This window comes from Streptomyces sp. MRC013 (assembly GCF_023614235.1).
Classification (GTDB): Bacteria; Actinomycetota; Actinomycetes; order Streptomycetales; family Streptomycetaceae; genus Streptomyces.
In genome coordinates, this window is sequence record NZ_CP094264.1 from 5,034,332 (window position 1) to 5,146,843 (window position 112,512).

A 112,512-nucleotide genomic window follows, 5' to 3' on the forward strand; every position below is an offset into this window, starting at 1 on the left:
GTGCCCGTTCCCCACCGAACCATGCCGACCGGCCGAACGGGTTGCGAATCTCCCCGGACGGGGTTAGTCGGGCCGGATGGCGGGGGACCCGTGTTGCGTCAGATACCCGCCCGCCGGCCACGGGGCCGGCGGGCCCGGGCACGAGGACGGAACGCGGAGAAGGGATCGTCACACCATGACGACGGCACGAGAGATCATGACCGAGGGCGCCGAGTGCATCGGCGAGGACGAGACCGTACTCGAGGCCGCGAAGAAGATGACGGAACTCGGCGTGGGAGCCCTGCCCATCTGCGGGACCGACAACAAGCTCAAGGGCATGCTCACGGACCGCGACATCGTCGTGAAGGTCCTCGGCCGGGGCAAGGACCCGGCCGAGTGCAAGGCCGGCGAACTGGCCCAGGGCGAGGCGGTCACCATCGGCGCCGACGACGGCGCCGACGAGATCCTGCGCACCATGACCGAGCACAAGGTGCGCCGGCTCCCGGTCATCGACGGTCGCGACCTCGTCGGCATGGTCGCCCAGGCCGACGTCGCCCGGGCGCTCCCCGACCCGAAGGTGGGCGACCTGGTGCAGGCGCTGTCCACCGACTGACGCCCCGTCGGCACTCCGCAGGCCAGGGCCCCGGCCGCCCGCTCACGCGGCCGGGGCCCTTCCCCGCCCGCACGGGGCGGGGACCACGACGCCCCGGGAGGGGAGGCACAGGCCCATGGGCGACATCATGACCGGCACGTGCTCGTGGACCGACCCGGCCCTGGTCTCCAGCGGCTGGTACCCGCCCGGGAGGCGGGACGCGGAGGGCCGGCTGCGGTACTACGCCGACCGGTTCCCGCTGGTGGAGGTGGACTCCACGTACTACGGCCTGCCCAGCGTCCGCAACAGCCGGCTCTGGGCGGAGCGCACCCCCGACGGCTTCCGCTTCGACGTGAAGGCGTTCTCCCTGCTCACCGGCCATCCCACCCGCTCCGCCGCCGTCCCCGCCGACCTGCGGCCCGCGCTCGCGCGGCACGGCGGCGCACGCGGCGCCGGCGCCGACCCCGGTCTCCTCGACGAGGTGTGGCGACGCTTCGGCGCGGCGCTCGAACCGCTGCGCGGGGCGGGCCGCATGGGGGCGGTGCTGTTCCAGTTCCCCCCGTGGGCGGCCCCCGGCGCGGGCGCCCGCAGGTTCCTGGAGGAGTGCCGGGAACGGACGGCCGGATGGCGGGTGGCGGTCGAGTTCCGCCACCCCGGCTGGTGGGGGGAGGCCGAACGGGCGCGTACGGCGGCGCTCCTGGGCGGCCTGGACCTGGCCGCCGTCGCCGTCGACACGGCCCGCGGCCTGGCGGGCTCGCTGACGCCCGACGTACCGGTCACCGCCCCCGCCCTCTCCGTCGTGCGGTTCCACGGCCGCAGCCCGGCCTGGGGGACGGGGACGAAGGAGGACCGGTTCCGCCACGACTACACGACGGCCGAACTGCGGGAGTGGGTGCCCCGCGTGCGTGCGCTCGCCGACCGTGCGGCCGAGGTGCACGTCCTGTTCAACAACTGCTGCGGGGACGCCGCCGTGCGGGCCGCCGGGACCATGCGCGCCCTCCTCGACGGCGAGGGCGCGGGGGAACCGGCCCGTACCGGCGCACATGGCGGCGGGCCGGCGGGGCAGACGTGTCCTCACACGATCGGCCCGGACCGGCGTGACACGCCGTCCGCATCCGGAACCGGCACACAGGAGGTGTCATGTCGCAACTGATCAGGCGCATCAAGAGGTTCAGCCGTACTCCGCAGGGCCGCAGGCTCGTCCGCACGGTCCGGCGCGCCGCCACGGGCCCCCGGCGGCGCACCCGCGCCCGCGGCCTCCTCGGCAGGCTGCGCCGCCACTGACGGCACGGTCCGGCGCACCCGCGGCGGCCCCCGGCGGGCAACCCCCGCCGGGGGCCGCCGTGTGACGGGACCGCGGCCCGCCCGCCTGACAAATGTCACGGCCGCCGGTGCGCGACCTCCTCCCGGGGAGGGAGGTCCGGGCCGGTGCGGCGCCGTGAGGATGGGACGCGGAGGCACGACCCGTGCCCCGTACCGATCCCGCAGGAGTATCCATGGACCCGTCGTCCCGTCCCGCCCGCCGCGGTCTGCGCCTCGCCGCCGCCACCTCCGGCGCCGTCCTGCTGTCACTGGCCGCCGGCACGCTGCCCGTCCGGGCCGCGCCCGCGGCACCTCCGGCGGCCGTCGCCGAGCGCCACGCCCGCGGACTCGACCGGGAGGCGCTGCGTGCCTCCCTCGAAGCGGTCCACCGGGCCGGCATGTACGGCACGTACTCCGCCGTCCGCGACGGCTCGTCACACTGGCGCGGCGCCGCCGGGTACGCCGACGTCGGGACCGGGCGCCCCGTGCGGCCCGGCTTCCAGCACCGCGTCGGCAGCATCACCAAGACCTTCACCTCCGTCGCCGTCCTGCAGCAGGTCCACGAGGGCCGCGTCGACCTCGACGCGCCCATCGGCCGCTACCTGCCCGACCTGGTCCCCGGCGAACGGGGCCGCCTCATCACGGTCCGGATGCTCCTCAACCACACCAGCGGCCTCGGCGACCACATAGCCGCCGCGTTCCCCGGCATCGAGCAGGACCCGGGCGGGGCCCTCGACGCCGGCCGCTTCCGCCGCTTCCAGCCGGAGGAGCTCGTCCGCTTCGGCCTCGCCGCCCCCTCGCGCGTACCGCGCGGCACGTACGGCTACTCCAACACCAACTACGTCATCATCGGGCTGCTGCTCCGCGAGGTCACCGGCGAGGAGCCGGAGGAGTACATCACCCGCAACGTCATCCGCAGGGCCGGACTGCGCCACACGTACTTCCCCCGCACGCCGTACCTGACCGGGCCGCACTCCGGGATGTACGAGTCGATGTACGGCATGATCGACCCGGCCCGCGACTACAGCGTCTACGACATGTCCTGGGGCGGCCTGGCGGGCTCCCTGGTCTCCACCGTGGACGACCTCAACTCCTTCTACCGGCGGCTCCTCACCGGCCGGATCCTCGGCCCCGCCGAGCTGCGCGCCATGAAGACCACCGTCCCCACGTACGAGGCGCCGCCCGGCCAGGAGGCCGTCATGCGCTACGGCCTGGGGATCTACGCCTTGACGCTGTCCGACGGGCGCTGGTACTGGGGGCACGACGGCGCGGTGCTCGGCGCCGGCACGCTGGCGCTGTCCACCGAGGACGGGCGCCGCCAGGTCGCCGTCGGCCTCAACCTGATGAAGTACCAGCGCCTCGACGCCGACGGCCGCCCGCGGCCGCACGCCATCGACGAGGCCGTCTTCCGCCACGTCGAGGGCGCCCTCCTGGACACCCCGCCCCCGGCGGCGTCCGGCCGCACGGCGGCGCCGGCGCCCAGGGCGCTGCCCACGGCGGCCGACCCCCGGCCGTCCACCGCGCCGGGCACGCCGCGGCGGTGAGGCCGGCGGGGCCCGCGGCGCCCGCGGGGCGGCCACCCGCCGGCGGGCGTCCGGCGTCCCCGCGGGGCGGGCCGGTGCCCGTGGCGCCGGCCGTACCGCCGTTCCGGGCGGGCCCGCCCGGAGCGGCGCCGCCGCGCACCTCCGGCCGTCCGGTGGTCGACTGGGAGGGGGCGAGGAAAGGAGCCGGCGGTGTACGTCCTTCGCATCGAGTACACGGCCTGCGACCGCGCCGCCTGGAAGCGGGCGTTCGACGGCGACCCGCTGGGCCGCGGGGCCGCCGGGGTCCGGCGCTACCGTGTGATGAGACCGGTCGCGGACCCCGGCGGGGTCCTGGTCGACCTCGACTTCGACGACCTGGCGCGGGCCGAGGAGGTCCTGGCGCGGCTGCGGGAGTTGCGGGCCCGGGCGGCGGCGGCCGGCCCGGAGGCGGAGATCGCGGAGGTCGTCGAGACCGGCCGGCACTGACCGCGTCCGGCCCTGCCGGCGCCGCGGACTACGCCAGCAGCCGGTCCGACACCAGCCGCGCCACCTCCTCGCGGTCGCGGCCCGGGTGCTCCGCCGCGATGAGGTGGCTGCCGAGCCACACCGAGAAGGCGATCATGCTCCGCGCCTCCGCCTCCTCGGCGTCCGGGCAGAACTCCGAGAACAGTGCGCGCAGGTAGTCCATGCGCCGCGTGTCCACCCGCCGCAGCCGCTCCGCCACCGTCTCGTCGCGCCGGGCCCAGTCGCGGACGGCGAGGTCGGTGCGGACACCGGTCGTCAGTTCCGGGATGACGTCGGTCAGCCGCCGCAGCCGGTCCCGCGCGTCCCCGCCCCCGCCCTCGACCCGCTCGACCACCTCGACGGTGACCTCCTCCTCCCAGGCGTCGAGCATCTCGTGGAGCAGGGTGTCCCGATCTCCGAAGTACCAGTAGAAGCCGCCCTTGCTGACCCCCAGGGCCTGCGCGAGCGCCTCCACCCGAACGGCCTGCGGGCCGCCCTCGGCAAGGGCCCGGAGTCCTTCTTCGATCCACCTGCCACGGGGTGTGCGGGCCACGGCCACGGAACCGCCTCCTTTCGTCCGCCCCTTCTATACGCAGGCGTACGGAAGGGGGTAGCATCATCCGTACACCAGCGTATGGAACAGGGGTTCCGACATGAGGCTGACGCCCGAAGCCCACACTTCCCGCCCCTGGCGGATCCACGAGATCACCCGCGACTTCACGCTGCAGGACGTGTGGGCGCTCCCGACCCCCGGCGGCCCGGACGACTTCCCGCGCCTGCTGGAGGCGGTCCGGTCCGACGGCTTCCCGGACGAATCGTCGCCGTCGGTCCGCTTCCTCTGGGCGGTCAGGCGGAAGCTCGGCGCCCTGCTCGGCTGGGACGGGGAGCGGGGCGCCGCCGGCGCGCGGTTCCCGTCGCTGGTGGAGCGCCTCCCCGCCGACCTGCGGAGCCGCCCCGTCGAACCACCGCCCCAGGAACCCTTCTCGGCCCTGTACATGACGGACGACGAGTGGGCGGCCGAACTGGCCAACCGCACGGTCCACGCCGTCATGCACCTGGGCTGGGTGCCCGACGGCTCCGGTGGCCACCGCGGACAGATGGCCGTCCTGGTGAAGCCGAACGGGGCGTTCGGCACCGCCTACATGGCCGCCATCGCGCCCTTCCGCCACCTGCTCGTCTACCCGCAGCTGATGCGCTCGTGGGAGCGGCGCTGGAAGGGACTCGCCGCCTCCGGGCGATGACGGCGGACCGGTACGGAGGCCGGCGACCGGTGCGACGGGGAGAACGCGGACGCCGCCCGACGCCACCCCGTACCGCGGCCGCCCCGCCGGGGCCGGTTCCCGGCCCCGGCGCGGACGGGGCCCCCGCACGCGGGAGCGGGACCGCCCCGACCGGCTCGCCGGGCCGCTGCGAGCACGCGCGCCCCGGGGTGGACCGCCCGGTGGGTTCCGGCGAGTGCGCCCGACCGGGCGCCGCACGGCGGGAGGATCCGCGGCACCCGGCCCCCTCCGGCCGGCCGCACGGCTCGGCCCGTCGGCCGGGGCCCGTACCCGCTCCGCTCACGGGCGGCGATGCCGGCGGCCGGGGCGCGCGGCGCGGGCACACCGGCGTCCGGTGGCGCGGGAAGGTCAGGAGCGGCGGCGCGGTCGGCCGCGCCGGGCCCCTGCGCGGCACCGGAGCCGCGCCGCGGGGTCTTCCCCGACTGCCCTCCGCCGCCGCTCCGCCGCCGCGCGCCGCCCGCTTTCGCCCCGCCGGCGGCGCGTCCGGTCCCCGATCCCTCCGCGTCGGCGGCGGGGCGGCGCCCGCGCGTGCTGTTCACCGTCCGCCCGCGGACGATCCCGATGAAGTCCTCCACCCGGTCGGTCGTCCGCTCCTCCGGCCACGACAACGCCACCCGCGACTGCGGGACACCCGTGACCGGCCGGTACGTGAGGTCCCTGCGGTGGTGTAGCCGGGCCAGCGACTGCGGGACGACCAGCAGCCCCACACCCGCCGCGACCAGTTCCACGGCGTCCGCCGTCGTCGCGGGCCGCTCGAACGCGGGCCGTCCCGGCGGGTGCTCCCAGTCGAGGACGTCGTCGAGCGGGTGGAACACGATCTCGTCGGCGAGGTCCTCGGCGGACACCTCCTCGACGGCGCTGACGACGTGGTCCCCGGGCACTACGACCACCGTCGTCTCGGTGTACAGCGGGATGGCGCTCAGGTCCGCCCGGTCGACCGGGAGCCGGACGAGACCGGCGTCCGCCCCGCCGCGGCGCAGCACGTCCGGCGCCTCGGCGGCGGGCACCGCGAGGAGGTCCAGCGGCACCTCCGGCAGCCGCTCCCGCCAGATCCGCACCCACTTCGCGGGCGTCACACCCGGGACGTACGCGAGCCTGAACGGGGAGGGTGCTTCCGAGCCTGTCACCGGGCCAGGCTACCGGCCGTGGTCGGGAGCCGCGCACACGCTCGATATCCTGGAGTCATGACGTCGCACCGCACCACCCAGACGATGAAGCCCGCGACCGCGGCGAAGAAGCTGGGTGTCTACCTCGAGGCCACCCCCGCAGAGTTCCAGGAGGGTGCCGTCTCGCGCGACGAGCTGAACGCCCTGCAGGCCGACCCGCCCCAGTGGCTGAGGGAGCTGCGGCGCAACGGCCCGCACCCCCGGCCCGTGGTCGCGGCCCGGCTCGGCGTCTCCATTTCGGGCCTCGCCCGCGGAGGGGTCACCGAGGCCCTCACCACCGGCCAGATCGAGGCCCTGAGGACCGAGAACCCCGAGTGGCTGCGGAGGGAGCGGGCCACGCAGGCGGAGGTCCGCAAGGATGCCGAGCGGATCAGGGAGAAGCGCGCCGGGCGGAGTGCCGCCCCGCGGAGCTGACGACCGCGCCCCGCATCCCCGGCCCGTCGCCGCAGGGGCGGCGGGGCCCCGGCCCGGCCGCCCCGAAGGGGGAGGCCGGGCCGATCCGTACGCCGGCCGCCACCGGCGGGAGGCCCGGCGGGGGGCCCGGCGGGGGCTTCGGCCGGCCCGGCCGCAGGCCTACCGGGCCGTCCGGCCCCCGGGCCGCCGTCTCGGCCGCCGCCCCGGCCGCCCCGACCTGCTGGCGCGGGGCCTCCGGGCTGCCCCGCGGGTGGCCGCCGGCCCCCGGAAGCGGACCGCCCCCGGGGGCGGTCCGGCAGTGTCCTGCCTCTCTCCCCGCCGGACGCACCGCGGCGCACGACGCGACGCGAGGTACCTGCCGCGTGGCGCCCCGCCCTCGGGAGGACCGCGCCGAGCGGCCCGCCCCGCGGACCGGAGGCGCGGTCGGGGCCCGGTTCCCGCCGGCCCGGGCGCCGTCTCCGCGACGGCTCCTTGAATCTCCCCCGGGGAGCTCCTAGCGTGCGGTGCTGCACGAAGCGGGAGCGAGGAGGACCCATGACGGCGTTCGTACTGGTGGGAGAGGTCTTCACCGGCGGGTGGATCTGGGACGAGGTGGCGGATCTGCTGCGGGGGGCGGGCGCGGAGGTGCACACGGCGACGCTTCCGGCGGATTCCGGCACCGACCTGGACGCGCACGTCCGGCACGTGGCGGGGCTCGTCGACGGGGCCGCCGCGGCGGAGGTCGTGCTCGTCGGGCACGGCTACGGCATCCACCCCGTGCTCGGCGCCGCCGACCTGCGCCCCGCGCGGACCGCCCGGATCGTCCACCTCGACGCGGGCATGCCCCGGAACGGGGACCCGGCGCTGAGGCTGGTCCCCGACGAGGCGGTGCGCGAGCGGCTGCTGCGGCCGGACGCCGGGGACGAGCCGGTGGAGCCGCCCGCCACGCCCGGCGCGTGGAACCGCTGGGGCAGCACCGAAGGCGTGTCCGCCGGCGCCCTGGAGCGGCTCACCCGGCTCGCAGTGCCGCAGCCGCCGCGCACCCTGACCGCGCCTCTCCGGCTGGCCGGCGCGGCCGCGGAGGTGCCGGCGACCGGGGTGCTCTGCAGTGCCAACGGGCCGGGGATCGACACGGTCCAGGGGCTCGCGGACCTGGGGGACCCCCGCCTCCGGGAGCTCGCCGCCCGCCGCGTGACGTTCTTCGAGCTCGCCACCGGGCACTGGCCGATGCTGTCGGCGCCCCGGGAGCTCGCGGCCGCCCTGCTCGACGCCGCCGCGGGCGGCGGCCGCCGGCTGACCCCCGCCGGGACCGAACCGCCGCCGCACCTGCGGCCGTTCCTGCTGGACGTACCCGAGCGGCACCGCGAACGGCACGGCCGCGTCGACCTGTACCTCCCCGACGGCGCCGACCCGGAGCGCCCCCTGCCCGCCGTGCTGTTCGTGCACGGCGGGCCCGTGCCCCCGGAGCGCGCCCGACCCCGCGCGACTGGCCCGCGTTCACCGGCTACGGCGGGTACGTCGCGGGCCGGGGCGCCGTCGGCGCCATCCTCGACCACCGGCTGCACGACCTCGCCGACTACCCCCGGGCCGCCGAGGACGTGGCCGAGGCCGTCGCCCTGGTACGGGCGGACCCGCGCGTCGACGCCGACCGGATCGCGCTGTGGTTCTTCTCCGCGGGAGGACTGCTGTCCGCGCCGTGGCTCGCCTCACCGCCGCCGTGGCTGCGCTGCGTGGCCGCGACCTACCCGGTGCTCGTGCCGATGCCCGGCTGGGGGATGACCGGGTCGTCCTTCCGGCCCGCCGACGCGGTCCGCACGGCCGGCCGGCTGCCGCTGGTGGTGACCCGCGTGGAGCGGGAGCGGCCCGACGTCGCGGCGACCGTCGAGGAGTTCCTCGCCGCCGCGGCCGGCTCGGAGGCGGCCGTCGAGGTGGTGGAGGTGCCCGGCGCGCACCACGGCTTCGAGACCGTCGACCGCACGGACGCGGCCCGCGGGGCCGTGGAACGGGCCGTCCGCGCGGTCCTCGGCCACCTGCGGAGCACGTGAGGCGCGGGGGCACGCCGCCGGACGCGGACGGAGGGGGCGCCCCGCCCGGCGAGGGGGCGCCCCGGCGGGGAGCCGGTCCTAACGGAGCGCGGCGCGCGCCACGTACACGGTGTTCGCCGCCGTGCCGCCCCGGAGGGGGTTGGGGAAGGCCACCACGTGGGCCTCCGCCTCCGCGAACACCTCGGCGAGCGCGGCGGTGAAGGCCCCGTCCGGCGGGTCGTCCGACCACAGGGCGAAGACCCCGCCGGGTCTCAGGTGCCCGGCGAGGGCCCGCAGCCCGGCGGGTCGGTAGAGCGCCGCGTGCCGCGGGTGCAGCACGTGGCGCGGCGAGTGGTCCACATCCAGGAGGACGGCGTGGAAGCGGCGCCCGGGCCGCCGGGGGTCCAGGCCGCCGGGGTCCGCGGCGAGCGCGAAGAAGTCGCCGTGCACGAAACGGCACCGGGGGTCGCCCGTCAGCGCCGCGCCGAGCGGGACGAGCCGCCGCCGGTGCCACTCGACGACCTCCGCCAGCGCCTCCACGACCACCAGGGACCCCACCCGCGCGTCGTCCAGCGCCGCCCGCGCGGTGTACCCGAGGCCCAAGCCGCCCACCGCGACGTCCAACGGGGCCGCGGTGTCCGGCAGCGCGGCGAGCCCGAGCCGGGCGAGCGCCACCTCGCCCTCGGTGAAGAGGCTCGACATCAGGTACGCGTCGTCGAGCTTCACCTCGTACACGTCCGCGCCCGACGCCGGGTCGCGGCGGCGCCGCAGGCTGATCTCGCCGATCGGGGTCGGACGCCAGTCGAGCTCCTGGAATCGCACGCTCACCCGCCGGACGCTACCGGACGGTCCGCCCGGTCCCGGTCACCACGCCGTGAGGAGGACCCGGCCCGGCCCGGCTCCATCGGCCGGTCCGGGCCGACGCCTTCCCGACAGGTCCCGACAGGTCCGACAGGCCCTGACGGGTCCCGTCCGATCCGGGCCGGGGCCGGGCGGACGGACCGGTGCGGTCGGGTACGGGCCGGGCCGTACCGCGTGGTCCGGGCCGGACCGAGCCGCCGGGCCGCACCACCGTGCCGGGTCGTGCCGCACCGCCCGATCCCGCCGGAACGGGGGCCCCCGCCTCGCCCCGCCGGGACGGGGACCCCGCCGGGCCGCCCGGCCCAGCCGTACCGCGCCGTGCCGCCCCGCCGCTCAGCGGCCGTCCCCGGCGGTCTCGCGGAGGGCGAGGTTGGCACCGGAGCGCGGATCGAAGACGTGCATGCCCGACGTGTCGACGTACAGCTCCGCCCGGCCGCCCTCGCGCACCCGGGTCGCCGTGCCGAGCCGGGTGGTGATCCGGTGCCCGCCGCCCCCCGCCTCCGAGGCCCCGGAGTCCGCCGCCAGCTCCGCGAGGTCCTCGCTCGACGCGGGCTCCCAGCCCTCCTCCGTGAAGTGCGCGTACACGTCGGAGCCCAGGGACTCCACGACGTCCACCGTCGCCGTGAACCGGGCGCCCGGCAGGTCCGGGTCGACCAGCGCCGCGTCCTCGAACGCCTCCGGCCGCAGGCCCACGATCAGGTCCCGCGGCGCCCCGGCCCGCTCCAGCCGCCGGCGCGTCTCCGCGTCCAGCGGCACCTCCCCGACCGCGGTGCGCAGCAGACCCCCCTCCACCACGGCGTGCAGGAAGTTCATCGCGGGCGATCCGATGAAGCCGGCCACGAACAGGTTCCGCGGCTGTTCGTACAGGTGCTGGGGCGTGCCCACCTGCTGGACGACGCCGCCGCGCATCACCACCACGCGGTCCCCGAGCGTCATCGCCTCGGTCTGGTCGTGCGTCACGTACACGGTCGTCGTGCCCAGCCGCTGCTGGAGCCGGGAGATCTGGGTGCGCATCTGCACGCGCAGCTTCGCGTCCAGGTTGGACAGCGGCTCGTCCATCAGGAACGCCTTGGGGTTGCGGACGATGGCGCGGCCCATGGCGACGCGCTGCCGCTGGCCGCCCGACAGGTTCGCCGGCTTGCGGTCCAGGTGCTCGGTGAGGTCGAGGATGCGGGCGGCCTCCTCGACCTTCTCCCGGATCACCGCCCCGTCGGTCTTCGCCAGGCGCAGCGCGAAGCCCATGTTCTCCCGCACGCTCATGTGCGGGTAGAGGGCGTAGCTCTGGAAGACCATGGCGATGTCGCGGTCCTTCGGCGGCTTGTCGTTGACGACCCGCCCGCCGATGCGGAGCGTGCCCTCGGTGATGTCCTCCAGGCCCGCGATCATGTTGAGGGTCGTGGACTTGCCGCACCCGGAGGGCCCCACCAGGATGACGAACTCCCCGTCGGCGACGGTCAGGTCGACGTCCCGCACGGCCACGGCGCCGTCCGGGTACCTCTTGGTGATGCCCTCGAGAACGATCTCGGCCACGGTGGGTGCTCCTTGGAGGGGGTGCCGTAGGGGAGGGGGTCGGGCGGGCCGCCGGTCAGCCCTTGACGGCCCCCGAGGTCAGCCCGGCGACGATGCGCCGCTGGAACAGCAGCACGAAGACGACGATCGGCACGGTGATCACCATCGCGGCGGCGGCGATCGAACCGGTCGGCTCCTGGAACTGGCTGCTGCCGGTGAAGAACGCGATCGCCGCCGGCACGGTGCGCGCCGACTGCGTCGAGGTGAGGGAGATCGCGAAGAGGAAGTCGTTCCAGCAGAAGATGAAGACCAGGATCGCCGTCGTGAACACCCCGGGCGCCGCCAGCGGCGCGATCACCAGCCGGAACGCCTGTGCGGGCGTCGCCCCGTCGACCTTCGCCGCTTTCTCCAGGTCCCACGGGATCTCCCGGAAGAACGCCGACAGGGTGTAGATCGCCAGCGGCAGCGAGAAGGTCATGTACGGCAGGATCAGCCCGGGCCAGGTGTCGAACAGCCCCAGCGCCCGCTCGATGTCGAACAGCGGCGACACCAGCGAGATCGGCGGGAACATCGCGATCAGCAGCGACAGCCCGATCAGCAGCCGCTTGCCGGGGAAGCGCAGCCGGGCCACCGCGTACGCGGCCATCGTGCCCAGCACCACGGCGATCACCGTGGCGATCAGCGCGATGCCGATCGAGTTGACCAGCGCCCGGGTGAACTCCGACGTCTCGAAGATCCCCCGGTAGTTGTCCCACGTCCACTTCGCCGGTACGAGCCTGCCGTCCGTGAGCGTCGACGGGTCCTTGAAGGACAGCGCCGCGATCCACCACACCGGGAACAGCGCGTACGCCACGACGACGACGTTGGCGACCGTCCACCCGGCCGCGTTCCGCTTCCCCGTGCGCGCCATCAGCGGACGCCCTCCCCGGCTCCGGGGGCGGCCGCCCCGAACAGTCTGACGAACGCGAAGGCGATCAGCGCCACGCACAGGAAGATCAGTACGGAGACCGCCGACCCGATGCCGAGGTTGAGCGCGGTGAAGAGGTTGTCGTAGCCGAGGATCGACACCGAACCGGTGCCGTGCGCGCCCGCCGTCAGCACGAAGACGGTGTCGAAGACGCGGAACGCGTCCAGGGTGCGGAACAGCAGCGCCACCAGGATCGCCGGCTTCATCAGCGGCAGCGTCACCCGCGTGAACCGCTGCCACCCGCCCGCCCCGTCCACCATCGCCGCCCGCAGCGTCTCCTCCGGCACCAGCGCCAGCCCGGCGAGCAGGAGCAGCGCCATGAACGGCGTCGTCTTCCACACCTCCGCCAGGATGATCAGGCCCAGCGCCGGCCACCGCTCCGTCAGCGGCGCCTCGCCGGCCGGCAGCAGCGCGGCGAGGTAGCCGGTGCCTGGCGTCCAGGCGTACTGCCAGGAGAACGCGGCGACGACGGTGACGATGCCGTACGGGACGAGGACCGCCGTGCGGACCGTGCCGCGCCCGACGACGGTGCGGTGCATCACCACCGCCAGCGCCATCCCGAGCACCAGCTCGACCGTGACGGACACGACGGTGATGAACAGCGTCACCCCGAACGCCTCCCACCAGAACGGCGACGACAGCACCGCCGCGTAGTTGTCCAGCCCCACGAACTCCGCCCGCCCGGGGAAGCGCAGGTCGTAGCGTTGCAGCGACAGGTAGACCGCGTGGCCGACGGGGTAGGCGGTCACGGCGGCCATCACCAGCACGGCGGGCGCGCACAGCAGCCAGCCGAGCCGGCGCTCCTGCCGCGCGCCCCCGGAGGGCCGCGCCCCCCGCCCCGCCGCCGCGCCGCCCCCGGTCCCCACCGCCGCCGCGCGCCTCACGGGATCAGCCCCTTCGACTGGAGGGCGTCCTCGATCTGGTCCCCGATGGTCTCCACGGACCGGCGGGGGTCGATCGCCGAGGGCGGGGAGAGGGCGTGGGCGATGACGATGGACACGTTCTGGTAGGCGGGGGTGCGGGGGCGGACGCTCGCGTTCTCCAGCGCCCGGCGGATGGCGCCGGCGAACGGGTAGCTCCGCACGAACCCCTCGTCGGAGTACAGCTCCCGCAGCGTCGGCGGCAGTCCGCCGTCCACGGCCGCCGCGATCTGGTTCTCCCGGTTGCGCAGGCACAGCGCCGCCTCGAACGCCTGCCGGGGGTGGCGGGAGTACGCGCCGACCGCGAGGTCGTTCCCGCCGATCGTCGGCCTGGCGGGCCGCGAGGCGTCCACCCTCGGGTACGGGGCCCAGCGCAGGTGCTCGAACAGCCGCGGGTTGTTGGCCTTCATCGACGGGTGGACGAAGGGGTAGTTCAACTGGAACGCCGCCCGCCCGGACTCCATCGCGAGCCGGTTCTGGTCCTCCATCTGGTTCGGCAGCGACGGGTCGGCCGCCGGGGACCTGGCGAGGTCCCGCATGATCGTGGCCGCCCGGACCGCCGGCCGCCCCAGCGAGGGGGCGGTCGCCGCGGCGTCGAGGACGGAGCCGCCCGCGCTGGCCACGAGCGTGTTGAACCACACCGTCAGGCCCTCGTACTGGGCGCCCTGGACCTCGACGAGGTGCGGTCTGCCCTCGGCGGCCAGCCTACGGGCGGCGGCCAGCATCTCCGCCCAGGTGCGCGGCGGCTCGTCGACGAGGTCGGCGCGGTACCAGAGCAGCTGTGTGTTGGTGGTGTACGGGACCGCGTACAGCCGGTCCTTCCACATGCCGGTCTGGAGCGGCACCCGGAGCGTGCCCCGCTCGGCGCGGCGGCGCGCCTCGCCGGTCCACGGCCGGATCCAGCCCGCCTCGGCGAACTCGGCGGCCCAGGTGACGTCCAGGCCCATGACGTCGATGGAGGAGTCCTCGGCCGCCAGCCTGCGCACCAGTTGCTGCCGCTGCCCGTCGGCGGTGCGCGGCAGCTTGTGGTACACGATCCGGTAGCGGCCGTCCGACGCGCGGGTGCAGTTGCGTGCCGCGGCGTCCAGCGCCCCGGAGTCGTCGGGGAAGTTGTACCAGTTCAGGACCGGGGGGCCGGTCCGCCCGTCGGAACCGCAGGCGGCCAGCGGCAGGACCGACAGCGACAGCGCCAGCAGGACCCGCAGTCCGCGTACCGCGCCGCGCCCGCGCCCCCGGCCCGGCGCGCGGCGCCTCGCGACCGCCCCGGTGCCGCGCCCGGCGGCCCGTCCCGGCCGGCGCCGGGCGGTGTCTTCCCGGACCTCTCCTGACATGGGGCCGACGGTAGGCCCCGGCGGCGGCCCCGGACGCGCGGCACAGGCGGCCGGGGCGCACGGCCACCCGAGTGGCCGACGCCTCCCGGCCGGTCCCCGCCCGCCGGCCCCGCACCGGGGCGTGGAGCGGAAGCGGACCATGCGCACGGGGTGCCCCGGCATGCCGCCGAGCCGCACCGTCCTCTCGTCCGGTCGTTCGGCCGGGTTCACCGGGCCGCGCACGTCTTCGGTCCGTGAAGGGGTGCCGGGGGCGCTGCCCGTGCGGGCCGGTCGGCGGGAGGGACCGGCCCGGGACCACGGGCCCGGCACCGGGTGCCGGTCACGGCCGTCCGCCGGCGGCCGGTGCGAGGACGGCCCTCGCGGGAAGCGCACGCTTCGCCGCGCGGGCCGGCGGCCACGTGCCGCCGGAGAGCCGCCTCCTACGGGAGGGGGGACGGGCGGGCCTGCCCGCCCCGGATCGTCCCGCCCGCTCGTCCCGTCTTCGCGGCGCCGGCTTCCTGGGGCCGGTGGCCCGCGCCCGTCCCGGCGGGCGGGAGGGGGCGGGGGCGGCCGGTGACCGCGAGCAGCGCGGCCGCCGTCAGGCCGAGCACACCGGCCGCGAGGAGCTGGACCCTGTGGTCCAGGGTGGCCACCAGGGCCGTGCCGACGAGGAGGGCGCCACCGCGGCATCCTGCGGCCGCGGCCCGTCCGGGCCTCAGCGCGGTGGCCGTACGCGGACCGGGCCCACCCACAGCAGTCCGCCGCCGCGGGCCGGATCCCGCCGGCAGGACCCGGCCGGTGCGGCCGGGCCGGTTCGCGGCCGGGCGTCGTGCGCGCGGCGGCCGGCGTCGTACGCCGCGCGCCGCGCCGGGTCGCGCAGCACCCCGTACGCGGCGACCACCGCGGCGAACCGCCCGGCGGCCGCCCGGCGGCCGGCCTCGTCCCGTCCGGGGAGCCGTCCGGGTGCAGCGCGCGGACGAGCCGCCGGTAGGCGGAGGCGATCTGCTCGGCCGACGCCGCGGGCGCCACCCCCAGCACCGCGTAGGGGTCGTGCCGGACACCGCCGTCGTCCCGTTCCGTCGTCACCGTCGTCACCTCGCAGGGGTCGGTGCGGGCGCCCCTCCCCGGCCGGGTCCGCGCCGGACGTCGGTCAGCCGAGGGGTCAGACCCACCAGCAGCGTCACCACGTCACATCCTCGCTGTCAGCCGAGGGAGCGCCGGTCGTGGTCGCTGGCCCGGCGCAGCTCGTCCGTCCGCCGCGCCACGTCCTCGACCCGCGCGGCCAGCTCCGGGTACCGGCCCCGCAGGTGCGGGCCGGCGTCGGCGAGCGGGCCGATGAGGCCGGCCGCGTCGTCGCCGGCGAGCGCCTCGGCGATCCGGCCGATCGGCGACCGGGCCTGCCGGGCGAGATCGTCGAGCGCGGTGATCTGCCCGGCGAGCTGCCGCAGGTCCGCGGCGTTGCGCCGGGCCCACGCGCTCACCGACCGGTCGGCGGCCCGCCGGTCGCGGGTCGCCTTGACCCGCTGGTCGCCCGTCGCGCCGCGGCCGCCGCCCGGCCGCAGACGCAGGTACCGGCGCTCCGCCGCCTGCCGGCTGGCCACACCGAGCGGGCCGGCGAGGTCGGCCCAGCTGGCGCCGGCCGTGCGGGCCGTCTCGATGAGCGCGGGCTCCCAGTCCGCCAGCCGCCGCCGCACCTCCCGGAGCAGCAGCAGTGCCGCGAGGGCGTCCTCCGCGCCCGGCGACGGGGACCCCGGACCGGTCCGCCCTCCGTCCACCGGGGTGCCGTGCGCCGTGCGGATCGCCTCGTCGATCGTGCTCAGCGCGGCCGCGGCGGCGACGAAGGAGCCGGGGGCCGGTACGTGGGGCGCCGGCTGCTCGGCTTCGCTCACGGAGCCTCCTCCACGGGACGAGAAGTCATCGTTCGGATGACGGGAGAGGTTGTCATCGTTTCGATGACATGTTACAACGGGAGACAGGTGAACGCATTGGCATGGAGTGTCCGAACCAGTGGAGGTGTTTCACGATGTTGATGCGCACCGATCCGTTCCAGGAGATCGACCGGATCGCCCAGAGGCTCCTCGGTACGTCCGGGACGTGGACGCGGCCCACGGCGATGCCGATGGACGCGTACCGCGAGGGCGACGAGTACGTGATCGCCCTGGACCTGCCCGGCGTGGACCCGGACGCCATCGACGTCGACGTCGAGCGGAACATGCTGACGGTGAGGGCCGAGCGCAGGCCGCAGGCGAAGACCGAGAACGTGCAGATGGAGCTCTCCGAACGCCCCCTGGGCGTCTTCTCCCGCCAGGTGATGCTGGCCGACACCCTCGACGTGGAGAACATCAAGGGCGACTACGACGCGGGCGTGCTGACCCTGCGGATCCCGATCGCCGAGCGCGCCAAGCCGCGCAAGATCGCCATCAGCGCCACCGGCGACGGTTCGCGCAGGGAAATCGGCAGCTGACCGGAGTCCGCTCACAGCGCGGACGGGGGCGGTGCCCCGCCCCCGTCCGCAGGCCGGAAGGGGCGTGCGATGCGGATGAGATGGGAGTCGTTCCTGGACTCCGTCCGGGAGCGCGGCGAGTACGCGTCGCCGCACGAGGCGGAGCGCGCCGCCAGGGTCGTCCTGGCGCTGCTCGGCGCGCACCTGGTGGGTGAGGTGCGGGCCGAACTGGCCGCCGGACTTCCGGAGACCTTCGAGGTGATCCTCCTCAACCCCCTCCAGGCCGCCGAACCCCTCTCCCCGGAGCGTTTCACCCGCGCCACCGCGGCGTGGATCGAGGGAGCCACCGAGGAGACCGCCAAGTGGGACGTCGGCGCCGTGCTGAGCGTCGTCGCCGACGCGGCGGGCGAGGACCTCACGCGCCGCGTCCTGCTGCAGCTCCCTCCGGGGTACGACCTTCTCTTCGGCCGCCCGCGGGCGGCCTGACCACCACCGACGACACGCGGTCGCCCGCGGGCGCGACCGGGGAGGAAAGGCTTTCCAGCATGACGTGGCAGGAACTCGTGGACCGCATCCGCACCGCCGGCCGCTACGACTCCGACGCGGAGGCGGAACGCGTCCTGCGAGCCGTGCTGACCGTACTGGGCGGCCACGTCGTCGGCGACGAACGCTGCGAACTGGTACGGGTCCTGCCCGCCGAGGCCGGCGCCCTGCTCGCCGCCCAGGTCCCGGTCACGGAGCCCGTCACCGCGCCCGGGTTCGTCGACCGCGTCGCCCGCGCCCTCGCGCCGTTCACCCCCGCCGAGGCCCGCTGGGCCACCTCCACGGTCCTGACCGTCGTCGCCGACGAGGCGGGCGACGCCCTCACCCGGCGGATCCTCGCCGGCCTGCCCCGCGGCTACGCGCTCCTGTTCGGTCTGGCCGAACTGGCCCCCGCCGCCTGACGGTCCGTCACCGCCCGTCTCCCGCGCGGGACGTCCGGTGGGAGGCGAAGGAGGTGCTGGGGGCGCCGTGCGTACGCGGGACCGCCACCGCGGGCGCACGGCGCGGGGCGGCGGGCGGGAGAAGCGGGAGCGGGAAGGCGGGGCCGGGCGCGGACCCGGCGCCGTGTGACCACCCACCGGGTCCGCCCCACCGGATCCATCCCACCGGACTCCAGGGCCTCGCCGCCCGACCCGCCCCCGGGCCGCGCCGACCGGCGCCGCCGCCCCGGCGGGCCCGCCGGTGAGCCCGGACGCCCGGCGTGCGCCGCGTCGGCGCGGGAGCGCCGTCCGGGCCGTTTTCTGTCGGGACTCGCGGGACCCCTGGGGCCGCCGGGGCCGCCGGGGCGCGTTCGGCGGCGTGCTCCGGGGCCTCGCCGGGCGGGACGTCCCGCCCGGCGGTCAGTCGTCCAGCGGGCGGAAGTTGCGGGCGAGCGCCCAAGCGGCCACCCGCTCGCCCGTGCGGGTGCCGACCGTGTTCGCCGTGCGGGTGTGGATGCCCGCCCAGGTGCGGGCGCCCACGCAGTCGCGGTTGTAGGCGCGGGCGGAGTCGTAGTACCGGGTCTTCCCGGCGAGGACCGAGGTGATGCGCAGGTCGAGGTGGGAGTCGCCGGACAACAGCGTCAGCGTCCGGGTCAGGGCGCCGGCGGTGGTGGTGTGGCCGCTGAGGTAGTCGGGGTGCGCGGGGGTCTGGAGGAACGGCTCCCACCCGGGATCGGCCTCGGTGAGCGGGTTGCCGTCGTGGTCGGCCTCGCGGATGGCGGTGACGGGCCGCCAGGTGCCGTAGTGCAGCTTGGCGTCCCAGGCGGCGATCACGGCGTCGGCCTGGACGGTGTTCACGGCGGCGAACAGCCGGGCCGTGTCGACCAGGTCGAGGCCGTCCCGGGCGGCGCGGTCGGCGAGGGCGCCCTGCAGGTCGAGTTTGGTGAAGAACTGCGCCGTGTCGGTCTGCGAAGGGCTCCGCACCGGGCTGTCCTTCGCGCCGTACGCCTTCACCTCGTTCAGGTCGGCGGCGTACCGGGCGGATGTCAGCGCGGGCGGCGGGCCGGGGCGGAACCGGTCGGGGCGGTCGACGAGCAGCGGACGCAGCCGCGCCAGCCACGCGGCGGTGAAGGGGTGGTGCCCGGGGGGCGTGGGGCGCCACACCCCGGGGGCGGGGAGGCGCCGGGAAGGCGACCGGGGCGCCGCGGCCGTCGTCCTTCCGCAGTGCGATGACGCGTTCGGCCGCGCGACGGCCGAACGCCACGCCGGCCCTCTCCGCCGGCCCGTCGGGGACCGCGGCGAGCGAGTCGGCGTAGGCGGCCCTCAACCGGTCCTCCGTCTCCGGGAAGTAGTGCAGCAGCACGCCGTGGGCGGCGGCGGCCGCCGCCGCCGTGGACGACGCGGCGCGGGGGCCCCGCGCGTTCCAGCGGTACGGCTCGTACCGGCCCTCGATCCCGACCACCGCGTTGTACATGCCCGCCGAGACGAAGGCGTGCCAGACCGCCTCCTCCGGCGGGGTCAGGCGGCCCCCGGGGTCGATGATGTCCGCCGTCAGCCGCGCCCAGTCGGCGATGACGGAGCCGGAGGCGGCGGCAGGGGAGGAGCGCGGCGCCCGCACCGTCGGCGCGGGGACCGCCGCGACCGCCGTCAGTCCCAGCAACGCGGCCGCGGCCGCGAGGGTCCGGCGTGGTGACGGTCTCGTCTGTGTCTTTTGCATGTTTCTCCCCTGTTTAGATGGTTTTTCCCTACTTTCGACGTCCCGGCGGGCGGCGCAAGCGCCCTCGCCGCCCCGGCCGCCCCGGCCACCCGAACGGATCCGGCCGAAGGGCCGGTGCCCGTTTAGTGCGAATAAAGGCAATTGCTGAAATATTACTCATTTGCGGCGTTCGGGAAGGCGGTGCGGAGTCCGCGGGAGGGGCGCGGCCCGTGACGTCGGTCACGGCGACGGGAGGCGGAATTCCCCGTACTTCGCACCGTCAAGCGGAATTCACCGTCCCACGGGTCCGCAATGGATCACCGAAGAGAATTCCGGGTCTTGTTCCACCCGGCGGGTTTCGTTTACGGTCACCGTCATTCCGGAGGGAACGCCGAATCCTGCCGCCTTCCGGACCCCGGAACTCACATATCCGCGTCCGGCAGGAGCGGGGGAACCAGGTAAGCCGCCGATCCGGCGTCCGGAACGGCTAGGGGTGAAGTCGCGGGCGACCGCGGCCGGGCATCTCCCGCCCGAACCCGACAGCTCACCTCGCAGGCGCCGGAGAGGAACGCCCCATGCCCCCTCAGGGTAAGCACCGCCGTCCCAGGAGCAGTCGACTCAGCCGCGGACTCGCCGTCGCGGGTACCGGCGGGGCGGCCCTCGCCCTGCCCCTGACCGGCACCGTCACCGCCTCCGCCGCGCCCGGCGCGGCGCCCGCCGCGGTCGTCGCGGCGAAGCCCGCCGCCGCTTCGGCAGCCGCCGCCGAGGCCGCCAAGCCCGTGACGCACACGGTGGCCGCGGGCGACACCCTCTCCGGCGTCGCCCGCGAACACTCCGTGAGGGGCGGCTGGAAGAAGCTGTACCGGGACAACAGGAAGGTCGTCGGTGACGACCCGTCACTCATCCGGCCGGGTCTGAGGCTCACCGTCGGAGCCGAGGCGCCGGCCGCGGGGAAGACCGCCGCGAAGCGCTCCGCGCCGGCCCGCGCCGACCGCTCCGCGGCCCGTGCCGCCGTCGCCCCCCGCCGCGGCGAAGTCGTACACCGACGACCTCGACGGCTGGATCAGGGAATCGCTCGACGTCATGGCCCGGCACGGAATTCCGGGGACGTACGAGGGAATTCACCGCAACATCATGCGCGAGTCCTCCGGAAATCCCCTCGCGATCAACGGCTGGGATTCGAACGCCGCCGCCGGGACGCCCTCGAAGGGCCTCCTCCAGGTCATCGACCCCACGTTCCGCGCCTACCACGTGCCGGGTACCTCCTCGGACCCGTTCGACCCGGTCGCCAACATCACCGCCGCGTGCAACTACGCCGCCGACCGGTACGGCTCCATCGACAACGTCAACGGCCCGTACTGACCGCTCCTTCCGGGCACCGTCCGCCGGTGCCCGGAAGGAGCGCGGCCCGTCCGCCCCGGCCGGGAGGCCGGGTGGGGAGAGGGGCGCGGCACCTCCGCGGGGGAACGGCGGCCCGTCACCGGGGCGTCACCACTCCGGGTCGTCGAAGAGCGGCGGCACCTCCGGAGCCGCCGCCCCGCCCGTCGGCGGCTGCTCCGTCCACATCACCTTGCCGCCCGGCGTGTACCGGGTGCCCCACCGGCCCGCCAGCTGCGACACGAGGAACAGGCCGCGGCCGCCCTCGTCCGTGGTGGCCGCCCGCCGCAGGTGCGGGGAGGTGCTGCTGGCGTCCGAGACCTCGCAGATCAGGTTCCGGTCGCGCAGCATCCGCACGTGGATCGGTGCGGAGCCGTACCGGATCGCGTTGGTGATCAGTTCGCTGAGCACCAGCTCGGTGGTGAACCCGATCTCCCCGAGCCCCCACCGCTCCAGCTGCCGCCCGCACGCCGCCCGCACCGGCGCCACCGCCGACGGGTCGGGCGGCACGTCCCACTCGGCCACGCGGTCCCGCGGCAGCAGCCGGGTGCGGGCCACCAGCAGGGCGATGTCGTCGCGGCGGTGCGGCGGCAGCATCGCGTCGAACACCGCGCGGCAGATCTCCTCCGGTGTCCGCCCCGGCGCTCCGGTGAGCGCCTCGCGCAGCATCCGCAGCCCCGCGTCGAGGTCCCGCTCCCGGTGCTCGATCAACCCGTCCGTGTACAGCACCAGACGGCTGTCCTCGGGGAGGAACACCTCGCACGTCTCGAACGGGCCGCCCCCCAGGCCCAGCGGGGGGAACACGGGCAGGTCGGGGAAGCCCACCGACCCGTCGGGGCGTACCACGGCCGGTGCGAAGTGGCCCGCCGACGCCATGCAGCAGCCGCCCGTCACCGGGTCGTAGATGGCGTACAGGCAGGTCGCCCCGGTGATTCCGGAACCGGCGTCCTCCGCCTCCTCCTCGTCGATCCGGGACACCAGCTCGTCGAGGTGGCCCAGCAGCTCGTCCGGCGGCAGGTCGAGCGCGGAGAAGTTGTGCACCGCCGTGCGCAGCCGGCCCATCGTCGCCGCCGCGTGCAGGCCGTGCCCCACCACGTCCCCGACGACGAGCGCGACCCGCGCGCCGGACAGCGGGATCACGTCGAACCAGTCGCCGCCCACCCCGGCCTGCGCCGGGAGGTAGCGGTGCGCCGTCTCCAGCGCGTCCTGCTCGGGCAGCACCCGGGGCAGCAGGCTCCGCTGGAGCGTCACCGCCATGGCGTGCTCCCGCGTGTACCGGCGCGCGTTGTCGACGGCGACCGCCGCCCGCGCCGCCAGCTCCTCCGCGAAGGCCAGGTCCTCCTCGTCGAACCGCCCGGAGGGCGCCGAGCGCCAGAAGTTGGCCATCCCCAGGACGACCCCGCGCGCCTGGAGCGGCACGGTCACCAGCGAGCGGATGCCGTACGCGAGGGCCACGTCGGCGCCCGCCGGGTCCTGCTCCCGCCAGCCGTGCGCCACGGTCAGGTCCGCCTCCAGCACCGCCTTCCCGCGTGCCAGCGCCGCGGCCATCGGCGTCGTCGGCACGTCGAACCGGATCAGGTCGCCGACCGGCTGGAGCGGGTGGTCGTCCCGCACGCCGCTGACGGCGGCGCGGCGCATCACGGTGCGGGCCTCCGTGGGCTCCTCCCCCCGCAGCACCGGGTCCGGCAGCTCGACCGTCACGAAGTCCGCGAACCGGGGGACCGCGACCTCCGACAGCTCCTGCGCCGTCCGTGCGACGTCCAGCGTCGTCCCGATCCGCACGCCGGCCTCGTACAGCAGCGTCAACCGCTCCCGCGCCACCGCGGCCACGCCCGTCACGGCCCGCAACTCGGTGGTGTCGCGGAGCGTGGCGACGGTGCCGGACGGACCGCCGTACGGGTCGGTCGGCCGGGTGTTGACCGCGAGCAGGCGGTCGCCCGCGAGGTGCACCTCGTCGGTGACCGGACGGCCCGACGCGAGCAGCTCGGAGGTGTCGCCGGCCAGGCCCAGGTCGGTGACGTGGCGGCCCTCGGCGTCGGCGGGCAGGTCGAGCAGGCGGCGGGCCTCGTCGTTGGCGAGGGTGAGCCGGCCGTCGCCTCCGACGATCAGCACCCCCTCCCGCACCGCGTGCAGCACCGCGTCGTGGTGTTCGTACATCCGGGTCATCTCGGCCGGGCCGAGGCCGCGTGTCTGGCGGCGCAGCCGCCTGCTCACCAGGGCCGCGCTGGCCGTCGCCAGGACCAGCGCGCCGGCGCCCGTGCCGAGGATCAGCGGCAGCTGCCGGGCGGCGGCCTCGCCGACGTGATCGACCGACACCCCGGCGCTCACCAGGCCCACGACCGCGCCCCGGTCGTCCGTCACGGGGACGACGGTCCGCGCGGCGTCGTGCGGGCCGCCCTCGAAGAGCTCCGTGACCGCCCGGCCCCGGGCCGCCTGCCCCGTGTCCTCGGCGCGGGTGCCGACCAGGCCCGGGTCGCTGTCCGCGATCCGGACGCCCTCCGGGGTCAGGACCGCGACGAAGTCCACGCCCGCGCCGCGCCGGGCGTCCACCGTGTGCCGCTGGAGGGCCTTCGCCGGATCGGCCGACCGGAGCGCGGCGAGGGTGCCGGGGGCGTCCGCGAAGGACTCGGCCGCCGCGCGCGACCGGTTCCGCGCGTCGCGTTCGCTGTCGTACCGGGCCTGGTACGACAGGGCCGTCACCGCGGCGACGATCAGAGCCAGGGCCATCACGACCTGGAGGAGGAGCACCTGTCCTGCGGCGCTGCGCGCGCCTGGGAGCCGCCTCCAGCGCCCGGACCGTCCGAGACGGCCGCTCTTGCCCCTCATGCACCATTTCTAACACCGGCCGTGTTCTCCCGGCGACCGCGCGCACACCGCCGCCCCGCCCGGGGCGGCGGGTCCGGCGAGGGGGCCGGGGCGCCGTCCGGGGGCGGACCCCCTTCCGGGCGCGGGGGCCGGGCGGGACGCCGCCCCGCGCCCGGAAGGGGGCCGCCGCCGGGGCCGGAACGCACGGACCGGTGGCCCGCACGAGGCGGACCACCGGTCTGGGTGGAGACGGGATCAGATGATGCTCAGGCCGTACGCGCTCAGCGCCTCGGTGACGGGCTGGAAGAACGTGACGCCACCCGAGCGGCAGTCGCCGCTGCCGCCGGAGGTGAGGCCGAGGGCGGTGGAGCCGGCGAACATCGCGCCGCCGCTGTCGCCGGGCTCGGCGCAGACGGTGGTCTGGATGAGGCCGTAGACGACGTCGCCGTTGCCGTAGTTGGCCGTGGCGTTGAGGCCGGTGACGCGGCCGCTGTGCAGACCCGTGGTGGAGCCGCTGCGCTGGACGGTCTGGCCGACGTAGGCGTTGGCGGCGCCGGTGATGTCACGGTACGTGCCGTTGTACAGGTAGACCCGGCCGTCCGCCGCCGACGGGTTGGCGTGGGTGATCACGCCGTAGTCGTTGTTCGGGAAGCTGGAGGCGGCCGTGCGGCCGAGCGCGGCGGTCTTCGACGAGTTGGTGTACCAGGTGCTGGTGCCCTCGGTGCAGTGGCCCGCCGTCAGGACGTAGGGGGTGCCGCCGCTGGTGCGGACGTTGAAGCCGAGGGAGCAGCGGCCGCCGTTGTTGCCGTAGATGGCCTGGCCGCCCGCGATGAGCTTGTTGAGCTTGCCCGGGGCGCGCTTGACCTCCACGGCGCCGGCCTTGTCGCCCGCCGCCTTCTTCAGCTTGGCGATCTCGGCGGCCGAGACGGTGGAGTCGGCGGTGATGACCAGCTTGCCGGACTTGGCGTCGGTGTACCAGGCGGTGCCCGCCACGTCGGCGTCGAGCACGGCCTTGCTGACCTGGGCCAGCTCGGCGACGCTCGCGCGGGTGACGTCGGGGGCCTGCGCCCCGGCGCTCGGAGCGGCAAGCGCGGTGGCGGTGACCAGAGCGGCGGCGACGGCGGTCAGGCGCGCGCCTCTCGCGAGGCCGTTGCGGGGAGTGAAGCGCTTGAAGTTCACTGCGTCCTCCGGTGGGGGATTCACGAGCCCGTTGGGTGGGCGGGCCCGGCAGGCCGCGCCGACGGACCGGCGATCTCCGGTCGTCGACATGTGCCTGACAAGTTGTGGTGCCGGGAATACTTGCGTCCGGTTCACCTCCCCCGCAAGGCCGTCTTTCGGCCACTCTGCAAGACCCCCGGAAAACCCGCCGGACGGCCGGTTCCGCGAGGGTGCGCCGACGGGGTCCGGTGCTGCCGCACGACCGGGGGGCCGTCCGCCGCCCGAGGGGCGGCGCCCTCGCCCGCGAGGGCCGCGCGGGGCGTGCGGACGGCGGGCGGGTTGGTCGTTCATGCTGCTCAGCACCGGACGGGCGGCCCGTCACCGCATGTTCCGCCGGGGTACTCCCGGCGGGCACGGCCGTCCCGCCGGTTCCCCGCCGGTGGGACGGGGAAGCCTGCGGTCCGGAGCGGCGGACCCCTCGGGGCGGCCGGTCGGACGCCGACCCCTTATGCGGAGGTCGCTCTCGTTCGTCCCGTACGCCAGGTGTCTTGATATCGCCTCTGGACGTCCGGTGTGCGGAACCGGGCAACCGGATAGACCGTCACCAGGCGATGGGCAGCGCCTCCGGGCCGCGGATGAGCGCGCTGCGCCGCCACGGGACCTCCTCGGCGGGCACCGCGAGCCGCACCTCGGGCAGCCGGTCCAGGAACATCTCCACGAGCAGCTCGATCTCCATCCGGGCGAGCAGCGCCCCCGTGCAGAAGTGCGGTCCGTGCCCGAACGACACGTGCGGGTTGGGGGAGCGGTCGAAGTCGATCCGCTCCGGGTCGGGGAACACCTCCGGGTCGCGGTTGGCCGCCAGGTACGACACGTACACCGCGTCGCCCGCCGCGATCCGCACGCCCCGCAGCTCCACGTCCTCCAGCGCGATCCGGGCCAGCCCCACCGACGAGCGGTGCGGGATGTACCGCAGCAGCTCGTCCAGGGCGCGCGGCCGCACCTCCGGCTCCTCCCGCAGCCGCTCCCGCAGCCGGTCCCGGGTCAGCAGCAGGTACAGCATGTTGCCGCAGTTGTTGGTGACCGCCTCCCCGCCGATCTGCACCGGCCCCACCAGCCCGACCGCCTCCTCGGCGCTGATGTCGCCCGCCGCGACGGCCGCGCCCAGCAGGGACAGGATGTCCTCCCCGTCGCCGGGGTCCGCCGTGCGCGCGGCGATCTCCCGGGCGAACCACGCGTACATCTCGTCCTTGGCGCGGCCGGTCGCCGCCGCGCCGTTCGCCGGGAAGAGGATCTCCTCCACCCAGCCGCTCATCCGCTCCCGGTCGGCTTCCGGAACACCCATCAGCTCGCAGATCACCGTGGTGGGGAACGGTCCCAGCACACGTGCGATCAGGTCCGCCGGCGGCCCGTCCCGCAGCATCCCCTCCATCAGCGCGTCGAGCATCTCCCGCGCCCGCCCGCGCAGCCGCTCCACGCCGCGCGCGGAGAACGCGGGCGCGACGGCGCGGCGCAGCCGGTTGTGGTCCGGCGGTTCGGCGAACGCCAGGGAGCCGGCCTTCGGCTTGAAGTGCGGGGCGAGCCGGGTGACGGCCAGGCCCGGGACGGGGGCGCGGCTGAAGCGCGGGTCGTTCGTGACCGCCTTCACGTCCTCGTACCGGGTGACCAGCCAGGCCCAGCCCTCCCCGTGCGGCAGCCGGATCCGGGTCACCGGCCCCTCCCGCATCAGCTCCTCCAGCACCGGGTCGAACTCGGTGGCCCTCAGGTCCAGTGCCGGCCAGAACCGCACGGGCGGCGGCCCCAGGGGCGGTCGTGTGACGGTGTCCTCGATCACGCGCGTGTCTCCGTTTCCTCGGCGGGACGGGGGCGGACTCCCCTCCCCACCATCCGTCCCGGGCGCGCGGACCACCCGCCGGACTACTCCGGACGGCCCGTGCCCGCCACCCCGAAGCGCCCGCCCGGCGGACCCTCCGGCAGGCACCGACTCCCGTCGCCCCGCAGCCGTACGGCCGTACCGTCGGCCGTCGTACGTCCCGGCGCCGGCCGTCGTACCTCGCGGTGCCGGGAGCCGTACGGTCACGCCCCTCATCGTCGTACGGCCGCTCCGCCGGTCGCCGTACCGTCGTCGTACGGCGGCGTCACCGGCCGTCGTACGGCCGCGGCGCCCGTCGTACGGCCGTGCGGCCGTACGACGTACGTCCACTCCGTCAGTCGTCGTAGGTCCGTACCGCCGACCGTCGCACGGGCGCTCCACCGGTCGCCGTACGGCCGCGGCGCCGGGCGTCCTGCGGTTGCGGTAGCGGCCGTCGTGCCGGAGCGGCGGCGGCCCACCGCTGCCGGCGGTCCGCCGCCCGGGGAGGGGGCGCGCGCACCGGGCGCCGGCATCCCGCGGCCCCCGTCGCCGCACGGCTCCGTCGCTGCCGTTCCCGGACGGCCGGGCCGCCGGGAACCCCGGCGTCGGTCGCGGGGCGGACCGGATCCGCGGCCGTCCGGTTCCACGGGAAGGGGAACCTTGAGCGAACATCAGGCCACCACCCGGGACTGTGCCGAGAAGCCCTCTGAAAGGGCACTATGCTCGGCGCTCGTTGTCATATGATCTTCTTCGTTCGATGGGTTTGAGGGTGCTGATGGTCCGTGAGGAATCGTCGCCCGGAAGTGGAAGCCCGCGGTCCGCGGCATCTTTCGTGTGGCTGCTGCCCGCCGCTCTGATCGCCGCCGCCACCGGGGTCTCGGCGGCCGTGATGGAGGCTTCCGCACGGGGACCGGTCGCGGTCGCCGGAGGGGTGTCCGCTCTCGTTCTCGCGGTGCTGGGCGGTGAGGTCGCACGTCGGGGACGGACGATCGGCGAACTGCGCGGCGCCGTCGCCGCCCGCGACACGGCCCTGGCCCGCCGGCACGCCGAGACCGCCCACCTGGCGGGGACGCTGCTGCCGGACGTCGTCCGGAGGCTGCGCGCGGGGGAGTTCCCGCAGGACCTCCTCGGCTCACTCACCGCCCCCGAGGACCACCGGGCCGTCGTCCGCGTGGTCGTCGACGCGGTCGCCGCCGAGGAGGACCTGCGCGAGTCCGCGCAGCGGGCCTTCGTCAACATCGCCCGCCGCGTCCAGGCCATCGTCCACCAGCAGGCTCAGGAACTGCGTGCGATGGAGGACCGGCACGGCCACCGCCCCGAGGTCTTCGGCGACCTGCTCCGCATCGACCACGGCACGGCCCTGATCGGCCGCCTCGCCGACTCCATCGCGGTCCTCGGCGGCGCCCGTCCGGGCCGCCAGTGGAGCAGGGCCGTCCCGCTGTACAGCGTGCTGCGCGGCGCCATGTCGCGGATCATCGACTACCAGCGCGTGGAACTGCACTCCGTCACCGAGGTCGCCGTCACCGGCCCCGCCGTCGAGCCGCTGATCCACGCGCTCGCCGAACTCCTCGACAACGCCACTCGCTACTCCCCGCCGCAGACGAAGGTCCACCTGACCGCCGTCGACGTGCAGTCGGGCATCGCCGTCGAGATCGAGGACGGCGGCGTGTCGATGAGCGAGGAGGCGCGCAAGCGCGCCGAGCGGATGCTCCGCCAGGCCCAGCAGGGCATCGACCTCAACGACCTGGGGGAGACCCCGCGCCTCGGCCTCGCCGTCGTCGGCCGGCTCGCGCAGGCGTACGGCTTCCAGGTCTCGCTGCGCTCCTCCGCGTACGGCGGTGTCCGGGCCGTCGTCGTCGTCCCGCAGGAGCTGGTCACCACCGTCGCCGCCGCCTCCGGCCTCGCCCACGGCATCGGCGCCTCCTCCGTGCCCCGCGCCGCCGTCCCCGCGGCTCCCCCCGCCCCCGCCCCCGCTCCGGCCCCGGCCCCGGCCCCGGTGGAGCGTCCCGCCGAGATCCCGGCGGCGGGCGGAGAGGCCCCGCCGGTGGTCGCGCGGACCACCGCGAACGGCCTGCCGCAGCGCCGCCGCAGAAAGCCGCTCGCCGAGTCGCCGCGGGCCGAAGCCGCCACACCGGCCGCCTCCTCGGACCAGGCGTCGTCGGCGCCCGCGACCCCGGCTCCCGGCCAGGAGCCGTCACCTCAGGTGCAGCCCGGAATGTGGCTGGCCGCCTTCCAGAGCGGCCTGTCCGGGGAGCCCAACGACGCAAGCAAGGGGAAGTCTCAGTAATGATCAAGCAGCAGGCCAATATGGACTGGATGCTCAAGGACCTCGCGGAAGGCGTTCCGCAAACCCGACACGTGGTCGTGCTCTCCGCCGACGGTCTGCGCATGGCCCAGTACGGCACCGACCACGACACCGCCGACCGGCTCGCCGCGGCCTGCGCCGGACTCCAGTCGCTCGCCGGGGCCGTCGCCTCCGAACTTCCGCGCGGCGACGGCCGGATGCGGCTCGTCGTGATCGAGATGGACGGCGGCTTCTTCTACCTCATGGCCGCGGGCGCCGGCGCGTACCTGGCCGTCCTCGCCGACGAGGGCGTCGACGCGGGGCTGATGGGCCAGCGCATGCGGGACCTCGTCCTGCGCATAGGGGAGCACCTGAGCAGCCCGCCGCGGCAGGACGGGCAGGGCGCCAGGTGAGTGGAGCGGGCGGCGGTGACTGGGAGGAAACCAGTCCCGAGCGGCTCTACGTGATCACGGGGGGCGCAGCGGCGGGACGGCACCCGCCGAACTCGACCTCGTCACGCTGATCGTGGCGAGGTCCGGTACGAAACCGGGCATGCAGCCGGAACACGCGGCGATCGTACAGCTGTGCCAGTCACCGCTGTCCGTGGCCGAGATCTCCGCGTACCTGCGCCTCCCGGTCAGCGTCATCACGGTACTGCTCGGCGACCTCCTCGCCGACAACCGCATCGTCGTCCGCGCACCCGTCCCTCCGGCCCGACTCCCCGACCGCGCGTTGATTGAGGCAGTGATCGATGGACTTCAGAAGCTCTGAGCACGACGGCTCCGGGCAGCACGGCGGTGCGGTGCGGGGGGCCGCGCAGCGAGGACGTGCTGCCGGAGACGGCCACGACGGCCGTCAAGGTGGTGATCGTGGGCGGGTTCGGCGTCGGCAAGACCACCTTCGTCGGCTCCGTCAGCGAGATCCGCCCGCTCACCACGGAGGAGACGATGACCCAGGCCGGGGTCGGCGTCGACGACCCCTCCGGCGTCGACGGCAAGACGTCGACCACCGTGGCCATGGACTTCGGCCGGATCAGCATCAACCAGGAGCTGGTCCTGTACCTCTTCGGCACACCCGGCCAGGAGCGCTTCTGGTTCCTGTGGCGCGGTCTGTTCGAAGGCGCCCTCGGCGCGGTCGTCCTCGTCGACACCCGCCGCCTGGAGGTCAGTTTCGACGTGCTCGGCCGGCTGGAGGAGCGCAGGGTGCCGTTCGTCGTCGCCGTCAACACCTTCCCGGACGCGCCCGCCTACCCGGCCGAGGAACTCCGCACCGCCCTCGACCTGCCGCCGTCCGTCCCGATCGTCCCCTGCGACGCCCGGAGCCGCGGCTCCAGCAGGGACGTCCTGATGACGCTGATGCGCTACCTGCACACCCTCGCCACGACCCAGGAGGCGTCATGACCGCCCCCCACCCCGAGCCCGGCCCCGGCCTCACCCCGCCTCCCGGCTGCCCCGCCCACGGAACCGGCCCCCACACCCTGCGCCGCGTCTACGGCCCCGAGGTCGAGCGCGACCCCAAGAGCCTGTACGAGGAGCTGCGCCGGCGGTACGGCCCGGTGGCGCCCGTCCTCCTCCACGGCGACCTGCCCGCCTGGATCGTCCTGGGGCACCGGGAGAACCTGGAGGTCATGCGGTCGCCGTCGCGGTTCTCCCGGGACTCGCGGCTGTGGAAGATGTTCCGCGAGGGCCGGGTCGCCTTCGACTCGCCCCTGCGGCCGATGATCGAGTGGCAGCCGATCTGCGTCTTCGTCGAGGGGCAGGAGCACGAGCGGCTGCGCGCGGCGGTCACCGACAGCCTGGAGCAGTTCGACCGCCGGGGCATCCGGCGCCACGTCATCCGGTACACCAACCAGCTGGTCGACTCGTTCGCCGGGCGCGGCGAGGCGGACCTGATCTCCGAGTTCGCCGAGAAGCTGCCGATGCTGGTGATGACGCAGCTGCTCGGCATGCCGGAGGAGTACGGCCCCCGGCTGGTCGACGCGGCCCTGGACCTGATGAAGGGCACCGACACCGCCTTCTCCAGCAACGAGTTCGTCGTGGAGACGCTCCGCACGCTGACGGAGCGGAAGAAGGGGGAGCCGGGACACGACCTGGCCAGCCGGCTCATCGGCCACGAGGCCGGCCTGACCGACGACGAGGTCGTCGGGCACCTGCGGCTGGTACTCGTCGCCGCCAACGAGACGACGGTCAACCTGATCGCGAACACCCTGCGCATGGTGCTGACCGACCGCCGTTTCCGGGCCAACCTGACCGGCGGTCACATGACGCTCCCGGACGCCCTGGAGCAGGTCCTGTGGGACGCCCCCCGCTCTCCGTCGCCCCGGGCCGCTGGGCGACCGGTGACACCGTGCTGGGCGGGCAGAGGATCCGGTCGGGCGACATGCTGCTGCTGGGCCTGGCGGCGGGCAACGTCGACCCGGAGATCCGCCCCGACCTCGACCGGCCCCTCCACGGCAACCGCGCCCACCTGGCCTTCAGCAGCGGCCCGCACGAGTGCCCCGGGCAGGACATCGGCCGCGCCATCGCGGACACCGGCATCGACACCCTGCTGGCCCGCCTTCCCGACGTGCGGCTCGCCGTGGCCGACGGGGACCTCCAGGTACGGGCCGCCTGGCTCTCCGGGCGGCTGGAGGCGCTCCCGGTCGAGTTCACCCCCCCGGTGCCGGTGGGGAAGGAGGCGGCGAGCGCTCCCCGGGACTTCGCCTCGACCACGCCGGGTCCCGCGCCCGACCCCGCGCCCGCCCCCCGGCCGGTTCCGAGCCACTCCTCGTCCCTCGCCGGTCAGAGCGGAGGATCATGGTGGAAGTCACTGTTCCGTTAAATCGGGGAGAACTTTGCCGACGTGTCCGGTGTGACAGGAGTCGTCCTGTTGGCGGGGCGCACGCAGGTGACTACTATGCGCGATAGTTGATCACTTCTGCGGCGGGGGTGGCGTCCTGGGGCGCACCCCGCGCCCGGTACGCGTCGCGGTGGCGACGAGAGGGAGGCCATTGTGGGTTCCGGACTGGTGGTTCCACCGATCTTCTCCCCCATCCCACCGGCGATCCACCCCTGTCACGTCCAGGCCGACGTGCAGACGGCGGCGTGGGCGGAGGCGTTCCGCATAGGCTCCGACGGGCTGCGCGGCCGCCTGGTGACCCAGTCGATCGGGACGTTCTCCGCCCGGATCCTCCCCGAGGGCCGGGCGGAGGTGGTCTCCCCTCCTCGCCGACTTCGTCCTGTGGCTCTTCGGCGTCGACGACGGCCACTGCGAAGAGGGCGAACTCGGCCGCCGCCCGGGCGACCTGGCCGGGGAACTGCACCGACTGCTGCGCGTGGCGCAGAACCCGGAGGCCCCGTTCCTGCTCGACGACCCGCTCGCCGCCGGCCTGCGCGACCTGAGGCTCCGCGTGGACCGGTACGGGACACCGGGCCAGGCGGCCCGCTGGGTGGACGCCCTGCGCGAGTACTTCTTCTCCGTCGTGTGGGAGGCGGCGCACCGCCGCGCCGGCACCGTCCCGGACCTCAACGACTACACGCTGATGCGGCTCTACGACGGCGCGACGTCCGTGGTGCTCCCCATGCTGGAGATGGGGTACGGCTACGAACTCCAGCCGCACGAGCGGGACGCCACCGCCGTCCGGGCGGCCGCCGAGATGGCGTCCTTCATCATCACCTGGGACAACGACATCCTCTCCCACCACAAGGAGAAGAGGGCGACCGGCTACTACCTCAACGCGCTGCGCGTGCTGGAGGACCGCGCCGGGCTCACCGAGGACCAGGCGCTGCGGACGGCGATCTCCCAGCGGGACCGGGTGATGTGCCTCTACATGCGGCTCACGGACCACCTCGCCGAACGGGGGAGCCCGCAGCTGCGGCAGTACCTGCGGAGCCTGGGCCACTTCATCCGGGGCGCCCAGGACTGGGGCATCACCTCGGTGAGGTACACCACGCCCGAGGACCCCGCCGACATCCCGTCGTTCTTCTGCGACACCCCCACCGACGACAGCAGCGAACCCCTCGACATACCCGCCGTCTCCTGGTGGTGGGACCTGCTGCCCCCGAGCGCGCGAGCCGCAGGCGCGCGCGGCACCGCACCGCAGACGGCCTAGGACGAAGAAGGAACCCCCCGGTGTCAGTTGACGTCTCCTCCGTTCCCCGCGTGCCCGGGGCGCTGCCCCTCCTCGGACACGCCTGGCAACTCTGGCGCGATCCCCTCGGCTTCCTCAACACCCTGCGGCGGACCGGGGAGGTCGTCCGGGTCGACCTGGGGACGCTGCCCGTGTACATGGTCACCACGCCCCGGCTGATCTACGAGGTGACCGTCCGGCAGGGGCGCAATTTCGAGAAGGGCCGGCTCTTCGACCGGGTCCGCCCCCTCGTCGGCAACGGGCTGGCCACCGCGACGGGCGAGGTGCACCGCCGCCACCGCCGCCTGCTCCAGCCGATGTTCCACCCCGGGTGCATCGCCGGTTACGCCGAGGTCATGGCCGAGCGGGCCCGGGCCCTGGCCGACTCCTGGACGCCGGGGCAGCACGTCGCCGTCGAGGAGGCGATGGCCGAGTACACGATCGAGACGCTGGCGGCGACGATGTTCTCCGCCGAGATCGCCCGCCCCGCCGTGGAGGCCGTGCGCCGCGATCTCCCGGTCATCCTCAAGAACATGCTGATGCGTGCCGCCTCCCCGAAGTTCCTCGACCGGCTGCCGGTGCCGGCCAACCGCGACTTCGACGCGGCGGCGGAGAACCTGCGCCGGGTGATCGACGAGGTCGTCGTCAACACCCGTGGCGCCGACCGCACCGGCCGCCCGGACCTGCTGACCGTCCTCCTCGACGCGAGGGACGCCGACACCGGGGAGGCGCTGACCGACGTCGAGGTCCGCGACGAACTCGTCACCATGCTCTTCGCCGGTACGGAGACCACCGCCTCGACCCTGTCCTGGGCCTTTTACGAACTCGCCCGGCACCCGGAGGTCGAGGAGCAGGTCGTCGCCGAGATCGACGAGGTCCTCGGCGACCGGCCGGTCGGTTTCGAGGACGTGCCCAGGCTCGGCGCCATCCGGCGCGTGCTCGACGAGGCCATCCGGCTCTACGGCGTCACCCTGCTGATGCGCCGCACCCTCGCCCCGGTGGAACTGGGCGGACACCTCATCCCGGAGGGCGCCGAGGTGGCCTTCAGCCTGTACGCGCTGCACCGGGACCCCGCCATCTTCGAGCGGCCCGACGACTTCGACCCCGACCGCTGGCTGCCCGAGCGGGCCGCGTCGATCGACCGGCAGTCCTACATCCCCTTCGGCGCGGGCAGCCGCAAGTGCATCGGCGACTCCTTCTCCTGGACCGAGGCGACGATCGTCCTCGCCACGGTCCTGCAGCGCTGGCGGCTGCGCCCGGCCCCCGGCCACACGCCGAAGGCGGCGGCGGCGGCGATGGCCCACCCGGACCACGTACCCATGATCGTCACGGTCCGGGAGAGGTAGCGGCGGCCCCGGCGGGGCCCGGCCGGGGCGGTCCCCTTCCCCCTCGCGCCGCCGGGAGCGGCGCCGCACGGGCCGGGCGGTCCCCGTACGGGCTCGCGGAACCGGGGGAGCGGCGCCGGGCCGGCGGACCGTCAGCGGGTCCCGGGCACCGTCCGCCCGCCGGGCCGGACGCCCAGGAGCCACAGCCGGCCGCGCTCCACGGTGAACTCGACGGCACACACGTCGCTGTAGTGGCCGTCCAGCCGCCGCAGGTGCGCGCACAGCTCCTCGTACACGGCCGGGGCGAACCGGCCCAGCTCCTCCAGCGGCAGCGGGTCGCGGACGCCGGCGGCGACGTCCTCGCCCTGCGCGTCCGGCAGGTAGACACCGGACGCGCCCGGCCCGCCGGCCGCCGGGGCTCGGGTGAGGGCGACGCCGCTGCCGGAGCCGGCGCCCCGATTGCCGGACACCATCGTCTGGACGGTCACGGCCGTGCAGAGGCCGCCGGGGACCCCCGCGCGACGCCGACGGGCCCGCGCCGGCCCGGAGTTCCACGAGGCGAGCACGGCCCGGACCGCCCGGCGCAGCTGCTCCGCCGGATCCTGGGGGAACTCCTCCCCGGTCCGCTCCGCGACGAGGTCCTTGTACGTCTCGACGACCCGGATCAGGTCACAGGCGTCCAGCCGCTCGTCCGCCACGTGGTGCTGCTCCCCGACCCGGTGCCGGACGCGTTCGAACAGCTCCGGCCCCACCCCCAGCACGACGGTCCCGAACCGCTCGACGAGGCGGCGGTAGGAGTCCCACGCGAACCGCTCCCGCGCCGGGGTCCCGGCCAGCCCCAGGACCGCGTAGTCGTTCAGCCCCACGTCCAGGACCGTTTCCGGCGGCCCCGGCACCGGCGCCTCCGCCCCGGGGCGGACCGCCAGCAGCAGCGGGTCGTCCACCTGCCCGAGCCGCCGCCCCTCCGCGCGTTCCAGTCGCGCCAGGTGCTCCGAGACCTCCCCGTCCAGCTCCGGCGGCGGGGCACCCGTCGCGGCGTACACCCGGCACGCCTCCGTCGAGACCGTGAACCCCGCCGGCACCGGCAACCCCATCCCCGCCATCTCGGCGAGCCCGGCGCCCTTGCCGCCCAGCAGGCCGGCCCGGTCCCGGCCGCCCTCGGCGAAGTCGTACACGTAGCGGACCATGGCAGTGCGTCCTCCAGGATCGGCCGGGCCGGCGGTGCCACCACGACCAGCGTGCCACCCCCGCCCGGAACGGGCGCCCGGGCGCACGGGTGCGGCGCGGGCGCGTGGCCGGATGGGCGCCGGGGCGCCCCGGTTCACCCGTGCGGGACCACCGCCACCGGGGACGGCGCGTGGTGCAGGACGGCGTGCGCCACCGACCCGATCCGCGGCCCCACCGGCGCCTGCCGCGCCCGGCGGCCGACCACCATCAGTCCCGCACCCGACGCGACCGACAGCAGCACCTGCCCGCCGCTGCCCAGCTCGACGTGCTCGGTCACCGGCACGTCCGGGTACCGCTCCCGCCACGGTGCCAGGGCGTCGGCCAGTGCCCTGCGCTCGAACGGCTCCAAGCCGCCCGCCTCGTCGGCCAGCGCCATGGAGCCCGGGCTGTACGTGTACAGCGACGGCAGGCTCCACGCCCGCACCGCGCGCACGCCGACGCCCCGGACGGCCGCCGCCTCGAAGGCGAAGCCGAGCACCGCCCCGCTCTCCTCGGGCCCGCCCTGCTGCCCGACGACGACCTCGCCCCCGGGCGCCGGGGCACCGTCCTCCCGCGGGACGCGCACCGCCACCACCGGGCGGGCGGACGCGGCGATCACCTGCTGTCCGTAGGAGCCGAGCAGGAACCCGAGGAGCGCCCCGCGCCCGCGCGCTCCGACCACCAGCATCTCCGCGCTGCCGCCGGCCTCCACCAGGGCCGGCACCGGGGTGTCCGCCACCAGGTGGGAGGTCACCGGCACGTCCGGGTGCAGACGGCGCACCTCCGCCTCCGCCTCGTCCAGGACCTTCCGCGCGCGCCGCGCCTCCGCCTCCCGCTCCCGCTCCACCGGCACGTCGAGGGGCTGCCACAGCCAGGCGTGCACGAGCCGCAGGGGCAGCCCGCGCAGCGCGGCCTCCCGCGCCGCCCAGGCGGCCGCGGCGAGGCTCTCGGGGGAGCCGTCCACCCCCGCCGTGATCGCTCGGGTCGTCGGGCCCTGCGTCATGGGTCGTCCTCCGTACGTCGCGGTGTCGATCCGTGTCTCACCAGTGTGAACGGCTCCCGGTCCGCGGGCACGGGCCGGGAGGCCCGGATTCCCCGCCAGGCCGGCCCGAAACGGGGGCCGACCGGGCGGGCCCGGCCCCCCGGTCGTCCCGGCGGCCCGGTCGGGTGGATCCTGGAGGCGGGTCCGGCGCCCCGCCGGTCCACGGACGTCCGACGCGTCGAGGAGGCACACCATGACCCGGACGCTGGAGTGGAAGGTCAACCTGGATCTGCTGGAGGACGGGGACACCACCGAGGCGCGCGCCGTCCTCGACACCGGCAGTTCGACGATCACCGGCCACGGTTCCGCCCGGCGCAACCCGCAGGACGAGGACGTCCCGCTGATCGGTGACGAACTCGCCGCCGGCCGTGCGATGGGCGATCTCGCCCGGCGGCTGACGCGTCTCGCGTACAAGGACATCGGCGAAGTGGGCGCGGGGATGCCCGGCGAGGGCGACTGGGACGCCCCGTGCGGCTGGTCGACGCCGAACCGCTGACCGGCCGGGCCCCGCCGGCCCGGCCGAACCGCGCCCGGGGCCGCGCGGCGGCGCGACCGGGCGGTCCCGGGCGCGCGACCCGTCCGGGCGCGCGAAGCACCCGCGCGCCCTCGGGCGAGTCCCCGTCAGCTCCGCGCGGCGCCCGTGTCGTCGGCCTCGTAGGCGAGCCGGTCGTCCACCGCCACGACCCCGTCGACCGTCTCGCACAGCCGCACCAGGATCGGCACGAGGCTCCTGCGCCCGAGGGTGCCGCTGAGCGTCACCGTGCCGTCGTCCACGTCGACCGTGACGGCGGACGGCGGCAGTCCCAGCGTGCGGGTCACCACGTCCTCCAGGATCTCCTCCTGGATCGCCCGGTCGCGACGGAGGAAGAGCTGGATCAGGTCACTGCGGCTCAGCACCCCGATGAGCCGTCCGGAGGCGTCCACCACGGGCAGCCGCTTGATGCGGCGGCGCTCCATCACCCGGGCCGCTTCGACCGCGCTCCACTCCGGCCGCGCCACCACGGCCGGGCTGGTCATCAACCCCTCGGCGGTGCTCGGCCCCTGCCCCCCGGAGGTGTGCCGGCGCAGCAGGTCCGCCTCCGACACCACGCCGACCGGCCGTTCGTCCCCGTCCACCACGGGTACGGCCGTGACGCCGTACTCGTCGAGCAGCCGCGCGATCTCCTTGAAGGAGGTGCCGGGCTGCACGGCCACGGCCTCCGGCGTCATCAGATCGGCCACGCTGCGGTGCCTCATCGCTCGTCTTCCCTTTCTCCGGACTCCGCCTCCGAGCATGCGGGACGCCCCGCCCCGGCGCCCGGCGCACCACGGCGCACCCCGGAAAGGATGAGGGGCGCGGGGAGGGGAGGCGTCCCCGGCCGGCCGCCCTCGCCCCGCAGCGCGGCGGATCCCGGGACGCAGGAGGAGGACGTCCTTCCTCCGCGCCCCCGGACGGGCACCGCGCGGCCCCTTCGGGCACCGCCGTCAGAACACGCCGCTGCCGTGCGGCGCGTACATGTCGAGCAGCCGCGCCCGCGTCGTCTGCAGCCGGTGGGAGAGGACCTGCCCCACCCACTGCGACAGCGCGTACCCGAACGCGGCCTCCGCCGCGCACAGCTCCCGCACCACCGCCGCGTCGAACTCCGAGGCGCGCACCGGGCTCATCGCCTCCGCGCCCAGCTCCCACTCGTACGGCGGGAACATCCACGACAGGCCCACCAGCTCGCCGTGACCGAGCATCTCGATCACGGCCGGGCGCGGACTGCCCGGCACCCGGGAGTCCAGGTTGACGGCACCGGTCCGGACGACCCAGAACCGGTCCGCCGGCTGGCGCTCGTCGAAGAGCCGGCGCCCCGGCTCGAAGGCGACCTCCCTGGAGAGGGCCATCAGCCGCTCCCGGTGCGGAGCCGGCAGGGCGTTGATCCTCGGAGCTCTGGTCATGTGAACCTCCTGGTGAACCCGCGCACCGAGTGTCGTCCGCCGCACCGCCCGGACGGCAGGGCCGACCGGGCACCGGGGGAGGGCCGACCGGCCCCGCCCGCACCCCCGGTACGACGGTGTCTTCCGAGCCTACTCACCACCGGCGCGCCCGGCCCGCCATGCGGATGCCGGGCACCGCGACTACGGTGATGCCATGTCCGGACCCGAGCACCACAGGGGCGACATCGGCCGCCGCGTCGCGGCCCGCCGCGAGCAACTCGGCCTGTCCCGTGAGGACGTCGCCCTGCGCGCGGGGTCGGCGCCCGGCTACCTCCAGTATCTGGAGGAGCAGGCCGCCGTCCCCGGCATGGGCTTCCTGCTGCGGCTCGCCGACGCCCTGGAGACCACCGTCGGAGCCCTCACCGGCGGCACCGCCGACCTGCCGCCCGGCGTGGGGCACGCGGCCTACCGCCCCGAACTGGTCGAGCTGGACCCCGGCGAGTGCTGGAGCCTGCTGGGCACCCACGGGGTGGGCCGCGTCGCCGTCACCACGCACGAGGGCCCGGCGATCCTGCCCGTCAACTACGTCGCCGGCGCCGGGGAGATCGCCTTCCGCACCTCGCCCGAGTCGCTTCCCGGCAAGGCGGCGGGCGGGGAGGTCGCCTTCGAGGTGGACCACATCGACGAGGCGTTCAGCCAGGGCTGGAGCGTCCTCCTCGTCGGCTCCGCCCGCACCGTCACCGAACCCGGGGAGGCCCGGGCGCTGGCGGAACGGGCCTTCACCACGCCGTGGGCCGGCGCCGGGCGGGACCTGTGGGTCGCGATCTCCCCGTCCCGCGTCACCGGCCGGCGCATCCGCGTCCACCGGGGGCCCGGCACCTGACCGCCCCCGCGGGGAGGGCGCCGGGCGGACCGGAGGGGTTCCACACCCGCGCGGACGAGGAACCCGCCCCGGAGCACCCGGGTGCGCGGTCCGCGCGAGCCCCCAGGAGGAGCCATGCACCACGACACGACCAGGGCGCCCGTCATCGCCGGTGTCGACGGTTCCCCCCACGCCTCGGCCGCCGTCCTGTGGGCGGCCGCCGAGGCGTACCGGCGCCGGCAGCCGCTGCACCTCCTGCACGCCACCGGTACGGAGGGCCGCGCGTCGGACGGGACCGCCGAGCGGGCACGCGCGGCCGGCCACGGACTGCTCGCGCAGACGGCGGACGCGGTCGCGCGGCGGTTCCCGGACGTGACCGTCGTGCGCCGCCTCGCCCCCGGCGACGCCGTCCGGGCCCTGCACGACGAGGCCGGCGCGGAGGGCACCGTCGTCGTCGGCCACCGCGGTCTCGGCGGCTTCGGCGAACTGCTGCTGGGCTCCGTCGGCCTGGGTCTCGCCTCGCGGGCCGAGGCGCCCGTCGTGGTGGTGCGCGGTGAGCGCGACCACGCCGCCACCGGGGTCGTCGTCGCCTGTGTGCGCGACGGGCGCGACCACGTGTGGGTGCGGCACGCCGCCCGCGAGGCCGAACTGCGCAGGGCGGTCCTGCGCCTCGTCGGTGCCTGGAGCCCGCTCGCCCGCACCGGGGACGCGTTGACCGCGCTCGACGAGGCCGGCGGCGCCGCCCGGCTGCGGCTGCGCGAGACGGAGGACCTCGCCGACGCGGTCCGCGGCGAGTTCACCGGGCTGACCGTCAGCGTCGAGGTGGAGGGCGGCCGCTCCATCGCCGGGCCGCTCGTCCAGGCGTCGCGCCGTGCCGACCTGGTCGCCGTCGGCGCGCACCGCCCCGCACCCGGAGCCGGCCGGGGCGTCGGGCACGTGCTCCACGCGCTGCTGCACCACGCGCACTGCCCCGTCGCGATCGTCCCGTACGAACCCCGTGCCCGGCAGGAGCGGTGACGCGCCGGGCGGGTACCCGGCGGAGGAACGGCGGGTACCCGCCGCCACGCCGTACGGAGGTGGGCTCCATGGCATCCGGGATGGACGAGAACCGGCTCCTCGCCGAGATCGAGAGGCTCCTCGCGCGGGAGGACCCCGGCCTGGAGGCCAGGATGTCCGAGCTCGCCCGGCGGCTCCCCGGGGATCCGGCGGACCCCGCGGCCGCGCCGCCCGGCGACCGCGACCGCGAGGGCGGGGAGTGCGGCCGGCGCCGGGACCGGCGCCGGGTCCTGACCCTCGCCGCCGTCGTGATCGCCCTCGTCGGCCTGGTCCTCACCGCGATCCTCACCCAGCCGTCCGGCCCGGGCGCCGGGACCACCCCGGGCTCCCCCGGCCGGGCTGCCCGCCGCGGCGGCACCGCGGAGCTGACGGCGTCCGGCGGCCGGCGGGCCCCCGCGCCTCACCGTCCGAGGCGCGGCCGCGTCCGGGCCGTCCCCGCCGGTCCGGGCCGTCCCCCGGTCCGAAAGCTCCCCCGGCGCGGGTGGCGCCGCCGCCGGATCCGTGCGGCGACGACCCGTCCCGCCACACGGGGCGGACCGGATCCCCGGCCGTCTCCGGGCGCGGGTGGCGTCCTCCGGCTCCGCCACCGCCGGCGCGGCCACGGGCCCCCGCCGCGTCCGCGTCCCGCCGCCCGGCCCGGACCGCCCCGGGCGTGCGGTGCGGCGCGCGGGCCCGGCCCGGCGGGCCGGTGAACTCCCGGCGGCCGCAGTCCGAAGGTCCCGGTACGGCGTGCGTAATTCCGGCGAACCACCTTCGTCGGCGCGGTTCCGGCGTGTCCGGGGAGCTCGGGACCGCGTTAGATTGGTGCCGCCCGCCACCCCTGCCGCACGCGGCCGGGGACGGAGCGGGAGCCGCCTGGCGCGGCCGCACCCGACCACCACGCACCGCCCGCCGCCGACCTTCACGCGCGCCCACACCGGGGGAGCCATGGCTGACGACGTCACCCGCACCGAGATCGCCGACCACCTCGCAGCCGTCTTCGCCAACGGCGCGGTCAGCCGCAGCGACCTGCTGATCGCCGCCGCAGGCGCCCGCCCCGAGGTCCGCGAGGTCCTGGAGGGCCTGCCCGACCGCCGCTACACCGAACTGCGGCAGGTCTGGGAGGACCTGCCGGCCGTCCCCGTCGGGATCTGAACCGGGCGGGAGGCCGGAGGGCCCGGCGGCGGACGCGGCCGCCCCCGGCCGGGTGACGGGCGGCCCGGGTGCGGCACCCACCGCACCGGGACGGTCCGCGGGGGCGGACCGGAACGTCCGGGCCGGTGCCGCCGCCCCGGGCGGCGGCACCCGGCCGCCCGCCCGAACGGGACCGCCGGAGGGTCTCCGGCCCCCCGCCCCGTGCCGGACGCCGCAGGCCCGGGGCGCTAACCGCGGGCCCGGTGCGCGGCCTCCGCGACGTCCCTGGCCCGCGAGGGGGCCAGGCGCAGCAGGTACGGGGTGCCGCCCAGCACCGCGCGGACGATCCCCCGCGGCACGTACCAGGGCTCCGCCACCCGCACCTCCGACAGCGGTGCGCTGTCGATCTCGCCGCCGCTGCTGTTCAGCAGCGTCAGCCGGCCCTCCGCCACCCGGACCCGGCCGGCCGTCGTCAACTGCCGCCATCCCCGCCGGATGAGTACGCCCCGCTCCTCGAATTCCCGTCTGGCCACGCTGCGCCCCCAGTCACCCACACGCCGGCCCTTGAGGGACCATACCCGCGCCGGGGCGGCGAGAAATGCACCCCCGCGACCCGGTCCGTGCTCCCCCCGGTGCCCACTGCGGGCCCCCGGCGTCCCGCCGCCGCGCCCGGAGGCGGCCGGGGATCCGGTCCGCCCCGTGTGGCGGGACGGGGCGTCGCCGCACGGATCCGGCGGCGCCCGGCGCACCCCTTCGCGGGAGGCGGCCCGCGTCCGGGGACGACGATCCCGGTGCCGCACCGGCGCCCGACACGAGTACCGGTGTTACAAATGAACGTGGTCACCTTTTCCGACCGGCTCCGGGGGGCCTCGGTCCGGTCACTGGCCGAAAGGCATCCACGCAGCGTCGCCGGGCAGGTGTTCGTCCTGCAGGTGGCGCTGATCGTGCTGCTGGTCCTCGGCACGCTCCTCGCCCTGCTGCTCCAGTCGCGGTACGAGGGCGACCGGGAGGCCCGCGCCCGGTCCGTCGCCGTCGCGGAGGCCTTCGCCCACGCGCCGGGCCTGTCGCAGGCCCTGGAGCGGCCCGACCCCTCGGAGGTGCTCCAGCCCGCCGCGGAGGCCGCCCGCAGGAGGGCCGGCGTCGACTTCATCGTGGTCATGGACGTCGACGGCGTCCGCTACAGCCACCCGCTGCCCGAGCGCATCGGGCAGCGGTTCGTCGGCACCATCGAGCCGTCCCTCGCCGGCAGGGTCCACACCGAACACGTCCGGGGTCCCCTCGGCGAGGAGGTGCAGGCCGTCGTGCCCGTCACCGACCCGGACGGCCGGGTCGTCGCCCTCGTCTCCGCCGGGCTCAAGGTGCGCAACGTCACCGGCGCCGTCGACCGCCAGCTGCCCGTCGTCCTCGGCACCAGCGCCGCCGGGCTCGCTCTGGCGACGGCGGGGACGGCCCTGGTCACCCGCCGACTGCGACGCCAGACCCATGGCCTCGGCCCGACCGAGATGACCCGCGTGTACGAACACCACGACGCCGTCCTCCACGCGGTCCGCGAGGGCGTCGTCATCGTCGGGGGCGACGGGCGCCTCCTCCTCGCCAACGACGAGGCGGTGCGGCTCCTCGGGCTGCCGGCCGGCGCCGAGGGGCGCCACGTCTCCGAGCTGCCGGGCCTCGATCCCCGCATGGCGGACCTGCTGCGCTCCGGCCGCCTCGCCACCGACGAGGTCGTCCCCGCGGCCGGCCGGCTCCTCGCCGTCAACCAGCGCCCCACCGGCCCCTACGGCGGCCACGGCGGCACCGTCGTCACCATCCGCGACACCACCGAGCTGCGCACCCTGTCCGGCCGCGCCCAGGTCGCCCGCAGGCGGCTCGACCTGCTGTACGACGCGGGCGTCGGCATCGGCACCACCCTGGACGTGGTCCGCACCGCGGAGGAGCTCGCGGACCTGGCCGTCCCCCGCTTCGCCGACTTCGTCACCGTCGACCTCGCCGACCCCGTGCTGCGCGGCGAGGAGCCCGCCGGCACCGGCGGCGACATGCGCCGCGCCGCGTCCCGGGGCGTCCGCGACGACCATCCGCTCTACCCGGCCGGCCGCATGATCTCCTTCGCCGCGTCCACGCCGCAGGCCCGCGGCTTCGATTCCGGGCGCGCCGAACTCGTACCCGACCTGTCCCTGGCCCCCGGATGGCGCGCGCAGGACCCGGAGCGGGCGGGGCGGATCGTCGCGTACGGCATCCACTCCCTGATCACCGTGCCGCTCAAGGCGCGCGGGACCGTCCTCGGCGTCGCCAACTTCTGGCGCTCCGGGAAGCCGGAGCCCTTCGAGGAGGAGGACGTGACCCTCGCCGAGGAGCTGGTCGCCCGGGCCGCCGTCGCCATCGACAACGCCCGCCGCTACACCCGCGAGCACACGATGGCCGTCGCCCTCCAGCGCAGCCTGCTGCCCCGGGCCCTGCCCGAGCAGAGCGCCGTCGAGGCCGCCCACCGGTACCTGCCCGCCCGGTCGGGGGTGGGCGGGGACTGGTTCGACGTCATCCCGCTCCCCGGCAGCCGCGTCGCGCTCGTCGTCGGCGACGTCGTCGGCCACGGACTGCACGCCGCCGCCACCATGGGCCGCCTGCGCACCGCCGTCCACAACTTCTCCACCCTGGACCTGCCGCCCGACGAGCTCCTCGGGCGCCTCGACGACCTCGTCGGCCGCGCCGACCAGGACGAGGCCGGGACGGACGGCGTCGCCGGCATGACCGGGGCGACCTGCCTGTACGCCGTCTACGACCCGGTGACGCGCCGCTGCGCCCTGGCCAGGGCCGGACACCCCGTGCCCGCGCTGGTCCACCCCGACGGGACCGTGGAGTTCCCCGAGCTGCCGGCCGGCCCGCCGCTGGGCCTCGGCGGCATCCCGTTCGAGACCGCCGAACTGGAACTGGCGGAGGGCAGCGGGCTGGTGTTCTACACGGACGGACTGATCGAGGAGCGCGACCGGGACATCGACGTGGGCCTGGAGCTGCTGCGCGAGTCCCTCGCCCACCCGGGCCGCGATCCGGAGGAGAGCTGCCGGGCCGTCCTCGACGCACTGCTGCCGGCCCGTCCGGGGGACGACGTGGCGCTGCTGATCGCACGCACCCGCGTCCTCGGCCCGGACCGCGTCGCCGACTGGGACGTGCCGTTCCACCCCGAGGGCGTCGCCGGACTGCGCGCCGCCGCCCGCGAGCGGCTCGACGCCTGGGGGCTGTCGGAGGCGGCGTTCGCGACGGAGCTGATCCTCAGCGAGCTGGTCACCAACGCGATCCGGTACGGCTCGGCCCCGGTGCACGTGCGGCTCATCCACGACCGGAGCCTGACCTGCGAGGTGTCCGACGGCAGCAGCACCTCCCCGCACCTGCGGTACGCGGCGACCACCGACGAGGGCGGCCGGGGCCTGTTCCTGGTCGCGCAGCTCGCCGAGCGCTGGGGCACCCGCTACACCGGGCGGGGCAAGGTCATCTGGACCGAGCAGCCGCTCCCGGGGGCCGGCGCGCACGGGGGCGGGCGCGGAGCCGACCCGCCCTCCGGCACCACCGGGGCGGCCCCCCGGTGACCCCTGCCGGAGCGCACCGGGCGCGGCGGGGGCGTCCTGTCCCGACGGCCCTCCGCGCGGGCGCCGCCCCGGCCGACGCGGGGGCGGCGCGGTCGACGGGGCCCGGGATCACCGGTCTCTGCCGACCTCCTTGTTGATGGCCGCGGGGGAGTCGTACTCCCTGTCGGGCAGGGACTCCAGGGCGTCCATGACCTCCTTGCCGGCGCCGTGCTCCTTCGCCTGCCGGACGATCTCGTCCTTGGACGCGGGGTACTCGACCCCGCCCAGGTTCTTCTGCATCTCGATCGGATTCACCTTCATGGCCGGCGAGTACCGCGCGCACGATTCATCACACCGCTCGGTGCTCCGCAGGGCGAACCCGTCACGGTTGCATCACAATGTCGTGTGAAGGTCGGTCAGTGCGGGCATATCCCGCGCGGGAGGGCGGGCCCCGCTCCGGGGCGCCGCCGCATCACCCGGCTTCTTCGCACACACCCGGGGAGACGCGTCTGGCCGTCCTCCCCTCTCACCTCACGGCGTCGGAAAGGCAGGTACGCCCATGCTGTTGGCGCATCCCGCTGTGCTTCGAGAGCTTGTCGCCCGGTACGAATCCCTGTGCGCCGCCGCGCAGGACCATGCGATCGCGCCGGACCTGCAACGCCGCCTGGACGACGTGACGTACACGCTCTGCGTGACGACCGGCACCCGGAAGCTGGAGCACGCTCTCGCGGCCGCGCGGGCCAGACTGGCGGCCACGGCGGCCGGCTGAGGGAAGGGTCCGGCGGCCCCGGTCCAGGGGTAGACCGGGGCCGCCGCGGGTGTCCGCAGGGGAGAGCGGAGCACCCGGCGGCGAACACGCGGGGCGGCGCGAGGAGGGAGCGCCGCCCGGTCGTGTTCGGCCGACGGGCATCGCACACGCCGTGCCGGCGCGGCGGTGCTGCCGTGCGAGCAGTAAATATATATACCGTTGAGTAAGCAAGGGCATGAAAAATTTCATGCTCCCCGGTGGCCGAAAAGAGCGGTGCCGCCCGGCCGTGCCGGACCGGCCGGAGCGCCGGTCGGACCGCTCGCGCCGCCCTCAGTCGTCGACGAAGAAACCGTGCTGCAGTGCGGCCTGTTCGTACCGCTCCAGCCGCGCCTGGGTACGCTCGGGTTCGGCGTCCGCCATCGCCTGGAGCACCGCCGCCGACAGCACGCCCGGCGCCGAGTAGGAGTCGAACACGAGGCGCGAACCGGCCGGTGCGGTCAGTGCCGCGTCCGACTCCTCCACCAGCGGCCCCATGGTCAGATCGCTGATCAGCGCGACGCGCAGACCCGTGTTCCGCGCCGCCCGCACCGCCGCCAGCGTCTCGTTCGCGTGGCGCGGCATCGCGTACGCCAGCACCCACGACCCGCCCGCCTCCCACGCCTGGAGCAGCGCGTCGTACGCGACGCTCCCGCCCCGCGTCACCACCCGCACGTCGGGGTGGATGCGCCGCGCCGCGTACCCGAAGTACTCCGCCAGCGAGGCCGAGATCCGCAGCCCCACCACCGTCAGGGGAACAGAACGCGCCAGCCGCCGCCCCACCTCCAGTACCTGCCCCGGATCGGCGAGAACGCGTCGCAGGCTCTCCAGGTTCTCGATCTCCGCGTCGACCGCCGCCTGCAGTTCGTTGCTCCGGATCTCCTCCCGGGACTCCGCCACCCCCGCCACCGCGCTCAGGGCGATCGGCTGCAGCGCCTCGCGCAGCGCCGGGAAGCCGGAGTACCCCAGCGACGTCGCGAACCGCGTCACCGACGGCTGGCTCACCCCGGCCCGCTCCGCGAGGTCCGTGATCGACAGGAACGCGGCCTCGGTCAGATGGTCCACCAGGTACTGCGCGATGCGCCGCTGCGCCGGGGACAGGCGGTGGCCGGTGAACAGGGCCCGCACCCGTTCCGCGGACCTCGGCTCCGGCTCGGGGGCCCGCCGCCCCGGAGAGATCGCGGCCGCCTGCGCGCGTGCCCGCCGCCCCGATGGCACTGATGGCACGATCCGCCTCCTCGTCGTCCCAATTCCGCCCAACATAGCTGACGCCGGGTCACGGCCGGGCGGGGCGGACGGCCCGCCGGAAGCGCGCGCCTCCCCGCCGCGCCCGCCGCGACCGTGCGGTCGGTACGGCTCTCCCGTACCCGGGCGGGCCCCGCCCCCGGGCCCGCCCCCGGCGCCCGGGTTTGCCGCCCCGGGCCCCGGCAACCCGGGGGAGGACACCCGAGGAAGCCGCCGGAAACGCCGGGAGGTACGCCATGGCAGCGTCCGACCAGATCAGCGCAGAGCTGTGGGACGAGTTCCACACGGTCGTCAACATGACCTCGCGCGAACTCCAGGAGTGGCTGAGCACCCAGGCCGCCGGGGAGGAGACCGAGGAGCTCCCCGACCGCGCCGGGCCGCGCACCGGCCGCCGCGTCCTGGAGATCCTCGGCAAGCGGCGCACCGACCTCACCGAGGACGACGTCGCCGTCATGCGCCGCGTCTGCGACGTCGTCCGCTCCCAGCGCGACACGGACCTGGAGCCGCGGGCCGGCGGTACCGACTGGCGCCACGGCCTGATGAACATCGGCCACGACCCGCTGAAGCCCGTCTGAGCGGCGCCGCCCACCCCTCCCGCGTCCACCCCTCCCGCGTCCACCCCTCCCGCGTCCACCCCTCCCGCGTCCGCCCCTCCCGCGTCCGCCCCTCCCACGCCCACCCCTCCCGCGTCCGCCCCGGCCGCCCCGCCCCGGCGGCGGGGCCGGACGGCCCCGGCCGACCCCGCTCGGCGAACGGACCCCCGCCGCCCCCGCCGGCCGCACGCCGAACGGCGCGGCGCGCTCCCCGACCGGACGGGCGCCCGGGACCGCCGCCGCGGTCGCGCCGCACCGAAGGGCGGGCCGCCCGCCCCGCGGGTCGACGCGTCCGGCCCGCGGGACCGCGCCCGTCCGGCCACCTCCGCCGGTGCGGCCGGACGCCCGACGGCTCGCCGAAGGCGCCGAACGACGCGGCGGTGGGGTTCCTCCGCCCTCGTGGACGGTCTCCAGCGGGTACGGCCTTCCCCCGGCGGCGGAGCGCGGGGCGCCCACCACGGCGTCGGCCTCGTCGAACAGGTCGGTCGCGGACCTCCCACGCCACCGGCGCCGGTGCCGCAGCCGGTGGACGCGGCCCCGGCGACCGGGCCCACCGGCGTCGGCCTCGTCGGAGCCGTCCGCGCCGGTCCCCGTTCGTCCCGGTTCGCCGAACGAGCGCGGTCGGTGCCGGGGAGCCTGCCGACGCCGCCCGGCGGCCGCGGGTTCCGCGCCACCGCGGTCGAGGCCCTCCCCGTCCCCGTCCGGGAGGATCGATGATCCGGAGGGCGGGGCTCAGGGCCAGGACGGCTCCCGGCGCGGTACGACCACGATCTCGCCCGCCACGCTGCCGTCCGGTACCGACAGGGCGTAGAGCACGGCGTCGGCGACGACGTCGGGGCTCTGCAGCATCGACACGTCCGTCTCCGGGAAGCGGTCCATGATGAACGGCGTCTCCATGCCGCCCGCCAGGATGCCCGTCACGCCGATGCCCGGGCAGTCGCGCTGCGCCTCCTTGAACAGCGTGTGGGTGAACGCCCGCAGCCCCGTCTTGCCCGCCGCGTACGGACCGGCCTCCGTCCAGGTGCGGTTGGCCGCCGTGGACAGGATGTTCACGATGTGGCCGCCGCCGCGCGCCACCATGCGCCGGTAGGCCTCCAGGCACAGGTACACCGGCCCGAGCAGGTTCGTCTGCACCACCCGGGTGACCTCGTCGGCCGTCAGGTGCTCGATGGGCTTGGAGACGTCCACGGCCGCGTTGTTGACCAGCACGTCCACCGCCCGGTCGGCGCCGTCCAGCTCCCGGAAGACTCCCGCCACCGCATCCGGGTCGCGGACGTCCAGCTCCACGAAGCGGGCGTCGCCGCCGTCCCCGTTCAGCTCGTCGCACAGCTCCCGCGCCAGCTCCTTGCGCACGTCCGCCAGGAGCACCGACGCGCCCGCCCCCGCCAGCCGCCGCACGATGGCGGCGCCCAGCCCCCGCGCCCCGCCGGTCACCAGGGCCTGTCTGCCGCGCAGGTCGACCCGTACTCCACTGCCGCCCATCCGGAGCCTCCGCCTTCCTCGGGTGCGTACACCGACTCCCCACTGTGACCCGCCCGGCACCGTCCGGCACCTCGGAGGGGCCCTGTGAGCAAGGACACGGTTTACCCGTGTCCCCACCGCCGTAAGGCCGTTGCCGCCCCGCGCGCGGTCCGGCGGGGCCGGGAGAGGCGCAGGTCACGGCCGCGGCGGGCGCGGACTGCCACGATGGTCCGCGCCCAGCCGCGGCGGGGTGGCGGCACGGGCGCGGCCCGTGCCGCCACCCCGCCGCGATCCGCCGTTCGAGCCCCCTCCACCGCCTTGCCTCCTTCCTCCCCGACCACCGCGCCCGCCCGGTCCGCCGCCACCGGCTCCTCGCCGTGGCGTTCGCTCTCGTACCGCGGCATGCGCTGGTGGTCCGTCGCGAACCTCGTCTCCAACACCGGCACCTGGATGCAGCTGACCGTGCAGAACCTGCTGGTCCTGCAGATCACCGGCTCCGCCGCCGCGACCGGCCTGTCCCTGTCCGTGCAGGCGGCGCCCGGACTGCTGATGGGCGTGGCCGGCGGCGCCGCCGTCGACCGCTGGCCACGCAAGCCGACCGCCGCGGTCGGCCAGGTCCTCCTCGGCCTGGTCGCGTTCACCACGGCGTTCCTGGTGGCGGCCGACCGGCTGGGCCTGGGCGTGCTGATGGTGCTCGCCGCCGTCACCGGCCTGATCGCCACCGTCGACGGCCCCGCCTGCGCGCTGCTCGGCAACGACCTGGTGCGCCCCGAGGACGTGCCGTCCGCCATCGGGGTCGGCTCCCTCGTCTCCAACGCCGGGCGCCTGGCCGGCGCCGGTCTGGCGGGCGTCGCGGTCGCCTTCCTGGGCACGGCGTCGGCGTACGCGGCCAACGGGGTGTCGTTCCTGTTCGTGGCGGCGGTCGTCCCCTTCCTGCGGCCCGTCCGCGAGGCCGCCGCGGCCGCTCCGCCGGCGTCCGCCGACCGGGCGGGGGCCGGGGGCGCGACGACGGCGCGGGAGGGACTGGCGTTCTTCGCCCGCCGCCCGCGCCTGGTGGCCCTGGCCGTGGTCTCCGGCACCAGCGCCGTACTCGGCCGCAACTACGGGCTGACGCTCGCCGTCCTCGTCACCGGGCCGCTCGCCGGGGGCGCCGGGGCGTTCGGCGCCGTCTCCACCGTCCTCGCGGCCGGCGGCATCGTCGGCGCGGTCCTCGGCGCCCGGCTGCGCAGGCCGTCCGTACGGCTGGTCGGCACCCTCGCGGCGGTCGGCGGCCTGCTCCAGGCCGCCGCCGGGCTCTCACCGTCGCTGGCGGTGCTGCTGGTGCTGGTCCTGCCGATGGCCGTCGCCGAGTCGGTGTCCGACACCGCCGGGACGACCGTCCTGCAGACCGACCCGCCGCCGCACCTGCGGGGCCGCGTCCTCGGCGTGTGGGGCAGCGTCCGCACGGTGTGGGGCCTCGCCGGACCGCCGGCGCTCGGCCTGCTGATGGAGCTGGCCGGTGCGCGCGGCGCCCTCGTCCTGGGCGGCCTGCTCATCGCGGCCGTCGTCCTGGCGGGCCGCGTCGCCCACGGCCGCCGCTCCCCGGCCCCGGCCCTGCCCGCCCCCGCCGCCCGCACCGTCCTGGGCACGGCGGCCTGACCCCCGGGGGCGGGTCCCGGTGGCGGACGGCGTGCGGCGCCCCGCCCGCCACCGGGACCCGGGGCGTCCGGCTCCGCCGCGGGGCGCCGCTCAGTCGCGGGCGTGACGGACCGCCGCCCGGGCCGCCCGGTGCGCCAGCAGGGTGGTGGAACGGCCGTCCAGGTACGGAAGGACCACCGCCTGGCCGCCCCAGCCGCGCAGCACCTCCGCCTCGGGCAGGTCCTCCGCCGAGTAGTCCCCGCCCTTCACCCACACGTCGGGCCGCAGCCGCGTCAGCAGCTCCGCAGGGGTGTCGCCGTCGAACACCGCGATCGCGTCGACGCTGCCCAGCCCGGCCAGCACCCGCGTCCGGTCCGCGACCGGGTTCAGCGGGCGGCCCGGCCCCTTGAGCCGCGCCACCGACGCGTCGGAGTTGACGCAGACGATCAGGCAGTCGCCGATCCGCCGCGCGCTCTCCAGCAGCCCCACGTGCCCGGCGTGCAGCAGGTCGAAGCAGCCGCCCGTCGCCACCACCGTCCCGCCCCGCGCCCGCACCCGCTCGGCGAGCGCGAAGGGGTCGGCGACCGGCGGCCCGTGCCGCCCCGGCACCGGCGGGGTCCGCCACAGCGCCGGGTTGCCCGCGCCGCCCGCCGCGACGAACGCCGCCGCCTCCGCGACCCCCCGTTCCACCGCCTCCTCCGGCAGCGCCCCGTCCGCCAGCGCGGCGGCCGTCGCCGAGGCGAAGCAGTCGCCCGCGCCGCACGGGTCGCCGGCCGCCCGGTACGGGACGGGCACCAGCATCGGCGTACCGGCTCCGGGCCCCGGCCGGGTCAGCAGCACCCCGCGTTCGCCGAGGGTCACCGCGACGGCGGCCGCCCGCCACCGCTCCGCCAGCTCCGAGCCCCGCCGCGCGTACGCACGCAGCGTCTCGCCGCCCCCGTCGGAGCCGAGGGCGCGGGCCTCGGCCGCGTTCGGGGTGGCGATCCGCACCCCGGGCACCGGCGGGCCGCCCCCGGGTGCGGGTCCCACACGACCGGGACCCGCGGCGCGACGGCCGCCAGCAGGTCCCGCACCGCGCCCGCGGTGTGCCTCCCGTAGTCCGCGACCAGCACCGCGTGCGCGCCGGACAGCGCGGCGCGGACCGCGTCGCCGGGCTCCCCGGGGTCGCCGCCGCCGCGGTCGATCCGCACCAGGGGCCGGCCCGAGGCCAGGACGCGGGTCTTCACCGGCAGGGTGCCCCGCAGCGGCAGCTCGACCAGCCGGACGCGGCCCTCCAGGGACAGGCGCACCGCGTCGCTCGCCGGATCGTCGCCCAGCGCCGTCACCAGCACCACCTCGCGCCCGCCCCGGGTGGCGAGCGCGGCGGCCAGCCCGGCGCCGCCGGGCCGCCGGTGGTCGCCCGTCACGTCGACGACCGGTGCGGGGGCGTCGGGCGCGAGCCGCGTCGACACGCCCTCGATGTCCTCGTCGAGCAGCGCGTCCCCGACGACGACCAGCGGCTGCCGGGCGCTCACGACATCCTCCGCCGCACCGCGGCCGGTTCGAACGCGCCGGTCCCCTGGCCGGCCCGCCGCGCCGGGCCCGCCTCGACCGCCGCGTCGAAGCACTCGCACAGCACGTGCACCGCGACCAGGTGCGCCTCCTGCACCGTGGCCGTCGGCGCGGCGTCCACGCACAGCGCCTCGTGCGCCGCCTCGGCCAGCGGGTTCGGTGCGGGCCCGGTCAGCGCCCACACCCGCATCCCCGCCGAGCGCCCGGCCGCCGCCGCCGCGACCAGGTTCCCGCTCCGCCCCGACGTGGACAGCAGCAGCAGGACGTCGCCGGGGCGGCCGTGCGCGGCGACCTGCCGGGCGTACACCTGGTCGAAGCCGTAGTCGTTGCCGATCGCGGTCAGGCTGGACGTCTCGGCGTGCAGGGAGATCGCCGAGTACGCGGGCCGCTCGCGCCGGTACCGGCCCACCAGTTCGGCCGTCAGGTGCTGGGCCTGCGCCGCGCTGCCGCCGTTCCCGGCGGCCAGCAGCCGGCCCCCGCCCGGCAGGACCAGCGCCAGCCGGGCGCCCCACCGGGCGATCCGGTCCAGGTGGTCCCGGCGGAACCGGCCGACGGCGTCCTCCAGGGAGGCGCAGTGCCGCAGCGCGGCCTCGCGCGCGGCGGGGGGGAACCCGTGGGGGAGGGAGTGTTCGCTCATGTGTGTTCGGGCGCCTGCTCCGCTGGGACGGCCGCGGCGGGCCCGCACCTCCTTCGTCGTTCGGTTCGGCCGCCGGTCGGCGGTTCAGGCCGCGCCGGTCACGGCGGGCCGGGCGGCGAGCACCCGCGCGTACACGGCCTCGGTGGCCGCCCCGACGCGCTCCCAGCCGTACCGGGAGAGCACCCGCCGCCGGCCCGCCGCGCCGCACGCGGCGCGCAGGTCCGGGTCGGCGAGAAGCTCCGCGGCCGCCCGGGCCAGGGCGGCCGGGTCGCGGGGCGGCACCAGGCGGCCGCACTCGGGGTCCGCGACCGTGTCGAGCTGGCCGCCCACGGCGGTGGCGACCACCGGCCGCCCGCAGGCCATCGCCTCCAGCGGCACGATGCCGAACGGCTCGTAGTCCGCCGGGCACACCACCACGTCCGCGCCGCGCAGCAGCGGCGCCACCTCGTCTCGGGAGACCGCGCCGGTGAACCGCACCCGGTCGGCGACCCCGGCGCGCCGGGCGGCCTCGCGCAGCCGCCGCACCTCCGGGTCGGCGCCGAGCCCGGCCGGCGGCGGCCCGCCGACCACGACCAGCTCGGTGTCGGGCAGCCGGGGCAGCGCCGCGATCGTGACGTCCGCGCCCTTGCGGGGCACGAGGCGGCCCAGCTGGACCAGCCGGTGCCGGAAGGGACCGCGCGGGGCGGCGGGCCCGGCGGGGGAGAACTGCCCGGGGTCGACGCCGCACGGCACCACGCTCACCCGCCCCGGCGGGACGCCCATGCGCCGCAGCTCCCGCACCTCGTCCCGGCAGGTGGCGATGATCCGGTCGCAGGCCAGGCCCACCTCGCACTCGGCGGCGATCCGCTCCGGCGGACTGGTGTCGGCCGCCTTCTGGTGGCGCCGCTTCACGGTGCCCAGCGCGTGGTACGTGTGCAGCAGCGGCACCCGCAGGGCGCGCGCCGCGAGGACCGCGGCGACCCCCGACATCCAGAAGTGGGAGTGCACCACGTCCGGGGGCCGCCCCCGCAGCGCCCGCGCCGTGTACCGCCCGAAGGCGTCCATGTACGGGAGCAGCTCGTCCTTCGGGACGGGCTCGGGCGGCCCCGCCGGCACGTGGTGCACGACGACGCCGGGCCGCACCGCCACCTCGTCGGGCAGCCGGCGGTCGTCCCGGCGGGTGAACACCGCCACCTCGTGGCCGCGGTCGGCGAGCGCCCCGGCGAGGCGCGCGACGTGGACGTTCTGCCCGCCCGCGTCGACGCCGCCCAGCGCCGCGAGGGGGCTGGCGTGCTCCGAGACGAGGACCACCGACAGGGGGCCCGCGGGTTCGCGGCCGGTCATGAGCGCACCTCCGTCAGCACACGCTCCCAGTCGTGCAGGAAGCGCTTGAGCCCGTACCGTTCGAGGGCGGCCTGCCGGGCCCGGGCGCCGTCCTCGGCGGCCGCCTCCGGCTCCTCCAGGTAGTGCCGGGCGGCCGCCGCCAGCACCTCCGGCCGGGTCGACAGGGTCCCGGCGCCCGCCGGGACCGCCTCCACCGCCTCCGTGGTGGCCAGCGCCACCACGGGCATGCCCAGGTGCATCGCCTCCAGCAGCGACAGGCCGAGCGAGGTCCACCGCACCGGGTGCAGGTACAGGCGCCGCTCGGCCATCGCCGCGTGCAGCTCCCGCTGCGGCAGGTCCCGGGCCCGGCACCGCTCCTCGGGCAGCCCCAGGTGCGCGGCCAGCCCCTCGGTGCGCATCCCGAACACGTCGAGGGGCGCGGCTCCGGCGAGGCCGGGCAGCAGGTCCGTGCCGGTGTGACGGCCGCGCCGGACCGGCTCGTTGACGACGACCGCAGCCCGGGGCAGCCGCCCCGTGTACAGGTGGCCGGGGTCGACGACGCCGTGCTCGACCACCACGGCGCGGGCCCGGCCGCCGTCCCAGAACAGCCGGTTGAAGTGGGTGACGTGGACGAGCGTCATCCCGTCGCGGTCGGCGCACGGGTGCCGCGTGTCGGGCACGTTCCCGTCCGGCGCGTTGTGCTCCAGGTACACGGCGGGCACGTCGCGGCCGGGGCGGCGCCCGCCCAGCCAGCGTTCGGCGAGGGCGAACTCCTCGGGCCGCTGGAGGAGCACCACGTCGACCGGTTCCTCGCGGAGCCGGTCGGGCGCCACCTCCCTCACCGTGTCCGGCCAGTTGAAGGTCCGCGCCCGGCCCCGCCCGTCGGGCCCGCGGTCGGGCAGCACGGGGACGAGGTAGGTGTGCGGGCCCTGGACGAACGCCGTCGTCCAGGAGCCGTGGACGTGCCAGAGCAGGATGTTCACCGCGCCGACCTCCTCACCGACTGGGAGTCCTGCGAGTCCGCCGTGAAGAAGCTCCCGCGGCGCACCGCGTAGGGGCCGATCGCCAGCAGGTCCACGGGGGTGGAGCCGAAGCACTCCAGGGCGTCGCGCGGGTCGTCGACCATCGGCCGGCCGGCGGTGTTGAGGCTGGTGTTGACCACCACCGGCAGGCCGGTGCGCCGTTCGAACTCCGCCAGCATCCGCGCGACCAGAGGTTCCGCCACGCGGTCGACGGTCTGGACGCGGGCCGTCCCGTCGACGTGGACGACGGCCGGGATGCGGTCGCGCCACTCGGGCGCCACCTCGTGCACGAACAGCATGTACGGGCTGGGCAGCTGCCCCGTGAAGACCTCCGCCGCCCGGTCGGCCAGCACCATCGGCGCCACCGGCCGGAACTGCTCGCGCCCCTTCACGTCGTTGAGCCGCTCCAGGTTCCCCGCGTGGCCGGGATGGGCCAGCAGGGAGCGGTGGCCGAGCGCCCTCGGGCCGTACTCCGAACGCCCCTGGAACCAGGCGACGACCGCGTTGCCGGCGAGCGCCTCCGCGACGGTCTCCGCGATGTCGGGCGGCCGTTCGAACGGCACCGCCGCCGTCTTCAGCCAGGCGCCCAGCTCCGCGTCGGACCAGTCGCGCCCCAGGTCCGCGCCGTCCATGGGCACCACCTCGTCCCCGCCGCCCGCGGCGAGCAGCAGGGCCCCGCCCAGCGCCGTGCCGGCGTCGCCGGCGGCCGGCTGCACCCAGACGCGGGAGAAGGGGCCCTCACGCGCGATACGGGCGTTCGCCACGCAGTTGAGCGCCACCCCGCCGGCGAGCGTCAGCAGCGGGTCGCGGGTCTGGCCGTGCAGCCAGCGGACCAGGTCCAGCAGCGTCTCCTCCAGCACCGCCTGGGCGCTGGCGGCGAGGTCCGCGTGGTCCTGCGTCCACGCCTCCTGCGGGCCGCGCGGCGGGCACAGCCCGTGCCACGGCACGCCCGCCGCGTGGAAGCCGCCGTCGCCGGTCGGGTACACGTAGCGGCGCAGCTCCTCCGCCATCCGCGGCCGGCCGTACGAGGCGAGCGCCATCACCTTGAACTCGTCGGAGGAGCGCAGGAACCCGAGGTGCTCGGTCAGCTCCTCGTACACCAGGCCCAGCGAGTGCGGCAGGTCCTGCGCGGCCAGCGGCTCCAGCCGGTGGTGGACGCGGCGGGCGGCGAGGTGCGAGGCCCGCTCGCCGCGCCCGTCGAGGACGAGGACGGAACACGTGTCGGCGCCGTCGGCCGCGAAGGCGCCGGAGGCGGCGTGCGCCATGTGGTGCGGCACGAACCTGACCGCCTCCGGGTCGAGGCCCGGCAGGGCCGTGCGCAGGAAGCCGGGGGCCTCGCGCGCGTAGGCGAGCCGCAGGTGGTCCCACGGGTCGTCGAGTCCCATCCGGTCGGCGGGCCTGGCGAGCGCCGGGTCGAACGAGTACGCGACGGCGTCCAGGTCCTGCGGGCGCAGCCCGGCCCGTTCGAGGCACCAGCCGGCGGCCTTCTCGGGGAGTTCCCAGGCGGAGAAGGGCACCGGCCGCTTTCCGTGCTTGCGCCGCGAGAAGCGTTCCTCCTCAGCGGCGGCGACCACGCGTCCGTCGACGACCAGCGCGGCGGCGGGGTCGTGGAAGAGGGCGTTGATTCCGAGAATGCGCATGGCGTCCCTGTCTTTCGGCGCGTCCGGGGGCGGCGTCGGGGGAGAGGAGGGAGGGGAGGGGCCGGGCGGCGGCCGTCAGCCGCCGGAGCCGGGGGACCCGTCCGCCGCGGCGGAGGCGCGGAACCAGTCGATGGTGCGCCGCAGTCCGTCCTCCGCGGGGGACCCGCGGCTCCCACTGGAGCTTGTCGCGGGCGAGCGTGATGTCCGGGCAGCGCACGGCCGGGTCGTCGGTGGGCCGCTCGATGTGGCGGATCCCGGAGCGCGAGCCGGTCAGGCCGATGACCAGCCGGGCCAGCTCCAGCATGGTGATCTCGGCGGGGTTGCCGATGTTCACCGGGCCGCGCAGTCCGTGCGCGGCGGCGGCCAGGACGCCCCCGACGGTGTCGTCCACGTAGCACAGCGACCGCGTCTGCAACCCGTCGCCGGTGACCGTCAGCGGCTCGCCGGCCAGCGCCTGCCGGATGAACGTCGGCACGGCGCGCCCGTCGCGGCCGCGCATCCGCGGTCCGTAGGTGTTGAACAGCCGGACGATGCCCGTGTCCGTGCCGTACGTCTCGGCCTGGGCGGTCGTCAGCGCCTCCGCGAACCGCTTCGCCTCGTCGTACACGCTGCGCGGGCCGACCGGGTTGACGTTGCCCCAGTACCGCTCGTTCTGCGGGTGCTGCTCGGGGTCGCCGTACACCTCGGAGGTGGAGGCCAGCAGGAACCGCGCGCCCGCCCGGTGGGCCAGGGCCAGCGCGTGCCGGGTGCCGAGGCTGCCGGCCTCCAGCGTGTGCAGGGGGGAGCCGCAGGTAGTCGGCGGGCGAGGCGGGCGAGGCGAAGTGCAGTACCAGGTCGGGCGGGCGGTCCACCTCGAACGGCTCCGAGACGTTCGCCTCCAGCAGGGTGAAACCGGGGTGGTCCAGCAGCGGGGAGACGTTCTCCCGCCGCCCGGTGCTGAAGTCGTCCACGCACGTCACGGCCGTGCCGGCGGCCAGCAGCGCGGAGCACAGGTGGGACCCGACGAAGCCTGCGCCGCCCGTCACGACGGCGTGCTGCCAACTCCGGGCGAAGGTGTTCATACGGTCTCCTCGGTCGTCGGTCACGGTGCCACCGTCTCCGTGGTCAGCAGGTCCGCCAGCGCGGGCATCCCGCCCTCGGCGAGCGCCCTGCGCTGGAAGTCGGCGGGGGTGCCCTCCTGGAGCAACCGGTGCACCAGCGAGGTCACCTGGCGGGCGTCCCCCGCCTCCTCCAGCGCGGGGGCCACGGAGTCGAGCAGCCGGCACAGCACGTCGCCGGCCCGGCGGCTCCTGCCCTCGGGGTCCATCAGCAGGTCGCTCAGCCCGTGCCGCGCCGCGCACCAGTTGGCGGCCTGCAGCAGCTCCGGGGAGCAGTGGGGGAGGGGCTCCCCGGCCTCCTCCGCCCGCAGGGCCGTGGCCACCATGGCCCTGATCAGCCCGGCGAACATCACCGCGGCGTCGGCCCTCAGCTGCACGTCGGTACAGCGCACCTCCAGGGTGGGGTAGCGCTCCGACAGCCGCGCCTGCCAGTAGACCTGGCCGGTGTCGGAGATCACCCCGGAGTCCAGCAGGATCCGCACCCGCCGGTCGTGGTCGGCGGCGTCGGTGAAGGAGGGCGGGGGCCGCTCACCGCCCACCTGCCGAAGATCACCGTCCGCCAGCTGGCGAAGCCGGTGTCGTGGCCGTCCCACAGCGGGGAGTTCGACGCCATCGCCACCAGGACCGGCAGCCAGGGCCTGATCCGGTTGAGCGCGGCGACCGCGGCGGACCGTCCGGGCACGGCGACGTGTACGTGCATGCCGTTGACCAGCTGCTCGTCGACCAGCTGGGGCGCCTGCGAGCGCATCGCCAGGTAGCGGGCGCTGCGGGTGACCGGCACGGGCTCCGGCCCGCGGTACGGGGCGGTGCCCGCCGCCACGAGCCGGCAGCCGTTCTTCTCGGCGGCCGCCCCCAGGGCGTGCCGCAACCGCAGGAGGTGGCCCCCGACCTCGCCGAGGTCGGAGCAGACGGGGGTGGCCACCTCGATCTGGGACTGCAGGAGTTCGGACTGGACCTCCTCGTCCTCCGCGATCGGGCCCAGCCCCGCCGTCCTGCGCACCTCGTCGGCGAGGGGCAGCGGCAGACAGGTGACCGGGTCGACGAGGAAGAACTCCTCCTCGACCCCAACAGTGATCATGTGGCGCCGAGTACCCGTAAAGAAAACGACAAATCGGTATATACGGGGCGAAGCGCTTCGGTCACCCGATCGGTCGACACGGCGTGCGGGGACGGGGAGCGCGGGGCCCGCCCGGGGCTCCGGCCGGGGGAGCGGCACCGCCTCCGGGCTCCGGGCGACGGCCGCCTCGGCGGTGCCGTCCGGCGGGCCGCGACGGGCGGGGACGGGGCGCGCGGCGGGCCCGGGGCGGACCGGGTGAACCGGCCGTGGGCGCGCGGCGGCGCACCGGCCGCGGGCGGTCACGACGGCGGTCGTGCGGGGGGCGAGGACGGTCGTGCGCGGGCCCCCTCCAGGTGCGGCAGCAGGGCGGCGAGGACCTCGTCCGGCTCGATGCGCAGCAGCCGCGGGTCCGGTTCCCGGCCGTGCGGGTCGCCCGGCGGCCCGGGGTGCCACAGCGCCACGTGCCGCGTGTCCGGCGGAGGACCCCACAGGCGCGGCGGCACGGGCCCGAACAGCGTCACCGACGGCGCCCCGTACGCCACGGCGACGTGCGCCACGCCGGTGTCCCCGCTGACCACGGCCGCCGCCCCGGCGCACAGCGCGGCCAGCCGCCCGTACGGCAACCCGCCCGCCAGCACCTCCCCTTCGCCGAGCCCGGCCGGTCCGGCCACGCGCGCGAGGAGCCCGTCCTCGCCCGGCCCGCCGGTCAGCACCACCCGGTGGCCGCGCCGCCGCAGCTCCCGCACCACCCGCGCGTACCGCCCGGGCGGCCAGCGCCTGGCCGCGGCGTCCGCGCCCGGGTGGACCACCACCGCGCCCGGCGCGGGGAAGGGCTCGCGCGGCGGGGGGAGCCGCAGGTCGCCGGGGTCGGCCGGGATGCCGTACCACTCCAGCAGCCGGCACCAGCGCTTCCGTTCGTGCTCGTCCACCCTCCACACCGGACCCCGGACGTGCGGGGTCCCCGGGTGGGCGAACGCCAGCAGCCGGCCGGGACGCGTCCGCTCCAGCAGCAGGTGGCTGGAGGGGCCCTTCCCGTGCAGGTCGACCGCGGCCTCCGGCGGCGGTCCCGGCCACGCCAGGCGCACCGGCACGGCCCGCCCCGGCGCCGAGGCGGGCAGCAGCGCGTCGACCGCGTCGACGGCCGCCGCCGCGTCCGCCAGCGCCCGCGGGGCCGCGAGCACCACCTCGTGCCCGGGGAAGCCGCGCCGCACCGCCCTCAGCGCGGGCACCGCGGCCAGCAGGTCGCCCAGCCCGAGCGCCCGCAGCACCAGGACCCGCGGCCTCACCCCCCGGCCCCCAGCAGCTTGCCCACGGCCGCCACCACGTCCTCGGCCGTCACCCCGTCCAGGCACGGGTGGCCCGGCACCGGGCACTCCCGGGCGCGCGATCCCGCGCACGGGGCGTCCTGCCCGCCGAGGAGGACGTGCGGGACGCCGTACGGGCCCCAGCGTTCCGCGGGCACGACCGGCGAGAACAGCGACACCACCGGGGTGCCGACCGCCGCCGCCAGGTGGGCCGGGCCGGTGTTGCCGGTGACCACCGCGCCCGCCGCCGCGAGCACCGCCGCCAGCTCCGGCGGGCGGGTCCGCCCGCCGAGGTCCACGCCGTGCGCACCCGCCACGTGCGCGGTGAGTCCCCGTTCGCCGGGGCCGCCCGTGACGACGACGCGGTGGCCCGCCCCGGCGAGCAGCCGCACCGCCTGGGCGCACCGGTCGGGGCTCCACCGGCGGGCCGGGACGCTCGCGCCGGGGTGGACGGCGACGTACGGACCGGGGCCGGTCAGCTCCGGCGCGCCCGCCGCGTGCCGCACCCGCAGCCGCCCGTCGTCCCCCGGCGGGCGGGGGAAGCCGGCCGCCTCGGCCAGCGCGAGGGCCGCCTCCGCCTCGTGGGCGCGCGGGGGCCGCCGGTGGCGCACGTCCAGCAGGGAGCCGGGGGCGTCCACGCTGTCCGCCGCGATGTGCGCGACGCCCGCCATGCGCAGCAGCAGCGCCGCCGGCAGCGGGCTCTGGTGGAACGAGGTCAGCACCAGCGCCGCGTCGAACCGGCCCGCGGCCAGCCGGTCGACGACCCGCCCGACGTCCGCCCGGTCCACCGCCGGCGGGGAGAACCCCACCCACGGCGCCTCCCACACCAGCACCTCCGCCACGCCCGGGAGCAGCCGCGCCGCGGGCGCCCCCTGCGGCCCGCACAGCATCGCCACCCGGTCCGCGCGGTGTGCCACCGCCCGTACGGCGGGGCCGGCCAGCAGGACGTCCCCGAAGCTGTCGAGGCGTACGACGAGCGCCCTCACACCGGCCCCCGCACCGCCGGCCGGTGCCCCAGCACGTACCGCACGGCGCCGAGCAGGTCCCGGCACACGTCCGGCGCGGACGCCACCTCGGCGGGCAGCGTCCTCGCCGTCGGCACCAGCACGCCCCGGGCGCCCGCGGCGTGCGCCGCCTCCACGTCCGCACCGATGTCGCCGACGACCACGCACCGGTCGGCCGGCACGCGGAGCCGCCGCGCCGCCTCCAGCACGAGCCCCGGCGCGGGCTTGCGGCAGGCGCAGCCGTCGCCGGGCGCGTGCGGGCAGTGCACCCACACGTCCAGCGGCCCGCCCAGCAGCAGCTCGACGCGGGCGTTCACCTCCCCCACCTCCGCCTCGGTGAGCAGGCCGCGCGCGATGCCCGACTGGTTGGAGACGACCCCCACCGGCGTCCCGTGCGCCCGCAGCAGCCGTACCGCCTCCCGGGCGCCCGGCATCAGCCGCACCCGCCCGGGGTCCCCGTTGTACGGCACGTCGACGATCAGGGTGTCGTCGCGGTCGAACAGCACCGCGGCGGGCGGGGCGCCCTCCCCGGCGGCCCTCCCGCCGGGCCCGGCGCCGCCCCGGCGCCCGTCCGCCTCCCGGGCCGGTCCGCCGGCGCCGCCCGTCCGGCTCACGCGGCACCGCCCTGCCAGGCCCCGGCCGAGCGGTGGCGCAGCTCCCCGGCGAGACGGTGCCAGGTGGCGAGCACCGGGACGGCCGCGCTGGTCACCGCCATGGTGAGCACCTCGTCGCGGGTGCGCGGCCCGGGTGCGATCCGCGCCCGGGCGAACTCCGCCGTCCCCAGCAGCCAGCCGGCCGCAGCGAGCGCCGCCACCCGGCGCCGTCCGGCCGCCGCGAGGGCCAGGGCCAGCACGCCGGCCGCGGTGGTCGCCGCGTGCCGCCTGATCCGGCCGCGCGGGGCGGCGGCGCGCGCCCACCAGTCGGGTCCGTGCAGCCTCACCATCAGCGCGTCGTCGGCGTTGCCCCGCTGAGCCCGCAGCGACACCCACCGGTCCGCCGGGCGCACCGGGTGCTCCGTGCGGCGGGTACCGCGCCGGATCAGCCAGCCCGCGGCGATCACCCGCAGCGCCAGGTCCGCGTCCTCGCGGAACGCGCGCCGGAACCGCTCGTCGAAGCCGCCCACGGCGCGCAGCGCCTCCGTGCGGTACGCCATGTCGGCCGTCGCCCACAGGGCCCGCTCCAGCCCGGCCGTGTTCCGCTCCCAGTCCGTGGGGCGCCGGCGGGCGGGCAGGGGGACGCGCAGCACGCCCTGGACGCCGCCCGTGTCGGGCGAGGCGGCGGCGAGGTCGCGGACGAGCTCGGTCCGCCAGGAGGGACCGACGCGCACGTCGTCGTCGAGGAAGACGGCCCACGGCTCGGTCACCCCACGCAGCCCGGTGTTGCGGGCCGCGGCCGGCCCGCGCCCGCCGCTGCGGAGCAGGACGGCGCGGTCGGCGAGCGCGCCCAGCGCGTCCAGCGGCAGGCTGCCGGGGGCCTCTCCGGGCGGCGGCTCTCCGGGCCGGTCGTCGACGACGACGATCCGGCGCGGCGCGGGACCCCGGCTGGCGGCGAGGGCCCCGAGGCAGTCGGCGAGGCAGGGCCGCCCGACGGTGGGGACGACCACGGCGTACGGAGCGGGCGGATGACTCATGCGGCGCCTCCCGATCGGGACCGGTCACAGGGGCGTACGGAATGCCCGGGTTTGATCACTCTACGCACGGAAGACGTCGTTCCGCAGGCCGATGCGGCCCGATCCGGGGCACACCTCCCGAAGGGCGCGGTGCCGGTCCTGAGGGGGCTTCGCCGGAGGCCGGGCGGCCGGGGCTTCGGGAGGCCGGGCCGCCGGGGCTCCCGGGCGGCTCGCCTCCGGGGCCGACGAGGTCCGGGCGCGGATCGCGTCGGACGGAAGTCCGCCCCCTCGGGCGCCCCGACGCCCGGGCGCCGGGGCGCCCGGACCGCGACGTCCAGGGGCCCCGGCGGTCCTTGGCGCGGTTCCGCGGTGCGGCCCCGGGGTGCCCGCCCGTACCCGCGCCCCCGTGCGCCGAGCGGGACCGGGGCGCGGGCGGTCCGCGCCCGGCTCGGGCGGCCCGTGCCCGGGGGCGGACCGCCCGGCGCGGGCGCGGGGTGCGGCGCCGGGGGGTTTGTCGGTGTTCACCGGCTGGGGGCGCCCGTAGCCGGATTGGCCCGAATGACCGAGAATGGTTTACTCTTCATCTATGCGGTCGCGAAGGAGACCCCCTCCGCGCTGCGTGAGCCGCCCCGGCTGGTCCCCCCCGTCCAGCCGGGGCTCTTCCCTTCCCCGGGTTCCTCCGGCCCCTCGGACCTCCCGGATTTCCGCGCCCCGGGCATGACCTCGCGCTGCCGAGGAACTCCGGGGGGATGACCGAATACGAACGCTCCCTGACGATGCCCGCCCCGCCCGAGCAGGTCTACGACCAGGCGGCCGACGTCGGCCGCCTGGAGGAGTGGCTGCCCGGCGACCTCCACGTCCACGCGGGCGAACTGCCCGCCGTGACCGTCCACGAGGACCGCACCGACGAGGACACCCCGGCGCTGCTGAAACCCCGCAAGGAGCAGATGCGCCTGGAGTGGGGGACCCGCGGGGAGGGCTCCTACGCCGGCTGGCTCCAGGTCGCCGGCATCGACTCCGGGGCCAGCGAGGTCACCGTCCACCTCTCCTTCTTCGACGAGGCCCACGACCCCGGCGAGCGGCACGTCACCGAGGCGCTGGAGCGGAGCCTGCGCCGCCTGGAGGAACAGGTGCGCCTCCGCGTCGACACCTCGAACGGCTGACCGGGGCGAACCGGCCGCCCCGGTGCGGCGCCCCCGGCGTCACGTCTCCACACCCGGCCGCGGCGGCTCGCCGCCGGTCCCGCGCAGGCGGGCGGCGAGGGCCGCCAGCCGGGGGTGACGCTCGTTGCGCTCCGCCGCGCGCAGGTCGAGTTCCTGGATCAGCCGCTCGGTGCGCTTGTCCACGTCCAGCTCGTCCAGGATCCGGTCGACCTCGCTGAGCAGCGCCCCGTGCAGCTGCCACTGCCGGGGGTGCTCCTGCACGTCCTCCAGCAGCAGATCGGCCACCCGGTCGCGGACGGCGCGCCCGTCCGCGAGGGCCCGGGTGAGCCGTGCCTCCGCCTCCTCGGCGTTCGCCGCCACCTGGGTGGTGATCAGCCGGGCGAAGCTCTCCACGGCGTGCGCCATGAGCCCGAACAGCTCCCGCAGCAGCGCCGCCACGTCCGCAGGCATCAGCGGCTCGCCGGTGCGGTGCTTCGCCAGGTCCGTCACCGTCCGCGACATGACGCGCAGCACCACGGCGCAGATCTCCAGGGTGTCCAGGCCGGTCCGCAGCACGACCCGCGCCAGCAGGCCGTCCCGCACGCGTGGATTGAGCCGCAGGCTCTCCTCCGCCTGCCGCAGCGAGGCGTCGACCTCCACGATCGCGTGGTCGAGCCGTCGTGCCTCGTGCAGCCGGGCCGCCGCGTGCGCCACCGGCACGTGGCGCAGGTCCGCGACGTCCTCGCCCATGGCGCGCAGCATGCGCCCTATCCCGGAGGCCAGGCCCTCGATGGAGGCCCCGGCGGGCTGCACCCACACCGGCGGCGCGAGCAGCAGGTTGAACAGCAGTCCGACCCCCGCCCCGATCAGCGTCTCTAGAATCCGGTGCCAGGCGGCCGAGCCCACCTGGGTCACGCCGAGCACCAGCATCGCGCTGATCGCGACCTCGGGGACGAACTCGTCGACCCGCACCAGGTGGCCCACGACCAGCGCCGCGAAGATCGTCAGGCCGAGGCTCCACCAGCTCAGGCCGACCAGTGCGCTGAACCCGATCGCCACCATCACCCCGGCGATCACCGAGTTGACCCGGCGGACCCCGGTGGTGAGCGTCGCGTAGAGCGTCACCTGCACCACCAGCAGCGCCGTCAGGGGCGCCGTCAGTGGTGCGGGTTGCGCGGGAAGCATCGCCAGGGCGACCACGTAGGCGATGACCGCGGCCCCTGTCGACCGCAGCGTCTGCACGGCGACGGGTTCCCTCGTCCGCCGCACCAGTTTGAACACGGGGGCTGTCGTCACATCCGGCATCCCGTTCCCCTGCCCTCTCGCGTCGCGCTCACAACCGTCCGCCCGCCCGGGTTTGCCGCCCGCCCGGCGTGGTACCGGCGGATCCATGAAGCGAGGAACCCCCGTCGCCGTCGTCACCGGCTCCGACTCCGGCATCGGCCGCGCCGCGGCCGCCCGCCTCGCCGCGGACGGCATGGACGTGGGCGTCACCTGGCACACCGACCGCGAGGGCGCGCTGCGCACCGCCGAGGAGGTGCAGTCCCACGGCCGCCGCGCCGCCGTCGCCCGGATGGACCTGACCGGGCTGCCGGACGCCGCGCACGTCGTCGACGACCTGGCCGGCGAACTCGGCAGGATCGACGTCCTGGTCAACAACGCGGGCACCGGCACCGCCACGCCCTTCCTCGACCTGCCGTACGAGACCGTGCGCGCCGTCCTCGACGTGGACCTGGTCGGTCCTTTCCTGTGCACCCAGCTCGCCGCCCGCCGCATGATCGAGCAGGGCGACGGCGGGCGCGTCGTCAACGTCACCTCGGTGCACGAGCACCAGCCCCGGGTCGGCGCCGCCCCCTACTGCGCCGCCAAGGGCGGGCTGGGGCTGCTGACGCAGGTGATGGCGCTGGAGCTCGCCGAGCACGGGATCACCGTCAACGCGGTCGCGCCCGGCGAGATCGCCACCCCCATGACCGGGCAGGAGGACCGGGACGTCCGCGAGGAGCGCCGCCCCGGCATCCCGCTCGGCCGCCCGGGCGACGCCCGCGAGGTCGCGGCCGTCATCGCCTTCCTGGCGGGGGAGGAGGCCTCGTACGTCACCGGGGCGTCCTGGACCGTCGACGGCGGGATGCTGCGGATGGGCCCCCAGGCGGGCTCCCACCTGCAGAGCGACGCCTGGCGCCGCCCCTGACCCCCGCCGCCCCGCCCGAGCCGTCCGGGCGGAGTGGCGGGGGCGCGGCGTCAGCGCGAGACCACGAACCGCTCGTCGGGCACGCAGTGGGTCATCGTCAGCCCGGTCACGTCCCGCGGCGGGTTCCCGCCCAGGTTGGCGAGCCGTTTGCGGTCCTCGTCGGTGAGCGTCTGGCCCGGCAGCGGCTCCAGCCCCGCCACGTCCCGCGGGCCGATGCCGATCCCCTCGCCGACCCGCAGGCCGAGCTCGTCGTCGACCATCAGGAAGTGCCAGACCATCCGCTCCTGCACGGGCCGGTCGCACTGCCCGAGCGCGTTGACGAGGTTGAGCACCAGGTCGTCGCGCTCCCACTGCTCCATCAGCCGGTAGCGCTGGCCGGCCTGCAGGTAGTCGTTGGCGCGCGGGATGCGCTTGCGGGTGAGGCGGCCGCGGATCTCCGGCCCCTGCTCGTCGTGGGCCGGGTCCGGGGCCTCCCGCAGCCCGCCCCGGACGGACGGTTCGTAGTTGACGTCCGGGTTCTCCCCGGCACCGTCCACGTGGTACGTCATCTGGCCGTCGCGCTGGTTGGTGCGGACGTCCGCGTTCTTGGCGTGGTTGACCGGCAGTTGCAGGTAGTTGGGGCCGACCCGGTACCGCTGGGTGTCGCTGTAGGAGAACGTCCGGCCCACCAGCATCTTGTCGTCCGAGAAGTCCAGGCCGTCCACGAGCACGCCCGTGCCGAAGGAGATCTGCTCGTTCTCCGCGAAGAAGTTCTCCGGCATCCGGTTCAGCACCATCCGCCCCACCGGCTTCGGCGGGAAGTCCTGCTCCGGCCAGGTCTTGGTGTCGTCCAGCGGGTCGAAGTCGAGCTCCGGGTGCTCGTCGTCCGACATCATCTGGACGAGCAGCTCCCACTCCGGGTGGTCGCCGCGCGCCACCGCCTCGTACAGGTCCTTCGTGGCGTGGCCGAGCCCCCGCGCCTGCATGTTCGCGGCGTCCTCCTCGGTCATGCTCCGCACGCCCTGCTTCGGCATCCAGTGGTACTTGACCAGCACCGTGTCGCCCTCGGCGTTGACCCACTTGTACGTGTTGACGCCGAAGCCCTGCATGTGGCGGTAGTCCGAGGGGATGCCGCGCGGGCTGAACAGGTTGACGAGCATGTGCATGCTCTCGGGGGTCTGCGACATGAAGTCGAAGATCCGCCGGGGCTGCTGCTCGAAGGTGACCGGGTCCGGTTTCAGCGAGTGGATCACGTCCGGGAACTTGATCGCGTCCCGGATGAAGAACACGCCCAGGTTGTTGCCGACCAGGTCCCAGTTGCCGTCCTCGGTGTAGAACTTCACGGCGAAGCCGCGCGGGTCGCGCGCCGACTCCGAGGAGTCGCGCCCGCCGATCACCGTGGAGAACCGCACGGCCAGGTCGGTGCGCTTGCCGCGCTCCTGGAACAGCTTCGCCCGGGTGTACCGGCTGATCGGCTCGTCGCCCCAGGAGCCGTACGCCTCGAAGTACCCGTACGCGGTGACGCCGCGGGCGTGGACGACGCGCTCGGGGATGCGCTCCCGGTCGAAGTGGCTGATCTTCTCCAGGAACTGGTAGTTCTCCAGCGTCGCCGGGCCGCGGGCGCCGACCGTGCGCTGGTTCTGGTTGTCGTGGACCGGGTGGCCCTGGCGGTTGGTGAGCACCTTCCGGCTGTCGTCCGTCATGATCTCCGGCTCCTCTCGGGATGCGGGACTGCGCATGCCGGATTTATCCGATATGTCGCAATAACCCCGTTACCCATCCCGAGAGTGCGGCTAACCGGAGCGCCTCAGCCGACCTCCGCCCTCGCGGCCACCCCGGCCGGCGGCGCGGGCCGCGCGTGGACCGGCAGGCGGTACACTGCGAAGGCCCGCCCCAGCACCGGTTGCGCCACGTTGCGCACCCGCACCCCGCCGCCGGTCATCCCGTGCTCGCTGCCCATGTGCGCATGGCCGTGCACGACCAGGTCGGCGCCCGCCTCGTCCACCGCCTCGGCCAGCAGGTAGCTGCCGAGGAAGGGGTAGATCTCCAGCGGCTCCCCGGCCAGCGTCTCGGGCACCGGGGAGTAGTGCGTCAGCGCGATCCGCACGGCGCAGTCCTCCTCCCGCAGCTCCCGCAGCGAGGCGGCCAGCCCCTCCGCGCACCGCCGGGTGTACCGGACGAACTCCTTCATCTCCGGCTCGCCGAACTCGCCCCCGCTGCGTCCGGCGAACCCGCCGCCGAAGCCCTTCGTCCCGGCCACGCCCACCCGCGTCCCGCCGATCCGCACCACCGTGCCCCGGCCCTCCAGGACGGTGACGCCGACCTCCTCCAGCACGGCCGTCACCTCGTCCTGCAGGTCGCTCTGGTAGTCGTGGTTGCCCAGCACGGCCACCACCGGCACCGGGAGCCCGGCCACCTCGCGGGCCACCACGCGCGCCTCCTCGACCGTGCCGTGCCGGGTCAGGTCCCCCGCGAGCAGCAGCAGGTCGGCACAGTCGCCCAGCGTCTCGAACGCCGGCCGCAGCACGCCGGCGCTCTCGGGGGACAGGTGGATGTCACCCACGGCGGCCACCCGGATCACGACAGCTCCTCGGAGTGCGTCGGGGCGTCGGGGCAGGCCACCACCAGGTCCTCGTGCAGCGGCAGCCCCGACAGCTCCTCGCGGGCGATGCGCAGGACCTCGCTGCGGCACGCGGCGCTGGACACCGTCCCGTACAGCATCACGCTCCCGCCGCGCTCCTCGATCCGCACGCCCAGTTCCGCCACGTCCTCGCCCGCCAGCCGGTCCCGCAGGTGCGCGATGCGGTACTCGGCCGTGTCGATGCCGCTCATGGGGTCGCCTCCCTCGGTTCGATCACGTTCAGGCGCTCCAGCAGGAACAGGAACGCCTCCGGCATCGGGGCGCCCTCGTTCTCCCGCCGCAACAGGTCCCAGTCGATCCTCTCCCGCAGCACCCGCGCCAGCGGCAGCACGGCGCCGAAGTCGCAGTGGTGCTCGGAGAACGCCGCCAGCTGGCTGCCCATGAGGTCCGTCGGCGCCAGGACGGGCATGTGCACCGAGTCGACCGGCAGGATCTGCGCCCGCCCCAGCAGTTCCAGGGTGACCGGCCGGCGGGCCAGCTCGAAGATGAGGTCGATCTCCTCGCCCCGGCAGGTGGCCTTGATCAGCCAGTCCTCGGGAGGCTGACGGACCCGGATGCCCGCGTTCTGCAGTTCGCGCGTGACGGCCTCCGCGTCCTCCCGCAGTACCGCGAAGTCGGTGTCGTGCTGGAGGCTGGCCGGCACACCGTGGGCGTACGCGGCCACGCTGCCGGCCAGGGCGAACCGGTGCCCGCCGGCCTTCAGGATGCCGGCCACCTGCTTGGTGGCCTCCAGGATGGCCTGCGTGCGGTCCGGCGGCAGCGGCGGTCCGTCCGCCGGCTCGCCGGGCACCGGGGCCACGGCGAGCCGGGCGGCCTCGTCAACCTGGTTGTTCACGGTCTCCTGCCCCCTTCTTCGGAGTGAGGGCGACCGGGTACCCCGAAGGCCGGTGCTCTACCCGCCCGCGGACGATCACCTGCGGCGGGGGGCGGGCGGCGCACGCGGAACGCGACGGCGGCGGGAGGAGCGCAGGGCCGGACGGCGGCGTGCGACCCGGAGACCGGGCGCCGGCGGCGACCGGGCACCGGATGCGGGCGCGGCCCGGTCCCGGCGGACCGCCCGGTGGGAGGGACCGCCCCCGCGGGAGGAGCCGCTTCGAAGAGGCCACCCGGCCGGAGCGCGCCGTGCGACCCGGACGTCCCGCGCGCCCCGGCCCGGCCTCCGCGCACCTGTGCGCGTCCGCGCCCACCGGCCCCGGCTCGCCCACCGGCCCCCACGCGCCTGCCGGCGTCCAGGCGCGCACGCGCTCGCATCCACCGACCCCGGCTCGCCCTCCGGCCCCCACGCGCCTGCCGGCGTCCACGCGCGCACGCGTCCGCCCCCACGCGCCACATCCCGCCCACCGGCCTCCGCTCGCCCGTCCGCCTCCCGCTCCGGGCACTCGGGGACACCGACCCGGTGGACACGGCCCGGTGGGGCGGCGGCATGCTGGGGGCGTGCTTCCGATTCCCCAACAGCCCTCCGCGGCGCCCGTGATGGGCCACATGGTCGTCTGCGGCGACGACGCCCTGGCCGACCGTCTGGCGCACGAGCTGAACGACGTGTACCGGGAGCGGGTGACCCTCGTCGTCTCCGGCCGCCCCGCCGCCGTCCCGCGGGACCCCGACCGCCCCACCGCCGGCCTGGGCGGCGGCGCCCTCGCCCTGTTCGGCCGCGTCTCCGCCGCGATGACCCGCCCCGCCGCCGGGGACGGGCGCGCCACGCAGGGCGGACGCGCCGGCGGCGGGGCGGGGCGCGGGCGCACCGCCCCGTACGGCACCGACCCGTACGACACGCTCGGCGGCCAGGGACCGCGGAGGGCCGTCCACGTCGTCGAGGTGACGGAGACGGACGAGACGGCGCTCGTCGAGGCCGGTGTCGAGCGCGCCGCCGCGCTCGCCCTGGTCCACGGGGACGACGAGACCAACATCCGCACCGCCCTGCTGGCCCGCCGCCTCAACCCCCGGCTGCGCCTGGTCATCCGCATGTACAACCGCAAACTCGGCCAGCACCTGGAGCAACTCCTCGACCAGGCCGCCGCCGTCGCCGCGCCCGGCACGGACCCGGAGGTCCTGGACGCCTCCACCACCGTCCTGTCCGACGCCGACACCGCCGCGCCCGCGCTCGCCGCCACCGCCGTCGCCGGCACCAGCAAGGTCGTCCACGCGGGCGGACTACTGCTGCGGGCCGTCGAACGCACCCCGCCCCGCCCCGGCGAGGTCGCCGACCCGGGCCTGTGCACCCTCGCCCTGCTGTCGTCCACCGCCACCGACCCGGCCGGCAGCGACGGCACCGACAGCAGCGGCGACCAGGGCCCCCGGCTGCTCCCCGACGACCGCGCCGTCGCCGCCGCCACCGGACGCGGCACGGTCGCCCTGGAGGCCGTCACCTACGCCGGCCCCACGCTCCCCGCACCCCGGCTGGCCGCCCCCTGCGTGCCGTTCGCGTCGCTGTTCTCGCGCAGGCTCCGCTGGTCCCTCGTCGGGCTCGCCGGAGCCGTCGCCGCCATCGCCGTGGCGTCCTGGCTCACCGCGGACGCCCACCCGCTGCGCGCCGCGTACCTCACCCTGCTGGACATCTTCGCCATCAACGAACCCGCCCTGGAGGCGTCCGTCGAGCGCCAGGTCCTCCAACTGCTCGCCGGCCTGGTCGGGCTGCTCCTGCTGCCGATCCTCGTCGCCGGCCTCCTGGAGGCCCTGGGCACCTTCCGCACGGCCACCGCCCTGCGCCGCCCGCCGCGCGCCCTGTCCGGCCACGTCGTCCTGCTCGGCCTCGGCAAGGTCGGCACCCGCGTCCTGACCCGGCTGCGGGAGCTCGGCATCCCCGTCGTCTGCGTCGAGGCCGACCCCGAAGCACGGGGCGTCGCCACCGCGCGCCGCCTGCGCGTGCCCGTCGTCCTCGGCGACGTCACGGAGGAGGGCGTCCTGGAGACCGCGCGCATCCAGCGGGCGCGCTCCCTTCTCGCCCTGACCAGCCTCGACATCACCAACCTGGAAGCCGTCCTGCACGCCCGCTCCGTCCGCCCGGACCTGCGCGTGGTGCTGCGCCTGTACGACGACGACTTCGCGACCGCCGCGTACCGGACCCTGCGCGCCGCCCACCCCGAGGCGCTCACCCGCAGCCGCAGCGTCTCCCACCTGGCCGCCCCCGCCTTCGCCGGGGCGATGATGGGGCGCCAGATCCTGGGCGCCGTCCCCGTGGAACGGCGCGTCCTGCTGTTCGCCGCGGTCGTCGTCGCCGGCCATCCGGAGCTGGAGGGGCGCACCGTCTCCGAGGCGTTCCGGCCCGGCTCCTGGCGGGTGATCGCCCTGGACCCGAGCGCGCCCGGCGAACGGCGTGCCGACCTGGCCGCCGTGCACCACGGCCCCGAGGAGGAGCGGGCCGGGCTGGTGTGGGACCTCCACCCGGGCTACGTGCTGCGCCCCGAGGACCGCGTCGTGCTCGCCGCGACCCGCCGCGGCCTGGCCCAGCTGCTCGGCCGGGGCGGAGCGGCCACCCCCTGACGGCGGGTGCGCGGCGGGTCACTAGGGTGGCCGGGACCCGGTTCCGGCCCGGTACCGGCCGCGGTGGCCGGCGGGAGACGGAGAGGTGTGGAGGAACGGCTGTGCTGATGCTGGGGAAGATCCTGCGGTTCGACGAGGTGCGGGGCTACGGCTTCATCGTGCCGCGCGAGGGCGGCGAGGACGTCTTCATGCACGCGAACGACCTGGTGGACGACAAGTACCTCTACCAGGCGGGACGCGAGGTGGAGTTCTACCTGGAGATGGGCGACAAGGGGCCCAAGGCGTCGGAGATCCGCCTCGTGGACCGCCCCGCCGCCCGCCGCGCGCCCGCCCCCGGCGACCCGGACGACCCCGACGACGACACCCTGGACGTCCTCACCGCCGCCGAGTTCCGGACCGGGCTGACCGAGGCCCTCATCGAGGCGGACGGCACCCTGACGGCCGCCCAGCTCAAACGGGTCCGCGCCCGTGTCCTGGAGTTCGCCCGCGACCACGGCTGGGTCGAGGGGTAGGCGGCTCCCGCGGACCGGCCCGCCACCGGTCCGCGACCCGGACGCGCCCCCGCGGCCTGCGGGGGTTGCGGGCGCCGGGATCCGTGGAACACATGCCGCCGGAGACGCGGGCGCGGGACGCCGCGCGCGGGCAGGCGGAAGGACGAGGCGATGCGCGGTACACGGAAGGGCGCCGGCCGGGCCCGGTGGCGGGTGGTGGCGGCGGTCGCCGCGCTGGCGGCGGCGGCCACGGCGGCGTCGGTGTCGCCGGCGCCCGGCTCCGGCGGCGGTGCGGCCGGGGGCGAGACGGTGCGCACCGAGACGGGGTGGGTGCGGGGCGTCCGCTCCGGGGGCCACACGGTCTTCTACGGGATCCCCTACGCGGCACCGCCGACGGGCGCGTACCGCTGGGCCCCGCCGCGGCCGGCCGGCCGGTGGCCGGGGGTGCGGGACGCCACGGGACCGGGGCCGCTGTGCCCGCAGGTGCCGTCCTCGTACGCGCCGATCTCCAGCGAGGAGGAGGACTGCCTCGTCCTCAACGTGACCACGCCGCCCCGGGGCGCCCGCCGGCCGGCGCCCGTACTCGTGTGGATCCACGGCGACGGGGCGGTGGGCGGCGGCGCGTTCTTCGACGGGCGCCGCCTCGCCGCCCGCGGCCTGGCCGTGGTGACCGTCAACTACCGCCTGGGCGTCTTCGGCGGACTGGCGCTGCCCGGCCTGGACGGCGCGGGGACGTTCGGCCTGCAGGACCAGCAGGCGGCGCTGGCGTGGGTCCGGCGCAACGCCGCGGCCTTCGGCGGCGACCCGGCGAACGTGACGGTGGCGGGCGTCTCGTTCGGCGCCGCCGCCATCGCCGGGCACCTCACGGCGCCGGGGTCCCGGGGCCTGTTCGACCGGGCCGTGATGGCGAGCGGCGAGGGGGTGATGGACATGCCGGCCGGGACCATGGGCCCGGGCGTGCCGGGGTACCCGTGGTACGTCTGGCGCACCGACCGCGAGATGGAGGGGATCACCGCCGAGATGACCGCCCCGCTCGGCTGCGGCGGGCGGGATCCGGGCCGCACCCTGCGGTGCCTGAGGGCCCTGCCGGTGAAGCGCATCCTCGGGGTGCCGCACATCATGAACGCCTTCCAGGCCTTCGGGTACGGCAACCCCGTCCTGCCGGACCTGCCGCCCGACGCGCTGCGCGCCGGCCGGTTCCACCGGGTGCCCGTGCTGTCCGGTGCGACACGCGACGAGCACCGCACCTTCGTCGGGATGCTCTACGACGCGGTGGGCAGGCCGTTCACCGAGGCGGACTACCACCGGGCGCTGCGCACCGCGTTCGGCCGGGACGCCCGCCGCGTCCTGGCCGAGTACCCGGCGGGCGCCTTCCCCTCGCCCGCCCTCGCCTGGTCGACGGTGGTCACCGACCGCATGTGGGCGCGCGGCACCGAGGCCCAGCACCGCCTGCTCGGCCGCCGCGTCCCGGTGTACGCCTACGAGTTCGCCGACCGCGACACCCCGATGTTCCTGCCGCTGCCGGGCCGGTTCGACTTCGGCGCGTACCACGCGGGCGACCTGCCCTACCTCTTCGAGGACGACAAGGCGGAGCCGCTGTTCACCCCGGCGCAGCGGCGGCTGTCGGCGACGATGACCGCGTACTGGGCGGCGTTCGCCCGGTCCGGCGATCCCAACGCGCCGGGGCTGCCCAGGTGGCGTCCGTACCGGCCGGGCGACCGACCGGCGTACACCCAGTCGCTGGCGCCCGACCGGATCGGCCCGGTCGACTACCGCCGCGAGCACCGGCTGGACTTCTGGTCCGGCCTGCCCTGACCGGCCGCCCCGCGCGGGCCGCCGACCACCGCCCGGGCCCGTCCGGCCCCGGACCGGGCGGCCCCTACGGCACCCCGGGCACCGCGCCCTCGCGCAGGCCGGCCGCCAGCCGGAGCAGCCGCGCCTCGTTCCCCGACAGGCCCGCCCGGCGCAGCGCCTCGTCGGCCTCCGCCATGGGCGACGCCAGGTACATCCCCGCCAGGGGCGCGAGACCCGGGTCGGCCAGGACCGCCCGCGCGGTCTCCACCAGACGGAGGTAGGCCTGTGCCGCCGCGCGCTCGGGTGCCGTGGGGGTGGTGGTCATCTCTCGCTCCCTGTCGACGGGTCGGTGCCCCCACTCTGGCGCAGAGTACTGACACTCAGCCCGAGCCCCGTCCCCGTACGTGCTCCACCAGCCGCTCCACGAACACCCGCTGGCCGGCCACCAGCCGTTCGACGGCCTCCCGCGGCGCGCACCACTCGACCCGGTCCACCTCCGGGAACGTCCGCACCACGCCCGATCCGCGGGGCCACTCCATGGTGAACGTCCCGGGCACCACCAGCTCCGGATCCAGGTCGCCCTCCACGGCCCACACCGTGACCACCTTGCCGCCCGCCTGCCGCGCCTCCCCGAGCGGCACGGGCTCGCCGTCCGGCACGGGCAGCCCCAGCTCCTCGGTGAACTCGCGGCGGGCCGCCGCCAGCGCCGTCTCGCCTTGCGCGTACTCGCCCTTCGGCACCGTCCACGCCCCCGCGTCCCGTGCCGCCCAGTAGGGGCCGCCCATGTGCGCGACGAGAACCTCCAGCCGGCCGCCGGACGTACGGAACACCAGCAGCCCCGCGCTGCGCCTCACCGCCATGCACCCCAGTCTGCCCGCCCGCCCCGGCCGCGCCGCGCTACCGTCGGCCGGTATGGGACAGGACCACCCCGACAGCCCCGCCCCTCCCGGCGGCCCCCGCACCCCCGCCACCCGGGAGGCCCGGACGACCCCGGTTTCCCGGCGCGCACGGCCCCGCGGGCACCGTCGCTCGGCCGCCTCGACGCGGCCGTGGTCCGCTGCCGCGCCTGCCCGCGCCTGGTCGAGTGGCGCGAGCGGGTCGGCCGCGAGGGACGCCGTGCGTACACCGGGTGGGAGTACTGGGCCCGCCCCGTCCCCGGCTTCGGCCCGGACGACGCGGCGCTGCTCGTCGTCGGCCTCGCCCCCGCGGCGCACGGCGGCAACCGCACGGGCCGCATGTTCACCGGCGACCGCTCCGGCGACGTGCTGTACGCCGCGCTGCACCGCCTCGGTCTGGCCAGCAGGGCCGAGGCGGCCTCCCGCGACGACGGACTGCGCCTGGCCGGGGTGCGGGTCACCGCCCCCGTCCACTGCGCGCCGCCCGGCAACCGGCCCACCCCCGGGGAGCGCGACGCCTGCCGCCCCTGGCTGGTCCGGGAGCTGGACCTGCTGCGGCCCACCGTCCGCGCCCTGGTCGCCCTGGGGGCCTTCGGCTGGCAGGCGGCCCTCCCGGCGCTCGCCGCGGCGGGCTGGGAGGTGCCGCGCCCGAGGCCCCGGTTCGCCCACGGCGCCCGGGTGCGGCTCCCCGCGACCGGCGGCGGGCCGGACCTGGAGCTGTTCGGCTGCTACCACGTGAGCCAGCGCAACACCTTCACCGGCCTGCTGACCCCGGACATGCTGACGGACGTGCTGGACGCCGCCGCCCGCGCCGCCGGGCTCACCACGGCCGTACCGTGACCCCGGCCCCCGGGCGGCGCGCCGGGGCCGGCCGCGGCGCCCGGGGGCCGGGGCGGAGGCGGTGCGGGTACGGCGCGGGGGCGCGGCCCCGCCCCGGCGCCCGCCCGGCGCGGCCGCGCGAGCCGCGCCGGGACCTTCCTCCCGCCCGGCGCGGCCGGAGGGAAGGAATCCGGCACAACCCCCTCCGGTGATGAAATCCGGCCGAAACGGATTCGCCGGGTCGGCCCCCGGGTACCCGGCCACCGCCATGCACCGAGGGAAGGAGAGGGCCGCCATGAGGGCCGTCACCTGGCACGGAAAGCGCGACGTCCGCGTGGAGGACGTCCCGGACCCGCGCATCGAGCAGCCCACGGACGCGGTCGTGCGCGTCACCTCCACCGGGTTGTGCGGGTCCGACCTCCACCTCTACGAGGTGTTCGGGCCCTTCATGACCCCCGGTGACGTCCTGGGCCACGAACCCATGGGCATCGTCGAGGAGGTCGGCCCCGAGGTGCCGGACCTCCGCCCCGGCGACCGCGTCGTGATCCCCTTCCAGATCGCCTGCGGCCACTGCTGGATGTGCGTCCGCGGCCTGCCCACCCAGTGCGAGACGACCCAGGTCTCCGAGGAGGGCTCGGGCGCCGCCCTGTTCGGCTACTCCCGGCTCTACGGCTCCGTGCCCGGCGGCCAGGCCGAGTACCTGCGGGTCCCGCAGGCGCAGTACGGGCCGATCAAAGTCCCCGAGGGCCCGCCGGACGACCGGTTCCTGTACCTCTCCGACGTGCTGCCGACCGCCTGGCAGGCCGTCCGGTACGCCGACGTGCCGCGCGGCGGGTCCCTCGCCGTCCTCGGCCTCGGCCCGATCGGGGAGATGTGCTGCCGCGTCGCCCTCCACCAGGGCGTGGAGCGGGTCATCGGCGTCGACCTCGTGCCGGAGCGCCTCGACCGCGCCCGCGCGCGCGGCGTGGAGGTCTTCGACCTCACCGCGCACAAGGGGCAGGACGAACTGGTGGCCGCCGTCCGGGAGGCCACCGGCGGGCGCGGCCCGGACGCCGTCGTCGACGCCGTCGGCACCGAGGCCCACGGCAGCCCGATCGCCAAGGCGCAGCAGCAGGTCGCCGGGCTCCTCCCGCGCCCGTGGGCGGCCCGGCTCCACGAGAAGGCCGGCACCGACCGGCTCGCCGCGCTGTACCTCGCCATCGACCTCGTACGGCGCGGCGGCACCGTCTCCCTCAGCGGCGTCTACGGCGGGGCCGCCGACCCGATGCCCATGCTCACCCTCTTCGACAAGCAGGTCCAGCTGCGCATGGGGCAGGCCAACGTCCGCCGCTGGGTCGACGACATCCTGCCCCTCCTCACCGACGACGACCCCCTCGGCGTGGACACCTTCGCCACCCACCACCTGCCGCTCTCCGACGCGCCGCACGCGTACCGGATGTTCCAGCGCAAGGAGGACGGCGTCGGCAAGGTCGTCATGAGGCCCTGAGCGGGGCGCCGCAGACGTCCCGTCAGCACCCGGCGGCGTCCCGCCACAGCTGCGGCAGCGCGGGCCCCCCCGGTTCCGGCCGGAACAGCACGATCCGCACCGTACGCGGCGCGAACAGCGCGGTCAGCGGCCTGGTCAGGGACAGCACCGGACGGAACACCGCGCCGACCTCGGGATCGCCGGCCCGCCGCTGCACCCGGTCCAGGTACCAGCCGACGGGCCGGTCCGGGAGCGTGGCGCGAGCCGCGTTCCCGACCGCGCCCGGCATCCTCTTGTCGGCACCCGCCGAGATGTCCCACGCCTGCCGCGAGGCCCGCAGCAGCGCCCGCTGCACGCGCAGCGTCGTCGGCGTGCGCCGCCGGTCCGCGAGGGCGTCGCGCAGGGCGACCGCGGTCATCGCGGCGGTCGACATGCCCTGCCCGTAGATGGGGTTGACGGTGCACAGGGCGTCACCGGTGGCGAGGAAGCCCGCCGGACGGCGGCCCGGCCGGTCGTAGCGGCGCCGGACGTTCGCGGTGGCGCGGAAGCCGTACACCGGCGAGACCGGCTCGGCCTTGGCCATCCAGTCGCGCAGCACCGGATGCGGCAGCCGCGCCGCGTACTCCTCGAACGCCGCCCCGTCGCCGGGGGTTCCTGACCGCGCAGACCGGACAGCGTGACGAGGAACCGGCCGTCCTCCATGGGCAGAGCCACTCCGCTGTACGGCTGTCCCGGGTGCGGGATCACGAAGTAGCCGCCCGCGTCGGTGTCGTCGCCGTGCCGGTCGTTCCGGTAGACCCGGGTCGCGTAGGCGAGGCCCGTGTCGATGGTCTCCTCGTGCGGCGGTTCCGCGCCCAGCGCGGCCAGCCACCGCGACGCCCGCGTTCCCCGGCCCGAGGCGTCCACCACCAGGTCGGCGGCGATCGGGCGCGGTTCGGCGCCGGGCCCGGCGCCGCGCCCGCGGACCAGCACACCCCGCACCCGCGCCGCGTCCCCGGACAGGCCCACCGCCTCCGTGCCCTGCACGGCCGTGATCCGCGGGTCGGCCAGGACCCGGCGCCGCACCACCTGCTCGACCATCGGCCGGGACGCGGTGATGATGTGGACGGCGGCGTCGGTACGCCGGTGCCAGCTCCCGGCCTCCCACTGCACCACGTCCTCGGGCATCCCCAGGCGCGGCGCGCCGCCGGCCAGCAACTCCTCCACCACGCCCGGCAGCAGGCTCTCCATGGCGTGCTGGCCGCCCTCCAGCAGCGCGTGCAGGTGCCGCCCCTGCGGCACGCCCGCGCGGGGCTCCGTCCCCGCGGGGTACCGGTCCCGCTCCACCACGGTCACCCGCTCGGCGTGGTCGGCCAGCACCCGCGCCGCGAGGAGTCCCGCGATGCTGCCGCCGATCACCACCGCGTGGCGCGCCCCGCCCGCCGGTCCCGCGCAGCCGCCCGACTCGTCGGTCATGTCAGCCCCCTCACGTCGGCATCCTCATCCCCGGCAGTATCCACGCCGGCTCGCCGTGGACCACCGTGCCGGGCCGGAAGGGCCGGACCGGAGGTGCCCGGTGCGGCGGACCCGGACCGCGGCGCGCCGCGCGGAGGGGGTTACCGCCGGCGGTCGAGGGCGTCCAGGCCCTCCAGCGCCTCCGTCAGCCACGCCACCCAGAACCGCTCCAGTTCGATCCCGCCCCGCAGGACCAGGTGCCGCAGCCGGTCCGCCTCCGCGTCCCGCTCCGGAGGGAACTGCCGCCGTTCCATCTCCAGGTACTCGTCCAGCTGCACCCGGTGCAGCTCCAGGTGGCGGCGCAGTTCGTCCGCCACGCCCTCCGCGCCGACCACGGCGGCGGCGCGCAGCCGCAGCAGCAGCGCGCTGCGGATCGGCTTCGGATCCTCGGTACGCCGCGTCCAGTCGGCCAGCTCCGCCCGGCCGGCGGGCAGCACCTCGTACTCCCTCCGCTGCCCGCGTGCCGGGGGCGCCGGGGCGGGCAGGGCCCGGATCAGCCCGGCCTGTTCCAGCTTTCCCAACTCGCGGTAGATCTGCTGGTGGGTGGCCGACCAGAAGTAGCCGATCGACCGGTCGAAGCGCCGGGTCAGCTCGAGACCCGAGGACGGCTTCTCCAGCAGGGCGGTGAGGATCGCGTGCGGGAGTGACATGCCCGCATCGTATGCGGGCCCTCGCGGACCCGGTCGGCCCCCGGCGTCCCGCGCCCGGCGCCGAACGCCCGGCCGGGCCGCTCGGCGCGGGAGCGGACCGGCCGCGCCCGGCGTCGAGCGGCCCGCCGCCGGGCCGGGACGCCGCTACGGGGCGTCCGCGCCCCGGCCGGCCGCGTGCGCGATGGCGTCGACGCTGACGCGGCGGCCGCCGGCGAGGGTGACGACCGCGGCGGTGCGCGCGGGCGGGGCCGTCGGGAAGACCTCCGCGAAAACGGAGTTGAGCACGGCGAGGTCGGCCGGGTCGCCGTAGAGGACGGTGACCTTGACCACCAGGTCCAGGCGGCTGCCCGCCGCGTCGAGGACCCGGGCGAGGTTGGCGAAGGCCTGGCGGCACTCCGCCTCGAAGGGCCCCTCGGGGACGCCGCCGGTCCGGGGGTCCACTCCGGTCTGGGCCGAGACGAAGACGAGGTCGCCGGCGCGCACGGCCGGGGAGTAGGGCCCGAGGGCCTGGATCCCGGGGCCGGTGACGGGCTGTATGGGCATGGCGGGGTTTCCGTGTTCCTGTTCGGGGGGGTGAGGCCGGACGGCTCAGTTCCAGAGCGTCGCCAGCCAGTCGGGGTCGGCGTTGCCGCCGCTGACCACGGCGACGCGCGGCAGTTCCGCGGGGAGGAGGTCGCCGTGGAACAGGTGGCCCGCGGTGGTGACGGCTCCGGAGGCCTCGGCCACCAGGTGGGCGCGGGTGGCGAGGAAGCGCGCCGACTCGAGGATCTCCTCCTCGGTGACCGTGATGATGTCGTCCACGTACGCGCGGATGTGCTCCCAGTTCAGCCGGCCGAGCGCGGGGGTGCGCAGGCCGTCGGCGACGGTGCGTCCGGTCCGGGCCGCGGTCCAGTGGCTGATCCGCCCGGTCCGCACGCTCTCGGCGGCGTCACCGGCGAGCGCGGGTTCCACGCCGATGACCCGACTGCCGGGGCGGCCCTGCTTCACCGCCGCCGCGACGCCGGAGACGAGTCCGCCGCCGCCGACCGGGACCAGGACGGTGAGGTCGCCCGGGAGGTCCTCGAGGATCTCCCGGCCGACGGTCCCCTGGCCGGCGATGACGTGCGGGTCGTCGAAAGGCGGGACCAGGGTGTAGCCGTGCTCGGCGGCCAGCTCGTGGGCCTTGTCGCGGTACAGCTCCGGCGCCGTGGTCAGCACCTCCGCGCCCAGCGCGCGGGTGGCGTCGATCTTCACCCGGGCCGCGGTGTCCGGCATGACGACCACGGCGGAGGTGCCGAAGGCCCGGGCGGACCAGGACACCGCCTGGGCGTGGTTGCCGCTGGAGTGGGTGACGACGCCCCGTGCGCGCTCGGCGTCCGTCATCGAGGCGATCCGGTGGTAGGCGCCGCGGATCTTGAAGGCTCCGGTGGTCTGGAGGTTCTCCGGTTTGAGCCAGAGGGGGTGCCCCGTGCCGGGCACCGGCAGCAGCGGGGTGCGGACGACGCGGCCCGCGACGTCGGCGCAGGCACGGTCCAGATCGGCCGGGGAGACGAGCGTCATGGCGGGGCCCTCCAGGGGCGGTCGGCGGGAGTCGGGATCCGGGCGGGGCCCGGTCAGGACCACTGGTCGTGGGCGAGCTTACCGACCGTGGCCAGGACCGCCAGGACGAGCACGGTCCGGACGAGGGCGTCCCCGTGGCGCAGCGTCAGGCGGGCGCCGAGGGCGGAGCCGGCGGTGTTCGCCAGGCCGAGCAGGGCGATCAGCGGCCAGCTGGTGGGTCCGGCGGAGAGCAGGACGGCCGCGCCGCCGAGGTTCATGCAGCACTGGATGGCCTTCGCCGTGCCGAGGGAGTCGACCAGGGAGCGGCGCAGGACGCGTTGGTGGGCCAGGAGCAGGAAACTCCCCGTCGCGGGGCCGACGACGCCGTCGTACAGGCCGATCGCCCCGGAGGCGGCGGTGAGCGGCAGGCGGGTCCGGCGTCCGGGGGCGGGTGCCGGACCCGCCTGGGCCGTCCGGGCGAGCCTGCCCGAGACGACCAGCCACAGGACGGCGACCAGGACCGCGATGACGACCGGCCGGAGGGTCTGGACGGACAGGCTCGCGGCGACCAGGGCGCCGGCCACCGCGCCGGCCACGGCCACCGTGCCGGACCAGGCCAGCAGCCGGACGTCGACGCGGGTGCCGGGGTTGCGCCGCCAGTACACGGCCGCCGAGGAGAGGTTGCCCAGGGCGGACACGGCCTTGTTGACGCCCAGCGGGGTGGCGGTGCCGAACCCCGGGAGCACGGCGAGCAGGAAGGGGAGCTGGACGAGGCCGCCGCCGCCCACGATCGCGTCGATCACTCCGGCGAGCAGCGCGACCAGCGTGAGCAGCGCCACCGACTCGCCCGTCAGGTCCAGGAACATGTGCACGGTCCTCGTCCTCCGGGGCGGGTGCACGGGCCCGCGCCCTGCCGGCGGCGTTCGCGTCTGCGCCGGCAGGGCGCGGGTCGGGGGTTACGCGCTGATCGGAGCGGCGATCTGGACCCGCTTGAGGTGCCGGTCCGGGTCGTCGAACGCGTTGCGGGAGTGCAGCATGCGCCAGTTGTCCCAGACGATCATGTCGCGCTCCTCGTACTCCACGGCGACGTGGCTCTCGTCGTAGATCTCCTTGCCGCGTTCCAGCAGCCGCGCCGCCAGCTCGTCGCCCTCGGGCACGACCAGGTTGTTGTAGGAGAAGCGGAAGACGCGTTCGCCGTCGACCTCCTCCAGCACCGGGTGCTCGGCGTGGTGGTGGACGCCGCGGCGGGCGAGGCCCGCCGTCGACTTCCACGCGTAGGTGGTGTCGTGGAAGTGCCGCAGCTCCTCCTCGGTGAACTCGCGGAGGATGCGGTCGCCGTCGAGCATGGTCGTCTCGCCGCCGAGCCCCGACGCCGGCTTGACGCACCACAGGGCCATGTAACGCGGCGGGGTGCCCCGGAACTCGTAGCCCTCGGTGTGCGGCACGAGCGGACGGCGGTTCTGCGCGTGGTAGGTGTCGTCCATGTCGGGTTCCGGCTTCAGGTCCCCGATCACGGTGCCCGTGGGGGTGGGCTGGAAATCCCCCAGTTCCTTCAGGAACGCCACGTGGTCGAAGCTGTCCGGGACGTTGACGATCTTGACGTAGCCGTTGTTCCCGAGGAGTTGGCGGAATGCGTACTTCAGGACGCTGTCGGGCAGCAGGTCGTCGTTGACGTCAAAGCAGGAAAGGACACTGTCAGGCGACTTGGCCATTACTACTTCCTCCGTTTTGCGGAATGGAGTTGTTCCGCTCGGTGTCCATCGTTGTCGTTGATGGAACACAAATCCAGGTTTCGGGCCGTCGACCGTCGGACTGTCCGTTTGTCACCACAGAAACAGTCCGTGCGGATCTGCCCAAAAAGGGCGTAAGGGGAATCGCGGGTCAGGCGAACTCGGCGTATCCCAGGCGCAGCACCATCACGGCGACCACGCTCAGCAGCACGACGCGGACGAAGCCGCTGCCCCGCGACATGGTCATCCGCGCGCCGACGATCGCGCCGGCCACGTTGAACAGGGACATCCCGAGGCCCAGCAGCCACAGCACGTGCCCCTGGCTCGCGAACACCAGCAGGGCGCCGAGGTTGGTGCCCACGTTGATGGTCTTCACCGTGGAGAGCGCCCTGATGAACTCCAGGGACAGCACGGTGGTGAAGGCCATGATGAGGAAGGTGCCCGTGCCGGGCCCGACCAGGCCGTCGTAGAACCCGATCCCCCCGCCGGCCAGCAGGACCACGAGGGCGACCCCGCGGCGCCGCGGCGCCTGGCGCGCGGCGTCCGGTCCCTCGCCGGCGGTACCGGTCACGCCGAACTGCGGGCGCAGCAGCACGAAGACGGCCACCGCCACCAGCAGGACGAGGATGACCGGGCGGAGGAAGTCGGACGAGACCGCGGTGGCGACGATCGCCCCGCCCGCCGAGCCCGCGACGGCCGCGCCGCCCCCGATGACGGCCACCTTCACGGAGATCGGGTGCTTGCGCCGGTAGGTGACGGCCGCGGCGAGGGTGCCCAGCGTGGCGGCGAGCTTGTTGGTGCCCAGCACCGAGGCCACCGGCAGCGAGCCCCCGGCGAGCAGCAGCGCGGGAAGCTGCAGCAGTCCGCCGCCGCCCACCACCGCGTCTATCCAGCCGGCCATCGCGGCGACGGCGAGGAGGGCGAGAACGACTTGCCAGTCCATGAGTTACGTGATCCCTCGGGGATAGGACCGCCCCTGAGCGGGCGGCCAGGTGGCGAAACCCGGAAAAGGCGGTTGCCGGCGTCCGCGGTGAATGCCGGCGATCACTCAGGGAACCGTTACTCCCCAACCGGTGTCCACGCGCGCGAAGCCCCAGCCGGTGTCCTCCAGAGCGCGTTCCCGTGCCGGGGACGCGGCGGCGCCGGCCGACTCGTTCGCGTGCTGCGCGGCGACGAGAACGGCGAACGCGAGGTAACGAGCGGGGCGGTGTTGTGCGAACATCAGTGAATCCTTCAGAATGAGACGAGTATCACCCGGGTGCCAGCCGAGAGCTTTCGTTCTCGATTCTTGCCGCAGGATGGGGCGGAACAAGAGGTTTCCCGATGCATGTTTTCGACTGGCGTAATACGACGAGTGGTCAAATCATCGCCACCCCGGCGATTGCGGTCAGTCGTCGACCGGCTCGCCGCGCGCGGCGGCGCGGAGTCCTCCGGGCCCCGCCCCGGCACCGCGCCCCGCTCCGGAGCCCCCTACCCCGCATCCCCGCCTCGGAGTCCCCGGCCCCGCCCCGGCGTCCTCGCCCCGGGCCTCGCCTCCTCAGTGCTCCGGCAGAAGGCCCCTCCGGTGGATGAGGTAGCCGGCCTGGAGCCGGCTGGTGGCTCCCAGTTCGTCGCTGATCTTCCCGAGCCGCCGCTGCACGGTCCGCATCGACACGCCCAGGCGGCGGGCGACCGCCTGGTCGCTCTCCCCGCTCACCAGCAGGCGCAGCAGGGTCTGGTCCGTGTCCTCGGACACGCTCTGGACCCGTTCCCGGTCGTGGTCGACCGGGAACGGGTCCGCCTTGAGCCAGATGTGCTCGAAGGCCTGGACGACGAAGTCCACGACGCTGCGGTCCCTGACCACCATGGCGCCACGGGGGTGGTCGACGTGCGAGATCAGGGCGGTCTTCCGGTCGAAGACGATCAGCCGCATCAGATTGGCGCTCGTGGTGCGCACCTCCCCGCCCAACTGCGCGAGCCGCTCGGCGTACGCCGCGGTCGCCTGGTGGAACCGCGCGGGGTGCTGGTACAGCGTACGCATCCGGACCTTCCTGCGGAGGATCCCCTCGTCGCGTTCGACGGCCTCCGCCAGCTCGTCCACGTTGCGCCTGCCGCCGGGCTGGGCCGTCAGCACCTCCTCCTGGCAGGTGGCCGCCTGGTGCGCCAGCACGGCCAGCACGTCGCCGAGTTCGGGCAGCGCCTGCAGCGAGTCGGTCCCCGGTTCGCTGCCCCGGCCACGCTCGTAGAAGGGCAGCAGGCTCTCTATCTGGTGCCGCAGTCGCTGCACCTCCTCCATCTGCTGCCGCAGCCGGTTCTCGACCGGCAGGGCGGCGAGGACCGCTGCGGACTGCGGGCTCACGGCCGATACCCGGCCCTCCGCGCCGGGCTCCGTCCGCAGCAGGCGCAGTGCCAGCAACCGGCGGACCGAGTCCTCGGCGGCCTCGGAGGTGACGCCGAGGCCGGCCGCCAGGTCCGAGACCTCGCATGTACCCCCGCCGACCACGTACTCGTACAACTGCTGGTCCAGGTCCGCGAGATACTCCTCGCCCCTTCGAGGTGGTTCGTGGATGTCCAGCATGGTTTGCCCCCTTGACGCGATAAGACAGTCAAGAAAATGATCCCATGGCCTGATCACCCCGATCTCGTGCGCGCGATCGCGCCGCGTCGCCGGGTGCCTGCGGGGGCCGGGGGCCCGGCGGCGGTGGCGGACCCGCGGCCGGTCCGGTCGGGGCGGAGCACCGGGGCGGTGGCGGTGCGTGGAACGGCGCGCCGGGCGGCGCGGTGGCGGCGCGGACCCGGCCGCTCCGGTGGCGCGGTGGGGCGGACCGCCCGGTCGGCGGGGCCCGGCCCGGTGAACGGCCCGGCGACCGCGGCGCGAAGCCCGGGGAGCGCCCGGCGGGCCCGGCCGCCCGCCGGACGGCCCCGCTCCGGGAGCGCCCGGCGGCCGGGAGCCGTCTCCGCCCGCAGGGCCGGATGACGGGGGCGGGGCCGGGGGCGCGGCGCCCCCCGGCCCGCGCGGACGGGCCTACAGCCGCGCCGCCAGGCGCGTGCCCTGGTCGATCGCGCGCTTTGCGTCCAGTTCCACCGCCGCGTCGGCGCCGCCGATCAGATGGGCCGGGACGCCCGCCGCCGCCAGTTCGTCGTACAGGTCGCGGCGCGGCTCCTGGCCGGTGCACAGCACCACCGTGTCGACCGGGAGGGTGCGGGTCTCGCCGTCGACGGTGATGTGCAGGCCCGCGTCGTCGATGCGCTCGTACGTCGCCCCGGCGACCATCGCCACGCCCCGGTGCTTCAGCTCCGTGCGGTGGATCCACCCCGTCGTCCGGCCCAGGCCGGCGCCCACCTTGGTGGTCTTGCGCTGAAGCAGCGTCACCCGCCGCGGCGGGCGCGGCCGCTCCGGGGCGCGCAGCCCGCCCCGCCCACCGTACGACGTGTCGACGCCCCACCGGCGGAAGTACGCCTCCGGGTCGAGGCTCGCGCCCTCGCCGTCGTCGGTGAGGTATGCGGCGACGTCGAATCCGATGCCGCCCGCGCCCAGGATCGCGACCCGCTCGCCGACGGGTGCGCCGCCGCACAGCACGTCTAGGTAGCCGACGACGCTGGGGTGGTCGACGCCTTCGACGGCCGGGGTGCGCGGGGTGACGCCGGTCGCGACGACCACCTCGTCGTAGCCGCCCAGCATGCCGGCCGAGACGTACGTGCCGAGCCGCACGTCCACACCGTCCAGTTCCAGCCGGGTGCGGAAGTAGCGGAGCGTCTCGCCGAACTCCTCCTTGCCCGGCACCCGCCTCGCCGCGTTCAGCTGGCCGCCGACCTCCCCGGCGGCGTCGTAGAGGGTGACCTGGTGGCCGCGTTCGGCCGCCGTCACCGCGCAGGCCAGGCCGGCCGGGCCGGCGCCGACCACGGCGATCCGCCTGCGCAGCCGGGTGGGGGAGAGGACCAGCTCCGTCTCGTGGCAGGCGCGCGGGTTGACCAGGCAGGAGGTGACCCTGCCGCTGAAGGTGTGGTCCAGGCACGCCTGGTTGCAGCCGATGCAGGTGTTGACGGTCTCCGGCCGGCCCGCGCGGGCCTTCGCGACGAAGTCGGGGTCGGCGAGGAACGGCCGGGCCAGCGACACCATGTCGGCGCGGCCATCCGCCAGGACCTCCTCGGCGACCTCGGGGGTGTTGACGCGGTTGCCGGTGACCAGCGGCACGGACACGGCGCCCATCAGCCGCTTGGTCACCCAGGTGTAGGCGGCGCGGGGCACCGGGGTGGCGATGGTCGGGATCCGGGCCTCGTGCCAGCCGATGCCGGTGTTGATGATCGTCGCGCCGGCCGCCTCGATCCCCTTCGCCAGCGCGACGACCTCCTCCAGGGAGGACCCCCCGGGCACCAGGTCCAGCATGGAGAGGCGGTAGATCAGGATGAAGTCCCCGCCGACCCGCTCCCGGACGCGGCGGACGATCTCCAGCGGGAAGCGCGTCCGGTTCTCGTAGGAGCCGCCCCAGCGGTCGTCGCGCCGGTTGGTCGCGGCGGCGGTGAACTCGTTGATCAGGTACCCCTCGGAGCCCATGACCTCGACGCCGTCGTACCCGGCGGACTTCGCGAGCTCCGCCGCCCGCACGTAGTCCTCGATCGTCCGCTCGACCTCGCCGTCGGTCAGGGCGTGCGGGACGAACGGGCTGATCGGCGCCTGGAGCGCGCTCGGCGCGACGAGCCGCGGGTGGTAGGCGTAGCGGCCGAAGTGGAGGATCTGCATCGCGATCCGCCCGCCCGCGGCGTGCACCGCGTCCGTCACCACCCGGTGCCGTCCGGCCTCCTCCTCGGTGGTGAGCTTGGCGCCGCCCTCGTACGGCCGCCCCGCCTCGTTCGGGGCGATGCCGCCGGTCACGATGAGGGCCGCCCCGCCCCGGGCGCGGGCCGCGTAGAAGGCGGCCATCCGCTCGAAGCCGTTCTCCGCCTCCTCCAGGCCGACGTGCATGGAGCCCATCAGCACCCGGTTGGGCAGGGTGGTGAAACCCAGGTCGAGCGGGCTCAGCAGATGCGGGTAGGGGGACGGGCTCGGGGTCATGGGGGGCGCCTCCTCGCGCGGTGCGGTCGCCCCTGTTGTAGACGACCGCGCCCCGCTTGTGCAACAAGTTGCATAAGGGGGAGGGCGTGACCTGCGGCACGCCCCGTCCGGCACCACCCCCACCGCACCGGCCGCGTCTCCGCCCCCTCCGGGGCGCGCGGCACCGGCTCCCCCGCCCGGCGGCCCCCGGCGGACGGGGCCCGCGGCCTCCGCCGCCGTCAGCCCCGTGCCATCCGCCCGGCCCCCCACGCCTCCAGCTCCTCCGGGGTGCGCGGCACCGGCTCGCCCTCGCCGAGCAGCCCCCGCGCCCGCAGGAACCGCGCCACCGCCGTCGCCCACGGCCGCCGCAGCCGCGCCGCGTCCAGCAGCTCCACGTCCGCCAGCAGCTCCTCCACCGGGCCCGTGCGCAGCCCGCCCGGTGTGAGCACCGCCGCGTCGTCCGCCCACCGCAGCGCCAGGTCCACGTCGTGCGTGGCCATCACCACCGTCGTCCCCGACGTCCGCAGCCCGTCAAGGACCGCCAGCAACCGCTCCTGCCCGTGCGGGTCGAGCCCCGCCGTCGGCTCGTCCAGGATCAGCACCCTCGGCCGCATCGCCACGGCGCCCGCGATGGCCGCCCGCTTCCGCTGCCCGTACGACAGCAGGTGCGTCGGCCGGTCCTCCAGCGCCGCGATGTCCAGCGCCTCCAGCGCCGCCCGCACCCGGGCGCGCACCTCGTCCTCGGGCAGCCCCAGGTTCATCGGCCCGAACGACACGTCCTGCCCCACCGACGCCGCGAACAGCTGGTCGTCGGGGTCCTGCACCACCAGCTGCACCGTCGTGCGCAGCCGCGTCAGGCCCTTCCGGTCGTACGCCACGTCCTCGCCGGCGACCCGCAGCCGCCCGCTCCCGCACCGCAGCCCGCCGCTGAGGAGGCGCAGCAGCGTCGTCTTGCCGCCGCCGTTGCGGCCCAGCACGGCCAGCGAGCGCCCCTCCGGCACGGCGAAGTCGACCCCCGACAGCACGGCGGGCCCGTCCTCGTAGGCGAATCCCGCGCCGACCAGCTCCACCACGGCGGGTCCCGGCATCACAGCGACCTTTCCAGTACGAGGGTGAGGGCGACCAGCGCCGCCAGCAGCGCCGCCGTCGCGGCGAGGAAGCGGCGGTCCACCCGCGCGTCGGGCACCAGCACCCGCAGCGTGCCGTCGTAACCGCGCCCCGCCAGCCCCGCCTGCAGCCGCGCCGCGCGGTCGAAGGCCCGTACGAACGCCGTCGCGCCCAGACCCGCGGCCGACCGCCACGCCGCGGCGCGGCTCATCGTCCCGAGCCGCGCCGCCTGCGCCTGCCGGATCCGCGCCACCGCGTCCAGCAGCAGGAAGCCGATCCGGTACATCACCAGTGCGACGTCCACCACCGGCGCCGGCACCCCGGCCCGTACGAGCCGGGGCAGCACGTCCGACACGGGCGTGGTGAACGCGAACACCAGCAGCCCCAGCGACGCCGCCGACGTGCGCAGCAGCAGCCGGCCGGCGTGCGCCGGGCCTCCCGGAGCCAGGGCCACCAGCCCGTCCGGACCACCGACCTGCAGCAGCAGCGGCACGGCCCCCGTCACGCAGAACCCGAGCGGCAGCCGCCAGGCCCGCCACAGCCGGCGCGGCGCCACCCCGGCCGGGCCCAGCAGCACCGCCACCGCCGCCGCCGTCACCAGGACGGCGCCCGGCCACGGCGGCAGGGACACCGCGCACAGGGTCAGTCCGAAACCGAGCGCGGCCTTCTCGGCCGGATGGCGGCGGCGCCAGCGACTGCCGTGCGCCGCCGCGTCGATGGGCAGCACCCGGGCTACTCCCCGGCCACTGCGGGCCCGTCGGCCCGGGTGTCGGCCCCGGCGTCCGCCGCGGCACCGGCCCGGGCACGCTCCTCGCCCTGCCGCCGGCCGCGCCGAAGCCCGAAGTAGTACGCCAGCACCCCCGCGCCGAGCGCCGCCTGCAGCGCGAACAGCGCCGACTCGACCTCCCCGGAGGGCGGTTCGTACAGCGGGGTGAACCACGGCTCGTAGTCGGGGGCGATCTCCGTGATCGCCGTCTCGGCCTGCGCGTCGGCACCCGCGAACGGCTCCTCCTTCCCCTCGCCGAGCCCCAGTGCCAGCGGCAGCACGGCCAGCGCCGCGACCGCCAGCAGAAGCAGGAGGTTGATCCTCGCGTTGCGGCTCATCGGACCGCCGCCCCCTTCGCCGCACCCGCCGCCGGGAGCACCCCGAGCCGCGCCAGCTCGCCCTTGCTGGACTGCCGCAGCAGCCGCACGACCAGTACGGTCAGCAGCCCCTCGCTGACCGCGAGCGGCACCTGCGTCAGCGCGAAGATCCCCCGAACTTCGCGAGCGCCCCCGCGAAGCCGCTGCCCGGGTCGGGGAAGGCCAGCGCCAGCTGCGCGCTCGTCACGCAGTACGTGGACAGGTCGGCGACGAACGCGCCGGAGAACACGGCCGCCGTCAGCGGCGCGCCGGACCGGCGCAGCAGCCGGTACGCCGCGTACCCCGCCCACGGCCCGGCGACCGCCATCGAGAAGACGTTCGCGCCCAGCGTCGTGAGCCCGCCGTGCGCCAGCAGCAGCGCCTGGAACAGCAGCGTGATCGTGCCGAGCACCGCCATGACCGGCGGCCGGAACAGGACGGCGCCCAGCCCCGTACCGGTGGGATGGGAGCAGCTGCCCGTCACGGACGGGATCTTCAGCGCCGACAGGACGAACGTGAACGCCCCGGACGCGCCGAGCAGGAGCGTCGACTCGGGGTTGGCCCGGACCTCGCGGGTCAGGGCCCGGACGCCGTGGACGACGAACGGAGCGGCCGCCAGCGTCCAGGCGACCGCGTGTTCCCGGGGCAGGAACCCCTCGGCGATATGCATGTGGGGAAGACCCTCTCCAGCACCTCGTGGATGGACAACGTGCCCTGGCCGGTCTCCTGGCTGACGGGTCCTACCGCCTCGGCTCCGCCTTCCCGGACGCCGCGGTCGCCCGCGGTGGTCCAGTGGCTTCCCCGCCTCCGCGGGGGATGGGGCCGGACTTCCCGATCACAGTGGCGAGGGCCGCACCGGCTCTGCACCGGTTTCCCGTACACCAAGGCCCTGCGACAGTAGTGCGTCGACCGGCCGCCCCACAACCACGCCCGGCCCGCCCCCGCGGTGGCCGCTCGCCTCCGGCGCCGCGCGCCCCGCCGCGGGCGACGGACCCGCCGCGCGTTTGCGGCGGGCCGCGGACGCGCGGCGGCCCGCCCGGGACCCGCGGCCCCGGGCGCGTACCCGATGTGGACGAGGGCCACGGCGTTCCCCCCTTCCGGGGCGGGCCGCCTCAGCGGACGTCGAGGACCTCGGCCACCGGCCTGCGCGGGGTGGCGGGGACCTCGGGACCGTAGCCGAGGCGGATCACGATCTGCGGGAAGGCCGCCTCCGACAGCGGGTCGCGCACGAGCCAGCGCAGCTCCGGCCACTCCAGGGCCTGCGAGTTGAGCGAGGTGGACAGCCCGTCCTGCGTCGCCTGGAGCAGTACGCGCTCCATGGCCTGGCCGGCCCGCAGCCAGTCCTCCGGACCGTCGCGGCGGGTGCCCAGCACGGCGAGGCAGGGCCGCGACTCGTAGACCGCCGGTGCGGGGTCCCGGTCCCGCCGGGCGCCGGGGAAGTCCCGTACGGGCGCCCGGCCGTCGTACCTGCGGGGGCCGAGCGCGTACGACGGGATCCCCTCCGGGGCGGTGTCGTCCCGGTCCGCCGTCCACCGCGCGATCTCCCCGCGCACCTCCGGCGAGAGCTCCTCCGCGCGCTCGGCGTCCCACACGGCGGTCAGCAGGTCCTGCACCCGCCAGTCGTCCGCGAGGTCCAGGTGCGCGCCCTCGGCCCGGGCGGCTCCGCGCAGCCCGTCGAGGATCGGCCCGGGCACGGCCTCCCCGCTGAACGGCTCCCGGCTGGTGCGCCTCCGGGGGACGGCCGGGCGCAGGTCGGCGACGGCGTCGCGGTCCGGCGCCGGCACGAAGGCGACCCGGGCCAGCAGCAGCGGGTCGTCCGGGTCCGGCCGCGTCCCGATCCGCGCCTCCCATCCGGCGTCCGCCGCGGCGACCCGCAGGTTGAACAGGGCGGCGCCGCACCCGAGGCGGAGCCCGCGCGCGGACGGGTCCGAACGGGGCATCGTGCGCGCCGGGTCCATCCGCAGGGTCAGCACCCCGCGCGCCCGTTCGTAGCGGAACCGCCACGGCTGGGCGTTGTGCATCGACGGTGCCAGTACGGCATCGGCCACCCAGGACGTCAGGGACGTCGCGTCGGGTGTAGGGGCGGTCATCGGACCCATCTCCCGGGTGCGGTCGGCCTTCGTACGGATGGCCCTCCCATCCGATCACCCCTCCAGCCTCCCCGCACGGCGGAGCGGCCCCACAGGGCCGAGCGGGCACCCTGGGAGGGCCGAACGGCCCGTCCCCGACACCCGGTTCCGGCGGGGCGCCGCACGCGGTGCCGGCCCCCGCCGGCGGGGGCCGGCGCGCCTCAGGCGCCCGGGGACTCCCGCGGCGGCCGCAGCAGGTACGCCCCGGCGAGTTCGAGGACCTCCGCCGTCGTGTAGCCGGGGTGGTCCGCCACGACGAAGTGGCGGCCGACGGCGAGCGCGAACGCCAGGGTGCTGCGCGCCTCGACCTCGTCGGGATCGGTGAGGAACGCCCCGAACACACCGCGCAGGAACCGCATGCGCTCGTCGTCGACGCGGCGCAGGCGCTCCGCCACGGCCCCGTCGCGGCGCGCCCAGAGCCGGACGGCGAGGTCGATCCGGTGCAGGTCCTCCGAGAAGGTGAGCTGCCCGACGCGCCGGAGGCGCTCGGCCGGCCCGCCCCCTCGGCGTCGACCCGGGCGAGGATCTCCCGGGTGCAGCGGCGCTCCCACACGTCGAGCATCTCGGCGAGCAGCGCGGGACGGCCGTCGAAGTAGCCGTAGAACCCGCCCTTCGTCACGCCGAGCCGGGCGGCGAGGGCCTCCACGCGGACCGCGTCGGGCCCGCCCTCGGCGAGGGCTTCGAGTCCCGCCTCGATCCAGCGGTCCCGGGGGGTGCGGGCGACGGCGGGAATCGGGCCACCTCCATGCGCTGCGGACGGGTTGTGTACGTTACCGTACAGAAGAAATGTACGGTGCCGTACACAACAGGGGCGGTCCCGCGCGGGCCGCGCCGGGGGAGGGATCCGACACGATGGCATCGGAAAGAAGACTGCTCCGCTGGGCGGGCGGGATCATGTGCGTGCTGGGGGCGGGCCACCTGGCCCTGCTGGTGCTCCTCGCCCGGGAGAGCGTGGCCGGCTGGGCGGAGCGCGGGGTGTGGGCGGCCGTCCCGCTCCTGGAGGGCGCAGGCGGGCCGACGGTGGAGTCCCTGCGCAACGAGGGCGCCTTCTGGGCCGGTCCGGGATCGTTCTCCGTACCCCTGGTCCTGCTGGGCTGCCTGGTGCGGCACCTCGCCGGGCGCGGGGTCGCCGTGCCCGCCTGGACCGGCTGGGGGATCGCCGCCTGGTGCCTGCTGGGCGGCGTCCTCCTGGTGCCGTCGCCGTTCTTCGTCGGCGCCGTCGCCGGGTTGCTCGTCGTGCTGGCCGCGCGCCGGCGGACGGCGGCTCAGTAGTCCTGCCACTCGTGGCGGGTGTACTCCAGGACCGCCGGGTCCATGAGGGTGCTGGCGCGGACGTCCCGGGGGCGGCGGTCCACGGGGAAGACCGTGGCGGCCCTCAGGACCGCGTCGTCGAGGAAGCGCAGGCGCGGCGCGTCGGCGGCGAGGCGCAGGGCCGGGGGAGGGCCGCCGGGGCCGGGCGAGGCGAGGACGAAGCCCCAGTTCCCGAAGCTCGGCACGTCCACCTGGTAGGCGGTCGTCGCGTACCCGGCCTCCCGGACCGTGGCGGCGATCGACCAGTACGACCTGGGTGCGAAGAACGGGGACCCGGCCTGCACCACCACCCGGCTGTCGGGCTTCAGGACGTGGGCGAGGAGGTGGTAGAACTCGACGCTGTACAGCTTGGCCAGCGCGGCCGTGTCCGGGTCGGGGAAGTCGACGACGACCGCGTCGTACCGGCGCCCCGCGTCCCGCAGCCAGGTGAACGCGTCCGCGTTGACGACCGTGACGCGCCGGTCGGCCAGGGCGCGCCCGTTGAGCTCGACCAGCGGGCCGAACGTCCGGGCCAGCCGGGTCACCGCCGGGTCCAGGTCGACGAGCGTCACCTCCTCCACGTCGTCGTAGCGCAGCACCTCCCGCAGCGCCAGCGCGTCGCCGCCGCCCAGCACCAGCACGGAGGACCGCCTCCCCGCCAGCGCGGGGTGGACCAGCGACTCGTGGTACCGGTACTCGTCGACCGACGAGAACTGCAGGTCCCCGTTGAGGAACAGGCGCGTGTCGGGCGCCCCCGTGAAGGCGGTGGAGCGGGTGACGACGATCTCCTGGTACGGGGTGGTCTCGGCGTAGACGACCGGATCCCGGTACAGCTGCTGCCGCGCCGTCACCTCGATCTCGTCGGCCAGGACGTACACCGCGGCGAGCACCGCCAGGACCGCCGCGACGCCGCCCAGCAGGCAGGTGCGGACGACCCGCCTCGTCTCCCGGCGGAAGATCCACAGGACGACCCCGCCCCCGGCGACGGCGTTGACCGCGCCCACCACCAGCGCGCCCTTCAACTGCCCGAAGACGGGCAGGAGCAGCAGCGGGAAGCACAGCCCGCCGACGAGCGCGCCCACGTAGTCCGCGGCGAACAGGTCCGCGACGGCGCCGCCCGCCTCCTGCCGCCTGATCCGCTGGAGCATCGTCATCAGCAGCGGGATCTCCGCGCCGATCAGCAGGCCCACCACGAACGAGGCGACCACCATGGCGGGCGTGTAGACCCGCAGCCAGGAGAACGCCGCGTACAGCAGGAGCACCGACAGGCCGCCGACGAGCCCGAGGAGCAGTTCGACGAGGGCGAACGCCCCGACCGCCCGCCGCCGGAGCGGTTTGGCGGCGAGGGACCCGACCCCCATCGAGAAGACCATGACGGAGATGACCACGGAGGTCTGCATCACGGAGTTGCCGATGAGGTAGCTGCCCAGCGCGGTCAGCGCCAGCTCGTAGACCAGGCCGCAGGCCGCGCAGACGAACACCGCGAGGAGCAGCAGCACCCGGGTCCCCCGCGAGTGGCGGGGGGCCGCCGGGGCGGGGGCGTCCGGAGCCGTGGTGTCCGGGGCGGTGACGGTGCTCATGGGAGGGGTCAGGAGACCGCGGCGCCGACCATGAAGGCCGTACCGAGGTACATGGCGGCCTGGACCCAGGCGGCGGGGTGGGCGCTGGTGCCGTTATCGTCGAGGACCGCGGCGCCGAGCCGGCCCGGCGTGAGCAGGCCGATGAGGAGGGAGATCAGGGTCATCACGACGACGCCGGCCAGCCCGTACAGCAGGGTGCTGAGCAGGCCGTAGCCGAGTCCGAGCTCCGACTCGCTGGCGCGGATGGACGCCTCGATGACCAGCCCGACGGCGATCATCTGGCCGGCGAGGAGCACCGCGGCGCCCCGGTTGCGCTCGGTCCACACGACGTGGAACAGCTTTCCGGGGGTCACCAGGTCGAGCGCGACGAAGCCGGCCACCATCACGACGAAGCCGGTCAGGCCGTAGAGGACGGCGGTACAGGCCGACTCGAAGATCTCTGCCACGGGGATGCCTTTCGGGGAGGTCGTCGGGAAATCGTGGGCGGGACGGGCGCCGGGCGCCCGGTCACTTGCCGGAGCCGGGGCCCCCGCCGCGGAAACTCGCGTTGTCCGGATCCGGCCACACCGTCCGGAGGTGCGACTTCCACCGCCGGTACCCCGTGCGGTAGTCCGCGACCTCGATGCGGCTGCCCGCCAGGTACGGGCTGACGGCGACGATGTCGTCGCGGTAGCGCAGGAAGACCCGGCCCCCGGAGACCAGCCGGTCCGTGGCCCTGGAGTGCCCGTGGATCTCGTCGGCGACCTCCGACGGGCGGTCCGTGCGGTCGACGTGGTCGGAGCCGCTGCGCGTGTACTGCCCGCGGATCCAGGAGGACGGCACGGGGTTGCCGTCGTCCGGATCGTCGCCGCAGCCGGCAAGGGCGACCCCGGCGAGCAGCAGCGCGGTGATGCGTCGGGCGGTTCTCATCGGGCCTCCAGCCGGGTGTGGGTCGTCACGATCCGGCGGCTTCTCGGGTACGTGTGCCAGGTGCGCCAGGCCAGCCCCGCGCCGTCCCGCTCCACGACCAGCGCGGTGACGGCGTCGGCGGAGCCGGGGAAGACCCCGTAGAGAGCCCCCGGGTGGGCGTCCGCCAGGTCGCGGACCCGGGCCACCTCGGTGCCGAACCCGCAGCCGGGGTGCTCGTCCACGCGGGCGCCGAAGGAGTAGCGCCAGCCGTCGAAGTCGTGGACCGCGGCGTCCGGCAGACCGCCCCGGACGCCGGGCAGGCAGGCGACGGTCTCGCGGACCGGTCCCGCGCACACCTGGTGGGACGCGCCCAGCAGCCGGAGCTGCACCTCGAACCCGCCGACCGTCAGCTCGCGCACGGCGAGGGCGCCGAGGACGGGGTGGTCCAGGGCGAACGACAACTGGTCGGCGTCGGTGTCCAGGTACGGCGCGTCCAGGGTTATGCCGTTCAATGATCCCCCGGGAAGCCGTACCTGCAGCGAGCGCCGCGAGTATTGCACAGGCCGCGGCGCGGGCCGCGGCCGGGAGGGGCGGGGCCGGGCCGGACGGGGCGAGGGGGCCGGGCCGGCCCTCCCCTCCCCGGCGCGGGCCGGGGCGCCCCGCCGCACGCGGCCCCCGCGACCGGCCGGCCCGGCCCCCGGCCGGGTCCGTCGGGCCCGTCGGCGCCCCCGGCGGGGGTCCCGGCCCCCGAGGGGCACCGAGGGGGACAAGGGTTTTCCCCGTATCCACGTCATGGCTTGTTTCCCTACTGTCTCCCGCACGGTCGTTCCCCCTTCCTGACGCGTAACTGTCAGGTGCATGCAGCCCCATGCGTGTGACCCCGGGGGGACTCCGGGACGGCCTCGACGACGAGGCCGTCGCGCCGGCGGCGGCGCGGGGGTGCATCCGGCCCCGAGGGCTGTGGAGGTGCCCCACAGACAGCCACAGTCCTGCGCCGCCGTCCGTGCGCCGCACCGCCAGCGGCTCCGGAAGCCGCCGGAGCCGCCCCCTGAAGGGGAACACCTTGAACGGTTCCAGGCGGAGACCGGTATCCGCCGTGGCGGAGGGCGCCACGCTTCTCGGCGTGACGACCGCCTCCGCGACGGCGTTCGCCGCGCAGGCCGCCCCCTCGCCGAAGCCGGCCGCGCCGGCCCCGCAGGCCACGGCCCCGGCCGCCGCCGTCCCGTCCGCGCCCGTCGAGAAGGTCATCGTGACCTACGGGGCGCGCACCGCGGAGGCCACCTCCAGCACCGCCGCCAAGGGCGACACGGCCGAGAAGGCCGCCCAGGCCGGTGAGGCCCTCTCCTGCGAGCGCCGCCTCGCCGGCGGTCCCGCGCTCGTCGACCTCGGCGCGGCGACCACCGAGCAGGACGTCGCGAAGGTCATGGCCGCCTTCCGCGCCGACCCGGCCGTCGCCTCCGTCGAGGCCGACGTCCGCGCCTACCCGATGGCCGTGGCCCCCGACGACACGGACTACGCCGAGCAGTGGGACCCCTTCGAACCCACCGGCGGCGTGAACGTGCCCGGCGCCTGGGACAGGGCCACCGGCAGCGGCGTCACCGTCGCGGTCGTCGACACCGGTTACGCGGCCCGCACGGACCTCGCCGCCAACACCGTCGCCGGCTACGACTTCATCTCCAGCTCCACCGACGCCCGCGACGGCGGCGGCCGCGACGGCAACCCCAAGGACGAGGGCGACTGGAACGCCACCGGCGGCGAGTGCGGCGCCGGCTCCCGGGCGAGCGACTCCTCCTGGCACGGCACCCGCGTCGCCGGCGCCATCGGCGCCGTGACCCACAACGCCAAGGGCGCCGCCGGCATCGCCGACGCGGCCAAGACGGTCGACGCCGTCCTCGGCGACGCCGCCTTCACCGACTCCGCGGACGTGACGATCGTGGACAACGCCACCGCCACCGCCACCTCCCCCGTCGCCGTCACCGGTGTCACCGGCGACGCCCCGGCCACCCTCAAGGCGAACGTCGACATCAAGCACACCTGGCGCGGTGACCTGGTCATCGACCTGGTGGCCCCGGACGGCACCGCCCACCGGCCGAAGAACTCCGACAGCGGCGACTCGGCGGACAACGTCCTCGCCACCTCCACCGCCAACGCCTCCTCCGAGGTCGCCAACGGCACCTGGAAGCTCCAGGTCCGCGACATCGCCTCAGGTGACACCGGCTACACCAACTCCTGGGGCCTCACCTTCTGAGAACCCGACAGGGGCAACATCACCGCAGGTCAGGGACGCGCATCCGGTATTTCTCCGGAGGCGCGCCCCGCCGCGCGGCCCACGTGCCCCGTCCACATGCCGGACAGGAGGCCTGGACTCCCAGGCCCGGGTTCGTATCCTCACAGGGCGCGGGCACAGAGCCCGCCGCGTGGGGGCCGGACCCGCGCGCCGGAGGGTGGTGGCACATGAGGACGACGCCCTACCCCTCCGCGCCGCGAGTCGGCCGGGCCCGTCTCATCGACCGTCTCGACCAGACGCTCCACACCCGCGGCCGCGCCGTACTCACCGGGCCCGCCGGCATCGGCAAGACCGAGGTCGCCCGGGCCGCCGCCGCCGAGGCCGCCGCCCGCGGGGAGACGGTCCTGTGGCTCGCCCCGCAGCCCGCCGACCGCGACACGCCCGGGGCCGCCGCGGCCGCCCTCGTCGCCTCCGTACCGCCGTCCGTCCTCGGCGGACTGCCCGGTCCGCAGCGCGCCGCCGTCGCCGTCCTGTGCCGCGAGGCCGCCGCGCCCGAATCCGGCCGGGACCCCATCGCGCTGCGCCTCGGCCTCGCCCGGATACTGCGCACCCTCGCCGGGAAGGGCCCCGTCCTCCTCGTCGTCGACGACACCCGCCACGTCGACCCCGACAGCGCGGACCTGCTCCGCTTCGCCCTCCAACTCGCCCCGCCCGGGCTGCGCGTCCTCGCCGTCGAGACACCCGCCGCGTACGGCCCCGAGGCCTCGCACGGGGTGACCGGCGCCGGCTCGGGGAAGGAGCCGCACACCGCCGCGCCCGGCGCCGCCGGCCCGGAGGGGGAAGCCGGCGCGCCCGCCGTGCTCTGGGTGCCCTCCGAGGCCGACGTGCTGCTCGTCCCGCCGCTCCAGGCCGACGAGATCGCCGAACTCCTCGTCCACCACCGGCTCGCCTCCCGCATGGCCGGTCGCATCCACCAGGTGAGCGGCGGCAACCCCCGCCTCGCCCTGGCCGTCGGCCGCACCCTGGCCGACGCCCGCACGCCCGTGCACCACGCCGAGGCGCTGCCCCTGTCCGGCCGCGCCCGCGACCTCGCCCGACAGATGCTCGCCCCCGCGCCGCCGCCCGTGCGCGCCGCGCTCCTGCTCGCCGCGCTCGCCCTGCGCCCCACGACCGCCCTCGTCCGCCGGGCGGGCCGGCCCACCGCCGAGGCCGAACTCGTCGCGGCCGAGCGGGCCGGACTCGTCTCGCTCACCGGGGACGGCGCCGTCGCCTTCACCGCCGGGCTGCTCCCCACGACCCTCGTCCACGACACCTGCTGGACCGAGCGGAGCGAGGCGCACACCGCGCTCGCCCGCGTCGTCGACGACCCCGTCGAGGCCGTACGGCACCGCGCGCTCGCCACCGACGTCCCCGACGAGCGCCTCGCCGCCGAGGTGGCGGCCGCCGCGGAGACCGCACGCCGCCGGGGCGACAACGCCCTCGCCGCCGAACTCGCCCTGCTCGCCGCCGAGTCGACCCCCGTCCACCTCGGCCGCCGCCGCATCGCCCGGCTCGTCGCCGCCGCCGGGGAGGCCGCCCGCGCCGCCCGCGCCGACCTCGCCCTGCGCGCCGCCGCCGACCTCCTCGCCCGCGACGCCGGCCCCGAGGACCGGGTACGGGCCCGACTCGCCGTCATCGACACCGCGGGCCAGGGCCTCACCGACCTCGACGAGCTGTACGTCCACGCCATGGAGGACTCCGAGGGCTCACCGGCGCTGCGGGCCGCCGTCCAGCTGCGCCTCGCCGTCAAGCACGTCCTCGCCGACGCCGACCTGGTCCGCTCGCGCGCCGCCGCGGTCGAGTCCGCCGCCCTCGCCGCCTCGGTCGGCGACCGCCACACCGCCGCGCAGGCGCTCACCCAGCAAGCCCGCGTGGACCGCGCCCTCGGCTCGCCCGACGCGGAGGGGACCCTCGCCGAGGCCCGCGCCCTGGAGAGGGCCGACCGGCCGCTCGGCGTCCGCAACGCCGCCCAGATCCTGACGATCCGCCACGCCCTCTTCGACGACCGGCTCACCGAGGCCCGCGACGGGATCAACGCGCTGCTTCCGCTGGTCGAGCGCCGCGGCTCCGTCGAGGACGCCATCGAACTGCTCCACACCCTCGCCGCCGTCGAGGCCCGCCTCGGCCAGTGCGCCGCCGCCCTCCAGCACGCCCACCGCTCCCTCACCCTCACCCTGGAGGCCGGCCTGTCGCCCGGCCCGGCCTGGTACACGCTCGCCCTCGCCGAGACGGCGGGCGGTTCCTTCGCCCGCGCCATGAGCTACGCCCGGCGCAGCGCCCAGGCGTCGGAGGAGGAGGGCGACCACGTCTTCCTCTCCCGCGCGCTGTACGTCCTCGGCAAGGTCCAGCTCGTCACCGGGGACGTGGCCGCCGCGCTGGACACGCTGCGCCGGGTGCAGGAGGGCGAGCGCGCCCTGCGGACCGTCGACCCGTCGGTGCTGCGCTGGCACGAGGAACTCGCCGAGGCCCTCCTCGCCCACGACGCGCGGGAGGAGGCCGAGGGCCTGCTCGCCGAGGTGTCCCCGGTCGCCGAACGCCTCGGCCGTACGACGGTGCTGCTCGGCTGCGCCCGGGCCCGGGCGCAGTGCCTGGCGGCGGCCGGCAGGCCGGAGGAGGCGGCCGCACTGCTGGCGGAGACCGCCGAGCGGTTCGCCGAGCACGGCCTCGTACTGGAGCAGGGACGGTGCCTGATCGCCCTGGCGCGGGTGGAGCGGCGACGGCGCAGGCGCTCCGCGGCCCAGCAGGCGCTGAACGGGGCGGTCGCCGTCTTCGAGCGGGCCGGGGCGGCGCCGTGGCTGGAGCTGGTGGCCGAGGGCACCTCCCGCGCCGAGACGGCCCCGGCGGGGGCGGGCGCGCTGTCGCGGCTCACCGAGGCGGAGGTGCGCCTCGCGCGGATGGTGGGGCAGGGGGCGAGCAACCAGGAGGCGGCGGCCCGGCTCTACCTGAGCGTCAAGACCGTCGAGGCGCGGTTGACGCGCATCTACCAGAAGCTCGACGTGCGGTCCCGCGCCCAGCTGGCCACGGTCATCAACGCGGGGCCGGCGGGCCCGTCCGGCGCCGGGTGCGAGTAGGCGCGGCACGGAAAGCGCCGCTGGGACCGGTCCCGTCCGGGTAGCACACCGCTCCGGGCGCCGCCGGGGTCTGTGGAAAGACCGCCGGACGGGCGCCGCCGGCTGCGGTCCGGGCGTGCCGGTGGGGTCCCCGGCCGGTGAGCAGGCTGGACCACCGCCGGGCCCTGTGTCCCGAGCACGAGTACGGCGATGTCACCCCGGAGGAGTGGGTGGAGTCCGAGGGGCACTTCGGCGAACGCGAGGTCGGACACGGCGACTGCACTCGTCCCCACGGATCACCCCGTCAGCGTGAACCCGCCTGCGTACGGCGCCCGATGCCGCAGGTCGACCCGAAGACGCTGCCGGGGCTCGCGGAGATCGGGAGGAACCCGGTCCTCCGGCGCAGGCGAGCCGAGGAGGAGCAGCGGCTCGGCGGGATCGAGGGCGCCGGCCCGACCCCGACCTCCGTCCGCACCGAGCAGGCCGGTGCGGCCCGCCTCACGCGCCGGTCCCCCGTCGCCCTCGGCATCCCGGCCGTCCCCCCGAGCGGATGACGTTTGGGGGCGGACGCTGGCGGTGACGCTCCCGGGAAACGGGGACCGCGGCGTTGAATGAGGGGCATGCTCTTCGACTTCACACACGACCACGACGGTGAACGGCTCAGCGGTGTGTACGGCGGTGACCCTTCCAAGGCCACCGCCGTGGTGCTGCACGGCACGGGCACCGGCAGCATGGAGCGACTACTCCCGCTGGTGCGGGAGTTCGCGGCCCGGGGCTGTCGCGGGATCGCCTTCGACTTCACCGGGCACGGCGAAAGCACCGGAAAGCTCGGCGGGTTAAGCCTGCGACGACGGTTCGAGCAGGCTGTCGCAGTGATCGACGCGTATGCGGGAGGGGACGGGCCGCTGGTCCTGGTGGGGTTCAGCATGAGCGGCCAGACGGTGGCCGATCTCGTCCGGCACTACGGGGACCGGGTGGCCGCACTGGGGATGTGCGCGCCCGCCGTGTACGCCGCCGAGGCGTGGGACGTGCCCTTCGGGGACGGGAACGGCCGGTTCGGCGGGATCGCCCGGCGGCCGGACAGCCGGCGGGAAGCGCCCGCGCTTGAGGTGTTGCGGGCGTACGAAGGCCGGGCGGTGCTCGCCGTTCCGGGCACGGACACGGTGATCCCGGCCGCGGTGACCGAGTCCGTACAGGACGCGCTGGCAGCGCGCGCCCAGTACACGCGGTTCGACCTTCCGGACGCGCGGCACCAGCTGGGAATGTGGTTCCGCGACAACAGCGACGACCGACGGGAATTCGTCGAGACGGTGCTGACCGGCCTGGACGACCGCGGCTGGTCGGCCACGCGCGCGTGGGTGGCCGAGCAGCTCGGCCGCGGCCGCACGGTCGCCGACTCGCACCTGCTGTCCGGCGGCTGGAGCTCCCAGATGCGCCGACTCACGCTCGACGACGGCACGGCCGTGGTGCAACGCACCTTCGTGAAACCGTTCTTCCGCCGCCACGGACCCGGCCTGCTGGCCCGCGAGGCGTCCACCCTGGCGCTGTTCGCCGGGCAGGAGGGCATCCCGGCGCCCGATTTCATCGCCGTGGACGCCACGGCCGAACACTGCGACCACCCGACCCTGTTGATGTCCGCGCTGCCGGGCCGCGTCCGCGTCGACGAGGACGACCTCGACCGGCGTCTGGACCTGCTCGCGGCTCAGCTGGTCCGCATCCACGGCGTCGTACCGGCCGAACGACCGCGCACCTACCAGGCGTGGACGTCCCCGGGCCGCGTCCGCACCCCGGACGGCCCGCTGTGGGAGCGGGCCGTGGACGTGATCCGCCGCGACCCGCCACCGTACGAAGGCTGCTTCCTCCACCGCGACTTCCACCCCGGGAACGTGCTCTTCACGGGAACCGGGCCCACGCTGCGGATCAGCGGTGTCGTGGACTGGGTCGAGACCTCGTGGGGACCCGCCGACCTGGACGTGGCGCGCTGCTCGACCGCGCTCGCGCTGCTGCACGGGCCGGCGTACGGGCTGGGCTTCCGCGAGCGGTACGAGGCGCACGGCGGCCGCGACCTCGCCGACGGCCCCGACCACCTGTACTGGCGGCTGCTCGACGCCCTGCACCACTGCCCCGACGCGGCGAAGCTGGCCGGGCCGTGGCGTGACCTGGGGCGAGACGATCTGACATCCGCGGTGCTGGGAGAACGGCTGGAGGCGTACGTGGACGGACTGCTGCGACGATACGGCGGTGAACGTTCCCGGTGACGCCGGGCACTCCGCACGTGCGCCGCGAGGACGCGCCCTCGCTCGTGTCGCTGTCCGATCCCCAGCGGGGCCGGGTGGCCCCGGCGCGGGCGGTGGCCCGGTCGGGCGGGCGGGTGCCGGTCTCCTCCTTCAGGACCGCGAAGAAGGACTCGGCGGCGTGGCCGGAACACGCCCCTGTTCTGCCGCAGGCCCGACCTGGGCATTCCCCTCGTAGCTCTCCGGATGCGCACTCCGAGCCGCGGTCGCAGTGCGCGATGCGGCCGGACCGGAGCCGGCCGCCGCCGGCGCGTCGACGACCGGGCCCGCCCGGTGGCGGTCGGCCGTCGCGTGGCCGACGATCTCGCGGATGGACGGGTCCGGTCAGGTCACCGGGTGAGGCCGGCCCTCGTCGGTGGCGATGAACGTGACGCCGCCGACCGCGGCGCGTGGCGGCGGGCGGGTACGGCGCCGCCGCGCGGCGGGAGCGCCGCGCGGCGGGAGCGTGGTGTGCGTCGTGCGTGTGTGCGGGGTGGGGCTCAGTGCTGTGCGGTTCCGCCGGCCGCCTGGGGGGTGACGCCCTGCGCGGCCTCCCCGGTGACGCCGTCGACCAGTGTGGTGACGTCGTCCGCGCCGAGCAGGGTGCCGGCTTCGGGCAGGCCGTCGCCGACCACGGCGTGCGAGGACGGGGTGAGCAGGGACGTGATGACTCCGGCGGCGAGGGACGCCACGGCGAGCATGCTGCGCTTCTTCATGCCCGGAACAACTGCCGAGGCGCTCCGCGGTCACGGTCCGGCCACGACGAATTCCCGCGCTTCCGGCGGGACGGCGTCCGGTCCGGTCCGCCGGGGGGCGGCGACGGGCCCCGTCCGCCGGGGCCGAGGGGCCGCGCGCCCGGTCTGAGGGCCCGGCGCGCACGGGTCCGGGGGACGGCCCGGACGGCCCGGACGGCGCGGGCGCCCGCCTCCGCGGCCGCCGCGCCTGCCGGGGAACGCGGAGCCCCCGGGCCGCCGGCCTCCGCGGCCGGCCCGGACGTGGGGCGGCCCGCCCGCCGGAGGACCCACGGGAGGCCGCCGGGCGGCAGGGGTGGCCCCCGCCCCGCCGGAGGGGGCGGGTGCCGGCTCTCAACGGGCGGGCCGGGGAGGCTTCGCGGCCCCCTGGCCCGCGACCGGCTCCGTACCGGGTCCCGCGGCCGGTCCGGTGCCGGATCCCGTGGCCGGACCCGTGTCGGAGCCCGTGGGCGAGCCGTTCGTCGGCGGCGTGCCCGAGGACGTCCCGCCGGGGCTGTATCCGGGGGTGGTCCCGCCGGAGGTGTCCCCCGGGGTCGTCCCGCCGTCCGTCGGACCGTCCGTGTACCGGTCCGTCGGGGTGCCGGCGGGCGTGTCGGTCGGGGTCCCCGTCGGCGTGGTGGGCGCGGGCGGCTCGGTGGTGGCCGGCGGCGTGGAACCCGTCGGGGTCGCCGAGGGGGGAGGGCCGTCCGGGGGCCGGGCGCTCGACGCGCTCACCGGTCCTCACGTCGACGACGGTGAAGGTGGGCACGGGCGTCGGCGCGGGCACCACGACCGCGACCTCCTCCGCCCGGAACCCCGGCCAGGTCTGCCCCACCACCTTCTCCGGCCGCTCCGTCCGGGGGCGGTCCAGCGGGTTGCCGCAGGCGCAGCGCACCCGGGGCGTGCCGTACCCGTCGACGAGCACCGCCGTGCCGGTCTGGAGCACCGCCTGGTACGGCACCGCCTCGCCGTCCTCGTAGCCGTGGTTCGTCACCAGCGTGTCGAGGCGCAGCTGGACCGGCATCAGGCCGCGCAGGTACCCGGGCAGGTCCTTCGGAGACGTGTGCACCACCGAGGCGAACGCCTCCGCCTTGGCGCGGTCCGACTCCAGGTAGGCGATCTGCCTCTCGACGTCGCACACGGCGCGGTCGCCGCTGCCCCCGTACAGGTCGGGCGCCGACCCGGCGTACTTGTGGTGCTGCTGCGCGGGCAGCCGTTCCACGGTGCGGCCGCCCGGGGTGGCCGTGCTGGGCGTGAAACTGTTCGGGGGGCGGTACGAGACGCTCTCCGCCCGCACCGCCTCCGCCTCGCCGGGGCGCGACAGCACCACGGCGAGCGCCACCGCGGCCACGAGGAGGCCGACGAGGGAGGCGATCACCGGGACCGACCGCCACCAGGGGCGCCCGCCACCGCCGCCCGCGCGGTGCGAACCGCCGCCGCCCCCCGCCCCGCCGCCCCCGCCGCTCGGGGGCGGGGGCGGCGGGGCGGGGGGCGGTCCGACGGGTTCCGGCGCGGGGTGCGAGAGCGGGCCGGACGGGGGGCCCGCGGGGCGGCCGGACTCAGAGTCGGAAGTCACATTCGTACCTTTCTTCCGTTCCGTGCTCATTGTGTGCCCCGCCCGGGTGTCGCTCGCAAGCCGGGAGCCCGGACCGCGCCTAGGGTGGCTCCGTGAGCAGCCACAGCAGCGCGGGGCGCGGCGCCGCGCCGAAGAGCCTCCGGCAGGCCGTGCGGGCCTGGCTCCACGCCCTGGCCGCGGTGTCCGCCGCGTTCGCCGCGATGGCGCTGACCGCCGCCCTCGGGCTGTGGGCGGCGGGCGCGGCGGGCCTGCCGGACGGGGCGTTCCCCCGTGTCGTCGCCGCCGTCGTCGTCATGGCGGCGGGCGGCGACGTCGAGCCGACGGGGAGCGCGGGCGGCCTCGCCCGCACGGACGCCGAACTGACCGCCATGCCGCTGTCGGTGTCCCTCGTCGGCGCCCTCGTCCTCGCCGCCGGGTTCCTGCGGCCGCTGCGCCACCGGGCCGTCGCCTCGGCGGGGGAGCTCCTCGCCCGCGTCGCCCGCACGGCCGCCCTCTGGCTCGCCGGGCTCGCCGCCCTGACGGTCCCGGCCCGCCACACCTTCACCGACCTGCTGCCCCCCGGCTCGCCCGCCGACCTGTTCGGGGACCTCCTGGACGCCTCGCCCAGCCTCGGCTTCCGCGCCGACCCCGGCGGCACGCTCCCGTACGGCCTGCTCTGGGTGCTCGGCGTGCTCGCCGCGGCCCTGCTGGTCTCCCGCCGGGCGCCGCTCCCGGCCCGGCTCGTGCGCCACCGGGAGGCCGTGCGGCCGGCCGCGTCCGCCATGCTCCTGCTGCTCCTCGCGTACGTCGTCCTCGGTCTGGCCGCCGGCCTCGTCGTGGCCGCCACGCGCGGCCACGCGGCGGACACGTTCGCCGTGCTCCTCCTGGGCCTGCCCAACCTGGCGTGGCTCGCGCTGGGCCTGGGGATCGGCGCCTCCTGGGAGGGCCGGGTCGACGGCCCGTTCGGGCTGCCCGTGCCGCACGTCCTCGACCGGGTGCTGCGCGGCCCGGAGGACACCGTCCTCGACGTGCGGTCCCTCGCCGCCCACGACGACCGCGCCTGGTGGCTGGTCCCCGTCGCGGCGGTACTGCTGCTGGCCGCCGCGTTCGCGACGGCGGTCCGCTCGCCGGCCCGCCCCCGTCCGTGGCGGCACGCCCTCCACCTGGGTACGGCGTTCGCCCTCACCCTGCTCGCCGTGGCGCCGCTGACCCGCCTCGACGCGCGGTTCGGGCTGTCGCTGCTCGGCTTCTTCGAGGTCGACGCCCTCAGCGGGCAGGTCGGCCTCCGCCCCCGCCTGTGGACGGCCGTCGGCCTGGCCCTCCCGTGGGGCGCCGCCGCCGGCCTCCTCGGCGAGCTCCTCGCACACCGGGTGCGCCGCCCCGGCCCGACCGGCGGGCGACCGCCCCGGCCCGCCGGGGACACCCCTGGGTAGGGTGGGCGCGAGAGCACAGCGCGGACCGGAACCGAGGAGCGGACGTGAGCGAGGCGGCATCCATCGCCCTGCAGCAGGAGATAGCCCGGGAACTCGGGGTCGCCGGTACCTTCGAGGCCGAGCGGGAGATCGAGCGCCGGGTGGCCTTCCTCGCCGAGCGGCTGACCTCCACGGGTCTGCGCTCCCTCGTGCTCGGCATCAGCGGAGGCGTCGACTCCACCACCGCCGGCCGGCTGTGCCAGCTCGCCGTCGAGCGGGCCCGGGCCGCCGGGCACGAGGCGCGGTTCCACGCCATGCGGCTGCCCTACGGGGTCCAGGCCGACGAGCACGACGCCCGGCTCGCGCTCGCCTTCATCCGGGCCGACCACGTACTGACCGTGGACGTCAGGCCCGCGAGCGACGCCGCCCTCGAGGCCCTGCTGGCCGCCGGCGTGAGCTTCCGCGACGCCCGCCACCAGGACTTCGTGCTCGGCAACATCAAGGCCCGGCAGCGCATGATCGCCCAGTACGCGGTGGCCGGAGCGCACGACGGCCTGGTCGTCGGCACCGACCACGCCGCCGAGGCGGTCTCCGGTTTCTTCACCAAGTTCGGCGACGGCGCCGCCGACCTGATGCCGCTGGCCGGCCTGACCAAGCGCCGGGTGCGCGCCGTCGCGGCCGCGCTGGGCGCCCCCGCCGAGCTGGTGCGGAAGACCCCGACGGCAGACCTGGAGACCCTCGCCCCGGGCCGGGCCGACGAGGAGGCGCTCGGGGTCACCTACGACGACATCGACGACTTCCTGGAGGGCAGGTCCGTGGACGGGCACGCCCGGGAGACGATCGTGAACCGCTACCGCCTCACCGACCACAAGCGCCGGCTGCCCCTCACGCCCTGAGGGAAGTGCCCCTTCCCGCGCCCCTGAAGGGCGGCCCCGGCGAGCGGGGCCCCCGGCCCGTCCGCGGGCCGGCCGGCGAGCGGGACGGCCCCGGCGCCCGGACGCCGGGGCGGGGGCCGCGCACGGCTCCCGCGGCCCGGCGGACCGCGGCGCGCGACCGCCCCGCCCGCGGCGCCGCGCGGAACCGCGGGCGGGGCGGCCTCCGTGTCCGGCCGCGCGCCGGTGTCACGGCGCGGGCCGGCCGTGGCGGAAGACGGGCAGTGCCCACCGGGGAGGAGCGGGCGGCGGGGGCGGCGGCCCGGCGGGCGACGGGGGAGGCCCCTCCGCCGGGCCGCCCGCGCCCCGCCCGCCGTCCTCCCCGCGGTCCGCCGCCCGCCGCAGCTCCGCCACGAACCCCATGCACGAGTCGAACCGGTGCTCCGGGGCCTTCGCCAGCGCCTTCGCCAGCACCCCGTCCAGCCCGGGCGGCAGCCCCGGCCGCACGTCGCTCAGCGGGGGCGGGGGGTCGTACTGGTGCGCCCAGAGCAGGGCCATGTCGTCGTCCCGGAGGAACGGGGGCGCGCCGGTCAGCGTCTCGTGGACGACGCACCCCAGGCTGTACACGTCGCACCGGCCGTCCACGGGCCGCCCCGAGATCTGCTCCGGCGCCACGTAGTCGAGGGTGCCCACGAACTGGCCGACGCTGGTGAAGCCGGTCAGGGAGAGCGACTTCTTCGTCAGCCCGAAGTCCGTGAGGTAGACGTGCTCGGGCCGCTCGCTGTCCGTCCCCTCGGCGACCAGGACGTTGCCCGGCTTCACGTCCCGGTGCACCAGGTCGTGGGCGTGCGCCGCGTCCAGTGCCGACGCGATCTGCACGGCGATCCGCAGCGCCGTGGCGACGGGCAGCGGGCCGGTGCGGTCCAGCAGCGCCCGCAGGTCCTGCCCCGGCACGTACCGCATGGCGATGTACAGCAGGCCCCGGGTCTCGCCGGCCTCGAAGACCGGCACGATGTTCGGGTGGTCGATCGCGGCGGCCACCCGCGACTCGTGCGTGAACCGCTTGCGGAACGTGTCGTTGCGGGCCAGCTCCGGCGCCAGGAGCTTCAGCGCCACGGTCCGGCCCAGCCGCAGGTCCGTCGCCCGGTACACGACCGCCATGCCGCCGCGGCCGACCTCGGCGTCGATCCGGTAGTGCGCGACCCGCTGCCCCACCAGCCCCGACGGCCGCCCGGCGGGCAGGTCGACGCCCGACGCCATCACCCCTCACCCGCCCGGTCGCCCGACGTGCCGCCGCGCCCTGTCCCCGGCGCGTCGACCGTCCGCGTCGGCTCCGCGGCGGCGGGCCGCTCCGGGGCGGCGGACGGCCGCGGCCCGCCGGTCCCGTCGCCGGGCTGCGCCGCCGGCACGGTCCGCGTCGGTTCGGGCCCGGTGCCGGCGGCGACGACGCGGGTGGGCTCGTGCCCGGGGCCGGGTGGCGCCGCGTCCCCGCCGGAGGAGTCCGGCGGCGCCGGCCACCGGTCCGCGCCCGCCGGGGCGCCCGGTCCGCGCCCGCCGCCCTCCCCGCCGGAGGGCGCCGCCTCCCACGGCGGCGCCACCACCCGGGTCGGCTCGCGCCCGGCGCCGTCCTCCGGGAGCGGCGCCGCCGGTTCCGGCTCCCGCCCGGGCGGCTCGCGGACCGGCCGTCCCGACGACGCCGAGGACGCCGACGGCGCCGACGGCGCGGCGTACTCGGCCAGGCGGGTGCCGTCGCAGTACAGCCACCGCTCGTGCTCCGCGTCGTACAGCCACATCGCCTCGCCCTCGACGACGACGCCCAGCCGCAGCCCGCCGGTGCCCCGACGGAACCCCTCGCCGTCCGTCCGGCCCGCCGCCAGGTCCTCCGCCGCCCGCCGGTACCGGCCCAGCGACGCCTCCGCGCGCGCCAGCAGCGGCCGCGGGTCCGCGGTCCGGGCCGTCTCCCGCTCCGTGGCCGGCGGGTCCTCCGGCACGGACACCAGCAGCCGCCCGTCCACCCAGGCCGACCAGCCGTTCGAGCACAGGACCCGCGCCCAGTCGCCCGTCCGCTCCAGCAGCCGCACCGGGAGGAAGGGGTCCAGCGGCACCGTCGGCCTGGCCGTGCCCGGGGTCTCCCACGCGGGCATGCCGTGGCGCGGTACCACGTGGGTGGGCCGGAAGTCCTCGGGGGCCGGCCCGCCCGCCGGGGCGGCGAAGGTCATGGCACGCCTACTTCCGCATGATCACCGGCTCGTGGCGGCGCAGCAGCCTCGCCACCAGGAAACCGAGGACGAGGGCGAGCGCCGGCAGCACCCCCATGTCGAACAGCCACGTCGGCGGGGTGTGCGCGAACAGCGGGTCCTTCGACCGCTCGCCCGGCACCGTGGCGCCCAGGTCCACGGTCGCGGCCATCGCGGCGAACGCCCACCGGGAGGGCACCAGCCACGCCAACTGCTCCAGCACCGGCGTCCCGCGCACGGACAGCAGCGCCCCGCAGAAGACCACCTGCACGATCGCGAGGAGCACCAGCAGCGGCATGGTGACCTCCTCCTTGCGCACCAGGGCGGACACGGCGAGGCCCAGCATCATCGCGGTGAACGACAGCGCCGCCACCGCCAGCGCCACCTCCGCGAGCGGCGGCAGCAGCACGCCCCGCCCGTCCGGCACGCCCATCGGCACGCCGACCAGCGCGACCAGGGTGAGCACGACCGCCTGCACGACCGTGACCAGGCCGAGGACGACCACCTTCGACATCAGGTACGCCGACCGGGACAGGCCGACGGCTCTCTCCCGGCGGTAGACGGTCCGCTCCTTCACCAGCTCCCGCACCGCGTTGGCGGCGCCCGTCAGCACGCCGCCCACACACAGGATCAGCAGCACGTTCAGCGTCGACTCCGGGCCCAGCCTCCCCTCCGACAGGGCCCGCGCCATCGCGCCCATCACGAACGGCAGCGCCACCATGATCGCCAGGAAGGTCCGGTCGGCGCTCAGCGCCGCCGCGTACCGCCGCACCAGGGTGCGCAGCTGGGAGCCCCAGCTCTGGGGCTTCGGCGGCGGGGGCGGCGGGACGGCGGCCCCGTCCGGCCGGGGCTCGGCGGGGCGCCGCATCGCGGCCTCGACGTACCGCTCGCAGTGCTCCGAGCCGCGGAACCGGGCCGCCCAGTCCCGCTCCCGGTCGTTCTCGAACGCCTCGAACGCCTCCGGCCACTGGGCGCAGCCGAAGAAGCCGAGCGCGTCGCCGGGCGGCCCGTAGTAGGCGGTCCGGCCGCCCGGCGCGAGGACCAGCAGCCGGTCGCACACGTCGAGGCTGAGCACGCTGTGGGTGACGACGACGACGGTGCGCCCGTCGTCCGCGAGCCCGCGCAGCATGTGCATCACCGACCGGTCCATGCCCGGGTCCAGGCCGGACGTCGGTTCGTCGAGGAAGAGCAGCGACGGCTTCGTCAGCAGCTCCAGGGCGACGCTGACCCGTTTGCGCTGACCGCCCGAGAGGCTGTGCACGGGCTGGTCGGCGCGCTGCTCCAGGCCCAGCTCCCGCATCACCTCCTCGACGCGCGCCTGCCGTTCCGCCTTCCCGGCGTCCTCCGGGAAGCGCAGCTCGGCGGCGTACCCGAGGGCGCGGCGCACCGTCAGCTGCAGGTGCAGGATGTCGTCCTGCGGCACGAGCCCGATGCGCTGGCGCAGCTCCGCGTACTGCCGGTACAGGTCGCGCCCGTCGTACAGGACGGTGCCGCGGTCGGCGGGCCGCAGACCCGTCAGGGCGTTCAGCAGCGTCGACTTGCCGGAGCCGCTGGGGCCGACGACGCCGAGGAGCGCCCTCTCCCCGACGGGGAACGTCACCCCGTCGAGGAGGGTCCTGCGGCCGCCGTCGACCGTGACGGTGAGCCCCTGCACGTCGAGGGAGACCTCGCCGGTGTCGGTGTACTCGACGAGGCGCCCCGCCGCGACGC

94 protein-coding genes, 13 pseudogenes and 2 riboswitches (1 of these 109 running past the window's edge) are annotated in these 112,512 nt (G+C 76.2%); of the genes and pseudogenes, 42 read left to right on the forward strand and 65 right to left on the reverse strand.

Annotation, left to right across the window (positions count from 1 at the left end):
* Positions 1-175: 175 nt before the first annotated feature.
* The 5 genes from LUW75_RS22875 to LUW75_RS22895 all read left to right on the forward strand — a co-directional run bounded on the left by LUW75_RS22875 (position 176) and on the right by LUW75_RS22895 (position 3,882).
* On the forward strand, positions 176-592 hold the full coding sequence (locus LUW75_RS22875) for a CBS domain-containing protein (protein WP_250337292.1): 417 nt from the start codon (positions 176-178) through the stop codon (positions 590-592).
* A 115-nt stretch (positions 593-707) separates the two neighbouring features.
* A complete protein-coding gene (locus LUW75_RS22880) occupies positions 708-1,724 on the forward strand; it encodes a DUF72 domain-containing protein (protein WP_250337293.1) in 1,017 nt (338 codons plus the stop codon).
* Positions 1,712-1,855: a hypothetical protein gene (locus LUW75_RS22885; RefSeq protein WP_250337294.1), complete on the forward strand. Its 144-nt coding sequence runs from the start codon at positions 1,712-1,714 to the stop codon at positions 1,853-1,855. The genes LUW75_RS22880 and LUW75_RS22885 overlap by 13 nt, the downstream gene beginning before the upstream one ends.
* Positions 1,856-2,067: 212 nt before the next feature.
* Complete coding sequence (locus tag LUW75_RS22890) at positions 2,068-3,417, forward strand: serine hydrolase domain-containing protein (RefSeq protein ID WP_250337295.1); 1,350 nt, start codon at positions 2,068-2,070, stop codon at positions 3,415-3,417.
* 189 nt (positions 3,418-3,606) lie between these two features.
* Complete coding sequence (locus LUW75_RS22895; protein ID WP_250337296.1) at positions 3,607-3,882, forward strand: hypothetical protein; 276 nt, start codon at positions 3,607-3,609, stop codon at positions 3,880-3,882.
* Positions 3,883-3,910: 28 nt separating this feature from the next.
* Here LUW75_RS22895 and LUW75_RS22900 read toward each other — a convergent pair whose 3' ends face one another.
* Positions 3,911-4,459, reverse strand: a complete 549-nt coding sequence (locus LUW75_RS22900; RefSeq protein ID WP_250337297.1) for a TetR/AcrR family transcriptional regulator — start codon at positions 4,457-4,459, stop codon at positions 3,911-3,913.
* Positions 4,460-4,553: 94 nt separating this feature from the next.
* On the opposite strand from LUW75_RS22900, the gene LUW75_RS22905 reads away from it, so the two are divergent.
* Positions 4,554-5,141, forward strand: coding sequence for a DUF2867 domain-containing protein (locus LUW75_RS22905; protein WP_250337298.1), 588 nt, complete (start codon positions 4,554-4,556; stop codon positions 5,139-5,141).
* Here the strand turns inward: LUW75_RS22905 and LUW75_RS25055 are convergent.
* Positions 5,078-6,307 carry a LysR family transcriptional regulator substrate-binding protein gene (locus tag LUW75_RS25055; RefSeq protein WP_462933775.1) on the reverse strand — a complete coding sequence of 410 codons (1,230 nt, stop codon included), beginning with the start codon at positions 6,305-6,307 and terminating at the stop codon, positions 5,078-5,080. The two genes, LUW75_RS22905 and LUW75_RS25055, sit on opposite strands and share 64 nt — an antisense overlap.
* Positions 6,308-6,364: 57 nt before the next feature.
* Between LUW75_RS25055 and LUW75_RS22915 the strand changes: the two genes are divergently transcribed.
* Together LUW75_RS22915 and LUW75_RS22920 are read left to right on the forward strand one after the other, a co-directional pair.
* On the forward strand, positions 6,365-6,760 hold the full coding sequence (locus LUW75_RS22915; protein ID WP_250337299.1) for a DUF5997 family protein: 396 nt from the start codon (positions 6,365-6,367) through the stop codon (positions 6,758-6,760).
* Positions 6,761-7,294: 534 nt separating this feature from the next.
* Positions 7,295-8,784, forward strand: a pseudogene (locus tag LUW75_RS22920) (alpha/beta fold hydrolase).
* A gap of 78 nt (positions 8,785-8,862) precedes the next feature.
* On the opposite strand, the gene LUW75_RS22925 reads toward LUW75_RS22920, so the two are convergent.
* The 8 genes and pseudogenes from LUW75_RS22925 to LUW75_RS22955 all read right to left on the reverse strand — a co-directional run bounded on the left by LUW75_RS22925 (position 8,863) and on the right by LUW75_RS22955 (position 16,219).
* Positions 8,863-9,591 (reverse strand): polyamine aminopropyltransferase, encoded by a 729-nt coding sequence (locus tag LUW75_RS22925; protein ID WP_250337300.1) that lies wholly within the window; start codon positions 9,589-9,591, stop codon positions 8,863-8,865.
* Positions 9,592-9,957: 366 nt separating this feature from the next.
* Positions 9,958-11,154, reverse strand: coding sequence for an ABC transporter ATP-binding protein (locus LUW75_RS22930; RefSeq protein ID WP_250337301.1), 1,197 nt, complete (start codon positions 11,152-11,154; stop codon positions 9,958-9,960).
* Positions 11,155-11,209: 55 nt separating this feature from the next.
* The gene (locus LUW75_RS22935; RefSeq protein WP_250337302.1) at positions 11,210-12,043 is read right to left on the reverse strand and encodes a carbohydrate ABC transporter permease; all 834 of its coding nucleotides are present in this window, start codon (positions 12,041-12,043) and stop codon (positions 11,210-11,212) included.
* Positions 12,043-12,966, reverse strand: coding sequence for a carbohydrate ABC transporter permease (locus LUW75_RS22940; RefSeq protein WP_284453885.1), 924 nt, complete (start codon positions 12,964-12,966; stop codon positions 12,043-12,045). The genes LUW75_RS22935 and LUW75_RS22940 overlap by 1 nt, the downstream gene beginning before the upstream one ends.
* A 14-nt stretch (positions 12,967-12,980) precedes the next feature.
* The gene (locus LUW75_RS22945; protein WP_250337303.1) at positions 12,981-14,351 is read right to left on the reverse strand and encodes an ABC transporter substrate-binding protein; all 1,371 of its coding nucleotides are present in this window, start codon (positions 14,349-14,351) and stop codon (positions 12,981-12,983) included.
* A 419-nt stretch (positions 14,352-14,770) separates the two neighbouring features.
* A complete protein-coding gene (locus LUW75_RS22950) occupies positions 14,771-14,983 on the reverse strand; it encodes a hypothetical protein (protein WP_250337304.1) in 213 nt (70 codons plus the stop codon).
* 304 nt (positions 14,984-15,287) lie between these two features.
* A pseudogene (locus LUW75_RS24790) lies at positions 15,288-15,425 on the reverse strand (DnaJ domain-containing protein); the annotation flags it as partial.
* Between the two features lie 107 nt (positions 15,426-15,532).
* Entirely contained in the window at positions 15,533-16,219 is a 687-nt protein-coding gene (locus tag LUW75_RS22955) for a type III effector protein (RefSeq protein ID WP_250337305.1), read from the reverse strand.
* 134 nt (positions 16,220-16,353) lie between these two features.
* Here LUW75_RS22955 and LUW75_RS22960 point away from each other — a divergent pair, with 134 nt between their 5' ends.
* The 3 genes from LUW75_RS22960 (at position 16,354) to LUW75_RS22970 (ending at position 17,717) form a co-directional block, all read left to right on the forward strand.
* Complete coding sequence (locus tag LUW75_RS22960; RefSeq protein ID WP_250337306.1) at positions 16,354-16,794, forward strand: Hsp20/alpha crystallin family protein; 441 nt, start codon at positions 16,354-16,356, stop codon at positions 16,792-16,794.
* Positions 16,795-16,863: 69 nt separating this feature from the next.
* Positions 16,864-17,259: a DUF2267 domain-containing protein gene (locus LUW75_RS22965; RefSeq protein ID WP_250337307.1), complete on the forward strand. Its 396-nt coding sequence runs from the start codon at positions 16,864-16,866 to the stop codon at positions 17,257-17,259.
* A gap of 59 nt (positions 17,260-17,318) precedes the next feature.
* Entirely contained in the window at positions 17,319-17,717 is a 399-nt protein-coding gene (locus LUW75_RS22970; protein ID WP_250337308.1) for a DUF2267 domain-containing protein, read from the forward strand.
* Positions 17,718-18,155: 438 nt separating this feature from the next.
* On the opposite strand, the gene LUW75_RS22975 is transcribed toward LUW75_RS22970, so the two are convergent.
* Complete coding sequence (locus LUW75_RS22975) at positions 18,156-18,899, reverse strand: vanadium-dependent haloperoxidase (protein ID WP_250337309.1); 744 nt, start codon at positions 18,897-18,899, stop codon at positions 18,156-18,158.
* 952 nt (positions 18,900-19,851) lie between these two features.
* Positions 19,852-20,002: riboswitch (cyclic di-AMP (ydaO/yuaA leader) on the forward strand.
* Positions 20,003-20,006: 4 nt separating this feature from the next.
* On the opposite strand from LUW75_RS22975, the pseudogene LUW75_RS22980 reads away from it, so the two are divergent.
* A pseudogene (locus tag LUW75_RS22980) lies at positions 20,007-20,793 on the forward strand (transglycosylase SLT domain-containing protein).
* A 126-nt stretch (positions 20,794-20,919) separates the two neighbouring features.
* Here LUW75_RS22980 and LUW75_RS22985 read toward each other — a convergent pair.
* From LUW75_RS22985 to LUW75_RS22995, 3 genes are all read right to left on the reverse strand, one after another.
* The gene (locus tag LUW75_RS22985) at positions 20,920-23,634 is read right to left on the reverse strand and encodes a SpoIIE family protein phosphatase (protein WP_250337310.1); all 2,715 of its coding nucleotides are present in this window, start codon (positions 23,632-23,634) and stop codon (positions 20,920-20,922) included.
* A 234-nt stretch (positions 23,635-23,868) separates the two neighbouring features.
* Positions 23,869-24,792 carry a S1 family peptidase gene (locus LUW75_RS22990; RefSeq protein WP_250337311.1) on the reverse strand — a complete coding sequence of 308 codons (924 nt, stop codon included), beginning with the start codon at positions 24,790-24,792 and terminating at the stop codon, positions 23,869-23,871.
* A gap of 580 nt (positions 24,793-25,372) precedes the next feature.
* Positions 25,373-26,602, reverse strand: a complete 1,230-nt coding sequence (locus LUW75_RS22995; RefSeq protein WP_250337312.1) for a cytochrome P450 — start codon at positions 26,600-26,602, stop codon at positions 25,373-25,375.
* A 793-nt stretch (positions 26,603-27,395) separates the two neighbouring features.
* Here LUW75_RS22995 and LUW75_RS23000 point away from each other — a divergent pair.
* The 7 genes and pseudogenes from LUW75_RS23000 (at position 27,396) to LUW75_RS23030 (ending at position 34,358) form a co-directional block, all read left to right on the forward strand.
* Positions 27,396-28,907 carry a sensor histidine kinase gene (locus LUW75_RS23000; RefSeq protein WP_250337774.1) on the forward strand — a complete coding sequence of 504 codons (1,512 nt, stop codon included), beginning with the start codon at positions 27,396-27,398 and terminating at the stop codon, positions 28,905-28,907.
* Positions 28,907-29,317, forward strand: coding sequence for a roadblock/LC7 domain-containing protein (locus tag LUW75_RS23005; RefSeq protein WP_250337313.1), 411 nt, complete (start codon positions 28,907-28,909; stop codon positions 29,315-29,317). The genes LUW75_RS23000 and LUW75_RS23005 overlap by 1 nt, the downstream gene beginning before the upstream one ends.
* Positions 29,314-29,675: pseudogene (locus LUW75_RS23010) on the forward strand (DUF742 domain-containing protein). The gene LUW75_RS23005 and the pseudogene LUW75_RS23010 overlap by 4 nt, the downstream one beginning before the upstream one ends.
* Positions 29,676-29,731: 56 nt before the next feature.
* On the forward strand, positions 29,732-30,304 hold the full coding sequence (locus LUW75_RS23015) for a GTP-binding protein (protein ID WP_250337314.1): 573 nt from the start codon (positions 29,732-29,734) through the stop codon (positions 30,302-30,304).
* Positions 30,301-31,724 (forward strand): annotated as a pseudogene (locus LUW75_RS23020) (cytochrome P450). The gene LUW75_RS23015 and the pseudogene LUW75_RS23020 overlap by 4 nt, the downstream one beginning before the upstream one ends.
* A gap of 171 nt (positions 31,725-31,895) precedes the next feature.
* Positions 31,896-32,994 (forward strand): annotated as a pseudogene (locus LUW75_RS23025) (selina-4(15),7(11)-diene synthase).
* A gap of 20 nt (positions 32,995-33,014) precedes the next feature.
* Positions 33,015-34,358, forward strand: coding sequence for a cytochrome P450 (locus tag LUW75_RS23030; protein WP_250337315.1), 1,344 nt, complete (start codon positions 33,015-33,017; stop codon positions 34,356-34,358).
* 131 nt (positions 34,359-34,489) lie between these two features.
* On the opposite strand, the gene LUW75_RS23035 is transcribed toward LUW75_RS23030, so the two are convergent.
* Together LUW75_RS23035 and LUW75_RS23040 are read right to left on the reverse strand one after the other, a co-directional pair.
* Positions 34,490-35,524 (reverse strand): PEP/pyruvate-binding domain-containing protein, encoded by a 1,035-nt coding sequence (locus LUW75_RS23035; RefSeq protein WP_250337316.1) that lies wholly within the window; start codon positions 35,522-35,524, stop codon positions 34,490-34,492.
* Positions 35,525-35,658: 134 nt separating this feature from the next.
* A complete protein-coding gene (locus LUW75_RS23040) occupies positions 35,659-36,546 on the reverse strand; it encodes a universal stress protein (protein WP_250337317.1) in 888 nt (295 codons plus the stop codon).
* 232 nt (positions 36,547-36,778) lie between these two features.
* Here LUW75_RS23040 and LUW75_RS23045 point away from each other — a divergent pair, with 232 nt between their 5' ends.
* A complete protein-coding gene (locus tag LUW75_RS23045) occupies positions 36,779-37,081 on the forward strand; it encodes a DUF1876 domain-containing protein (RefSeq protein ID WP_250337318.1) in 303 nt (100 codons plus the stop codon).
* A gap of 125 nt (positions 37,082-37,206) precedes the next feature.
* Here the strand turns inward: LUW75_RS23045 and LUW75_RS23050 are convergent, their stop codons facing one another.
* Complete coding sequence (locus LUW75_RS23050; protein ID WP_250337319.1) at positions 37,207-37,821, reverse strand: CBS domain-containing protein; 615 nt, start codon at positions 37,819-37,821, stop codon at positions 37,207-37,209.
* A gap of 228 nt (positions 37,822-38,049) precedes the next feature.
* Positions 38,050-38,505, reverse strand: coding sequence for a Crp/Fnr family transcriptional regulator (locus LUW75_RS23055; RefSeq protein ID WP_250337320.1), 456 nt, complete (start codon positions 38,503-38,505; stop codon positions 38,050-38,052).
* Positions 38,506-38,698: 193 nt separating this feature from the next.
* Between LUW75_RS23055 and LUW75_RS23060 the strand changes: the two genes are divergently transcribed.
* The 4 genes from LUW75_RS23060 to LUW75_RS23075 all read left to right on the forward strand — a co-directional run bounded on the left by LUW75_RS23060 (position 38,699) and on the right by LUW75_RS23075 (position 41,536).
* Positions 38,699-39,367, forward strand: coding sequence for a helix-turn-helix domain-containing protein (locus tag LUW75_RS23060; protein WP_250337321.1), 669 nt, complete (start codon positions 38,699-38,701; stop codon positions 39,365-39,367).
* A gap of 114 nt (positions 39,368-39,481) precedes the next feature.
* Positions 39,482-40,363 carry a universal stress protein gene (locus LUW75_RS23065; protein ID WP_250337322.1) on the forward strand — a complete coding sequence of 294 codons (882 nt, stop codon included), beginning with the start codon at positions 39,482-39,484 and terminating at the stop codon, positions 40,361-40,363.
* Positions 40,364-40,431: 68 nt separating this feature from the next.
* Complete coding sequence (locus LUW75_RS23070; RefSeq protein WP_250337323.1) at positions 40,432-41,094, forward strand: DUF3040 domain-containing protein; 663 nt, start codon at positions 40,432-40,434, stop codon at positions 41,092-41,094.
* A gap of 235 nt (positions 41,095-41,329) precedes the next feature.
* The gene (locus LUW75_RS23075; RefSeq protein ID WP_168440582.1) at positions 41,330-41,536 is read left to right on the forward strand and encodes a DUF2795 domain-containing protein; all 207 of its coding nucleotides are present in this window, start codon (positions 41,330-41,332) and stop codon (positions 41,534-41,536) included.
* Positions 41,537-41,763: 227 nt separating this feature from the next.
* Here the strand turns inward: LUW75_RS23075 and LUW75_RS23080 are convergent, their stop codons facing one another.
* Positions 41,764-42,048, reverse strand: coding sequence for a hypothetical protein (locus tag LUW75_RS23080; protein WP_250337324.1), 285 nt, complete (start codon positions 42,046-42,048; stop codon positions 41,764-41,766).
* A gap of 297 nt (positions 42,049-42,345) precedes the next feature.
* Here LUW75_RS23080 and LUW75_RS23085 point away from each other — a divergent pair, with 297 nt between their 5' ends.
* Entirely contained in the window at positions 42,346-45,090 is a 2,745-nt protein-coding gene (locus tag LUW75_RS23085) for a SpoIIE family protein phosphatase (protein ID WP_250337325.1), read from the forward strand.
* Between the two features lie 108 nt (positions 45,091-45,198).
* Here the strand turns inward: LUW75_RS23085 and LUW75_RS23090 are convergent, their stop codons facing one another.
* Positions 45,199-45,390 (reverse strand): DUF2795 domain-containing protein, encoded by a 192-nt coding sequence (locus LUW75_RS23090; RefSeq protein WP_250337326.1) that lies wholly within the window; start codon positions 45,388-45,390, stop codon positions 45,199-45,201.
* Between the two features lie 238 nt (positions 45,391-45,628).
* On the opposite strand from LUW75_RS23090, the gene LUW75_RS23095 reads away from it, so the two are divergent.
* Positions 45,629-45,838 carry a DUF5133 domain-containing protein gene (locus LUW75_RS23095; RefSeq protein ID WP_010472554.1) on the forward strand — a complete coding sequence of 70 codons (210 nt, stop codon included), beginning with the start codon at positions 45,629-45,631 and terminating at the stop codon, positions 45,836-45,838.
* Positions 45,839-46,147: 309 nt separating this feature from the next.
* Here the strand turns inward: LUW75_RS23095 and LUW75_RS23100 are convergent, their stop codons facing one another.
* A complete protein-coding gene (locus tag LUW75_RS23100; RefSeq protein ID WP_250337775.1) occupies positions 46,148-47,071 on the reverse strand; it encodes a MurR/RpiR family transcriptional regulator in 924 nt (307 codons plus the stop codon).
* 263 nt (positions 47,072-47,334) lie between these two features.
* Between LUW75_RS23100 and LUW75_RS23105 the strand changes: the two genes are divergently transcribed.
* Positions 47,335-47,673 carry a DUF3140 domain-containing protein gene (locus LUW75_RS23105; protein ID WP_250337328.1) on the forward strand — a complete coding sequence of 113 codons (339 nt, stop codon included), beginning with the start codon at positions 47,335-47,337 and terminating at the stop codon, positions 47,671-47,673.
* Between the two features lie 750 nt (positions 47,674-48,423).
* Here LUW75_RS23105 and LUW75_RS23110 read toward each other — a convergent pair.
* On the reverse strand, positions 48,424-49,173 hold the full coding sequence (locus LUW75_RS23110; RefSeq protein ID WP_250337329.1) for an SDR family oxidoreductase: 750 nt from the start codon (positions 49,171-49,173) through the stop codon (positions 48,424-48,426).
* Positions 49,174-49,554: 381 nt separating this feature from the next.
* Here LUW75_RS23110 and LUW75_RS23115 point away from each other — a divergent pair, with 381 nt between their 5' ends.
* Positions 49,555-50,790: an MFS transporter gene (locus LUW75_RS23115; protein WP_250337330.1), complete on the forward strand. Its 1,236-nt coding sequence runs from the start codon at positions 49,555-49,557 to the stop codon at positions 50,788-50,790.
* A gap of 90 nt (positions 50,791-50,880) precedes the next feature.
* Here LUW75_RS23115 and rfaE2 read toward each other — a convergent pair.
* The 11 genes and pseudogenes from rfaE2 to LUW75_RS23170 all read right to left on the reverse strand — a co-directional run bounded on the left by rfaE2 (position 50,881) and on the right by LUW75_RS23170 (position 63,013).
* Positions 50,881-52,283, reverse strand: a pseudogene (gene rfaE2, locus LUW75_RS23120) (D-glycero-beta-D-manno-heptose 1-phosphate adenylyltransferase).
* The gene (locus LUW75_RS23125) at positions 52,280-52,957 is read right to left on the reverse strand and encodes a D-sedoheptulose-7-phosphate isomerase (RefSeq protein WP_250337331.1); all 678 of its coding nucleotides are present in this window, start codon (positions 52,955-52,957) and stop codon (positions 52,280-52,282) included. The pseudogene rfaE2 and the gene LUW75_RS23125 overlap by 4 nt, the downstream one beginning before the upstream one ends.
* 84 nt (positions 52,958-53,041) lie before the next feature.
* Positions 53,042-54,280: a glycosyltransferase gene (locus tag LUW75_RS23130; protein WP_250337332.1), complete on the reverse strand. Its 1,239-nt coding sequence runs from the start codon at positions 54,278-54,280 to the stop codon at positions 53,042-53,044.
* Positions 54,277-55,242: a glycosyltransferase gene (locus tag LUW75_RS23135; RefSeq protein ID WP_250337333.1), complete on the reverse strand. Its 966-nt coding sequence runs from the start codon at positions 55,240-55,242 to the stop codon at positions 54,277-54,279. The genes LUW75_RS23130 and LUW75_RS23135 overlap by 4 nt, the downstream gene beginning before the upstream one ends.
* A complete protein-coding gene (locus tag LUW75_RS23140; protein ID WP_250337334.1) occupies positions 55,239-56,921 on the reverse strand; it encodes a carbamoyltransferase family protein in 1,683 nt (560 codons plus the stop codon). The genes LUW75_RS23135 and LUW75_RS23140 overlap by 4 nt, the downstream gene beginning before the upstream one ends.
* Before the next feature lie 75 nt (positions 56,922-56,996).
* Positions 56,997-57,982 (reverse strand): annotated as a pseudogene (locus LUW75_RS23145) (UDP-glucuronic acid decarboxylase family protein).
* 20 nt (positions 57,983-58,002) lie between these two features.
* Positions 58,003-59,096 (reverse strand): annotated as a pseudogene (locus tag LUW75_RS23150) (carboxylate-amine ligase).
* Between the two features lie 278 nt (positions 59,097-59,374).
* Complete coding sequence (locus LUW75_RS23155; protein WP_250337335.1) at positions 59,375-60,361, reverse strand: glycosyltransferase family 9 protein; 987 nt, start codon at positions 60,359-60,361, stop codon at positions 59,375-59,377.
* A complete protein-coding gene (locus LUW75_RS23160; protein ID WP_250337336.1) occupies positions 60,358-61,365 on the reverse strand; it encodes a glycosyltransferase family 9 protein in 1,008 nt (335 codons plus the stop codon). Before LUW75_RS23160 ends, LUW75_RS23155 begins: the two co-directional genes overlap by 4 nt.
* Positions 61,362-61,997 carry a D-glycero-alpha-D-manno-heptose-1,7-bisphosphate 7-phosphatase gene (locus LUW75_RS23165; protein WP_250337337.1) on the reverse strand — a complete coding sequence of 212 codons (636 nt, stop codon included), beginning with the start codon at positions 61,995-61,997 and terminating at the stop codon, positions 61,362-61,364. The genes LUW75_RS23160 and LUW75_RS23165 overlap by 4 nt, the downstream gene beginning before the upstream one ends.
* Positions 61,994-63,013, reverse strand: coding sequence for a glycosyltransferase (locus LUW75_RS23170; protein ID WP_250337338.1), 1,020 nt, complete (start codon positions 63,011-63,013; stop codon positions 61,994-61,996). Before LUW75_RS23170 ends, LUW75_RS23165 begins: the two co-directional genes overlap by 4 nt.
* A gap of 728 nt (positions 63,014-63,741) precedes the next feature.
* Here LUW75_RS23170 and LUW75_RS23175 point away from each other — a divergent pair.
* Positions 63,742-64,155 (forward strand): SRPBCC family protein, encoded by a 414-nt coding sequence (locus LUW75_RS23175; RefSeq protein WP_250337339.1) that lies wholly within the window; start codon positions 63,742-63,744, stop codon positions 64,153-64,155.
* A gap of 39 nt (positions 64,156-64,194) precedes the next feature.
* On the opposite strand, the gene LUW75_RS23180 is transcribed toward LUW75_RS23175, so the two are convergent.
* Positions 64,195-65,439 carry an FUSC family protein gene (locus LUW75_RS23180; protein ID WP_250337340.1) on the reverse strand — a complete coding sequence of 415 codons (1,245 nt, stop codon included), beginning with the start codon at positions 65,437-65,439 and terminating at the stop codon, positions 64,195-64,197.
* Between the two features lie 85 nt (positions 65,440-65,524).
* Between LUW75_RS23180 and LUW75_RS23185 the strand changes: the two genes are divergently transcribed.
* Positions 65,525-66,322 carry an SDR family oxidoreductase gene (locus LUW75_RS23185; RefSeq protein ID WP_250337341.1) on the forward strand — a complete coding sequence of 266 codons (798 nt, stop codon included), beginning with the start codon at positions 65,525-65,527 and terminating at the stop codon, positions 66,320-66,322.
* A 50-nt stretch (positions 66,323-66,372) separates the two neighbouring features.
* On the opposite strand, the gene LUW75_RS23190 is transcribed toward LUW75_RS23185, so the two are convergent.
* From LUW75_RS23190 to LUW75_RS23205, 4 genes are all read right to left on the reverse strand, one after another.
* The gene (locus LUW75_RS23190) at positions 66,373-68,004 is read right to left on the reverse strand and encodes a catalase (protein WP_250337342.1); all 1,632 of its coding nucleotides are present in this window, start codon (positions 68,002-68,004) and stop codon (positions 66,373-66,375) included.
* A gap of 104 nt (positions 68,005-68,108) precedes the next feature.
* Complete coding sequence (locus LUW75_RS23195) at positions 68,109-68,882, reverse strand: metallophosphoesterase family protein (protein ID WP_250337343.1); 774 nt, start codon at positions 68,880-68,882, stop codon at positions 68,109-68,111.
* Entirely contained in the window at positions 68,879-69,133 is a 255-nt protein-coding gene (locus tag LUW75_RS23200; protein WP_250337344.1) for a hypothetical protein, read from the reverse strand. Before LUW75_RS23200 ends, LUW75_RS23195 begins: the two co-directional genes overlap by 4 nt.
* Positions 69,130-69,777, reverse strand: a complete 648-nt coding sequence (locus tag LUW75_RS23205; RefSeq protein ID WP_250337345.1) for a nucleotidyltransferase family protein — start codon at positions 69,775-69,777, stop codon at positions 69,130-69,132. The genes LUW75_RS23200 and LUW75_RS23205 overlap by 4 nt, the downstream gene beginning before the upstream one ends.
* Before the next feature lie 647 nt (positions 69,778-70,424).
* Between LUW75_RS23205 and LUW75_RS23210 the strand changes: the two genes are divergently transcribed.
* The 3 genes from LUW75_RS23210 (at position 70,425) to LUW75_RS23220 (ending at position 74,728) form a co-directional block, all read left to right on the forward strand.
* Positions 70,425-72,422 carry an NAD-binding protein gene (locus LUW75_RS23210; protein ID WP_250337776.1) on the forward strand — a complete coding sequence of 666 codons (1,998 nt, stop codon included), beginning with the start codon at positions 70,425-70,427 and terminating at the stop codon, positions 72,420-72,422.
* Positions 72,423-72,523: 101 nt separating this feature from the next.
* Positions 72,524-72,934: a cold-shock protein gene (locus LUW75_RS23215; RefSeq protein WP_250337346.1), complete on the forward strand. Its 411-nt coding sequence runs from the start codon at positions 72,524-72,526 to the stop codon at positions 72,932-72,934.
* Positions 72,935-73,084: 150 nt separating this feature from the next.
* A complete protein-coding gene (locus tag LUW75_RS23220) occupies positions 73,085-74,728 on the forward strand; it encodes a carboxylesterase/lipase family protein (protein ID WP_250337347.1) in 1,644 nt (547 codons plus the stop codon).
* A 64-nt stretch (positions 74,729-74,792) separates the two neighbouring features.
* Here LUW75_RS23220 and LUW75_RS23225 read toward each other — a convergent pair whose 3' ends face one another.
* Complete coding sequence (locus LUW75_RS23225; protein ID WP_250337348.1) at positions 74,793-75,032, reverse strand: hypothetical protein; 240 nt, start codon at positions 75,030-75,032, stop codon at positions 74,793-74,795.
* A gap of 55 nt (positions 75,033-75,087) precedes the next feature.
* Positions 75,088-75,567: an NUDIX hydrolase gene (locus LUW75_RS23230; RefSeq protein ID WP_250337349.1), complete on the reverse strand. Its 480-nt coding sequence runs from the start codon at positions 75,565-75,567 to the stop codon at positions 75,088-75,090.
* A gap of 189 nt (positions 75,568-75,756) precedes the next feature.
* Between LUW75_RS23230 and LUW75_RS23235 the strand changes: the two genes are divergently transcribed.
* Entirely contained in the window at positions 75,757-76,443 is a 687-nt protein-coding gene (locus LUW75_RS23235; protein WP_250337350.1) for a uracil-DNA glycosylase, read from the forward strand.
* Positions 76,444-76,717: 274 nt separating this feature from the next.
* Positions 76,718-77,908: a zinc-dependent alcohol dehydrogenase gene (locus LUW75_RS23240; protein WP_250337351.1), complete on the forward strand. Its 1,191-nt coding sequence runs from the start codon at positions 76,718-76,720 to the stop codon at positions 77,906-77,908.
* Between the two features lie 22 nt (positions 77,909-77,930).
* Here LUW75_RS23240 and LUW75_RS23245 read toward each other — a convergent pair.
* The 16 genes and pseudogenes from LUW75_RS23245 to LUW75_RS23320 form a co-directional block, all read right to left on the reverse strand.
* Positions 77,931-79,342 (reverse strand): annotated as a pseudogene (locus LUW75_RS23245) (FAD-dependent oxidoreductase).
* A gap of 140 nt (positions 79,343-79,482) precedes the next feature.
* A complete protein-coding gene (locus LUW75_RS23250; RefSeq protein ID WP_250337352.1) occupies positions 79,483-80,031 on the reverse strand; it encodes a PadR family transcriptional regulator in 549 nt (182 codons plus the stop codon).
* 144 nt (positions 80,032-80,175) lie between these two features.
* On the reverse strand, positions 80,176-80,574 hold the full coding sequence (locus LUW75_RS23255) for a RidA family protein (protein ID WP_250337353.1): 399 nt from the start codon (positions 80,572-80,574) through the stop codon (positions 80,176-80,178).
* 45 nt (positions 80,575-80,619) lie between these two features.
* Positions 80,620-81,570, reverse strand: coding sequence for a threonine ammonia-lyase (locus LUW75_RS23260; protein WP_250337354.1), 951 nt, complete (start codon positions 81,568-81,570; stop codon positions 80,620-80,622).
* A 53-nt stretch (positions 81,571-81,623) separates the two neighbouring features.
* Positions 81,624-82,415: a sulfite exporter TauE/SafE family protein gene (locus tag LUW75_RS23265; protein ID WP_250337777.1), complete on the reverse strand. Its 792-nt coding sequence runs from the start codon at positions 82,413-82,415 to the stop codon at positions 81,624-81,626.
* A 90-nt stretch (positions 82,416-82,505) separates the two neighbouring features.
* On the reverse strand, positions 82,506-83,261 hold the full coding sequence (locus LUW75_RS23270) for a TauD/TfdA family dioxygenase (protein WP_250337355.1): 756 nt from the start codon (positions 83,259-83,261) through the stop codon (positions 82,506-82,508).
* A gap of 169 nt (positions 83,262-83,430) precedes the next feature.
* On the reverse strand, positions 83,431-84,222 hold the full coding sequence (locus LUW75_RS23275) for a TSUP family transporter (protein WP_250337356.1): 792 nt from the start codon (positions 84,220-84,222) through the stop codon (positions 83,431-83,433).
* Positions 84,223-84,327: 105 nt separating this feature from the next.
* Positions 84,328-84,501 (reverse strand): hypothetical protein, encoded by a 174-nt coding sequence (locus tag LUW75_RS23280; protein WP_250337357.1) that lies wholly within the window; start codon positions 84,499-84,501, stop codon positions 84,328-84,330.
* 315 nt (positions 84,502-84,816) lie between these two features.
* Positions 84,817-85,836 (reverse strand): LuxR C-terminal-related transcriptional regulator, encoded by a 1,020-nt coding sequence (locus tag LUW75_RS23285; protein WP_250337358.1) that lies wholly within the window; start codon positions 85,834-85,836, stop codon positions 84,817-84,819.
* Positions 85,837-86,283: 447 nt separating this feature from the next.
* Positions 86,284-88,311, reverse strand: coding sequence for an oxidoreductase (locus LUW75_RS23290; RefSeq protein ID WP_250337359.1), 2,028 nt, complete (start codon positions 88,309-88,311; stop codon positions 86,284-86,286).
* A gap of 218 nt (positions 88,312-88,529) precedes the next feature.
* Positions 88,530-89,378, reverse strand: a complete 849-nt coding sequence (locus LUW75_RS23295) for an energy-coupling factor ABC transporter ATP-binding protein (protein WP_250337360.1) — start codon at positions 89,376-89,378, stop codon at positions 88,530-88,532.
* Positions 89,378-90,124, reverse strand: a complete 747-nt coding sequence (cbiQ, locus tag LUW75_RS23300) for a cobalt ECF transporter T component CbiQ (protein WP_250337361.1) — start codon at positions 90,122-90,124, stop codon at positions 89,378-89,380. Before cbiQ ends, LUW75_RS23295 begins: the two co-directional genes overlap by 1 nt.
* A gap of 5 nt (positions 90,125-90,129) precedes the next feature.
* A complete protein-coding gene (locus tag LUW75_RS23305; RefSeq protein ID WP_250337362.1) occupies positions 90,130-90,501 on the reverse strand; it encodes an energy-coupling factor ABC transporter substrate-binding protein in 372 nt (123 codons plus the stop codon).
* Positions 90,498-91,189 (reverse strand): annotated as a pseudogene (locus LUW75_RS23310) (energy-coupling factor ABC transporter permease). The gene LUW75_RS23305 and the pseudogene LUW75_RS23310 overlap by 4 nt, the downstream one beginning before the upstream one ends.
* A 29-nt stretch (positions 91,190-91,218) precedes the next feature.
* A riboswitch (cobalamin riboswitch) is annotated at positions 91,219-91,420 on the reverse strand.
* A gap of 211 nt (positions 91,421-91,631) precedes the next feature.
* On the reverse strand, positions 91,632-92,609 hold the full coding sequence (locus tag LUW75_RS23315) for an Acg family FMN-binding oxidoreductase (RefSeq protein ID WP_250337363.1): 978 nt from the start codon (positions 92,607-92,609) through the stop codon (positions 91,632-91,634).
* A 200-nt stretch (positions 92,610-92,809) separates the two neighbouring features.
* Positions 92,810-93,345, reverse strand: a pseudogene (locus LUW75_RS23320) (TetR/AcrR family transcriptional regulator).
* A gap of 155 nt (positions 93,346-93,500) precedes the next feature.
* Here LUW75_RS23320 and LUW75_RS23325 point away from each other — a divergent pair.
* On the forward strand, positions 93,501-93,920 hold the full coding sequence (locus LUW75_RS23325; protein ID WP_250337364.1) for a DUF6463 family protein: 420 nt from the start codon (positions 93,501-93,503) through the stop codon (positions 93,918-93,920).
* Here LUW75_RS23325 and LUW75_RS23330 read toward each other — a convergent pair.
* The 4 genes from LUW75_RS23330 to LUW75_RS23345 all read right to left on the reverse strand — a co-directional run bounded on the left by LUW75_RS23330 (position 93,914) and on the right by LUW75_RS23345 (position 96,918).
* Positions 93,914-95,518, reverse strand: coding sequence for a polyamine aminopropyltransferase (locus LUW75_RS23330; RefSeq protein ID WP_250337365.1), 1,605 nt, complete (start codon positions 95,516-95,518; stop codon positions 93,914-93,916). The genes LUW75_RS23325 and LUW75_RS23330 overlap by 7 nt on opposite strands.
* Before the next feature lie 8 nt (positions 95,519-95,526).
* Positions 95,527-95,964, reverse strand: a complete 438-nt coding sequence (locus LUW75_RS23335) for a DUF350 domain-containing protein (RefSeq protein ID WP_250337366.1) — start codon at positions 95,962-95,964, stop codon at positions 95,527-95,529.
* Positions 95,965-96,025: 61 nt separating this feature from the next.
* Positions 96,026-96,427, reverse strand: coding sequence for a DUF4247 domain-containing protein (locus LUW75_RS23340; protein WP_250337367.1), 402 nt, complete (start codon positions 96,425-96,427; stop codon positions 96,026-96,028).
* Positions 96,424-96,918 (reverse strand): DUF2617 family protein, encoded by a 495-nt coding sequence (locus LUW75_RS23345; RefSeq protein ID WP_250337368.1) that lies wholly within the window; start codon positions 96,916-96,918, stop codon positions 96,424-96,426. Before LUW75_RS23345 ends, LUW75_RS23340 begins: the two co-directional genes overlap by 4 nt.
* A 584-nt stretch (positions 96,919-97,502) precedes the next feature.
* Between LUW75_RS23345 and LUW75_RS23355 the strand changes: the two genes are divergently transcribed.
* The 4 genes from LUW75_RS23355 to LUW75_RS23370 all read left to right on the forward strand — a co-directional run bounded on the left by LUW75_RS23355 (position 97,503) and on the right by LUW75_RS23370 (position 103,980).
* Positions 97,503-98,654, forward strand: a complete 1,152-nt coding sequence (locus LUW75_RS23355) for a proprotein convertase P-domain-containing protein (protein WP_462933776.1) — start codon at positions 97,503-97,505, stop codon at positions 98,652-98,654.
* Between the two features lie 206 nt (positions 98,655-98,860).
* A complete protein-coding gene (locus tag LUW75_RS23360) occupies positions 98,861-101,743 on the forward strand; it encodes a helix-turn-helix transcriptional regulator (RefSeq protein WP_250337370.1) in 2,883 nt (960 codons plus the stop codon).
* Between the two features lie 137 nt (positions 101,744-101,880).
* Positions 101,881-102,276: a hypothetical protein gene (locus LUW75_RS23365; RefSeq protein ID WP_250337371.1), complete on the forward strand. Its 396-nt coding sequence runs from the start codon at positions 101,881-101,883 to the stop codon at positions 102,274-102,276.
* Positions 102,277-102,342: 66 nt separating this feature from the next.
* Complete coding sequence (locus LUW75_RS23370; protein WP_250337372.1) at positions 102,343-103,980, forward strand: alpha/beta fold hydrolase; 1,638 nt, start codon at positions 102,343-102,345, stop codon at positions 103,978-103,980.
* Positions 103,981-104,495: 515 nt separating this feature from the next.
* On the opposite strand, the gene LUW75_RS23375 is transcribed toward LUW75_RS23370, so the two are convergent.
* Both LUW75_RS23375 and LUW75_RS24795 read right to left on the reverse strand, forming a co-directional pair.
* Positions 104,496-104,711: a hypothetical protein gene (locus LUW75_RS23375; protein WP_250337373.1), complete on the reverse strand. Its 216-nt coding sequence runs from the start codon at positions 104,709-104,711 to the stop codon at positions 104,496-104,498.
* Between the two features lie 790 nt (positions 104,712-105,501).
* Positions 105,502-106,332 (reverse strand): annotated as a pseudogene (locus LUW75_RS24795) (DUF6777 domain-containing protein); the annotation flags it as partial.
* Positions 106,333-106,394: 62 nt separating this feature from the next.
* Here LUW75_RS24795 and LUW75_RS23385 point away from each other — a divergent pair.
* A complete protein-coding gene (locus LUW75_RS23385; protein WP_250337375.1) occupies positions 106,395-107,714 on the forward strand; it encodes a streptophobe family protein in 1,320 nt (439 codons plus the stop codon).
* 44 nt (positions 107,715-107,758) lie between these two features.
* Entirely contained in the window at positions 107,759-108,589 is an 831-nt protein-coding gene (gene nadE, locus LUW75_RS23390) for an ammonia-dependent NAD(+) synthetase (RefSeq protein ID WP_284453863.1), read from the forward strand.
* Positions 108,590-108,814: 225 nt separating this feature from the next.
* Here the strand turns inward: nadE and LUW75_RS23395 are convergent, their stop codons facing one another.
* The 3 genes in view from LUW75_RS23395 to LUW75_RS23405 are tightly spaced (at most 7 nt apart) and all read right to left on the reverse strand, a layout consistent with a single transcriptional unit that may run on beyond the window.
* On the reverse strand, positions 108,815-109,825 hold the full coding sequence (locus LUW75_RS23395) for a serine/threonine-protein kinase (RefSeq protein WP_250337376.1): 1,011 nt from the start codon (positions 109,823-109,825) through the stop codon (positions 108,815-108,817).
* Positions 109,825-110,784: an SH3 domain-containing protein gene (locus LUW75_RS23400; RefSeq protein ID WP_250337377.1), complete on the reverse strand. Its 960-nt coding sequence runs from the start codon at positions 110,782-110,784 to the stop codon at positions 109,825-109,827. Before LUW75_RS23400 ends, LUW75_RS23395 begins: the two co-directional genes overlap by 1 nt.
* A 7-nt stretch (positions 110,785-110,791) precedes the next feature.
* Positions 110,792-112,512: the 3' portion of an FHA domain-containing protein gene (locus LUW75_RS23405; RefSeq protein WP_250337378.1), read on the reverse strand. Its footprint extends 649 nt past the window's final position; only the last 1,721 of its 2,370 coding nucleotides appear in the window; its start codon lies beyond the right edge, outside the window; it ends in the stop codon at positions 110,792-110,794.

Bases quoted from the DNA above. Each gene is read 5' to 3' on its own strand.
- LUW75_RS22875 (WP_250337292.1), top strand. From the start codon at position 176: ATGACGACGGCACGAGAGATCATGACCGAGGGCGCCGAGTGCATCGGC.
- LUW75_RS22880 (WP_250337293.1), top strand. From the start codon at position 708: ATGGGCGACATCATGACCGGCACGTGCTCGTGGACCGACCCGGCCCTG.
- LUW75_RS22885 (WP_250337294.1), top strand. From the start codon at position 1,712: ATGTCGCAACTGATCAGGCGCATCAAGAGGTTCAGCCGTACTCCGCAG.
- LUW75_RS22890 (WP_250337295.1), top strand. From the start codon at position 2,068: ATGGACCCGTCGTCCCGTCCCGCCCGCCGCGGTCTGCGCCTCGCCGCC.
- LUW75_RS22905 (WP_250337298.1), top strand. From the start codon at position 4,554: ATGAGGCTGACGCCCGAAGCCCACACTTCCCGCCCCTGGCGGATCCAC.
- LUW75_RS22915 (WP_250337299.1), top strand. From the start codon at position 6,365: ATGACGTCGCACCGCACCACCCAGACGATGAAGCCCGCGACCGCGGCG.
- LUW75_RS22935 (WP_250337302.1), bottom strand. From the start codon at position 12,043: ATGGCGCGCACGGGGAAGCGGAACGCGGCCGGGTGGACGGTCGCCAAC.
- LUW75_RS22945 (WP_250337303.1), bottom strand. From the start codon at position 14,351: ATGTCAGGAGAGGTCCGGGAAGACACCGCCCGGCGCCGGCCGGGACGG.
- LUW75_RS22960 (WP_250337306.1), top strand. From the start codon at position 16,354: ATGTTGATGCGCACCGATCCGTTCCAGGAGATCGACCGGATCGCCCAG.
- LUW75_RS22965 (WP_250337307.1), top strand. From the start codon at position 16,864: ATGCGGATGAGATGGGAGTCGTTCCTGGACTCCGTCCGGGAGCGCGGC.
- LUW75_RS22970 (WP_250337308.1), top strand. From the start codon at position 17,319: ATGACGTGGCAGGAACTCGTGGACCGCATCCGCACCGCCGGCCGCTAC.
- LUW75_RS22985 (WP_250337310.1), bottom strand. From the start codon at position 23,634: ATGAGGGGCAAGAGCGGCCGTCTCGGACGGTCCGGGCGCTGGAGGCGG.
- LUW75_RS23000 (WP_250337774.1), top strand. From the start codon at position 27,396: ATGGTCCGTGAGGAATCGTCGCCCGGAAGTGGAAGCCCGCGGTCCGCG.
- LUW75_RS23005 (WP_250337313.1), top strand. From the start codon at position 28,907: ATGATCAAGCAGCAGGCCAATATGGACTGGATGCTCAAGGACCTCGCG.
- LUW75_RS23035 (WP_250337316.1), bottom strand. From the start codon at position 35,524: ATGGTCCGCTACGTGTACGACTTCGCCGAGGGCGGCCGGGACCGGGCC.
- LUW75_RS23040 (WP_250337317.1), bottom strand. From the start codon at position 36,546: ATGACGCAGGGCCCGACGACCCGAGCGATCACGGCGGGGGTGGACGGC.
- LUW75_RS23045 (WP_250337318.1), top strand. From the start codon at position 36,779: ATGACCCGGACGCTGGAGTGGAAGGTCAACCTGGATCTGCTGGAGGAC.
- LUW75_RS23050 (WP_250337319.1), bottom strand. From the start codon at position 37,821: ATGAGGCACCGCAGCGTGGCCGATCTGATGACGCCGGAGGCCGTGGCC.
- LUW75_RS23055 (WP_250337320.1), bottom strand. From the start codon at position 38,505: ATGACCAGAGCTCCGAGGATCAACGCCCTGCCGGCTCCGCACCGGGAG.
- LUW75_RS23060 (WP_250337321.1), top strand. From the start codon at position 38,699: ATGTCCGGACCCGAGCACCACAGGGGCGACATCGGCCGCCGCGTCGCG.
- LUW75_RS23065 (WP_250337322.1), top strand. From the start codon at position 39,482: ATGCACCACGACACGACCAGGGCGCCCGTCATCGCCGGTGTCGACGGT.
- LUW75_RS23070 (WP_250337323.1), top strand. From the start codon at position 40,432: ATGGCATCCGGGATGGACGAGAACCGGCTCCTCGCCGAGATCGAGAGG.
- LUW75_RS23075 (WP_168440582.1), top strand. From the start codon at position 41,330: ATGGCTGACGACGTCACCCGCACCGAGATCGCCGACCACCTCGCAGCC.
- LUW75_RS23085 (WP_250337325.1), top strand. From the start codon at position 42,346: ATGAACGTGGTCACCTTTTCCGACCGGCTCCGGGGGGCCTCGGTCCGG.
- LUW75_RS23090 (WP_250337326.1), bottom strand. From the start codon at position 45,390: ATGAAGGTGAATCCGATCGAGATGCAGAAGAACCTGGGCGGGGTCGAG.
- LUW75_RS23095 (WP_010472554.1), top strand. From the start codon at position 45,629: ATGCTGTTGGCGCATCCCGCTGTGCTTCGAGAGCTTGTCGCCCGGTAC.
- LUW75_RS23105 (WP_250337328.1), top strand. From the start codon at position 47,335: ATGGCAGCGTCCGACCAGATCAGCGCAGAGCTGTGGGACGAGTTCCAC.
- LUW75_RS23110 (WP_250337329.1), bottom strand. From the start codon at position 49,173: ATGGGCGGCAGTGGAGTACGGGTCGACCTGCGCGGCAGACAGGCCCTG.
- LUW75_RS23115 (WP_250337330.1), top strand. From the start codon at position 49,555: ATGCGCTGGTGGTCCGTCGCGAACCTCGTCTCCAACACCGGCACCTGG.
- LUW75_RS23125 (WP_250337331.1), bottom strand. From the start codon at position 52,957: ATGAGCGAACACTCCCTCCCCCACGGGTTCCCCCCCGCCGCGCGCGAG.
- LUW75_RS23130 (WP_250337332.1), bottom strand. From the start codon at position 54,280: ATGACCGGCCGCGAACCCGCGGGCCCCCTGTCGGTGGTCCTCGTCTCG.
- LUW75_RS23140 (WP_250337334.1), bottom strand. From the start codon at position 56,921: ATGCGCATTCTCGGAATCAACGCCCTCTTCCACGACCCCGCCGCCGCG.
- LUW75_RS23170 (WP_250337338.1), bottom strand. From the start codon at position 63,013: ATGAGTCATCCGCCCGCTCCGTACGCCGTGGTCGTCCCCACCGTCGGG.
- LUW75_RS23175 (WP_250337339.1), top strand. From the start codon at position 63,742: ATGACCGAATACGAACGCTCCCTGACGATGCCCGCCCCGCCCGAGCAG.
- LUW75_RS23180 (WP_250337340.1), bottom strand. From the start codon at position 65,439: ATGCCGGATGTGACGACAGCCCCCGTGTTCAAACTGGTGCGGCGGACG.
- LUW75_RS23185 (WP_250337341.1), top strand. From the start codon at position 65,525: ATGAAGCGAGGAACCCCCGTCGCCGTCGTCACCGGCTCCGACTCCGGC.
- LUW75_RS23190 (WP_250337342.1), bottom strand. From the start codon at position 68,004: ATGACGGACGACAGCCGGAAGGTGCTCACCAACCGCCAGGGCCACCCG.
- LUW75_RS23200 (WP_250337344.1), bottom strand. From the start codon at position 69,133: ATGAGCGGCATCGACACGGCCGAGTACCGCATCGCGCACCTGCGGGAC.
- LUW75_RS23210 (WP_250337776.1), top strand. From the start codon at position 70,425: ATGGTCGTCTGCGGCGACGACGCCCTGGCCGACCGTCTGGCGCACGAG.
- LUW75_RS23220 (WP_250337347.1), top strand. From the start codon at position 73,085: ATGCGCGGTACACGGAAGGGCGCCGGCCGGGCCCGGTGGCGGGTGGTG.
- LUW75_RS23225 (WP_250337348.1), bottom strand. From the start codon at position 75,032: ATGACCACCACCCCCACGGCACCCGAGCGCGCGGCGGCACAGGCCTAC.
- LUW75_RS23230 (WP_250337349.1), bottom strand. From the start codon at position 75,567: ATGGCGGTGAGGCGCAGCGCGGGGCTGCTGGTGTTCCGTACGTCCGGC.
- LUW75_RS23240 (WP_250337351.1), top strand. From the start codon at position 76,718: ATGAGGGCCGTCACCTGGCACGGAAAGCGCGACGTCCGCGTGGAGGAC.
- LUW75_RS23250 (WP_250337352.1), bottom strand. From the start codon at position 80,031: ATGTCACTCCCGCACGCGATCCTCACCGCCCTGCTGGAGAAGCCGTCC.
- LUW75_RS23255 (WP_250337353.1), bottom strand. From the start codon at position 80,574: ATGCCCATACAGCCCGTCACCGGCCCCGGGATCCAGGCCCTCGGGCCC.
- LUW75_RS23260 (WP_250337354.1), bottom strand. From the start codon at position 81,570: ATGACGCTCGTCTCCCCGGCCGATCTGGACCGTGCCTGCGCCGACGTC.
- LUW75_RS23265 (WP_250337777.1), bottom strand. From the start codon at position 82,415: ATGTTCCTGGACCTGACGGGCGAGTCGGTGGCGCTGCTCACGCTGGTC.
- LUW75_RS23270 (WP_250337355.1), bottom strand. From the start codon at position 83,261: ATGGCCAAGTCGCCTGACAGTGTCCTTTCCTGCTTTGACGTCAACGAC.
- LUW75_RS23275 (WP_250337356.1), bottom strand. From the start codon at position 84,222: ATGGACTGGCAAGTCGTTCTCGCCCTCCTCGCCGTCGCCGCGATGGCC.
- LUW75_RS23280 (WP_250337357.1), bottom strand. From the start codon at position 84,501: ATGTTCGCACAACACCGCCCCGCTCGTTACCTCGCGTTCGCCGTTCTC.
- LUW75_RS23285 (WP_250337358.1), bottom strand. From the start codon at position 85,836: ATGCTGGACATCCACGAACCACCTCGAAGGGGCGAGGAGTATCTCGCG.
- LUW75_RS23290 (WP_250337359.1), bottom strand. From the start codon at position 88,311: ATGACCCCGAGCCCGTCCCCCTACCCGCATCTGCTGAGCCCGCTCGAC.
- LUW75_RS23295 (WP_250337360.1), bottom strand. From the start codon at position 89,378: ATGCCGGGACCCGCCGTGGTGGAGCTGGTCGGCGCGGGATTCGCCTAC.
- LUW75_RS23305 (WP_250337362.1), bottom strand. From the start codon at position 90,501: ATGAGCCGCAACGCGAGGATCAACCTCCTGCTTCTGCTGGCGGTCGCG.
- LUW75_RS23315 (WP_250337363.1), bottom strand. From the start codon at position 92,609: ATGACCGCCCCTACACCCGACGCGACGTCCCTGACGTCCTGGGTGGCC.
- LUW75_RS23325 (WP_250337364.1), top strand. From the start codon at position 93,501: ATGGCATCGGAAAGAAGACTGCTCCGCTGGGCGGGCGGGATCATGTGC.
- LUW75_RS23330 (WP_250337365.1), bottom strand. From the start codon at position 95,518: ATGAGCACCGTCACCGCCCCGGACACCACGGCTCCGGACGCCCCCGCC.
- LUW75_RS23340 (WP_250337367.1), bottom strand. From the start codon at position 96,427: ATGAGAACCGCCCGACGCATCACCGCGCTGCTGCTCGCCGGGGTCGCC.
- LUW75_RS23360 (WP_250337370.1), top strand. From the start codon at position 98,861: ATGAGGACGACGCCCTACCCCTCCGCGCCGCGAGTCGGCCGGGCCCGT.
- LUW75_RS23370 (WP_250337372.1), top strand. From the start codon at position 102,343: ATGCTCTTCGACTTCACACACGACCACGACGGTGAACGGCTCAGCGGT.
- LUW75_RS23375 (WP_250337373.1), bottom strand. From the start codon at position 104,711: ATGAAGAAGCGCAGCATGCTCGCCGTGGCGTCCCTCGCCGCCGGAGTC.
- LUW75_RS23395 (WP_250337376.1), bottom strand. From the start codon at position 109,825: ATGGCGTCGGGCGTCGACCTGCCCGCCGGGCGGCCGTCGGGGCTGGTG.
- LUW75_RS23400 (WP_250337377.1), bottom strand. From the start codon at position 110,784: ATGACCTTCGCCGCCCCGGCGGGCGGGCCGGCCCCCGAGGACTTCCGG.